Origin of the sequence: Kitasatospora sp. NPDC094015 (assembly GCF_040304075.1) — a bacterium.
In the GTDB taxonomy this organism is placed as follows: domain Bacteria; phylum Actinomycetota; class Actinomycetes; order Streptomycetales; family Streptomycetaceae; genus Kitasatospora.
On the sequence record NZ_JBEOUL010000018.1, the window covers coordinates 1 to 115,343 of the forward strand.

General features: G+C 73.7%; 86 protein-coding genes (1 of these 86 running past the window's edge). 65 read left to right on the plus strand and 21 right to left on the minus strand.

Annotation, left to right across the window (positions count from 1 at the left end):
* Positions 1–114: 114 nt before the first annotated feature.
* Positions 115–960, plus strand: a complete 846-nt coding sequence (locus ABT014_RS21370; RefSeq protein ID WP_350640586.1) for a phosphatase PAP2 family protein — start codon at positions 115–117, stop codon at positions 958–960.
* An 82-nt stretch (positions 961–1,042) separates the two neighbouring features.
* On the opposite strand, the gene ABT014_RS21375 is transcribed toward ABT014_RS21370, so the two are convergent.
* Positions 1,043–1,603 (minus strand): acetate uptake transporter, encoded by a 561-nt coding sequence (locus ABT014_RS21375; protein WP_350640587.1) that lies wholly within the window; start codon positions 1,601–1,603, stop codon positions 1,043–1,045.
* A gap of 324 nt (positions 1,604–1,927) precedes the next feature.
* A complete protein-coding gene (locus ABT014_RS21380) occupies positions 1,928–4,483 on the minus strand; it encodes a SpoIIE family protein phosphatase (RefSeq protein ID WP_350640588.1) in 2,556 nt (851 codons plus the stop codon).
* A gap of 570 nt (positions 4,484–5,053) precedes the next feature.
* Between ABT014_RS21380 and ABT014_RS21385 the strand changes: the two genes are divergently transcribed.
* The 9 genes from ABT014_RS21385 (at position 5,054) to ABT014_RS21425 (ending at position 18,113) form a co-directional block, all read left to right on the plus strand.
* Entirely contained in the window at positions 5,054–9,556 is a 4,503-nt protein-coding gene (locus ABT014_RS21385; protein WP_350640692.1) for a HAMP domain-containing protein, read from the plus strand.
* Between the two features lie 259 nt (positions 9,557–9,815).
* Entirely contained in the window at positions 9,816–10,451 is a 636-nt protein-coding gene (locus ABT014_RS21390) for a response regulator (RefSeq protein ID WP_350640589.1), read from the plus strand.
* A 163-nt stretch (positions 10,452–10,614) separates the two neighbouring features.
* Positions 10,615–13,281 carry a DNA translocase FtsK gene (locus ABT014_RS21395; RefSeq protein WP_350640590.1) on the plus strand — a complete coding sequence of 889 codons (2,667 nt, stop codon included), beginning with the start codon at positions 10,615–10,617 and terminating at the stop codon, positions 13,279–13,281.
* 240 nt (positions 13,282–13,521) lie between these two features.
* The gene (locus ABT014_RS21400) at positions 13,522–14,412 is read left to right on the plus strand and encodes a helix-turn-helix domain-containing protein (protein ID WP_502895051.1); all 891 of its coding nucleotides are present in this window, start codon (positions 13,522–13,524) and stop codon (positions 14,410–14,412) included.
* Positions 14,413–14,499: 87 nt separating this feature from the next.
* Positions 14,500–15,966, plus strand: coding sequence for a 30S ribosomal protein S12 methylthiotransferase RimO (rimO, locus tag ABT014_RS21405; RefSeq protein ID WP_350640591.1), 1,467 nt, complete (start codon positions 14,500–14,502; stop codon positions 15,964–15,966).
* Positions 15,963–16,601 (plus strand): CDP-diacylglycerol--glycerol-3-phosphate 3-phosphatidyltransferase, encoded by a 639-nt coding sequence (pgsA, locus tag ABT014_RS21410; RefSeq protein ID WP_350640592.1) that lies wholly within the window; start codon positions 15,963–15,965, stop codon positions 16,599–16,601. The genes rimO and pgsA overlap by 4 nt, the downstream gene beginning before the upstream one ends.
* On the plus strand, positions 16,598–17,083 hold the full coding sequence (locus tag ABT014_RS21415) for a CinA family protein (protein WP_350640593.1): 486 nt from the start codon (positions 16,598–16,600) through the stop codon (positions 17,081–17,083). Before pgsA ends, ABT014_RS21415 begins: the two co-directional genes overlap by 4 nt.
* Positions 17,084–17,368: 285 nt before the next feature.
* Positions 17,369–17,737 (plus strand): helix-turn-helix domain-containing protein, encoded by a 369-nt coding sequence (locus ABT014_RS21420; RefSeq protein ID WP_350640594.1) that lies wholly within the window; start codon positions 17,369–17,371, stop codon positions 17,735–17,737.
* 52 nt (positions 17,738–17,789) lie between these two features.
* Positions 17,790–18,113 carry a hypothetical protein gene (locus tag ABT014_RS21425; protein WP_350640595.1) on the plus strand — a complete coding sequence of 108 codons (324 nt, stop codon included), beginning with the start codon at positions 17,790–17,792 and terminating at the stop codon, positions 18,111–18,113.
* A 37-nt stretch (positions 18,114–18,150) separates the two neighbouring features.
* Here the strand turns inward: ABT014_RS21425 and ABT014_RS21430 are convergent, their stop codons facing one another.
* The gene (locus ABT014_RS21430; RefSeq protein WP_350640596.1) at positions 18,151–22,809 is read right to left on the minus strand and encodes an ATP-dependent helicase; all 4,659 of its coding nucleotides are present in this window, start codon (positions 22,807–22,809) and stop codon (positions 18,151–18,153) included.
* A 244-nt stretch (positions 22,810–23,053) separates the two neighbouring features.
* On the opposite strand from ABT014_RS21430, the gene ABT014_RS21435 reads away from it, so the two are divergent.
* The 7 genes from ABT014_RS21435 (at position 23,054) to rny (ending at position 30,802) form a co-directional block, all read left to right on the plus strand.
* Positions 23,054–24,649 carry a S8 family peptidase gene (locus ABT014_RS21435; protein WP_350640597.1) on the plus strand — a complete coding sequence of 532 codons (1,596 nt, stop codon included), beginning with the start codon at positions 23,054–23,056 and terminating at the stop codon, positions 24,647–24,649.
* 71 nt (positions 24,650–24,720) lie between these two features.
* Positions 24,721–25,317, plus strand: a complete 597-nt coding sequence (locus tag ABT014_RS21440; RefSeq protein ID WP_350640598.1) for a GNAT family N-acetyltransferase — start codon at positions 24,721–24,723, stop codon at positions 25,315–25,317.
* A 7-nt stretch (positions 25,318–25,324) separates the two neighbouring features.
* A complete protein-coding gene (locus ABT014_RS21445) occupies positions 25,325–25,519 on the plus strand; it encodes a DUF3046 domain-containing protein (RefSeq protein WP_350640599.1) in 195 nt (64 codons plus the stop codon).
* A 201-nt stretch (positions 25,520–25,720) separates the two neighbouring features.
* Positions 25,721–26,968, plus strand: a complete 1,248-nt coding sequence (locus ABT014_RS21450) for an AI-2E family transporter (protein WP_350640694.1) — start codon at positions 25,721–25,723, stop codon at positions 26,966–26,968.
* 165 nt (positions 26,969–27,133) lie between these two features.
* Positions 27,134–28,228 carry a recombinase RecA gene (gene recA / locus ABT014_RS21455; protein ID WP_350640600.1) on the plus strand — a complete coding sequence of 365 codons (1,095 nt, stop codon included), beginning with the start codon at positions 27,134–27,136 and terminating at the stop codon, positions 28,226–28,228.
* 4 nt (positions 28,229–28,232) lie between these two features.
* A complete protein-coding gene (locus ABT014_RS21460) occupies positions 28,233–29,183 on the plus strand; it encodes a regulatory protein RecX (RefSeq protein ID WP_350640601.1) in 951 nt (316 codons plus the stop codon).
* 224 nt (positions 29,184–29,407) lie between these two features.
* The gene (gene rny / locus ABT014_RS21465; RefSeq protein ID WP_350640602.1) at positions 29,408–30,802 is read left to right on the plus strand and encodes a ribonuclease Y; all 1,395 of its coding nucleotides are present in this window, start codon (positions 29,408–29,410) and stop codon (positions 30,800–30,802) included.
* Between the two features lie 33 nt (positions 30,803–30,835).
* On the opposite strand, the gene ABT014_RS21470 is transcribed toward rny, so the two are convergent.
* From ABT014_RS21470 to ABT014_RS21490, 5 genes are all read right to left on the minus strand, one after another.
* Entirely contained in the window at positions 30,836–32,512 is a 1,677-nt protein-coding gene (locus tag ABT014_RS21470) for an FAD-dependent monooxygenase (protein ID WP_350640603.1), read from the minus strand.
* A 110-nt stretch (positions 32,513–32,622) separates the two neighbouring features.
* Entirely contained in the window at positions 32,623–33,459 is an 837-nt protein-coding gene (locus tag ABT014_RS21475) for an amino acid ABC transporter permease (protein ID WP_350640604.1), read from the minus strand.
* Positions 33,456–34,106: an amino acid ABC transporter permease gene (locus ABT014_RS21480; RefSeq protein WP_350640605.1), complete on the minus strand. Its 651-nt coding sequence runs from the start codon at positions 34,104–34,106 to the stop codon at positions 33,456–33,458. The genes ABT014_RS21475 and ABT014_RS21480 overlap by 4 nt, the downstream gene beginning before the upstream one ends.
* Before the next feature lie 106 nt (positions 34,107–34,212).
* Entirely contained in the window at positions 34,213–35,115 is a 903-nt protein-coding gene (locus ABT014_RS21485) for a glutamate ABC transporter substrate-binding protein (RefSeq protein ID WP_350640606.1), read from the minus strand.
* 129 nt (positions 35,116–35,244) lie between these two features.
* Complete coding sequence (locus tag ABT014_RS21490) at positions 35,245–36,018, minus strand: amino acid ABC transporter ATP-binding protein (protein ID WP_502895053.1); 774 nt, start codon at positions 36,016–36,018, stop codon at positions 35,245–35,247.
* 546 nt (positions 36,019–36,564) lie between these two features.
* Between ABT014_RS21490 and ABT014_RS21495 the strand changes: the two genes are divergently transcribed.
* Both ABT014_RS21495 and ABT014_RS21500 read left to right on the plus strand, forming a co-directional pair.
* A complete protein-coding gene (locus tag ABT014_RS21495; protein WP_350640607.1) occupies positions 36,565–37,344 on the plus strand; it encodes a response regulator transcription factor in 780 nt (259 codons plus the stop codon).
* A 6-nt stretch (positions 37,345–37,350) separates the two neighbouring features.
* Positions 37,351–38,799 carry a sensor histidine kinase gene (locus ABT014_RS21500; protein WP_350640608.1) on the plus strand — a complete coding sequence of 483 codons (1,449 nt, stop codon included), beginning with the start codon at positions 37,351–37,353 and terminating at the stop codon, positions 38,797–38,799.
* On the opposite strand, the gene ABT014_RS21505 is transcribed toward ABT014_RS21500, so the two are convergent.
* Positions 38,789–39,814: a TAXI family TRAP transporter solute-binding subunit gene (locus ABT014_RS21505; protein ID WP_350640609.1), complete on the minus strand. Its 1,026-nt coding sequence runs from the start codon at positions 39,812–39,814 to the stop codon at positions 38,789–38,791. The genes ABT014_RS21500 and ABT014_RS21505 overlap by 11 nt on opposite strands.
* Before the next feature lie 73 nt (positions 39,815–39,887).
* Between ABT014_RS21505 and miaB the strand changes: the two genes are divergently transcribed.
* Both miaB and ABT014_RS21515 read left to right on the plus strand, forming a co-directional pair.
* Positions 39,888–41,378 carry a tRNA (N6-isopentenyl adenosine(37)-C2)-methylthiotransferase MiaB gene (miaB, locus tag ABT014_RS21510; RefSeq protein ID WP_350640610.1) on the plus strand — a complete coding sequence of 497 codons (1,491 nt, stop codon included), beginning with the start codon at positions 39,888–39,890 and terminating at the stop codon, positions 41,376–41,378.
* Positions 41,379–41,438: 60 nt separating this feature from the next.
* Positions 41,439–42,137, plus strand: a complete 699-nt coding sequence (locus ABT014_RS21515) for a class III extradiol ring-cleavage dioxygenase family protein (RefSeq protein WP_350640611.1) — start codon at positions 41,439–41,441, stop codon at positions 42,135–42,137.
* A gap of 21 nt (positions 42,138–42,158) precedes the next feature.
* Here the strand turns inward: ABT014_RS21515 and ABT014_RS21520 are convergent, their stop codons facing one another.
* Entirely contained in the window at positions 42,159–42,404 is a 246-nt protein-coding gene (locus tag ABT014_RS21520) for an antitoxin (RefSeq protein WP_350640612.1), read from the minus strand.
* Positions 42,405–42,578: 174 nt separating this feature from the next.
* Here ABT014_RS21520 and miaA point away from each other — a divergent pair, with 174 nt between their 5' ends.
* From miaA to hflX, 5 genes are all read left to right on the plus strand, one after another.
* Positions 42,579–43,523, plus strand: coding sequence for a tRNA (adenosine(37)-N6)-dimethylallyltransferase MiaA (gene miaA, locus ABT014_RS21525; protein ID WP_350640613.1), 945 nt, complete (start codon positions 42,579–42,581; stop codon positions 43,521–43,523).
* A 246-nt stretch (positions 43,524–43,769) separates the two neighbouring features.
* Positions 43,770–44,252: a hypothetical protein gene (locus ABT014_RS21530; RefSeq protein ID WP_350640614.1), complete on the plus strand. Its 483-nt coding sequence runs from the start codon at positions 43,770–43,772 to the stop codon at positions 44,250–44,252.
* 99 nt (positions 44,253–44,351) lie between these two features.
* A complete protein-coding gene (dapF, locus tag ABT014_RS21535; RefSeq protein ID WP_350640615.1) occupies positions 44,352–45,254 on the plus strand; it encodes a diaminopimelate epimerase in 903 nt (300 codons plus the stop codon).
* A gap of 154 nt (positions 45,255–45,408) precedes the next feature.
* Entirely contained in the window at positions 45,409–47,673 is a 2,265-nt protein-coding gene (locus tag ABT014_RS21540) for a RelA/SpoT family protein (RefSeq protein ID WP_350640616.1), read from the plus strand.
* Between the two features lie 102 nt (positions 47,674–47,775).
* A complete protein-coding gene (gene hflX, locus ABT014_RS21545) occupies positions 47,776–49,275 on the plus strand; it encodes a GTPase HflX (RefSeq protein WP_350640617.1) in 1,500 nt (499 codons plus the stop codon).
* A 68-nt stretch (positions 49,276–49,343) separates the two neighbouring features.
* Here the strand turns inward: hflX and ABT014_RS21550 are convergent, their stop codons facing one another.
* Positions 49,344–50,483: a trypsin-like serine peptidase gene (locus ABT014_RS21550; protein ID WP_350640618.1), complete on the minus strand. Its 1,140-nt coding sequence runs from the start codon at positions 50,481–50,483 to the stop codon at positions 49,344–49,346.
* Between the two features lie 71 nt (positions 50,484–50,554).
* Positions 50,555–51,664 (minus strand): trypsin-like serine peptidase, encoded by a 1,110-nt coding sequence (locus tag ABT014_RS21555; RefSeq protein ID WP_350640619.1) that lies wholly within the window; start codon positions 51,662–51,664, stop codon positions 50,555–50,557.
* Between the two features lie 270 nt (positions 51,665–51,934).
* Here ABT014_RS21555 and ABT014_RS21560 point away from each other — a divergent pair, with 270 nt between their 5' ends.
* Genes ABT014_RS21560 through ABT014_RS21580 form a run of 5 tightly spaced genes read left to right on the plus strand, consistent with a single transcriptional unit; the run spans position 51,935 to position 59,664 of the window.
* Positions 51,935–53,716, plus strand: coding sequence for an IucA/IucC family protein (locus tag ABT014_RS21560; protein ID WP_350640620.1), 1,782 nt, complete (start codon positions 51,935–51,937; stop codon positions 53,714–53,716).
* The gene (locus tag ABT014_RS21565; RefSeq protein WP_350640696.1) at positions 53,608–54,288 is read left to right on the plus strand and encodes a GNAT family N-acetyltransferase; all 681 of its coding nucleotides are present in this window, start codon (positions 53,608–53,610) and stop codon (positions 54,286–54,288) included. The genes ABT014_RS21560 and ABT014_RS21565 overlap by 109 nt, the downstream gene beginning before the upstream one ends.
* Before the next feature lie 47 nt (positions 54,289–54,335).
* Positions 54,336–55,742, plus strand: coding sequence for a lysine N(6)-hydroxylase/L-ornithine N(5)-oxygenase family protein (locus tag ABT014_RS21570; RefSeq protein ID WP_350640621.1), 1,407 nt, complete (start codon positions 54,336–54,338; stop codon positions 55,740–55,742).
* Complete coding sequence (locus ABT014_RS21575) at positions 55,723–57,537, plus strand: IucA/IucC family protein (protein WP_350640622.1); 1,815 nt, start codon at positions 55,723–55,725, stop codon at positions 57,535–57,537. The genes ABT014_RS21570 and ABT014_RS21575 overlap by 20 nt, the downstream gene beginning before the upstream one ends.
* A 12-nt stretch (positions 57,538–57,549) precedes the next feature.
* Complete coding sequence (locus tag ABT014_RS21580) at positions 57,550–59,664, plus strand: ATP-dependent DNA helicase (protein ID WP_350640623.1); 2,115 nt, start codon at positions 57,550–57,552, stop codon at positions 59,662–59,664.
* Positions 59,665–59,776: 112 nt separating this feature from the next.
* Here ABT014_RS21580 and lexA read toward each other — a convergent pair whose 3' ends face one another.
* Positions 59,777–60,595, minus strand: coding sequence for a transcriptional repressor LexA (lexA, locus tag ABT014_RS21585; protein WP_502895054.1), 819 nt, complete (start codon positions 60,593–60,595; stop codon positions 59,777–59,779).
* Positions 60,596–60,905: 310 nt separating this feature from the next.
* On the opposite strand from lexA, the gene nrdR reads away from it, so the two are divergent.
* From nrdR to ABT014_RS21655, 14 genes are all read left to right on the plus strand, one after another.
* Positions 60,906–61,406 (plus strand): transcriptional regulator NrdR, encoded by a 501-nt coding sequence (gene nrdR, locus ABT014_RS21590; protein ID WP_350640624.1) that lies wholly within the window; start codon positions 60,906–60,908, stop codon positions 61,404–61,406.
* A 177-nt stretch (positions 61,407–61,583) separates the two neighbouring features.
* A complete protein-coding gene (locus ABT014_RS21595; protein WP_350640625.1) occupies positions 61,584–64,493 on the plus strand; it encodes a vitamin B12-dependent ribonucleotide reductase in 2,910 nt (969 codons plus the stop codon).
* 214 nt (positions 64,494–64,707) lie between these two features.
* Positions 64,708–66,093, plus strand: coding sequence for a hypothetical protein (locus ABT014_RS21600; protein WP_350640626.1), 1,386 nt, complete (start codon positions 64,708–64,710; stop codon positions 66,091–66,093).
* A 136-nt stretch (positions 66,094–66,229) separates the two neighbouring features.
* A complete protein-coding gene (locus tag ABT014_RS21605) occupies positions 66,230–67,963 on the plus strand; it encodes an ATP-binding protein (RefSeq protein ID WP_350640627.1) in 1,734 nt (577 codons plus the stop codon).
* On the plus strand, positions 67,963–68,370 hold the full coding sequence (locus ABT014_RS21610; RefSeq protein WP_350640628.1) for a roadblock/LC7 domain-containing protein: 408 nt from the start codon (positions 67,963–67,965) through the stop codon (positions 68,368–68,370). Before ABT014_RS21605 ends, ABT014_RS21610 begins: the two co-directional genes overlap by 1 nt.
* A complete protein-coding gene (locus tag ABT014_RS21615; RefSeq protein WP_350640629.1) occupies positions 68,367–68,735 on the plus strand; it encodes a DUF742 domain-containing protein in 369 nt (122 codons plus the stop codon). The genes ABT014_RS21610 and ABT014_RS21615 overlap by 4 nt, the downstream gene beginning before the upstream one ends.
* Positions 68,716–69,345, plus strand: a complete 630-nt coding sequence (locus ABT014_RS21620) for a GTP-binding protein (RefSeq protein ID WP_350640630.1) — start codon at positions 68,716–68,718, stop codon at positions 69,343–69,345. Before ABT014_RS21615 ends, ABT014_RS21620 begins: the two co-directional genes overlap by 20 nt.
* A complete protein-coding gene (locus ABT014_RS21625) occupies positions 69,342–70,589 on the plus strand; it encodes a cytochrome P450 (protein ID WP_350640631.1) in 1,248 nt (415 codons plus the stop codon). The genes ABT014_RS21620 and ABT014_RS21625 overlap by 4 nt, the downstream gene beginning before the upstream one ends.
* A gap of 65 nt (positions 70,590–70,654) precedes the next feature.
* On the plus strand, positions 70,655–71,857 hold the full coding sequence (locus ABT014_RS21630) for a cytochrome P450 family protein (protein WP_350640632.1): 1,203 nt from the start codon (positions 70,655–70,657) through the stop codon (positions 71,855–71,857).
* 259 nt (positions 71,858–72,116) lie between these two features.
* A complete protein-coding gene (locus ABT014_RS21635; protein WP_350640633.1) occupies positions 72,117–73,481 on the plus strand; it encodes an ABC transporter substrate-binding protein in 1,365 nt (454 codons plus the stop codon).
* Between the two features lie 70 nt (positions 73,482–73,551).
* Complete coding sequence (locus ABT014_RS21640; protein WP_350640634.1) at positions 73,552–74,568, plus strand: carbohydrate ABC transporter permease; 1,017 nt, start codon at positions 73,552–73,554, stop codon at positions 74,566–74,568.
* Positions 74,565–75,518 carry a carbohydrate ABC transporter permease gene (locus ABT014_RS21645; RefSeq protein WP_350640635.1) on the plus strand — a complete coding sequence of 318 codons (954 nt, stop codon included), beginning with the start codon at positions 74,565–74,567 and terminating at the stop codon, positions 75,516–75,518. Before ABT014_RS21640 ends, ABT014_RS21645 begins: the two co-directional genes overlap by 4 nt.
* Positions 75,519–75,681: 163 nt before the next feature.
* Positions 75,682–78,750, plus strand: coding sequence for an Ig-like domain-containing protein (locus ABT014_RS21650; protein ID WP_350640636.1), 3,069 nt, complete (start codon positions 75,682–75,684; stop codon positions 78,748–78,750).
* 511 nt (positions 78,751–79,261) lie between these two features.
* Positions 79,262–80,800 (plus strand): DUF4153 domain-containing protein, encoded by a 1,539-nt coding sequence (locus tag ABT014_RS21655; RefSeq protein ID WP_350640637.1) that lies wholly within the window; start codon positions 79,262–79,264, stop codon positions 80,798–80,800.
* A 253-nt stretch (positions 80,801–81,053) separates the two neighbouring features.
* Here the strand turns inward: ABT014_RS21655 and ABT014_RS21660 are convergent, their stop codons facing one another.
* The gene (locus ABT014_RS21660) at positions 81,054–82,601 is read right to left on the minus strand and encodes an MFS transporter (RefSeq protein ID WP_350640638.1); all 1,548 of its coding nucleotides are present in this window, start codon (positions 82,599–82,601) and stop codon (positions 81,054–81,056) included.
* Between the two features lie 219 nt (positions 82,602–82,820).
* Between ABT014_RS21660 and ABT014_RS21665 the strand changes: the two genes are divergently transcribed.
* From ABT014_RS21665 to ABT014_RS21675, 3 genes are all read left to right on the plus strand, one after another.
* Positions 82,821–83,561, plus strand: coding sequence for a TetR/AcrR family transcriptional regulator (locus ABT014_RS21665; RefSeq protein WP_350640639.1), 741 nt, complete (start codon positions 82,821–82,823; stop codon positions 83,559–83,561).
* Positions 83,562–83,743: 182 nt separating this feature from the next.
* A complete protein-coding gene (rnhB, locus tag ABT014_RS21670; protein WP_350640640.1) occupies positions 83,744–84,427 on the plus strand; it encodes a ribonuclease HII in 684 nt (227 codons plus the stop codon).
* A gap of 288 nt (positions 84,428–84,715) precedes the next feature.
* A complete protein-coding gene (locus ABT014_RS21675; protein ID WP_350640641.1) occupies positions 84,716–85,198 on the plus strand; it encodes a hypothetical protein in 483 nt (160 codons plus the stop codon).
* A 65-nt stretch (positions 85,199–85,263) separates the two neighbouring features.
* Here the strand turns inward: ABT014_RS21675 and ABT014_RS21680 are convergent, their stop codons facing one another.
* Both ABT014_RS21680 and ABT014_RS21685 read right to left on the minus strand, forming a co-directional pair.
* On the minus strand, positions 85,264–86,010 hold the full coding sequence (locus tag ABT014_RS21680; protein WP_350640642.1) for a hypothetical protein: 747 nt from the start codon (positions 86,008–86,010) through the stop codon (positions 85,264–85,266).
* A gap of 234 nt (positions 86,011–86,244) precedes the next feature.
* The gene (locus ABT014_RS21685) at positions 86,245–88,440 is read right to left on the minus strand and encodes a RecQ family ATP-dependent DNA helicase (RefSeq protein WP_502895056.1); all 2,196 of its coding nucleotides are present in this window, start codon (positions 88,438–88,440) and stop codon (positions 86,245–86,247) included.
* A 210-nt stretch (positions 88,441–88,650) separates the two neighbouring features.
* Here ABT014_RS21685 and ABT014_RS21690 point away from each other — a divergent pair, with 210 nt between their 5' ends.
* Positions 88,651–90,015: a DUF4192 domain-containing protein gene (locus tag ABT014_RS21690; RefSeq protein WP_350640643.1), complete on the plus strand. Its 1,365-nt coding sequence runs from the start codon at positions 88,651–88,653 to the stop codon at positions 90,013–90,015.
* Between the two features lie 79 nt (positions 90,016–90,094).
* Here the strand turns inward: ABT014_RS21690 and ABT014_RS21695 are convergent, their stop codons facing one another.
* Positions 90,095–91,408, minus strand: a complete 1,314-nt coding sequence (locus ABT014_RS21695; RefSeq protein WP_350640644.1) for an alpha/beta fold hydrolase — start codon at positions 91,406–91,408, stop codon at positions 90,095–90,097.
* A gap of 810 nt (positions 91,409–92,218) precedes the next feature.
* On the opposite strand from ABT014_RS21695, the gene ABT014_RS21700 reads away from it, so the two are divergent.
* The 7 genes from ABT014_RS21700 to ABT014_RS21730 all read left to right on the plus strand — a co-directional run bounded on the left by ABT014_RS21700 (position 92,219) and on the right by ABT014_RS21730 (position 102,028).
* Complete coding sequence (locus ABT014_RS21700; RefSeq protein ID WP_350640645.1) at positions 92,219–94,330, plus strand: amylo-alpha-1,6-glucosidase; 2,112 nt, start codon at positions 92,219–92,221, stop codon at positions 94,328–94,330.
* Between the two features lie 207 nt (positions 94,331–94,537).
* Entirely contained in the window at positions 94,538–95,281 is a 744-nt protein-coding gene (locus tag ABT014_RS21705) for an NUDIX hydrolase (protein ID WP_350640646.1), read from the plus strand.
* Between the two features lie 212 nt (positions 95,282–95,493).
* Positions 95,494–96,936 (plus strand): ATP-binding cassette domain-containing protein, encoded by a 1,443-nt coding sequence (locus tag ABT014_RS21710; RefSeq protein WP_350640647.1) that lies wholly within the window; start codon positions 95,494–95,496, stop codon positions 96,934–96,936.
* Positions 96,933–97,781, plus strand: a complete 849-nt coding sequence (locus ABT014_RS21715) for a hypothetical protein (RefSeq protein WP_350640648.1) — start codon at positions 96,933–96,935, stop codon at positions 97,779–97,781. The genes ABT014_RS21710 and ABT014_RS21715 overlap by 4 nt, the downstream gene beginning before the upstream one ends.
* A gap of 181 nt (positions 97,782–97,962) precedes the next feature.
* Complete coding sequence (locus tag ABT014_RS21720) at positions 97,963–98,838, plus strand: FadR/GntR family transcriptional regulator (RefSeq protein ID WP_350640649.1); 876 nt, start codon at positions 97,963–97,965, stop codon at positions 98,836–98,838.
* 420 nt (positions 98,839–99,258) lie between these two features.
* Positions 99,259–100,872 (plus strand): RNA polymerase sigma factor, encoded by a 1,614-nt coding sequence (locus tag ABT014_RS21725; protein ID WP_350640650.1) that lies wholly within the window; start codon positions 99,259–99,261, stop codon positions 100,870–100,872.
* A 349-nt stretch (positions 100,873–101,221) separates the two neighbouring features.
* Positions 101,222–102,028 carry a S1 family peptidase gene (locus ABT014_RS21730; RefSeq protein ID WP_350640651.1) on the plus strand — a complete coding sequence of 269 codons (807 nt, stop codon included), beginning with the start codon at positions 101,222–101,224 and terminating at the stop codon, positions 102,026–102,028.
* A gap of 197 nt (positions 102,029–102,225) precedes the next feature.
* Here the strand turns inward: ABT014_RS21730 and ABT014_RS21735 are convergent, their stop codons facing one another.
* A complete protein-coding gene (locus tag ABT014_RS21735) occupies positions 102,226–102,456 on the minus strand; it encodes a DUF7455 domain-containing protein (RefSeq protein WP_350640652.1) in 231 nt (76 codons plus the stop codon).
* A gap of 495 nt (positions 102,457–102,951) precedes the next feature.
* On the opposite strand from ABT014_RS21735, the gene ABT014_RS21740 reads away from it, so the two are divergent.
* From ABT014_RS21740 to ABT014_RS21765, 6 genes are all read left to right on the plus strand, one after another.
* Positions 102,952–105,063 carry a DNA gyrase/topoisomerase IV subunit B gene (locus tag ABT014_RS21740; protein WP_350640653.1) on the plus strand — a complete coding sequence of 704 codons (2,112 nt, stop codon included), beginning with the start codon at positions 102,952–102,954 and terminating at the stop codon, positions 105,061–105,063.
* Between the two features lie 155 nt (positions 105,064–105,218).
* On the plus strand, positions 105,219–105,698 hold the full coding sequence (locus tag ABT014_RS21745) for a DUF1453 domain-containing protein (protein ID WP_350640654.1): 480 nt from the start codon (positions 105,219–105,221) through the stop codon (positions 105,696–105,698).
* A 33-nt stretch (positions 105,699–105,731) separates the two neighbouring features.
* Positions 105,732–106,886 (plus strand): sensor histidine kinase, encoded by a 1,155-nt coding sequence (locus ABT014_RS21750; protein WP_350640655.1) that lies wholly within the window; start codon positions 105,732–105,734, stop codon positions 106,884–106,886.
* Positions 106,856–107,626, plus strand: a complete 771-nt coding sequence (locus ABT014_RS21755; protein ID WP_350640656.1) for a response regulator — start codon at positions 106,856–106,858, stop codon at positions 107,624–107,626. Before ABT014_RS21750 ends, ABT014_RS21755 begins: the two co-directional genes overlap by 31 nt.
* A 163-nt stretch (positions 107,627–107,789) precedes the next feature.
* Positions 107,790–108,398: a DUF485 domain-containing protein gene (locus ABT014_RS21760; protein WP_350640657.1), complete on the plus strand. Its 609-nt coding sequence runs from the start codon at positions 107,790–107,792 to the stop codon at positions 108,396–108,398.
* Positions 108,395–110,026, plus strand: coding sequence for a monocarboxylic acid transporter (locus ABT014_RS21765; protein WP_350640659.1), 1,632 nt, complete (start codon positions 108,395–108,397; stop codon positions 110,024–110,026). Before ABT014_RS21760 ends, ABT014_RS21765 begins: the two co-directional genes overlap by 4 nt.
* A gap of 34 nt (positions 110,027–110,060) precedes the next feature.
* Here the strand turns inward: ABT014_RS21765 and ABT014_RS21770 are convergent, their stop codons facing one another.
* The 3 genes from ABT014_RS21770 to ABT014_RS21780 all read right to left on the minus strand — a co-directional run bounded on the left by ABT014_RS21770 (position 110,061) and on the right by ABT014_RS21780 (position 112,983).
* On the minus strand, positions 110,061–111,326 hold the full coding sequence (locus tag ABT014_RS21770; protein WP_350640660.1) for a pyroglutamyl-peptidase I: 1,266 nt from the start codon (positions 111,324–111,326) through the stop codon (positions 110,061–110,063).
* Positions 111,327–111,439: 113 nt separating this feature from the next.
* Positions 111,440–111,835, minus strand: coding sequence for a hypothetical protein (locus ABT014_RS21775; protein ID WP_350640661.1), 396 nt, complete (start codon positions 111,833–111,835; stop codon positions 111,440–111,442).
* 242 nt (positions 111,836–112,077) lie between these two features.
* Complete coding sequence (locus ABT014_RS21780) at positions 112,078–112,983, minus strand: ferredoxin family protein (RefSeq protein WP_350640662.1); 906 nt, start codon at positions 112,981–112,983, stop codon at positions 112,078–112,080.
* Positions 112,984–113,114: 131 nt separating this feature from the next.
* Between ABT014_RS21780 and ABT014_RS21785 the strand changes: the two genes are divergently transcribed.
* The 3 genes in view from ABT014_RS21785 to ABT014_RS21795 are tightly spaced (each overlapping or abutting the next) and all read left to right on the plus strand, a layout consistent with a single transcriptional unit that may run on beyond the window.
* Positions 113,115–113,411 carry a DUF6317 family protein gene (locus tag ABT014_RS21785; RefSeq protein WP_350640663.1) on the plus strand — a complete coding sequence of 99 codons (297 nt, stop codon included), beginning with the start codon at positions 113,115–113,117 and terminating at the stop codon, positions 113,409–113,411.
* Positions 113,408–114,838: a putative T7SS-secreted protein gene (locus ABT014_RS21790; RefSeq protein WP_350640664.1), complete on the plus strand. Its 1,431-nt coding sequence runs from the start codon at positions 113,408–113,410 to the stop codon at positions 114,836–114,838. Before ABT014_RS21785 ends, ABT014_RS21790 begins: the two co-directional genes overlap by 4 nt.
* A protein-coding gene (locus tag ABT014_RS21795) for a hypothetical protein (protein WP_350640665.1) crosses the window boundary here: on the plus strand, positions 114,839–115,343 show its 5' portion. The gene runs 59 nt beyond the window's last position; 505 of the gene's 564 nt are visible here — the first part of the coding sequence; the start codon lies at positions 114,839–114,841; its stop codon lies beyond the right edge, outside the window.

The following is a 115,343-nucleotide window of genomic DNA, read 5'->3' on the forward strand; positions in this document are numbered from 1 at the left end:
AGCGCCGATGGTACTGCAGGGGGGACCCTGTGGGAGAGTAGGACGCCGCCGAACAATCTTTCAGAGAAGCCCCTCCGGGTCACCCGGAGGGGCTTCTTGCGTTAACCTTCGCCAATGCAGAACCTGACCCTCACCTGGCAGACCTCGGCGGCGGTGTCCGGGGTGCTGCTCGGCTCCTCGTACGTGGCCGGGCGGGCCCGGCGCGGGTCGACGGCGGTGGCGGTGCTGCGGGAGTCGGGCACGCTCCTGGCGCTGTTCACGCTCTGGCAGCTGGTCGGGCACCTCTCCCTGCTCAGCACCGACCACGCGCTGGACCGGGCGGCCTGGATCCATCGGACCGAGCTCTCCTTCGGCCTGCCCGACGAGGTGGCCTGGCAGCGGGCGGCGATACCGCACCCCTGGCTGATGCAGGCCGCGAACTACTACTACGCCACCATGCACTTCGGCGTGATGCTGGTCCTGTTGCTGTGGCTGTTCCTCCGGCACCGGGAGCAGTACCGCTGGGTGCGGACCACGGTGGTGCTGTCGACGGCGGCCTGCCTGGTGGTGCAGTTTATCCCGGTCGCCCCGCCGCGGATGCTGCCGGGCGCCGGCTTCGTCGACGTGGCGGCCCAGTACGGGCAGTCGGTCTACGGAGGCGCGGTCGCCGGTGTGGTGCCGGCCCAGCTGTCGGCGATGCCGTCGGTGCACGTCGCCTGGTGCGTGATCGTGGCGGTGGCCGTGGTGGCGGTGGCGCGCGGGCCCTGGCGCTGGCTGGTGGTGCTGCACCCGCTGCTGACCGTGGTGGTGGTCGTGGTCACGGCCAACCACTTCTGGGCGGACGGTCTGGTGGCGGTCGGTCTCCTGCTGGTGGTCTACCTGGTCCAGCACGCCTGCTCGGGGTGGCGGCAGGGCGCGGCCGCGGCGAGCGGGGAGGAGCCGGCCGGCCAGGTCCCGCAGTGGACCGGTTCGGGTCGCTGATCGCCGCTGCAGGGCCCCGTACGCACGGCGGTGGGCCGGACGCTCCCGAAGGAGGGTCCGGCCCATCGCCGCGTCGGGGCTGCTACTTCAGCGGAAGCAGCGCCTTGCCCCAGCCGCTGTTGGCCAGCGTCGCGGTGGCCCAGTACCAGGCGGCCAGGCCGGAGGCGGCGGCGACCCAGCCCGCGACCTTGCCGAGCCAGTCGCTGCCGCCGAAGGTGGCGACGGCGTTGAGCACCAGGGAGAGGGTCAGCAGCCCGTAGACGAGCCGGCTGAACATCCCGCCCTGCCAGGCGGCCAGGGCCAGGGTGAGCGCCAGCAGCGCCCACAGCAGCAGGAACAGCCCGGCGGCGTTCTTGCTCGCTCCGGCGCCCTCCGACCAGGCCGCCCAGAAGGCGCCGAGGGCGGTGAACGCGGTGCCGCCGAAGCGGTCGCCGCTGCGGAACTGCCAGAGGCCGGCGACGAAGAGGGTCAGCCCGCCCACCAGGTGGGCGACGGAGGCTGCGTCCTTGAGGCCGGCATCACTGAGGATGCCGGTGGACAGCAGACCGGTTGCGAGCAGGGTCAGACCGAGGACCAGGTAACCGAGAGGGCCCGCGTCGTCTCCCGCGGTCCGGGCGATCGCCCCGGAGGCTTCATTGCTCACCGGAGGCTCCTTTCACTTCTGGGCGCCGATGATCGGCAGATGTCCGGTGAAGGTGGGGGTGGTGCTGGAGGTGGGTGCGCGATACCGGGCCGCGAGCGCACGGAAGAGGCGTGCGGGCGGCTGCGGCTGAGTGAAGAACCAGCAGGTCAGGTGCTGGTCGATGGCCCCTCCGGGGAGAATCCCCCGGTGACTCCGGTGTACCCGGCCCGGACGGCTTGTACCCTTGTGAATCTCACAATTTGTACAGTCGTCAGCTGTTGAGCGGCGATGATTGGAAGCTTACTGAACGAGTCCGACCGGTCCGGGCCGTGACCGGCCGTCCCGTCAGGGGTGACGCTGGGCCGGGACCCGCAGGGTGAGGATGGCCATGTCGTCGGACGGCGGCTCGGGGGCGAAGCGCTCGACCGCACGCTGCACCCGGGCCGCGACCGCGCCGGCGGTGAGGCCGGTACAGCCGGTCAGCACCTCGGCCAGGCCGTCGTCGCCGAGCATCCGACTGCCCTCCCGGCGCTCGGTGACGCCGTCCGTCACGCAGAGCAGCACCTCGCCCGGCTCCAGGATCAACTCCTCGGCGGACAGGTCGAGTTCGTCCATGACGCCGAGCAGCGGCTGCGGGTTGGCGGCGGCGTCCACCTGGCCGTCGGTGCGCAGTCGCAGCGGCAGCGGGTGGCCGGCGCAGACCAGCGACAGCAGGGTGCTGCCGTCCTCCCGCGGGGTGAGCTCGCCGTAGAGCAGGGTGAGGAAGCGCGAGCGCGGGCCCTCGTCGAGGATCGCGGCGTTGAGGCGGCTGAGCACCTGCGGGGCGCTCAGGCCCTCGCGGGCCAGCAGCCGCAGCGAGTTGCGGGCCAGGCCCGTGACCGAGGCGGCCTCGGGGCCGGTGCCGCAGACGTCACCGATGGCGAAGCCGTACGTGCCCTCGCGGATCGGGAAGATGTCGTAGAAGTCGCCGCCGACCTCGTTGCCCTCGCCGGCGGCCTGGTAGAAGACCTCCACCTCGACGCCCGGGATCTTCGGCAACTCCGGGGGCAGCAGGGCGCGTTGGAAGGCCTGGCTGGTGGCGGTGCGCTCCGAGTAGAGGCGGGCGTTGTCCATCGCCAGGGCGGCCCGGCGGGAGAGGTCCTCGCCGAGCTCCAGGATCTCCTGGCGGAACCGGGCGCCGGTCGGGACGCCCAGGACCAGCAGGCCGATCACCCGGTTGCGGGCGGCCAGCGGCAGGATCACGGTCTCGCCGAGCATGCCGTGCAGCTCAGGGCCGTCCAGCAGGCCGAGCGCCCGGGCGGTGTCGCCGGGGGCGGTCCAGAAGCGGGCGCCGGGGGCCGGTTCGGCGGCCGGCGCGGGGGTCTTGTCGAGCAGGGCGCGCAGCGGGTCGATCCGGTCCTCGTCCTCGTGCAGCACGAAGGCGAGGTCGGCGCCGGCGCCCTGCTCGCCGCCGGTGGTGTAGACGGCGCACCAGGTGGCGAGGGTGGGGACGGCCATCTGGGCCATCAGCGCGAGGGTCTGCTCGTGCTCCAGGGTGCCGGCGAGCAGCTCGGAGGCCTCGACCAGGAAGGAGAGCGCGCCGCGGCGGCGGCGCTCCAGCTCGCCGAGCCGGGCGCTCTCCAGGGCCAGCGCGATCCGGTCGGCGGCGAACTGCAGGCGCAGCGCGTCCTCGTTGTCGTAGCGGCCGGGGCCGGCGGCGGCGACCCCGAGGGAGCCGGTCAGCCGGCCCTCCACCTTGAGCGGGACGGTGATCAGTGAGCGCAGTCCGGTGCCGGTCAGCAGCGGGGCGGCGCCGGGCCGTACCGCGAGGTCCTCGTGGACGGTGGGCAGGCGGTCGGAGTCGAAGCGGGTGGTGCCGGAGTCGATCGGCATCCGGACGAAGCGCTTGGCCGCGGTGGCCAGGCCGGTGGCGGCGCGGACCTCGAACTCGGTCTCGTCCTCGGTGGTCAGCAGCAGGTAGGCGGCGTCGGCGTCGAGCAGGTCGCGGGCGCGGTCGACGATGCGCTGGAGCAGGCCGCCGAAGTCGTCCGGGGCGATGGAGCCGACCAGCAGGTCGAGCGGCTCGACGGCGGGCGGGGCGGCAGCGGTGCCGGCGGGGGAGCGCAGCACGGCGCGGTCCTCCTCGCGGACCAGCAGGCACAGCGCGGACGGCGTGCCGTGGGAGTCGCGCAGGCGGACCTGGAGCGCGTAGACGTCGAGCGCGGTGCCGTCGGCGCGACGGACCGCGAAGCCGCCCTCCCAGCGGGCCATCCGCAGGGTGTCGGCGAGCTGGGGGCCGCCGTGGCCGGCCGGCCAGCGGGCGTAGTCCTCCCAGGGGCGGCCGAGGACCTGGTCGGAGGGGTGCAGGAAGAGCGCCTCGGCGTCCGCGTTCCAGGCGCGGACCAGGCCGGTGTCGTCGATGCCGACCACCGCGACGCGCACCGGGCCGTCGCTGTCGGGCAGTTCGGCGCCGGGGACGCTGGGCAGCGCGTACCGGGTGCCGCGGACCTGCTCGGGCAGTGCGAGGCGGAACCAGACGGTCTTGCGGCCGGCGGAGTACTCGACGCCCCAGCGCTCGGAGAGGGCCGAGCACATCAGCAGGCCGCGGCCGCCCTCGCCGTCGGGGTCGGCGTAGCGGTCGGAGGCGGGGCCGGGGACGTTGGCGAAGGCGGGCAGGCCGCGCTCGGGGTGCCGGTCGGTGACCTCGATCCGGATGCTGCCGTCCTCGCGCAGGCAGCAGACCTCGGCGGCGGTGCCGGCGTGCACCACGGCGTTGGTGACCAGCTCGCTGACCAGGACCACCGCGTCGTCGACGACCTCGGGCAGGCCCCAGCCGAGCAGGGCCTCGCGGACGAAACCGCGGGCGGCGGCGGCGGACCGGCCGACCGGTTCGAAGGTGGCGGCTGCGCGTGCGGTGACCACTGCCACGTCTCCTCTGCTCTGGTCCGGCTGTCGGCTGGGCTGCCCGTCGCCCGCCGGGTGGTCGTCGCGGGCCCCGGTGGCGGTCGTCGGCGGGCGATCGGCGTGCGGTTCGGGTGCGGGTGCAGCGCTCCACCCTACTTTCCGCCAGGTACCCCGTGGGGGCGGGGAGCCGAAACAGGCACCTGAGGGTGATTCTGCCCACCAGTTTTGGGTGGGGTCCGCAACGACCCTGTGCAACCGCCCGGACACCCGGCGACTGTGCTGACAGACTGGGGAGTCCGCGGTGTCCGCCCGGCGGAGTACGGTCGAAGCGGCGCCGGTGGCTCCGCGCAGCCCGTTGCGGTGGTCGGAGGCGGGTCCGGTGCCCGCTTCCCGAGCGGTACCGAGCAGTCACGATATGGGAGGGCCCCGTTGAGTTCGGCGACCAAGGACGTTACCGGTACGACCCCGGCTGCCGCGCGCGGTGGCCGAGCCGCCACGCCGGCGCGCGGCGTTGCCGGGCGCCGGGCCAATCCGAACCGCGGGGCGGAACCCGCCGAGCTGCGCAGGTTGCTGACGGCGCTGACCGCGATGCGGGACGGCAACTTCCGGCGGCGGCTGACGTTTCCGGGGGACGGTGTCCTGGCGGAGATCGCGGCGGTGTTCAACGAGGTCGCCGAGCGCAACCAGCACCTGACCGGTGAACTGGCCCGGGTGCGGCGGGCGGTCGGCCGTGAGGGCCGGCTGTCGGAGCGGCTGGAGATGGGGGTCGGCGAGGGCGCCTGGATGGCGGCGGTCGACAACTGCAACGCGCTGATCGACGACCTGGCCCGGCCGATGGCCGAGGTGGGCCGGGTGCTGACCTCGATCGCCGAGGGCGACCTGGACCAGCGGATGGAGCTGCGCTCGGTCCACACCACCGGGGCGAGCTACCCGCTGCGCGGCGAGTTCCTGAAGGTCGGCCGGACCGTCAACGGGCTGGTGGACCAGCTGTCCGAGTTCACCGACGAGGTGACCAGGGTGGCGATCGAGGTGGGCACCGAGGGCAAGCTGGGCGGCCAGGCCCGGGTGCGCAGCGTGTCGGGCAGCTGGAAGGACCTGGCCGACTCGGTGAACACCATGGCGGGCCGGTTGACCGCCCAGGTGCGCAACATCGCCGAGGTGACCACGGCGGTGGCCAAGGGCGACCTGTCGCGCAAGGTCACGGTGGACGTGGCCGGCGAGATGCTGGAGCTGAAGAACACCGTGAACACCATGGTGGACCAGCTCAACTCCTTCGGCGCGCAGGTGACCAGAGTGGCCCGCGACGTGGGCACCGAGGGCCGGCTCGGCGGTCAGGCGCAGGTGCCGGGCGTCGCCGGGGTGTGGCGCGACCTCACCGATTCGGTCAACTTCATGGCCAACAACCTGACGGCGCAGGTGCGCAACATCGCCGAGGTGACCACGGCGGTGGCCAAGGGCGATCTCTCCCGCAAGATCGAGGTCGACGCCCGGGGCGAGATCCTGGAGCTGAAGAACACCATCAACACGATGGTGGACCAGCTCTCCGGCTTCGCCGAGCAGGTGACCAGGATGGCCCGGGCGGTGGGGACGGAGGGCATCCTGGGCGGTCAGGCGCAGGTGCCCGGGGTGGCCGGGGTCTGGAAGGACCTGACCGAGAACGTCAACTCGATGGCGAACAACCTGACCAACCAGGTGCGCAACATCGCCCAGGTGACGACCGCGGTGGCCAAGGGCGACCTCTCGCAGAAGATCCAGGTGGACGCCCAGGGCGAGATCCTGGAGCTGAAGAACACCATCAACACCATGGTGGACCAGCTCGGCGCGTTCGCCGACGAGGTCACCCGGGTGGCGCGGGACGTCGGTACCGAGGGCATCCTCGGTGGTCAGGCGAGTGTGCCGGGGGTCTCGGGCACCTGGAAGGACCTCACCAACAGCGTCAACCTGATGGCGAACAACCTGACCAGCCAGGTCCGCAACATCGCCGAGGTGACCACCGCGGTGGCCCGGGGCGACGTCTCCAAGAAGATCACCGTCGACGCCAAGGGCGAGATCCGCGAGCTGGTCACCACCGTCAACACGATGGTCGACCAGCTGTCGGCGTTCGCGGACGAGGTGACCCGGGTGGCCCGCGAGGTGGGCACCGAGGGGATCCTGGGCGGCCAGGCGCGGGTGCGCGGGGTCTCCGGCATCTGGCGGGACCTGACCGACAACGTGAACTTCATGGCGTCCAACCTGACCAGTCAGGTGCGCAACATCGCGGAGGTCGCCTCCGCGGTGGCCAACGGTGACCTGTCCAAGAAGATCTCGATCGAGGCGCAGGGCGAGGTGGCCGCGCTGGCGGGCACCCTGAACACGATGGTCGACCAGCTGTCCTCGTTCGCCGTCGAGGTGACCCGGGTGGCCCGCGAGGTGGGCACCGACGGCATCCTGGGCGGTCAGGCGAACGTGCCGGGCGTGGCCGGGATCTGGAAGGACCTGACCGACAACGTCAACCTGATGGCGAACAACCTCACCGGGCAGGTCCGCAACATCGCGCTGGTGATCACCGCGGTGGCCCGCGGCGACCTGTCGCAGAAGATCGACGTGGACGCGCGCGGCGAGATCCTGGAGCTGAAGACCAGCATCAACACCATGGTCGACCAGCTCGGGGCGTTCGCGGACGAGGTCACCCGGGTGGCCCGCGAGGTGGGTACGGACGGTCGGCTCGGCGGCCAGGCCCGGGTGCCCGGGGTGGCCGGCACCTGGCAGGACCTCACCGAGTCGGTGAACGAGCTGGCCAACAACCTGACCCGGCAGGTGCGCGCGATCGCCCAGGTCGCCACCGCCGTGACCAGGGGCGATCTCAGCCTGCGGATCGACGTGGACGCCTCCGGCGAGCTCGACGAGCTCAAGGACAACATCAACCAGATGATCGCGAACCTGCGCGAGACCACCCGGACCAACAAGGAACAGGACTGGCTGAAGACCAACCTGGCCCGGATGTCCGGTCTGCTGCAGGGCCGCCGCGACCTGGAGGCGGTCGCTTCGCTGATCATGAACGAGCTCACCCCGGTGGTCTCGGCCCAGCACGGCGCGTTCTTCCTGTCGCAGCCCGCCGGCCGGACCGCGGAGCTGATCACCGAGGACGACGACGAGAACGACACCGTGCTGCGGCTGCTGGGCAGTTACGGCTACAACCGGCGTTCGATGCCGACCACCTTCCGGCCGGGCGAGGGCCTGATCGGGCAGGCGGCGGTGGAGAAGCGCTCGATCATCGTCAAGGAGACCCCGCCGGGCTACCTGAAGATCGCCTCCGGGCTCGGCGAGGCCTCGCCCTCGCACCTGGTGGTGCTGCCGGTGCTGTTCGAGGACCGGCTGCTCGGGGTGATCGAGCTGGCCACCTTCAGCTCGTTCACCGCGGTCGCGCTCGACTTCCTCAACCAGATCGCCGACCTGATCGGGGTGACGGTCAACACCATCAGCGTCAACACCAAGACCGAGGGCCTGCTCCTGGAGTCGCAGCGGCTCACCGCCGAACTCTCCATGCGGTCGGCCGAGTTGGAGGCGCGGCAGGAGGAGCTGGAGCGCACCAACGAGGAGCTCCAGGAGAAGGCCGAGCAGCTCGCCCAGCAGAACCGGGACATCGAGATCAAGAACAGCGAGATCGAGGAGGCCCGGCAGATCCTGGAGGAGCGCGCCGAGCAGCTCGCCCTCGCCTCGCGCTACAAGAGCGAGTTCCTCGCCAACATGTCGCACGAGCTGCGCACCCCGCTCAACTCGCTGCTGATCCTGGCCAAGCTGCTCTCCGACAACAACGAGGGCAACCTCTCCGCCAAGCAGGTGGAGTTCGCCGAGACCATCCACGGCGCCGGCTCCGACCTGCTCCAGCTGATCAACGACATCCTCGACCTGTCGAAGGTGGAGGCGGGCAAGATGGACGTCCGCCCGGCCAAGATCGCGCTGGTCCAGCTGGTGGACTACGTCGAGGCGGCGTTCCGGCCGCTGGCCGCCGACAAGAACCTGGACTTCGCGGTCCGGGTCTCGCCGGACCTGCCGGTCACCCTGCACACCGACGAGCAGCGGCTGCAGCAGGTGCTGCGCAACCTGCTCTCCAACGCGGTCAAGTTCACCGACACCGGCGCCGTCGAGCTGCTGATCCGCCCGGCCGGGGCGGACGTGCCGCAGCACGTGCGCGAGCTGCTGCTGGAGGCCGAGGCGATCGGCGACCCGGACGAGGCGCTGATCGCGTTCTCGGTCTCGGACACCGGCATCGGCATCCCCGGCAACAAGCTCCGGGAGATCTTCGAGGCGTTCAAGCAGGCGGACGGCGGCACCAGCCGCAAGTACGGTGGCACCGGGCTCGGCCTGTCGATCAGCCGGGAGATCGCCCGGCTGCTCGGCGGTGAGATCCACGTCGAGAGCGAGCTGCACCGCGGTTCGACCTTCACCCTGTACCTGCCGCTGCGCACCGAGGCGCCGGGCGCGGCCGCGGACCGTCCGCAGGCGCTGCCGATGCGGGCCTCGGTCGGGGTCACCCCGGCCGGCACGCCCGTCCCGGTGGGGGAGAACCTGGCGGACCACTGGGCGCACGAGGTCCGCGAGCTGGCGGAGGAGCGGCGTCGGGGCGCCGCCGAGCGCCGGCGGACGGCCCAGCAGCTGGAGGCGCCGCTGCCGCAGCAGCAGCTGGAGCCGGCCCAGCGTCCCGGTGCGCCGGTGCCGCAGTTCCACGGGCGCTTCGACGGCGAGCGGGTGCTGATCGTCGACGACGACATCCGCAACGTGTTCGCGCTCACCAGCGTGCTGGAGCAGTACGGCCTCACCGTGCTGTACGCCGAGAACGGCCGCGAGGGCATCGAGGTGCTCGAGCAGCACGAGGACGTCGCCCTGGTGCTGATGGACATCATGATGCCGGAGATGGACGGGTACGCGACCACCGAGGCGATCCGGCGGATGCCGCAGTTCTCCGGACTGCCGATCATCGCGCTGACGGCCAAGGCGATGAAGGGCGACAAGGAGAAGAGCCTGGCCGCGGGCGCGAACGCGCACGTGACCAAGCCGGTGGAGGCGGACACCCTGCTGGCGGTGATGCGCCAGTTCCTCGCCGTGGCGTAGTGGCGGGTGCTCCCGGCCGGCCCGCACTGGCGGCTCCGGCCGGGAACGCTGTAAGGTCACCCATCGTTGCGAACAGTGACCGGATGGTGACACGACGCTCAGTGCGGCCTGCGCTCGCGCGGCGCTTCCCCGGGGCGGCCACCGGCCGGATCGTGCCAAGCGATGTGGCGGGCGAGGGGGTACGGCTAGCATGACCGGGGCAGTGGTGAGCGGCACGCGGGTGCCGTCCCTCGGAAGACAACCGGCAGGAGGGCGGGTCGTGGTGCAGAAGGCGAAGATCCTCCTGGTCGACGACCGGCCGGAGAACCTGCTGGCGCTGGAGGCGATCCTCTCGGCGCTGGACCAGACCCTGGTGCGGGCCTCGTCCGGCGAGGAGGCGCTGAAGGCGCTTCTCACGGACGACTTCGCGGTCATCCTGCTGGACGTGCAGATGCCCGGGATGGACGGCTTCGAGACCGCCGCGCACATCAAGCGCCGGGAGCGGACCAGGGACATCCCGATCATCTTCCTGACCGCGATCAACCACGGGCCGCACCACACCTTCCGCGGGTACGCGGCCGGTGCGGTGGACTACATCTCCAAGCCCTTCGACCCGTGGGTGCTGCGCGCCAAGGTCTCGGTCTTCGTCGACCTCTACATGAAGAACTGCCAGCTCAAGGAGCAGGCCGCGCTGCTGCGCCTGCAGCTGGAGGCGGGCGAGGCGGCCAGCCTGGGCGGTCCGCTGCTGGGCGAGCTGTCGGCCCGGCTGGCCGCGGTCGAGGAGCAGGCCGAGGCGCTGACCAAGCAGTTGGACGACTCCGACGATCCGGGCGCCGCGGCGACCTCGGCGCACCTGGAGCGCAAGCTGGCGGGCCTGCGCGCGGCGCTGGACGCCCTGCGCCCCGGCGCGAACTGAGCGGTTCACCACCCCCGGGCGCCTCGGTGCGCCCCCGCGCCGCGCGCCGGTGACGGCGCGTCCGGTGAACGGCTGTCAGGCGTTCAGGTGTTCGGCGACACGCCGCCCGGCCCCGGGGTGCGGGCATGGGCACCCGTACCGCCCGCCGGTAGGCTGCTGACCCATGGCCACACGTACGCCCGGCAGCGCGGCACGCAACCCCAAGCCCGGGCCGGCCAAGAAGGCACCGGCCGGGAAGGCGCCCGCCAAGGCGCCCGCCAAGACCGCTGCGCCCGCCAAGAAGGCTGCGGCGCGCAAGACCGCCGCCAAGCCGCCGGCGGCGCCCCCGCCGCCCCCGCCGCGCCCGATACTCTTCCGCGCCGTGCGCGCCCTCTGGCTGGGGCTGGCGCACGCCGTCGGCGCGGTCTTCCGCGGCTTCGGCGACGGCGCCAAGAACCTGCACCCGGCGCACCGCAAGGACGGGCTTGCGCTGCTGCTGCTGGCGCTCGCGCTGGTCACCGCGGCCGGCACCTGGTTCAGCCCGCAGGGCTGGCTGGGCGAGGCCGCCACCAACGTGGTCTCCGGCCTGTTCGGCCGGCTCGACGTGCTGGTCCCGTTCCTGCTCGGCGCGTCCGCCGTCCGGCTGATGCGGCACCCCGAGGTGCCGGAGGCCAACGGGCGGATCCTGATCGGGCTGAGCACCCTGGTGATCGGCGTGCTCGGCCTGGTGCACATCGGCTGCGGGGCGCCCGGGATGGGCAGCGGGGCGACCCGGATACGGCAGGCCGGCGGGATCCTCGGCTGGGCCGCCTCCACCCCGATGATGGCCGCGGCCGGCCCGCCGCTGGCCGTCCCGCTGCTGCTGCTGGTCGCCTTCTTCGGCCTGCTGGTGCTCACCGCCACCCCGGTCAACCGGATCCCCGAGCGGCTGCGCCAGGCCGGCGTCCGGCTCGGCGTGGTGGAGCCTGCGGTGGCCGACGGGCCGGCCGGCGACGCCTCGGCGGCCGCCCGGGAGTTCTCCACCGAGCCGCCCGAGGACGCCGACCCCGACGCGCTGCCCTTCACCATCGAGGACGGCGACGGGCAGCCGCGCCGTCGTCGCCGGCGCCGCAAGGCGGACCAGGAGGAGCAGCCGGTCTCCTTCGAGAAGGACGAGCCGGGCGACCCGTTCCAGACCAGGGACATCGCCGCCGGTGTGGCCGCGGACCTGGACGGCGCGCTCACCTGGGGCGTGCCCGGGACCCCGGCCGTGGCCAGCATGATCCACCAGGTCCGGGACAACACCGCACCGCCGGAGGACCCGGCCGTGCCGCCCGCCCGCAGCGCCGGTGCGCCGGAGGGCCACTCCCCGGCCCCGGCGCGGATGGAACAGCTGCGGCTGGCCGGCGACATCACCTACGCGCTGCCGCCGCCGGACCTGCTGGAGCACGGCGCCCCGGCCAAGGCCAGGTCCAAGCTGAACGACGAGGTGGTCGCCCAGCTCACCGGTGTCTTCACGGAGTTCCGGGTGGACGCCCGGGTCACCGGCTTCACCCGCGGCCCGACGGTCACCCGCTACGAGGTCGAGCTCGGCCCGGCCGTGAAGGTCGAGCGGATCACCGCGCTGGCCAAGAACATCGCCTACGCGGTGGCCAGCCCGGACGTGCGGATCATCAGCCCGATCCCGGGCAAGTCCGCGGTCGGCGTGGAGATCCCCAACCGGGACCGCGAGATGGTCAACCTCGGCGACCTGCTGCGCTCGCGGGCCGCCGCCGAGGACGACCACCCGATGGTGGTCGGCATGGGCAAGGACGTCGAGGGCCACACCGTGATGGCCAACCTCGCCAAGATGCCGCACATCCTGGTCGCCGGCGCCACCGGCGCGGGCAAGTCCTCCTGCATCAACTGCCTGATCACCTCGGTGCTCGCCCGGGCCACCCCGGACGAGGTCCGGATGGTGCTGGTCGACCCCAAGCGGGTCGAGCTGACGGCGTACGAGGGCATCCCGCACCTGATCACGCCGATCATCACCAACCCGAAGAAGGCCGCCGAGGCCCTCCAGTGGGTGGTGCGCGAGATGGACCTGCGCTACGACGACCTGGCGGCGTTCGGCTTCCGGCACGTGGACGACTTCAACGCCGCCGTGAAGGCGGGCAAGGTCCAGCCGCCGCTCGGCAGCGAGCGCGAGCTGACGCCGTATCCGTACCTGCTGGTCATCGTCGACGAGCTGGCCGACCTGATGATGGTGGCCCCGCGCGACGTCGAGGACTCGGTGGTCCGGATCACCCAGCTGGCCCGGGCGGCCGGCATCCACCTGGTGCTGGCCACCCAGCGGCCCTCGGTGGACGTGGTGACCGGTCTGATCAAGGCCAACGTGCCGTCCCGGCTGGCCTTCGCCACCTCGGCGATGGCCGACTCCCGGGTCATCCTGGACCAGCCGGGCGCCGAGAAGCTGATCGGCAAGGGCGACGCGCTGTTCCTGCCGATGGGCGCCAGCAAGCCGGTCCGGATGCAGGGCGCCTTCGTCACCGAGGCCGAGATCGCCAAGGTGGTCCAGCACTGCAAGGACCAGATGACGACGGTCTACCGGGACGACGTCACGGTCGGCGGCGGCCCCCGCAAGGAGATCGACGAGGAGATCGGCGACGACCTCGACCTGCTGGTCCAGGCGGCCGAGCTGGTGGTCTCCACCCAGTTCGGTTCGACCTCGATGCTCCAGCGCAAGCTGCGGGTCGGCTTCGCCAAGGCGGGGCGGCTGATGGACCTGATGGAGTCGCGTGGGATCGTGGGTCCGAGCGAGGGCTCCAAGGCCCGCGACGTGCTGGTCACCCCGGAGGAACTGGACGGCGTGCTGATCACCCTGCGGGGCTGATCGACCCGCCTCTCACTCGTTCGGAGGAACCTGGTTCCCGCCGGTATGACCGGTGGGAACCGGGGCAGACGAAGGGGCGTCCATCGAGTCACGGACGCCCGGGGGCCCGGCCGGGCTGACCGCCCGTCAGCGGGTGGTGGGCCCGGGGTGCCCGTTCGGGCCCGTCCGCTTGAGAAACGTTCCGGCCCCGCCCCTAGACTGTCTTCTCAGCAGGTGGCCAACGCTCGAAAGGCGCGCCCAGTGACCATCGGCAAGTCCCCTCGTCGTGACAGCCAAGACTCCTCCGCGTCCCGTGCCGTCCCCGGCCAGACCGGGGCCGGCCAGTCGCCGACCGAGCACTCCGTGGTCGAACCGCCGGCCGCCGAGCAGCCGAGCATCGGTCGGCTGCTCGCCGACGCCCGGGTCGCCGCCGGCCTGACGGTCGACCAGGTCAGCGCCGCCACCCGGGTCCGGGTGCCGATCGTCCACGGCATCGAGTCGGACGACTACAGCCACTGCGGCGGTGACGTCTACGCCCGGGGCCACATCCGCGTGCTCGCCAAGGCCGTCGGTGTCGACGGCGACCAGCTGGTCGCCCGGTACGACGCCGACCACGGCGGTGCGCCCGCCCCCCGCCGCGCCACCCCGCTGCTCGACACCGGCCCGATCAAGGTCACCGACCACCGGCGGCCGAACTGGACCGCCGCGATGATGCTGGCCATCGCCGCGGTGGTCGGCATGATCGGCTTCACGCTGTTCTCCGACGACTCCACCGAGGCCGGGGTCGGCGCCGCCAGCGAGCCGCTGCCGAGCACCGCCGCCGCCCCGGTCACCGCCTCCGCCCAGCCGCCCGCGCCGGCGCCCAGCGCCGCGATCGCCGCCGCCCCGGTCGACAAGGTCACCGTGAAGCTGGTCGCCGAGAAGGGCAAGAGCTGGGTCACGGCCAAGGACGGCAAGGGCAAGTCGCTGTTCTCCAACAACCTCGACTCCGGCCAGGACCAGACCTTTACCGACCCGTCGAAGATCGCCCTGGTGATCGGCAACGCGGGCGCCGTCCACGTGTACGTCAACGGCAAGGACCTCGGTCCGGCCGGGACGGACGGGCAGGTGGTGCATCTCACCTACACCCCCGGCGACCCGCAGGCGGGCTGAGCCGAGGGAGGGCCCGGGAGCCCGACGATCACGGCATACGGGCTCCGGGGCGAACGGCACCGGGGCCCGCGCGTTAATCTTGGCGTCATGCCTGAACCCCGTACTGTCGCCCTGGTCACGCTCGGATGCGCCCGCAACGAGGTCGACTCCGAGGAACTCGCCGGGCGACTGGAGGCCGACGGGTGGCGGCTGGTCGACGACGCCGCCGAGGCCGACGTCGCCGTGGTCAACACCTGCGGGTTCGTCGAAGCCGCCAAGAAGGACTCCGTCGACGCCCTGCTCGAGGCCAACGACCTCAAGGGCCACGGCCGTACCCAGGCCGTGGTGGCCGTCGGCTGCATGGCCGAGCGGTACGGCAAGGAGCTCGCCGACGCCCTCCCGGAGGCCGACGGCGTGCTCGGCTTCGACGACTACAGCAACATCTCCGACCGGCTGCAGACCATCCTGTCCGGCGGCCACCACGCCTCGCACCTGCCCCGGGACCGCCGCAAGCTGCTCCCGCTCTCCCCGGTGAAGCGCCAGGAGGCGGCCGCCGAGGTGGCACTGCCCGGCCACGGCGCCCCCGAGGACCTGCCGCAGGGCGTGGCCCCCGCCTCCGGCCCGCGCACCCTGCGCAAGCGCCTCGACGACAGCCCGGTGGCCTCGGTCAAGCTGGCCTCCGGCTGCGACCGGCGCTGCTCGTTCTGCGCCATCCCGGCCTTCCGCGGCTCGTTCATCTCCCGCCGCCCCTCCGACGTGCTGAACGAGGCGGTCTGGCTGGCCGAGCAGGGCGTCCGCGAGGTGGTCCTGGTCAGCGAGAACAACACCTCGTACGGCAAGGACCTCGGCGACATCCGGCTGCTGGAGACGCTGCTGAGCGAGATCGCCGCGGTCGAGGGCGTGGAGCGGGTCCGGGTCAGCTACCTGCAGCCCGCCGAGATGCGGCCCGGCCTGATCGACGTGATGACCGGGACGCCCGGCGTGGTGCCCTACTTCGACCTGTCGTTCCAGCACTCCGCCCCGGCGGTGCTGCGCCGGATGCGCCGGTTCGGCTCCACCGACCAGTTCCTCGGCCTGCTGAGCACCATCCGGGACAAGGCCCCGCAGGCCGGCGCCCGGTCCAACTTCATCGTGGGCTTCCCCGGCGAGACCGAGGAGGACTTCGCCGAGCTGGAACGGTTCATCAGCGAGGCCGGCCTCGACGCCATCGGCGTCTTCGGCTACTCGGACGAGGACGGCACCGAGGCGGCCGGCTTCGACGGCAAGCTGCCCGAGGACGTGGTGGCCGACCGGCTCGCCAAGCTCTCCCGGCTGGCCGAGGAGCTCACCGCGCAGCGGGCCGAGCAGCGGATCGGCGACGAGGTCGAGGTGCTGGTCGAATCGGTCGAGGACGGCGTGGTGGAGGGCCGGGCCGCCCACCAGGCGCCCGAGACGGACGGCCTGACCACCCTGCTGGGCGTCGAGGACGCGGTGATCGGCCGGTTCTACCGGGCCCGGGTGGTCGGCACCGAGGGCGTCGACCTGGTCGCGCAGGCGCTGGTGGCCGAGCCCGAGAGCTCGGGAGCCGGCGCATGACCAACGGGCCGGGCGCCCCCACCACGGCCGGTCCGGACCGGCCGACCGCCGCGCTGCCCCCGCCGCCCGGCATCTGGAACATCGCCAACGTGCTGACCATGGTCAGGCTCGCGCTGGTGCCGGTGTTCGTCGCGCTGCTGTTCGCCGACGGCGGGCACAACCCGAAGTGGCGGGCGGTCGCCTGGGCCTCCTTCGCGATCGCGATGATCACCGACCTGTTCGACGGCGAGCTGGCCCGGCGCAAGGGCCTGATCACCGACTTCGGGAAGATCGCCGACCCGATCGCCGACAAGGCGATCATGGGCGCGGCGCTGATCGGCCTGTCCGTGCTGGGCGACCTGCCCTGGTGGGTGACGATCCTCGTCCTGGTCCGCGAGCTCGGCATCACCCTGATGCGGTTCTGGGTGATCCGCTACGCCGTCATCCCGGCCAGCCGGGGCGGCAAGCTGAAGACCCTCACCCAGGGCATCGCGGTCGGCATGTACGTGCTGCCGCTGACCGGGTGGCTCGCCACCGCCCGGGCCCTGCTGATGGCGGTCGCCGTCCTGCTCACGGTCGGCAGCGGGCTGGACTACGTCCACCAGGCGCTCCAGCTGCGCCGGGCGGGACGGGCCGGGGAGCGGGCGGGCCGGTGAGCGGACCGGCGGAGCGGGTGCACGCGGCGCTGCGGGCCAGGGGCGCCACCCTCGCGGTGGCCGAGTCGCTGACCGGCGGCCTGCTGGCCGCCCGGCTGGTCGAGGTGCCCGGCGCCTCGCTGACCTTCCGGGGCTCGGTGACGGCGTACGCCACCGACCTGAAGGCCTCCGTGCTCGGCGTGGACGAGGGCCTGCTGGCCGTGCGCGGCGCCGTGCACCCGGTGGTCGCGCGCCAGATGGCCGACGGCGTACGCCGGCTGCTGGGGGCGGACTACGCGCTGGCCACCACCGGCGTGGCCGGCCCCGACCCGCAGGACGGGCAGCCGGTCGGCACCGTGCACCTGGGCCTGGCCACCCCGTCGGGAACACTGGTGGCCTCGCCGCTGTTGTCGGGGGACCGTGCCACAATCCGGCAGGACTCCGTGACGGCGGCGCTGGACCTGCTGCTGGCCCACCTAGCGGCCGGCGGCCCGTCCCGCTGAGGTTTGCTGAAATCGCTGAACTGGCCGCCCCGTCGGGAGGATCGTGTTAGACCGGATGCCCTGGTTGGGCAGATACCAGCCAGGGAAGGCGCGACGCGACCTCGGCCGGACGCCCCGGAAGGGGAACCGACGGGGTCCGGCCGGGGTCCTTGCGGGGAACAGACAGGGGAGGGGGCAGCCTTGCAGCCCAGAGTGAACACGACCATGGTCCCCGCACACGATGCGGGCAAGGCGGTACGGTGGGGGCGTGACATCTCGATTCGCAGTCCGAGGAGGGAGGCACCGATGATCCTGCTCCGTCGCCTGCTGGGCGATGTGCTGCGTCGGCAGCGCCAGCGCCAGGGCCGCACACTTCGCGAGGTGTCGGCAGCTGCCAGGGTTTCGCTCGGCTATCTCTCCGAGGTGGAGCGGGGGCAGAAGGAAGCCTCCTCCGAGTTGCTGTCCGCCATCTGCGACGCACTGGACGTCCGGATGTCGGAGGTCATGCGCGAGGTCAGCGACGAGCTCTCGCTCGCCGAACTTGCGGCGATGGCCACCCTCTCGGAGGGTGACCTGTTGAGGCCGGTCCTCGAACCGGTGTCGCTGCCGGCGCCCGGGGTCGACCGGTCCGCCATCGCGCCCAAGGCCGCCGCCATGGACGTGGTAGCGGCCTGACCCGGTCTCGCCCTCCTCGCGCACCGCGCGGGGCCGAGCGAAGGAGACCGGAGTGCGCAGAGCGTGGTCGGCGGCCGAGGCCGCCGCTGAGGCGGTACTCCGGCGCACGGCCGGACGGCGCGGTCCCCGGTGGGCCGCGCTGCTGCTGATCCCGGCCCTGGTGTGCTGGCTGCTGCTGACCGGCGGCGCCGTCGGGGTCGGTGGCGCCGCACTGGGCATGCTGGCCGGCGGCTGGGGCCTCGGTCTGGTGCCCGTGCACAGCAACCGTCACCCGACCCGGGTACGCCGGCGCCCGCCGCCCGGGCACCCGCCCGCTGAGGCCGAGGATCCCGCGGCCGAGTTCGCCCCCGCGGCGGACGGATCCGCCGGGACCTGACGGACTCGCAGGAATCGACCGGCCGGCGCCGCCCGGCTCAGCCGCGCAGCCGGTACCCGCGCGGGGTGGGGTGGAAGCCCGCCTCCTCCAGCGCCTTGCCGAGCGGTGAGGTGAGCGCCGGCTCCCCGTTCGCCCGCTCCACCGTCACGCTGCCCAGCGCCCCCGCCCGTACGGCCTCGCCCAGGGCCGCCATCGCGGGCACGCTCCCGCCCCAGGCGAGCAGCGACTTGCCGCCGCGCTCCACGTACAGCTTCAGCTCGCCGTCCACCAGGACCACCAGCGCTCCGGCCTTGCGGCCCGGCCGGTGGGCGGTGGCGCCCGCCGGGCGCTCCCCGGTGGAGGGCGGCTCGGGCCAGGGCAGTGCGGCGCCGTAGGCGTTGGCCGGGTCGGCCGCGGCCAGCACCAGGACCGTCGGCGGCTCCGCCGGGGCGGCCGAGGGCCATTCGGCGGCCGACAGCCGCTCCAGCCGTCCGCTCACCGAGCGCAGCCGGTCGGCCGCGCCGTCCATCGCGAACTGCGCCCCGCCCAGGCCCTCCACGAAGTAGCCGCGGCGGGCCCGGCCGCGCTCCTCGAAGGCGGACAGCACCCGGTAGACCCCGGCGAAACCGCCCGGCACCCGCTCGGCCGCCACCGCGCCGCGGGTGAGGATGCCGTGCCGGTCCAGCAGGCCCTGGGCCTGGGCGGCGGCCCGGGCGGTGGGCTCGGTGCCGTACTCCGGCAGCAGCGACCAGCGCCCGACCGTGGTGGGTGGCCCGGAGCGGAGCGTGCCGGGGCGGCCGAGCGCCCGCCCGGCGCCGCCGTAGCGGCCGCGCGGGGTGGACCGGGGCGCCCGGTGGGCGGTGGCGCCGGCCGTCCGGCCCGAGCCGAGCAGGGCGCGCAGCGGGGCGAGGGTGTCGTTGGTGACGTACCCGGCCCAGAGCAGGTCCCACAGGGCCTCGACCAGCTCGGCCTCGGGGGTGTCCGGGGTGCGCTCGGCCAGCTGGCGGAAGAACAGGCCGTAGCCGCCCGCCAGCGCGTCCAGCAGGGCGGTGTGGACCGGGGTGAGCGCGGGCGGCACCGGCTCGGGGCGGATCAGGTGGGCGTCCTGCGGTAGGTGCAGGCCGATCCAGCCGTCCTTGCCGGGCAGGGCGCCGGCGCCGGACCAGCCGATCTCGCCGGCGGCCATCAGCTCGTCCAGCAGGCCGGGGGTGTAGTCGGCCAGCCGGGCCGGCAGGACCAGCTTCTCCAGCGCCGAGGCGGGCAGCGCGGTGCCCTGGAGCTGCTCGACCACCCGCAGCAGGCCGTCCGGGCCGCGCAGGCGGTGGCCCGCCAGGTGCTGCCACTGCGGGAGGAACGCGGCCAGCGCGCGCGGCGGGACGGGCTCCACCTCGTGCCGCAGCGCGGCCAGCGAGCGCCGCCGCAACCGGCGCAGCACCTCGGCGTCGCACCACTCGACGGTCGCGGTGTGGCCCTCCACCGGGCGGAACTCGCCCTGGACCAGCCGCCCGGCGGCCGTCAGCCGGTGCAGGGTGCCGACCACCACGGCGGTGCCCAGGCCGAACCGGCCGGCCGCCTCGGCGGCGGTGAACGGGCCGTGGGTGCGCGCGTAGCGGGCCAGCAGGTCGCCGAGCGGGTCCTTGACCGGCTCGGTGAAGGCCTCGGGCACGCCGACCGGCAGCGGGGTGCCGAGCGCGTCGCGCAGCCGTCCGGCGTCCTCGATCGCGGACCAGCGCTGCTCGCCGCCGATCCGGACCTGGATCACCCGGCGGGCGGCCTCCAGCTCCAGTGCCCAGAGCGGCTCGGCGCCGCGGGCGGTCAGTTCGGCCTCGCCGAGCGGGCCCAGCAGCCGCAGGGCGTCGGCGACGCCCTCGGCGTCCTTGATCCGCCGCTCCGGGGTGAGGCGTTGGAGCTCGGCCTCGAGCTCGGCCAGCACCGCCGGGTCCAGCAGCTCGCGCAGCTCGGCCTGGCCGAGCAGCTCGGAGAGCAGCCGGGAGTCCAGCGACAGTGCGGCGGCCCGGCGCTCGGCGAGCGGGGAGTCGCCCTCGTAGAGGAACTGGGCGACGTAGCCGAACAGCAGCGAGCGGGCGAACGGCGACGGCTCCGGGGTGGTGACCTCGACCAGCCGGACCGCCCGGGACTCCAGGTCGCCCATCAGCTCGGTCAGGCCCGGTACGTCGAACACGTCCTGCAGGCACTCCCGGACGGCCTCCAGCACGATCGGGAACGAGCCGTACTCGGAGGCCACCTCCAGCAGTTGGGAGGCGCGCTGGCGCTGCTGCCAGAGCGGGGTGCGCCGGCCGGGGCTGCGGCGCGGGAGCAGCAGGGCGCGGCCGGCGCACTCGCGGAAGCGGGAGGCGAACAGCGCGGAGCCGCCGACCTGGTCGGTGACGATCTGCTCGATCTCGGCCCGGTCGAACAGGACCGCGTCGGCGCCGACCGGGGCCTCCTCGGTGACCGGGCGGTCGGTGGGGAAGTCGAGCAGGTCGGCGTCGGGCAGGCGGAGCACGATGCCGTCGTCGGCGTGCATGACCTGCGGGTCCAGGCCGTGCTTCTCGCGCAGCCGGGCGCCGACGGCCAGCGCCCAGGGCGCGTGCACCTGGGCGCCGAAGGGCGAGTGGATGACGATCCGCCAGTCGCCCAGCTCGTCGCGGAAGCGCTCGACCACGATGGTGCGGTCGTCCGGGAGGTGGCCGCAGGCGGTGCGCTGCTCGGCGAGGTAGCGCAGCAGGTTGCCCGCCGCCCAGTCGTCCAGGCCCGCCGCCTTCAGGCGTTCGGTGGCGGCCTCGGGGGTGAGGGTGCCCAGCTCGCGGACGAAGGCGCCGAGCGCCCGGCCGAGTTCCAGCGGTCGGCCGAGGGTGTCGCCCTTCCAGAACGGGAGCCGGCCGGGGATGCCCGGCGCCGGGGTGACCAGCACCTTGTCGTGGGTGATCTCCTCGATCCGCCAGGAGGTGGTGCCGAGGGTGAAGACGTCGCCGACCCGGGACTCGTAGACCATCTCCTCGTCGAGCTCGCCGACCCGGCCGCCGCCCTTCTTCGGGTCCGTGCCGGCGATGAAGACGCCGAACAGGCCGCGGTCGGGGATGGTGCCGCCGGAGGTGACGGCGAGCCGCTGGGCGCCGGGGCGTCCGGTGACCGTGCCGGCCACCCGGTCCCAGACCAGCCGGGGCCGCAGTTCGGCGAAGGCGTCCGAGGGGTAGCGCCCGGCGAGCATGTCCAGCACGGCGTCGAAGGCGGACTGCGGGAGGGTGGCGAACGGGGCGGCCCGGCGGACCACGGTGAGCAGCTCGTCGACGTCCCAGGTGTCCAGGGCGGTGATCGCGACCAGCTGCTGGGCGAGCACGTCGAGCGGGTTGCGCGGGATCCGCAGGGCCTCGATCCGGCCCTCCCGCATCCGCTCGGTGACCACCGCGGACTGCACCAGGTCGCCGCGGTACTTGGGGAAGAACACGCCGGTGGAGACGGCGCCGACCTGGTGGCCGGCCCGGCCGACCCGCTGCAGGCCGGAGGCGACCGAGGGCGGCGACTCGACCTGGACCACCAGCTCCACGGCGCCCATGTCGATGCCCAGCTCCAGGCTGGAGGTGGCCACCACGGCGGGCAGCCGGCCGGCCTTGAGCTCATCCTCGACCTGGGCGCGCTGCTCCTTGGAGACCGAGCCGTGGTGTGCCCGGGCGAGCACCGGCGGCGCGCCGGCGGCCGCGCCGGAACCGCCCATCAGCTGGGCGGGGGCGTGCGCGGCGGGCAGCGCGGCGCCGGTGGCGCGTTCGAGGGCGATCTCGTTCAGCCGGTTGCACAGGCGCTCGGCGAGCCGGCGGGAGTTGGCGAACACGATGGTGGAGCGGTGGGCCTGGACCAGGTCGACGATCCGCTCCTCGACGTGCGGCCAGATCGAGGCGCCGCCCTGGCCGGGCGGGCCGCCGGCGCGGGCCGGGTCCTCGGCGCCGGTGGGGAGTTCGTCCAGGTCGGCGACCGGGACCACGACGGAGAGGTCGAACACCTTGGCCGAGGGCGGTTGGACGATCGCCGCGCCGCGCTGCGGGCTGAGGTAGCGGGCCACCTCCTCGACCGGGCGGACGGTGGCGGACAGGCCGATCCGCCGGGCCGGCTGCTCCAGCAGCTCGTCCAGCCGCTCCAGGCTGAGGGCGAGGTGTGCGCCGCGCTTGGTGCCGGCGACGGCGTGCACCTCGTCCAGGATCACCGTGTCGATGCCGCGCAGCGCGTCCCGGGCGGCGCTGGTGAGCAGCAGGAAGAGCGACTCGGGGGTGGTGATCAGGATGTCCGGCGGGTGGGTGGTGAAGCGGCGCCGGTCGGCGGCGGGGGTGTCGCCGGAGCGGATCGCCACCTCGACCTCGGGCTCGGGCAGGCCGAGCCGCACGGAGGCCTGGCGCAGGCCCGCCAGCGGGCCGCGCAGGTTGCGCTCGACGTCGACCGCGAGGGCCTTGAGCGGCGAGATGTAGAGCACCCGGCAGCGGCGCTTGGGGTCGGCCGGGGGCGGGGTGCTGCTGAGGCGGTCCAGGGCGGACAGGAACGCGGCCAGGGTCTTGCCGGAGCCGGTGGGGGCGACCACCAGGACGTCGGTGCGCTGCCCGATCGCGGCCCAGGCCCGGCTCTGCGCCTCGGTCGGGGCGTCGAAGGCGCCGGTGAACCAGGCCCGGGTGGCCGGGGCGAAGCCGGCCAGCGGGTCGTCCGGGGCCGCTGGGTCGTGGTGGGGCGCCATGCCCCCATGGTGCACGCCGGTACTGACAGCCGGGGGTGTACGGGTGCCGGGGCGGGCTCGTGGCGGGCGGGCGGCGGGGATCCGGCGGCCTGCGGCGGGCGTGCGGCGGTGGGTGCAATCCGGCGGGCAAAGTCAGACATTCTGACCATATGGTGATGATTCAGGCGGTGGGTCGGGGTCTCCCGGCCCGCCCGGGTCATCCCCGGATCCCCCGCGGACCGGTCCGACGAGCGGAGACCGCACGATGGAGCAGGTGAGCCCGGCCGGTCCGGATCCCGCCCGGCGTCGCCGCGGCCCGGCCCGCATCCTGCTGGCCATGCTGGTGACCGCGGTGCTGCTCGGCGGCGCCGTGCCGTACGTGGCCGGGTCGGCCGGCGGCTACCTCAGCTACCTGGTGCTGGCCGAGCGCCAGGACGCGGACGGCGCCGCCCTGGCCGCCGACCAGGCCCGCGCGGCCGGCGGGCAGGTGGTGCAGGACTACCCGCAGATCGGCGCGGTGCTCGCGTACGCCACCGGCGCGTTCGCCGAACGGCTGCGCGGGCGCCCGGGGATAGCCGCGGTCGGCGCCACCCGGACGGCCCCGGTACCGGGCCCGCCCCGGCCGGTGGACGGCATCGGCGACTTCCGTCCGGCCGCCGACAGCGCCGACAGCGTGTCCCGCCCGGACGGCGCCTCCGGCCCGGACGCCACCGGGAGCGCGGAGCGGGCCGACGACTCCACGGCGACCGTGCCCGACCCGGCCGAGCAGAGCGACTGGAACCTCGCCATGATCGGCGCCACCGAGGCGCCCACCCGCTTCGCCGCCCTGCTGCGCGCCCCCGGACTGGCCGCCACCACCGCCCGTACGCCCGGCGCGCCCCCGCTGCCCTCCACCCAGGCCCTGCACGGCGTCCTGGTCTCGGTGCTGGACTCCGGGGTCGACGACACCCACCCGGACCTGCGCTCCGCCGTCGACCCGGGCGCCTCCGCCTCATGCGCCGACGGACGGCCGGACGCCCGGTACGGGGCCTGGCGCCCCGACCCGGGGGTGACCGAGAGCGGGCACGGCACCCACGTGGCGGGCATCGTCGGCGCCGCCCGGGACGGGCACGGCGTCACCGGCGTCGCCCCCGGGGTCCGGATCGCCGCCGTCCGGCTGCTCGGCCCGCTCGGCCAGTACTACGCGGAGAACATCGTCTGCGGCATGCTCTGGTCGGCCGACCACGGCGCGAAGGCCGTCAACGACAGCTACTTCGCCGACCCGTGGAAGTACAACTGCCCCGAGGACCCGGACCAGGCGGCGCTGATCGCCGCGGTCGGCCGGGCGGTGGCCTACGCCCAGCGGCAGGGCGCCGTGGTGGTGGCCTCCGCCGGCAACGACGGCCAGGACCTCGGGAGCACCCGACCGGACCGGCGCAGCCCCAACGACCGGCTGACCGGACCGGCCCAGGACCGGCTGCTGGGCACCGAGTGCGTCCGGCTGCCCGGTGAACTCCCGGGCGTGCTGACGGTGAGCGCGGTCGACCGCCGCGGCCTGCCGGCCGGCTACTCCAACTACGGGCGCGGCCGGATCTCCATCGCCGCCCCGGGCGGGGACCCGGACAGCGGGGCGCAGGGTGCGGTCGTCTCGGACTGGCCCGGCGGCACGTACGCGGCGCTCGCCGGCACCTCGATGTCGGCGGCCCACGTCACCGGGGCGGTGGCGGTCACCTCCGCCGTGCACCCGGACTGGGGGCCGCAGCAGGTGATCGACCGGCTGACCGGTGCGGCGGCGGCCGGCTGCCAGCGCACCGCCGCCGTCTGCTCGGACCCGGCCTACCGGGAGTACTACGGCGCCGGGGTGCTGGTGCTGCCCGACTAGACCGGCCCCGACCGACCCGACCCTGGGCAAAACCGGAGGCGCCGGGCGGGCGGGCCGGGCAGGATCGTCCGGTGACCAGCTACCTGACCACCGCGCGGCTGGAGCTGCGCCCGTTCACCGCCGCCGACACCGAGCTGCTGGTGGACCTGGACTCCGACCCCGAGGTGATGCGCTTCCTGACCGGGGGCCGGGCCACCGGGCGCGAGGCGGTGGAGCGGGAGGTGCTGCCGGGTTACCTGGACGGCTACCGCCGGCACCCCTCGTTCGGGCACTTCGCCGCGTACGGGCGCGCGGACGGCGCCTTCCTCGGCTGGTTCGAGTTCCGCCCGCTCCCCGGCGGGCCGCCCGGGGAGGTCGAGCTCGGCTACCGGCTGCGGCGGGCCGCCTGGGGGCGTGGGTACGCCACCGAGGGGGCGCGGGCGCTGGTCCGGCGGGGCTTCGCCGAGCTCGGGGTCGAGCGGGTGATCGCCGTCACGATGGCGGTCAACCTCGGCTCGCGGTGGGTGATGGAGAAGGCCGGCCTGCGGCTGGTCCGCACCTTCCACCAGGACTGGCCGGAGCCGATCGAAGGGGCCGAGCACGGCGAGGTCGAGTACGCGCTGGAGCGCGCGGACCTGCCCGCCGCAGGCGCCGCCGGCCCGGTCGGACGGCCGGGGGCTCCGGGATAATGGGGGCATGAGGCTGACCGAGTTCTGGCGACGGATGTCCGCGCACTTCGGCGAGGGCTACGCCACGTCGTTCGCCCGCGACCACGTGATGAGCGAACTCGGTGGGCGGACGGTCGAACAGGCGCTGGCGGCCGGCTGGGAGGCCAAGGACGTCTGGCGGGTGGTCTGCCAGACCCAGGGGGTCCCGGCGCAACTGCGCTGATCGGAGCGGGCGCGGACGGTCGGGCCGGCGAGGGCGGTCCGGGCCCGGCCCGCCGACGCTCCGGGCGGCCGGGGACCCGGTTCCGGCCGGTCGATGGGTGAGACTGTTCGGGTGGCCAGCAGCTCAGAACTCCCGCAGAACCCGGATCCGACGCCTGCGCAGCAGGCCCCCGCAGGCCGTACCAGGCTGACCGGCGGGGCGATGCCCAGATGGCTGCCGAAGGCGATGGTGCTCGCCCTGGTGCTGGTCGGGCTCTTCCAACTCGCCGACTGGGCCTTCCACCAGCTGATCGACCTGTTCGTGATGCTGCTGGTGGCCTTCTTCCTCTCGCTGGCGATGGAGCCCGCGGTCGACCGGATGGCGGCCCGCGGGGTGCGCCGGGGGCTCGGCACCTTCCTGGTCTTCATCGGTCTGGCGGTGGCCGTCGCGGGCTTCCTCGCGGCGCTCGGCACCCTGCTGGTGGACCAGGTCACCCAGGTCGCCGGCCGGCTGCCGCACCTGCTGGACAACCTGATCGGCTGGATCAACCGGACCTTCCACCAGCACCTGTCCCTGGACCAGCTCCAGCACCAGGTGCTGACCGACTCCGGCACCATCGAGAAGTACGCCCAGCAGGCCGCCGACAACGTCTGGGGCGTCTCCAGCACGGTGATCGGCGGGCTGTTCCAGGCGTTCACGGTCGGGCTGTTCACCTTCTACTTCACCGCCGACGGCCCGCGGGTGCGCCGCACGGTCTGCTCGCTGCTGCCGCCGGACAAGCAGGGCGAGGTGCTCCGGGCCTGGGAGATCGCGCTCGCCAAGACCGGTGGCTACCTCTACTCCCGGGCCCTGCTGGCCCTGGTGTCCACGGTGGCGCACTGGATCATGTTCCAGATCCTCGGCCTGCCGTACGCGGTGGCGCTGGGCGTCTGGGTCGGTGTGATGTCGCAGTTCGTGCCGACCATCGGCACCTACATCGCGGGCGCGCTCCCGGTCCTGGTGGCGCTGACCGTGCAGCCCTCGGACGCCATCTGGGTGCTGGCCTTCGTGATCGTCTACCAGCAGATCGAGAACTACCTGCTGCACCCGCGGATCACCGCGCGGACGGTGGACGTGCACCCGGCGGTGGCCTTCGGCTCGGTGATCGCGGGGGCGGCGCTGCTCGGCGCGGTCGGGGCGTTGATCGCGATCCCGGCCGCCGCCACCCTGCAGGGGTTCGTCGGCACCTACGTGCGCCGGTACGAGGTGACCACCGACCCGCGGATCGACCGGGGGGTGGCCTGGCGGGAGCGCCGCCGGCTGGCGGCGCGCCGGCTGCGCCGGATGGTGGGCGCGCCGGAGGTGGAGGACGGGCCGGGCCGGCCGGGCGCCGGGGAGCCGCTGCCCGCGCCGGCGCAGCCGTCCGAGCCGCTGCCCGACCCGCGCCACGGGGAGGACGGAGCGGGGCGGCCGGCGGAGGACAGGTCGTAGGCGGAGCCGGTGCCTGGGGGGCCGACGTGAATCGAACATTCGTTCCCTATACTCGAGGGGCGACGAGTTTTCCACAGGCGGAGCCCGATCGGGGCCGATTGTCGGTGGGACGCGCTAGCGTCGAGGACGATGAAGCGCACAGCACAGAACCCGAGGGTGGAAGCCATGGCAGCAACGGACCGCGAGAAGGCTCTTGAGAACGCGCTCGCCCAGATCGAGCGGCAGTTCGGCAAGGGCTCGGTGATGCGCCTCGGCGACCAGGCGCGGACGCCGATCGACGTGATCCCCACCGGATCGACCGCGCTGGACGTCGCGCTCGGTGTCGGCGGCATCCCGCGCGGCCGCGTGGTGGAGATCTACGGCCCGGAGTCCTCGGGCAAGACCACCCTGACCCTGCACCTGGCGGCCAACGCGCAGCGCCTGGGCGGCACGGTCGCCTTCGTCGACGCGGAGCACGCGCTCGACCCGGACTACGCCCGCAAGCTCGGCGTGGACACCGACTCGCTGCTGGTCAGCCAGCCGGACACCGGTGAGCAGGCGCTCGAGATCACCGACATGCTGATCCGCTCCGGCGCGGTCGACCTGATCATCATCGACTCGGTGGCGGCGCTCGTGCCGCGCGCGGAGATCGAGGGCGAGATGGGCGACTCGCACGTGGGTCTGCAGGCCCGCCTGATGAGCCAGGCGCTGCGCAAGATCGCCGGTGCGCTGAACCAGTCGAACACCACCGCGGTCTTCATCAACCAGCTGCGCGAGAAGATCGGCGTGATGTTCGGCTCGCCCGAGACCACCACCGGTGGCCGCGCGCTGAAGTTCTACGCCTCGGTCCGGCTCGACATCCGCCGGATCGAGACCCTGAAGGACGGCACCGAGGCGGTCGGCAACCGCACCCGCGTCAAGGTGGTCAAGAACAAGGTCGCCTCCCCGTTCAAGCAGGCCGAGTTCGACATCCTCTACGGCATCGGCATCAGCCGCGAGGGCGGTCTGATCGACATGGGCGTGGAGCACGGCTTCATCCGCAAGTCGGGCGCCTGGTACACCTACGAGGGCGACCAGCTCGGCCAGGGCAAGGAGAACGCCCGCAACTTCCTGCGGGACAACCCGCAGCTGGCGGACGAGATCGAGGCCAAGATCAAGGGCAAGCTCGGCATCGGCCCGAAGACCGAGACCTCGGAGGGCGCACCGGCGGCGGCCGTCGAGGCCCCGGCCGCCGCGCCCGCCAAGGCCGCGGCGAAGAAGACGGCGGCGGCCAAGGCCTGAGCCGTTGACGTACCACCCCGACGACCGGTCACCGGGCCGCTCCGAGGCACCCGGTGACTGGGGGCCGCCCGACTGGTTCGCCGCCGTCGCCGAGCCGGAGCCCGGCGCCGAGTCGGAGCCTGCCTCGGCGCGGGAGCCTTCCTCCGCGCCGCGGCGCGAGCCCGGCCCCGGGTCCGCTGCCGAGCCCGCTTCCGGGCCGGGGCGGGAGTTCGACCTCTCGGAGTTGACGCCCGCCTCGCAGCTGCCCGGCGGGCGTCGGCGTCGCCGCAGCGCGCTCGCCGAGGAGGCCGGCGGCCCGGGCACGGAGGATTCCGGCGTCCCGGCGGAGCCGGTGCCGGCGGCCGACGCACGCCGGCAGCGCCGCTCGGAGCGGCGTCAGGAGCGGGCGGCCGCCGGCCCGGCGGCCGATCCGGCCGAATCCGCGGACCCGGAGACCCGGGCCCGCGAGATCTGCCTGCGCCTGCTCACCGGCGCCGCCAAGACCCGCAAGCAGCTGGGGGACGCGCTGCTCCGGCGGGAGATCCCCGAGGAGGTGGCCGAGCTGGTGCTCGACCGCTTCGAGGAGGTCGGGCTGATCGACGACGGCGCCTTCGCCGAGGCCTGGGTCGATGCCCGGCAGGGCCGCCGCGGACGGCGCGCGCTCGCCCAGGAACTCCGTACCAAGGGGGTGGCCGGCGAGCTGGTCGAGCGGGCCGTGGCCCAGGTGGACGACGAGGACGAGACCGACGCGGCGCGCGCCCTGGTCGACCGCAAGCTGCGTTCCACCCGGGGGGTGGAGCGGCAGGCCCGGATCAGGCGGCTGGTCGCCATGCTGGCGCGGCGCGGATATCCGGAGGGGCTGGCGTTCCGGGTGGTCCTGGCGGCGCTGGCCGAGGAGGGGTCGGGCGGCGCCGGGGGCTTCGCCGACGCGGCGCGGGACGGCGCGGGGGACGACGGGGAGCACGGCGGCTGGTGACGTCGGCTCAGGTCGCCGAAGTCAACTCTCGATCGCATCTTGACCGTTTCGTAACCTGCGCCTAGCCTCGCAAGCAGTGAGGGATCATTCCGATCATGCCGATGACGTGCTGGGCACGTCCTCGGCCGGAGTCGGTTCCGTGCAGCAGCCCGCCCCGCGGGCCCCCGGTCGGTCCCTCACCGCCGCCACGGCAGTGTGTGCGCAGGGACGGGGGAGTGGGTCGGATGACGATCGCGACTGAAGCCGGTTCGGGGCCCGTCATGCTGGTGGCCGGCCTGGTGCTGGCCCTGGCCCTCGGGCTGGTGCTGGCGGCCGGCTGGCTGATGCTGCGCCAGCGCCGGGCCGAGCTCGACCGGCGCGAGGAGCGGCTGGCGGCCGAACTGCGGCGCCTGCACCTCCAGGAGGACGAGTTCGCGTCCCGTTCGGCCGAGCTGGTGGTGGCCCAGGCGGAGCTGCGCGAGCTGGAGACCGGGCAGCGGCAGGCGCTGGAGCGGGCCGCCGGGCTGACGGCGCGCCAGGCCAGGGCGGAGCTGATCGGCGAGCTGGAGGCGGACGCCCGGCGGGAGGCCGCGGTGACCGTCCGGGAGCTGGAGCGGCAGGCCAGGGCCGAGGGCGAGCTGCGGGCCCGGGAGATCATCGCCGTCTCGGTGCAGCGGCTGGCGGCGGAGCAGACCGCCGAGTCGGTCACCACCGTCTTCCGGCTGCCCAACGAGGACATGAAGGGCCGGGTGATCGGCCGCGAGGGGCGCAACATCCGGGCGTTCGAGACCGTCACCGGGGTCAACCTGATCGTGGACGACACCCCCGGGGTGGTCCAGCTCTCCTGCTTCGACCCGGTCCGCCGGGAGGCCGCGCGGCTGACCCTGGAGGTGCTGGTCGGGGACGGCCGGATCCAGCCGGCCCGGATCGAGGAGGTCCACGAGCGCAGCCGGGCCGAGATCGAGCGGCTCTGCCTGCGGGCGGGCGAGGACGCCCTGCTGGCCGTCCACCTGGACGAGATGGCCCCGGAGCTGGTGCGCGCGCTGGGGACGCTGCGCTACCGGACCTCGTACGGGCAGAACGTGCTGGGGCACCTGGTGGAGTCCGCGCAGCTGGCCGGGATGATGGCGGCCGAACTGGGGGTGCACCAGGGCCTGGTGCGGCGGGCGGCCCTGCTGCACGACATCGGGAAGGCGCTCAGCCACGAGGTGGCGGGCAGCCACGCGGCCGTCGGCGCCGAGTTCGCCCGGCGGCACGGGGAGTCGCCCGAGGTGGTGCACGCGATCGAGGCGCACCACGGCGAGGTGGAGCCCGGCACGGTGGAGGCGGTGCTGGTGCAGGCAGCCGACGCCTGCTCGGGCGGCCGGCCGGGCGCCCGCCGGGAGTCGGTGGAGACCTACGTGCGGCGCCTGGAGCGGCTGGAGGAGATCGCGCTCGGCCACGACGGCGTCTCGAAGGTGTTCGCGATGCAGGCGGGGCGCGAGGTGCGGGTGATGGTGCAGCCCGAGGTGGTGGACGACCTGCGGGCGCAGGTGATCGCGCGCGAGGTGGCCCGGCAGGTGCGGGAGGAGCTGACCTACCCGGGGCAGATCCGGATCACGGTGGTGCGGGAGAGCCGGGCGACCGAGTTCGCCCGCTGACGGGTGGCGGCCGGGCCGCCACCCGCCGGCGGCTCAGCTGTCCGCGCCCGCCAGCGAGGCGGGGCCGCCGCGGGCGCCGTCGGCGAGCGCCTGCAGCGCGTCGGCGCGGCAGCCCTGGGTGGTGCCGACCAGGTGGCCGTCCGGGCGGATCAGCAGCACGGTGTGCGGGTCGGCGCCCGGGTACTGCTCGGTGACCAGCACCTCGGCCGGCACCGGCAGCGCGGTCGCGACCTCGGCCAGCCGGGGCATCAGACCGGCCCCGAGCCAGTGCTGCGAGGACCAGACGGCAGTGCCGGGTGCCACCAGCAGCAGCAGGAAACCGCCGCCGAGCCGGGCGCGCAGCTGGTCGGCCGCGCCGTCCATGGTGACCACCGGCAGGTCGGGCACCAGCACCCCGGGCGCGGTGGCGGGCAGGCTCTCGGTGAGCGAGGTGCCGCGCCCCGGACCGCGCTGCACCGGAACCCGGCCCGGCACCCCGGAGGGCGCCGCGGGGTACGCCGGCGCGCCGCCGAACCGGCCGGTGCCGAGCTGCCCGTCCGCGAGCAGCGGTGCGTGCTTGCGGAAGGAGCCGGTGAGCAGCGAGCGCCGGGTCTGCTGCCAGCCGCGCAGCGGGCGCAGCAGCGGCATGGTCTGGTCGACCGCGCGCAGGCGGGCGCCGACCGCGCCGCGCCGCTCGGTCTCGTAGCCGTCCAGCAGCGAGCCGCCCGGCTGCGGGCCGCCGGCGTGCAGGTGCCAGGCGAGGGCGAGCCGCCAGGCCAGGTTCTCGGCGTCGCGCAGCCCGTCGGCGAGGTTCTGCATGCCGAGGGCGCCGTGCAGGTGGGCGGCGTCGCCGGCCAGGAAGCAGCGGCCGGAGCGGAACCGGGCGGCCAGCCGCTGCTGGGCGGTGTGGTCGGCGGCGGCGAGCAGTTCGTAGCGGGGGAGTTCGCCGCACCAGCCGGTGAGGGTGGCCTTGACCCGGGCGAGCAGGGTGTCGCCGGTGACGATGCCGGGCCAGGTGGCGTGCGGGTCGATCGGTTCGCTGGGCTGGGGCCGGCCCGGGGGCAGCCGCCAGTCGAGCCGCCACAGGCCGTCCGGGAGCGGCCGGGCGCAGGCCTCGCGGTCGCCGCGCCAGGGCGGCTCGCGGTGCAGCCGGGCCTCGCCGGCGAACGGGAGGTCGACCCGGACGGTGGCCATCGCGTGCCGGTCCACCGCGGGCCGGCCGGGGAAGCGGATCTTGAGCAGCCGCCGGACGGTGGAGCGCGCGCCGTCGCAGCCGACCAGGTGGCTGCCGCGCCACCAGGTCCTGGTGCCGTCCTGGACGTGTTCGGTGCGCACGCCGACGCCGTCCCGGTCCTGTTCCAGCTCGACCACCCGGCTGAGCGGGACGAGCTGGATCAGCGGGGTGGCGGTGACCGCGTCGCGCAGGCCGCGCTGCAGGCGGTGCTGGGCGAGGTGGAGCACCGGGGAGCGGTCCAGCGGCAGCCGGAGCACCTCGGAGCGGCGGCGCCAGACGGTGAAGGCGTCCCAGCGGGCGGCGTCCGACTCGGCCCGGCCGTAGCCGAGCCGGCCGAGGAAGGAGGCGGTGTCGCTGCCGAGCACCACCGTCCGCGGGCTCTCCGGGCACAGCCCGGCGCCCTCGTCCAGCACGATGCTGGGCACCTCGCTGCGGGCCAGGGCGAGGGCCAGGGCCAGGCCGACCGGCCCGGCCCCGACCACGATCACCGGGTCCACGTCGGGACCTCCGCCCGGCGCGGCCGGAGGTGCCCGGACTCGGTGCTCAGTGCTGGGGAGGCTCCGGGAGGTGTCACGAAGAGCAATGCAACAGATGACCTGGGTGTCCGTCAAGCAGCGGCAGGTGTGCGCCGGTTCGTGCCGCGACGGCCGCGCGCCTCGATCCACTTGGCCAGCGCGGTCAGCGCCAGGCACAGCCCGATGTAGATCGGGGCGATCACCAGCACCACCGGGATGTAGGGGTAGCCCTCCGGGGTGGAGGTGTTGCTGGCGATCAGCTTGCCCACGTAGAGCAGCTCGTGGAAGGCGATGATGTAGCCCAGCGAGGTGTCCTTGAGGGTGACCACCAGCTGGCCGATGATGGCCGGCAGCATCGACCGGACGGCCTGCGGCACCAGGATGGTCGTCATCACCGAGGTCTTGCGCAGCCCGAGCGCGTACGCGGCCTCGGCCTGGCCGCGCGGGACGGCGTTGACGCCGGAGCGGATGATCTCGGCCTGGACCGCGCCGTTGTACAGCGTGAGGCCGATCACCAGGGCCCAGAAGGGCTCGGCGCCGAAGACCGCGCGGTACAGCGCGAAGATCATGATGAGCAGCGGCATCGCCCGGAAGAACTGGACGACCGCGGTGCAGACCGCCCGGACCGGGCGGTGGTCGGAGAGCCGGCCGGCGGCCAGCAGGGCGCCGAGGGTGATCGAGAAGAGCGCGGCCAGGCCGAACACCTTCAGGGTCTCCAGCACGCCGTCTACGATGCGCTGCTGGACCTTGGCGTACTCGAACGGCGCCCACAGGTCGGGCGAGAACTGGCCGGCCTCGTCCAGGCGGCTGTAGACGAACCAGAGCAGCGCGGCGATCGCGGCCAGCGAGAGCAGGCCGAAGGCGCGGTAGCGCATCCTGGCCTTGGGGCCGGTGGCGTCGTAGAGCACGGAGGCGGTGCGGGTGCTCATCGGGCCACCGCCAGCCGCTTCTCGGCGAAGCTGAACAGCTGCTGGACCCCGAAGCTGATGATCAGGTACGCGATCGCAATCCAGAAGAAGATCCCGAAGATGGCGTACCCCTTGTCGGTCAGTGTCGCCTGCACGTTGAAGAGCTCGGGCACGCTGAACGCGCCGGCGACCGCGGAGTTCCTGGGCAGGGCGATGAAGATCGAGCTCATCGGGCCCATCACGGCGCGCACCGCCTGCGGCAGGATCACCAGGCCGAGCGTCTGGCCGAAGTTCATGCCCAGGCTGCGGGCCGCCTCGGCCTGGCCGAGCGGCACCGTGTTGATCCCGGAGCGCAGCACCTCGCAGACGAAGCTGCCGGAGTACGCGCTGAGCGCGAGCACGGCGAAGGTGAACGGCTCCAGGTGCACGTCCAGCCGGGGGAGACCGAAGACCACCGCGAAGAACAGCAGGGTCAGCGGGGTGTTGCGGAAGGTGTTGACCCAGACGGTGCCGAACGCGCGGAGCGCCGGGACCGGGGACACCCGGAAGGCCGCCAGGACGATGCCGAGCAGCATGGCGAGGACCGCGCTGATCGCGCTGAGCTCGACCGTCCGCAGGAAGCCGTCGCGGAACAGCGCGAAATTGCCGTCCTCGAACAATATGCCCATGCCGGCTGCCCTCCTCTCAGTGGTGGTTGCGTGGTGGTCCGAGGTGGGCGCCCGCGCGCGGGCCGGCCCCGGGGTCGGGGGCCGGCCCGCGCGCGGGCGCGCCGGCTCAGTACCGCTGCAGGGCGGGGACCTGCGGGGCGGCGGAGCCGGAGAGGCCCAGGGTGGCGTCGTACGCCTTCTTCCAGTCGCCGTTGTCCTCGTGCGCCTTGAGCGCGTCGCTGATGGCGTCGCGCAGCGCCTTGTCGTCCTTGTTCAGGCCGACGCCGTAGTTCTCGGTGGAGAAGGGCTGGCCGACCACCTTGAGCTTGCCGGCGTTCTTCGCCGCGTAGCCCTTGAGGATCGCGTCGTCGGTGGTCACCGCGTCGATCTCGTCGGTGAGCAGCTTGTCGACGCACTGCGAGTAGGACTCGTACTGGGTGACCTTGGCGCCGTACTTCTTGATCTGGTCGACCGAGGTGGAGCCGGTCACCGTGCAGACGTTCTTGTCCTTGGTGCTCTCCGGGCCGGTGATCGAGGTGTTGTCCTTCTGCACCAGCAGGTCCTGGCCGGCGATGTAGTACGGGCCGGCGAAGGAGACGCTGGCCTTGCGCTTGTCGTTGATGCTGTAGGTGCCGACGTAGTAGTCGACGCCGTGGGTGGAGATCGAGGTCTCGCGGTTGGCGGAGGCGATGGTCTGCCACTCGATCTGCTTGTCCGTGAACCCGAGGTCGGCGGCGATCATCTTGGCGATCTCGATGTCGAAGCCGTTGCGGGTGCCGGTCTGCACGTCCTCGAAGCCCAGGTACGGCTGGTCGGACTTGGCGCCGATCTTCAGCTTGCCGGCCTTCTTGGCCTCGACCCAGGTCGGCGAGGACTCCAGCTTGAAGTCCGTCTTCACGGTGTAGGTCGGCAGCTGGGGCTTGGCGGAGCCGGCCGCGTCGTCGTTCGGCGAGCCCTCCTTGCCGCAGGCGGCGACGGCCGTCAGCGTCAGCACGGACAGGGCGACAGCGATGGTACGACGGGTCCTCATGCGGGTTCGTTCTCCTCGGATCTGGCTCCGGCTCAACCGGGCGCTCGGGTCGGGAAGTTCCGTGGTGGCGCGGCGGGTCCCCTCGGACCGCCGCGCCAGGTCGGCACTGACGCTAATTCAGCGGTGGCCTCAGTGGTGAAGGATCTTGGAGAGGAAGTCCTTCGCCCGGTCGGTGCGCGGGGCGGTGAAGAACGCCTCCGGCGTGTTCTCCTCGACGATCCGGCCGTCCGCCATGAACAGCACCCGGTTGGCGGCGGAGCGGGCGAAGCCCATCTCGTGGGTGACCACGACCATCGTCATGCCCTCGGCGGCCAGCGAGCGCATCACCTCCAGCACCTCGTTGACCATCTCCGGGTCGAGGGCCGAGGTGGGCTCGTCGAACAGCATCACCTTGGGCTTCATGGCCAGCGCGCGGGCGATCGCCACCCGCTGCTGCTGGCCGCCGGAGAGCTGCGCCGGGTACTTGTCGGCCTGGGCGGCGACACCCACCCGCTCCAGCAGCTCGCGGGCGGTCGCCTCGGCCTCGGGGCGCGCGACCTTGCGCACCTTGACCTGGCCCAGCACCACGTTCTCCAGCACGGTCTTGTGCGCGAACAGGTTGAAGCTCTGGAACACCATGCCGACCTCGGCGCGCAGCCGGGCCAGCTCCTTGCCCTCGGCGGGCAGCGGCCGGCCGTCGATCAGGACGGTGCCCGCATCGACGGTCTCCAGCCGGTTGATCGTCCGGCACAGGGTCGACTTGCCGGAACCGGAGGGGCCGATCAGGACGACCACCTCGCCGCGGGCGATCTCCAGGTTGATGTCCTGGAGCACGTGCAGCGCCCCGAAGTGCTTGTCGACGCCGCTCAGCACGACCAGGGGAGTCGGCCCGGCGCCGGAGTCGGTGACGGTCTTCTCGGTCATCGCGCCTTGCTCCCTCGTGTCCGGTCCCAGGGGGTGAACTCCCTCGGGCTGCGCCGCAGTCGGCCGGGCGCGGAGTGCCCCGGGCTAACGTCGGACGCTGGTACCGGGGGCCGGAGCCGGCGGAGCCCGCGGCCCCCGGTGGGGTGACCATAGGAAAGCCGACGATGCCATGTCAGCTGATCTGAGCGGAACTTGAGGATCACGATCCGGCCACACCCTGTGCGACCGCGGCGCTCGGATCGGTCACCGCCCGGCCGGGGCACGGCCCGTGAGCAGGCCCGCGGAAGGCTCCCCGCCCTCCGGTCGGCCGCTCGGAGCGGGTCCGTGCGCGGCCGGTCGGGCGGCGGTCCGGGCCGGCGCCGCAGCCGCCCCGGGCCGGCGGCGGAGCCGCCCCGCGCCGCGGCCGTACCCCGCCGCCGCCCGCGCGGAGGGCGGGCGTGGCCGACACCACCGTGACAATGGCGGACGGGGGCCGGAGAATACTGCGACCCGGTCCGACACGGCAGGACCGGCACATCCACCGGAACCACGAGGGAGAGGAGAGCGATGCGACTGCTACTCGTCGAGGACGACGACCGGGTCGCCGCCGCGCTGAGCGCGGTCCTGGGCCGGCACGGCTTCCAGGTCCGGCACGCCCGCAGCGGGCACGAGGCGCTGGACGCGCTGGTACCCGACGGCAACGACCCGTACCGGGTGGTCCTGCTCGACCTCGGCCTGCCCGACCGGGACGGTTTCGAGGTGTGCAGCCGGATCCGGGCCGCCAGCAGCGTCCCGGTGATCATGGTGACCGCGCGCGCCGACATCCGCTCCCGGATCCACGGGCTCAACCTCGGCGCGGACGACTACGTCACCAAGCCGTACGACATGGGCGAGCTGCTCGCCCGGATCCACGCGGTGGCCCGCCGCGGCCTGACCGCGGCCGCCCAGACCGGGACCGAGCCCGACCGGCCGAACCCGCCGCGCGGCCCGCTGGAGGCCCGCGGCGTGGTGATCGACCGCGAGCGCCGCCGGGTCAGCGTGAACGACCGCGACGTGCCGCTCACCCGCAAGGAGTTCGACCTGCTCGCGCTGCTCGCTCAGAGCCCCGGCGTGGTCTACCGCCGCGAGCAGATCTTCAGCGAGGTCTGGCGCAGCGGCTGGGAGGGCAACGGCCGCACCCTGGAGGTGCACATCGGCTCGCTGCGCACCAAGCTCGGCCTGCCCGGCCTGGTCGAGGCCGTCCGCGGGGTCGGCTACCGGCTGATACCCGAGCAGCCCGCCGAGGACCAGCCCGCGGACGAACCGGGCCCGGACGAGCGTGCCGGCGACGACGGGACGGGGCGCTGACCTTCCGTGCGCACCCGCCTGCTCAGCATCCTGCTCACCCTGATGGCCGCCGTCCTGGCGGCCCTCGGGGTGCCGCTGGGCTACCTCACCGCGGCCTCGGAGCAGAGCGAGGTGGTGGTCGACCGGATCGACGACGCCGCCCGCTTCGCCCAGGACCTGCCCACCCCGGGCCGCACCGGCGGGATCAACACCGCGATGAAGGGCGACTACCAGCCGGTCGCCGGTGACACCGGCCGGCTGAGCTCGCTGATCGGCGAGGTCACCCGCTACCACGAGCTCTACGGCATCCGGATCGGCATCTTCTACCGGGACGGCGGGGCCGTCGCGGTCGCGCCGCAGGGCTGGCAGGTCTCCACCGGGCCGGGCAGCGAGGCGTTCCAGGAGGCCTTGGACGGACGGCGCAGCCACAACCCGGACCAGGTCTGGCCCTGGGACACCGGCAAGACCCTCACGGTCGCCCTCCCGGTGGTCCGGGACGGCGACGTGGTCGCCGTGGTGATCACCGAATCGCCGACCGGCCCGCTGCGCGCCCGGGTGCAGCAGCAGTGGATGGTGATCGCGGGCGGCGAGGTGCTCGCGATGACGGTCGCGGTGCTGTTCGCGGTGCTGCTCACCGGCTGGGTGCTGCGCCCGGTGCGGACCCTGGACCGGGCCACCCACGACATCGCCACCGGCCGGATGAACGCCCGGGTCGCCCCCAGCGGCGGCCCCCCGGAGCTGCGCCGGCTGGCCCGCTCGTTCAACGACATGGCCGACCACGTGGTGCTGGCCATGGACCAGCAGCGGGTGTTCGTCGCCGACGCCTCCCACCAGCTGCGCAACCCGTTGGCCGCGCTGCTGCTGCGGGTCGAGCTGCTCGGCCTGGAGCTGCCGGACGGCCACGAGGCGGAGCTCGGCGCCGTCCGTGAGGAGGGCATCCGGCTGGCCCGGGTGCTGGACGACCTGCTCGGTCTGGCCACCGCCGAGCACGCCCGGCCCGAGCCGGAGCCGGTCGACCTGAACCGCCTGGTGCTGGCCCGGGTGGAGGCCTGGCGGCCGACCGCCGAGCAACGCGGTCTGCGGCTGGACTGGGACGCCCCGCTGCTGGCCCGCGGCCTGGCCGACCCGATCGGCTTCGGCAGCGCGCTGGACGCGGTGCTCGACAACGCGCTCAAGTTCGCGCCCACCGGCTCCGCGGTCACCGTCACCATCGCGCTCGGCAAGCGGGAGGTCGCGATCACCGTCGCGGACCAGGGTCCGGGCCTCACCGCGGAGGAGCTGGACCGGATCGGCGACCGGTTCTGGCGCAGCTCCCGGCACCAGAACGTGGACGGCTCCGGGCTCGGCCTGTCCATCGCCCGCACCCTGCTGCTGGCCGGCGGCGGTTCGCTGGACTTCGCGCCGGTGGAGCCGACCGGCCTCGCGGTCGTGCTGACCGTGCCGAGGGCCTCCAAGCGTCAGGGCGTCACGGCTTGACCGAGGTGTAGTACCGGCGGGCGCCCTCGTGCAGCGGCAGCGGGTCGGTGTACACGGCCGTCCGCAGGTCGACCAGCTGCGCCGCGTGCACCTGGGCGCCGATGGTGTCCCGGCTGTCGATCACGGCCCTGGTCAGCGCCTGCACCAGGCCCGGGTCGACGTCGTCCCGGGTGACCAGCAGGTTGGGGACGGCGACGGTGGGCACCGTGGTGCCGGCGGGCCGGATGTCCGGGTAGGTGTTGGCGGGGATGGTGGCGGCCCGGTAGGCGGCCGCGCCGCCGCCCTCCTGGCGCTGGAGCGGCTCGGCCAGCTCGGCCAGCGGCACGATCCGGATCGGGTAGCGGCCCGCCAGGTTGGTCACGGCGGAGGTGGGCAGGCCGCCGGACCAGAAGAAGGCGTCCAGCTGCCCGGACTGCAGCAGGCCGGCCGCGTCGACCACGCCCGCGCCCACCCCCGCGATGTCGTGGTCCGGGTCCAGGCCGGCGGCGCCCAGCAGCCGCCGGGTGACCAGGTTCACCCCGGACTTGGCCTGGCCGACGCCGACCCGCAGCCCGCGCAGGTCGGCGACCTTCTGCACCGGGGAGTCGGCCGGGACCACGAGCTGCAGGTAGTCGTCGTAGAGCCGGGCGATCGCCCGCAGCTTGGGCTTGCCGGGGCCCTCGAAGGAGGTCACCGCGTCGGCGGTGGAGATGGCGAAGTCGTCCCGGCCGGCCACCACCCGCTCCAGGTTGTCCACCGAGCCCTCGGAGTTGTCCAGCCGCAGCCGGGTGCCCGGGGCGGCGCCGAGCGGCTGCCCGCGCAGCAGCTGCCCGTACAGGTCGTAGACGCCACCGGGGACGCCGGTGGCGAAGCCGACCTCCCGCGGCGCCGGCCGCGGGGAGCCGGCCGCGGACAGCTGCCAGCCCGCCAGACCGGCCGCGACCAGCAGCAGCACCACGACCACCGGCACCGGGCGGCTGCGGGCGGCCCGGCGCACGGCGGCGCCCGCGCGGGCGGGGATCGAGGTGTCGGCCATGCAGGGGATACTGCCAGGCCCGGCGGCCGGACGGGAGGCCCGGGCCGGTGCCCTTACCCTTGCAGTTGTGGGTATGGAGGAGAGCTTGCGAACTTACAAGGTCGTCACGTACGGCTGCCAGATGAACGTCCACGACTCCGAGCGGCTGTCCGGGCTGCTGGAGGAGGCCGGGTACGCCAAGGCCGACCAGGACGGCGACCCCGACCTGGTGGTCTTCAACACCTGTGCCGTCCGGGAGAACGCGGACAACAAGCTGTACGGCAACCTCGGCCGGCTCGCCCCCGCCAAGCAGAGCCACCGGGGCATGCAGATCGCCGTCGGCGGCTGCCTGGCCCAGAAGGACCGCGACACCATCGTGCGCAAGGCGCCGTGGGTCGACGTGGTCTTCGGCACCCACAACATCGGCCACCTGCCCGCGCTGCTGGAGCGGGCCCGGGTCGAACAGCAGGCCCAGGTGGAGATCCTGGAGTCGCTGGAGACCTTCCCCTCCACGCTGCCCACCCGCCGCGAGTCCGCCTACGCGGCCTGGGTCGCGATCTCGGTCGGCTGCAACAACACCTGCACCTTCTGCATCGTCCCCGCGCTGCGCGGCAAGGAGGAGGACCGCCGCCCCGGCGACATCCTCGCCGAGGTCGAGGCGCTGGTCGCCGAGGGCGTGGTCGAGGTCACCCTGCTCGGGCAGAACGTCAACTCCTACGGCTCCGACCTGGGCGACCGGGAGGCGTTCTCCAAGCTGCTGCGCGCCTGCGGGCAGATCGAGGGCCTGGAGCGGGTCCGCTTCACCTCCCCGCACCCGCGCGACTTCACCGACGACGTGATCGCCGCGATGGCCGGGACCCCGAACGTGATGCACCAGCTGCACATGCCGCTGCAGTCCGGCTCGGACACCGTGCTCAAGGCGATGCGGCGCTCGTACCGGCAGGAGCGGTTCCTCGGGATCATCGAGAAGGTGCGCGCCGCGATGCCGGACGCCGCCATCTCCACCGACATCATCGTGGGCTTCCCCGGCGAGACCGACGAGGACTTCGAGCAGACCCTGCACGTGGTCCGCGAGGCCCGGTTCGCCAACGCCTTCACCTTCCAGTACTCCAAGCGGCCCGGCACCCCCGCGGCCGACATGGACGGGCAGATCCCGAAGGCCGTGGTGCAGGAGCGCTACGAGCGGCTGGTCGCCCTCCAGGAGGAGATCTCCTGGGAGGAGAACAAGAAGCAGGTCGGCCGCCGGCTGGAGATCCTGGTCGCCGAGGGCGAGGGCAAGAAGGACAACCAGACCGACCGGCTGTCCGGCCGCGCCCCCGACAACCGGCTGGTGCACTTCGAGCGGCCCGCCGAGCCGGTCCGCCCGGGCGACGTCGTCACCGTGGAGATCAGCTACGCGGCGCCGCACCACCTGCTCGCCGAGGGCCCGGTGCTGGCCGTCCGCCGCACCCGGGCCGGCGACGCCTGGGAGAAGCGGCAGGCCGTGCCGGCCGCCAAGCCGGCCGGCGTGATGCTCGGCCTGCCGACCATCGGCGCGCCCAAGGCGGCCCCCGCGCCGGCCGGCAGCGGCTGCGGCTGCGACTGACCACGCCCTGCGGAGCGGGCCCGACGGCGGGGCGGGGACGGCCCGGCTAGAGTGATCGACATGCTGGTCGCCGCCGCCGTCTGCCCCTGCCCGCCGCTGCTCGTCCCGGCGGTCGCCGCCGGGGCCGCACCCGAGCTGGAGCCGCTGCGGGCGGCCTGCCTGGCGGCGGTCGAGGAGCTGCTCGGCTCCGGCGCCGAGCTGGTCGTCGTGGTCGGCACCGGCCCGGAGGCCGAGGTCTGGACGGAGGGCGGCGTCGGCTCGTTCCGCCGGTACGGGGTCGACCTGGCCACCCGGCTGCCGCTGGGCGGGGTGGGCGGCCCGGAGCTGACCCCCGCGCTGACGGTCGGCGCCTGGCTGCTGGAGCAGGCCGGGGCCGTGCTGCCGACGCACGCCTGCGCGGTGCCCGCCGACACCGGACCGGAGCGGCTGCTGGGCCTCGGCAAGGGCCTGGCGGACCTCGCGGACCGGGTCGGCCTGCTGGTGCTCGGCGACGGCAGCGCCTGCCGCTCGCTGAAGGCCCCCGGCTACCTGGACGAGCGCGCCGAGGACTACGACGCCGTCGTGGCCGCCGCCCTGGGCTCCGCCGACACCGCCGCGCTGGCGGCCCTCGACCCCAAGCTCGCCGGCGAGCTGATGGCCGAGGGCCGGGCGCCGTGGCAGGTGCTGGCGGGCGCCGCCGAGGGCGCCGGGCTCGGCGGGGAGCTGCGCTACGACGAGGCGCCGTACGGGGTCGGCTACTTCGTGGCCTCCTGGCGCTGACGCCCGGCCCCGCCGCCGCGGTCAGCTCGGGCGCTCGGCCTGCCCGGGACCGTCCTGCGGCTTGCCCGCGAAGTCGTCCACGGCGTGCTTCGCCTTGGCCGCGCCGTTCTCGATCCGGTCGCTGTACTTGTGCTTGGTGACCTTGTCGACCGCGGTGCCCGCCTTGTCGACCATGTCGTCGATCTTCTCGTTGTGCTTGCCGGCGAGCTGGCTCGCCTTCTCCTTCAGCTCCTCGGCCTTGACCTTGAGGTCGTCCTTCAGGCTCATCCGCTGCACTCCCTGTGGTCGGCCGCCGGGCCGGCGGCGCGATCGGTCCGAATCCGTCACCTGCCCGGACATCCCGCCTTCCAAACCAGACATAACCCCTGATAGCAGCCCGGAACCTCCCGAACCGCCGGTACGGCGGCCGGTCCCGGCCGGCACTTTGCGAGACTTGGAACCGTGACCAGTACCCACCCCCTCCCGCCCCGCGTCGTCTCGGTGGTCGGCGCGACCGCCGCCGGCAAGTCGGACCTGGCGGTCGCCATCGCCCGCAGCCTCGGCGGCGAGGTGATCAACACCGACTCGATGCAGCTCTACCGGGGGATGGACATCGGCACGGCCAAGCTCGGCACGGACGAGCGCGGCGGGATCCCGCACCACCTGCTGGACATCTGGGACGTCACCGAGGCCGCCAGCGTCGCCGAGTACCAGCGGCTGGCCCGGGCCGAGATCGACCGGCTGCTCGCGGCCGGCCGCACCCCCGTCCTGGTCGGCGGCTCCGGGCTGTACGTACGGGCCGCCATCGACGAGATGGAGTTCCCCGGCACCGACCCGGCGGTCCGGGCCCGGCTGGAGGAGGAGCTCGCGGAGCACGGCAGCGGCCTGCTGCACCGCCGGCTGGCCGAGCTGGACCCGCCGGCGGCCGAGGCCATCCTGGCGAGCAACGGACGGCGGATCGTCCGCGCCCTCGAGGTGATCGAGATCACCGGCGCACCGTTCACCGCCAACCTCCCCGGCCACACCGCCGTGTACGACGCGGTGCAGATCGGCGTCCAGGTGCCCCGCCCGGAGCTGGACGAGCGGATCACGCTGCGGGTCGACCGGATGTGGCAGGCGGGCCTGCTGGACGAGGTGCGGGCGCTGGAGAAGCTCGGCCTGCGCGAGGGTCGGACGGCCGGCCGGGCGCTCGGCTACCAGCAGGTGCTGGCCCACTTCGCGGGGGAGTGCGGTGAGGACGAGGCGCGCGCCGAGACGGTCCGGGCGACCAGGCGGTTCGCCCGCCGGCAGGAGTCCTGGTTCCGCCGCGACGACCGGATCCACTGGCTCTCCCGGCCCTCCGGCACCGACCCGGTGGCCCTGCTGGAGCGCTCGCTGGAGCTGATCGGGGATCAGCCGGCGGCCTGATCCGGCGCCCCGTGGGCGGTTTCCGGCCATCGGCGCGTGCAGCTGCACCGGCAGCCGCAGATCCGCTGCCGACCGGGGGTTACAGGCCGATCACGTCCTGGCCACGGATCACCCGACGACCCCCGCCGGGCCCTGCCGACGACTCTGGACATGCCATCATCGGTAGCACCTGAGACCGCTCGCACCCGGTCGGTCTCACCGTCCGCGAACCCGTCCGTTCGTGTCGAAGCGTCAGGGGGAGGCCGCGTGTCCACGGGTACCGGCCCCGAGACCGACCAGCTGCCCGGCGACGCCCCGAGCGTCACCACCGCACTGCCCGAGCTCGTCGCGCCGACCACCTCGTACGCCGTGGCCCTGCCCGCCCTGGACGCGCTGACCGCCGCCGGGGTGGTGCACGAGCGGGACATCCGCCCCCGTAGACGGCTGCGCTGGTGGCAGCTGCTGCCGATCGTGCTGATGGCCACCCTGGGCTCGCTGATGTTCGCCTTCCCACTGGCCTTCGGCTCCGACCGCGCCTCCCCGATGATCGGCATGCTGGGCCTGCTGCTCACCGCCGCCGGGGTCGGCTGGGGCGCGATGGCCGCCCGCCGGGTCGGCTACAAGTGGCCGGGCGTGCCGCGCCGGGGTGCCGGCCAGCGGGCCGGCTGGAAGGCGATCCTGCTCTACACCCTGCTGGCCTGCGCGGCCGTGGCGCTCGCGGTCTGGCGGGTCGTGCAGCTGCGCGGCTGACCGCCCCGCGCCCGGCCCCGTACCGGGGTCCGCCCCGCCGGCCCGTCCCAGGGATCGGGCGGCGGCCCGTCCGTCCGGCCGGATCAGTACGATCGTGGTGTGAGCGACTCCACCGCGGCGGGCCTGCCCTTCCTCAAGGGCCACGGCACCCAGAACGACTTCGTGATCATCCCCGACCCCGACGGCCGGCTCGACCTCGGCCGGGCCGAGGTGGCGCTGCTGTGCGACCGGCGGGCGGGGATCGGCGGCGACGGGATGCTCCGGGTGGTCCGCGCCTCGGCCGACCCGGCGGCGGCGGACCTCGCCGACCGGGCGGAGTGGTTCATGGACTACCGCAACGCCGACGGCTCGATCGCCGAGATGTGCGGCAACGGCGTCCGGGTCTTCGCCCACTACCTGGTCCGCTCCGGGCTGGCGAAGCCGGGCGAGCTGGCGATCGCCACCCGGGCCGGGATCCGGCAGGTCACGGTCGCCGAGGACGGACCGGACGGCACCCCGGGGCTGATCACCGTCGACATGGGCCGGGCGCTGCTGCCGGGCCCGGACGGCATCGAGGTCGCGGTCGGCAGCCACCGCTGGCCCGCCCGGAACGTGAACATGGGCAACCCGCACGCGGTGGCCTTCGTGGACAGCCTCGCGGACGCCGGCGACCTGTTCACCGCCCCGCTGACCACCCCGGCCGGGGCCTACCCCGAGGGGGTCAACGTCGAGTTCGTGGTCGACCGCGGCCCGCGCCACGTCGCGATGCGGGTGCACGAGCGCGGCTCCGGCGAGACCAGGTCCTGCGGCACCGGCGCCTGCGCGGTCGCGGTGGCCACCGCCCGCCGGGACGGGCTCGACCCGGCGGTCACCGGGGAAGCGGTCGCGTACACGGTGGACCTGCCCGGCGGCCGGCTGGTGATCGAGGAGTTCCCGGACGGCCGGGTCACGATGACCGGGCCCGCCGTGATCGTCGCCTCCGGCGTGTTGGACCCGGCCTGGCTGGGCGTCACCCTCGGCTGATCCGGCCGCTTTGCCCCGTTGCGCCGCGGACCAATCCCCCTGTTCGGGTGATTCAACTGACGGAGTGGCAGCAGCCCGCCGCGGAACGTGCTGTGCTCGGTAGCATGGACCACCGGGTCGGACTTCGCTCCGGTGATCGCTGCCGGAGGTGCAGATGACCATCGAAGCCGGCCAGCACGGGGCCGTCCCGTACACCGTGCCCAAGCGCCCGCTGCCCAGGCTCAGCCGGGCGGCGCTCGGCCGGGCCGGTCGGGCCGCCCTGCTGGCGACCGGTCGGGGGCCGGTGCCGGACGCCATCGAGCCGATCGTGCAGGCGCACCGGGTGCACCATCCGCAGGCCGACCTGGCCCTGCTCGGCCGGGCGTACCGGACGGCCGAGACCAGCCACCGGGGGCAGACCCGCAAGAGTGGCGAGCCGTTCATCACCCATCCGCTGGCCGTCACGATGATCCTGGCCCAGCTCGGCGCCGGGACCACCACCCTGGTCGCCTCGCTGCTGCACGACACGGTCGAGGACACCGAGGTGACGCTCGATCAGGTGAGCGCCGACTTCGGCCCCGAGGTGGCCTACCTGGTCGACGGCGTCACCAAGCTGGAGAAGGTCGACTTCGGCGCGGCCGCCGAGGCCGAGACCTTCCGCAAGATGCTGGTGGCCACCGGCGACGACGTCCGGGTGATGGTCATCAAGCTCGCGGACCGGCTGCACAACATGCGGACGATCCGTCACATGAAGCCCGCCAGCCAGGCCAGGATCGCCAAGGTCACCCGGGACGTGCTGATCCCGCTCGCCGAGCGGCTCGGCATCCAGGTGGTCAAGGCCGAGCTGGAGGACATCGTCTTCGCCACCCTCCACCCGGAGGAGTACGCCCGCACCGGCGCCCTGCTGGCCGCCCACGAGGGCAGACCGGACGGCCTGCTGGAGCCCTTCGCCCAGGACCTGGCCCGCCGGCTGGAGGAGACCGCGGTGTCCGCCGCGGTCACCGTCCGGCCGCGCCACCACGTCTCCGCGCACCGGGTGCTGCTCAAGCGCAGCGCCGCGGTCGGGGCGGACGGCTGCCCGCAGGGCCTGCTCCCGGCGGACCTCGGCCGGCTGCTGGTGGTGGTGGAGGAGAACGCCGACTGCTACGCGGTGCTCGGCGAGCTGCACACCGGCTGGACGCCGCTGCCCGGCGAGTTCAAGGACTTCATCGCGGCGCCCAGGTTCAACCTCTACCAGTCGCTGCACACCGCCGTGGCGCTGCCCGGCGGCGAGGTGGTGGAGGTCCTGGTGCGGACCAGGCAGATGCACCGGGTGGCGGAGTTCGGCGTGGTCGCGCTCGGCGACCCGCACCAGGTCGAGGCCGGGGCACCCGGGACGGACGAGCCGGAGTCGGACCGCACCGATCCGGCCCGGCCCGGCTGGCTCAGCCGGCTGCTGGACTGGCAGCAGGAGACCCCCGACCCGGACGCCTTCTGGTCCGCCCTCACCGCCGACCTCTCCGACGACCGGGAGATCACCGCCGTCACCGAGGCCGGCGAGACCCTCCAGCTGCCCGCCGGGGCCAGCTGCGTGGACGCCGCCTACCTGCTCGGCGAGGAGACCGGCCACCGATGTATCGGCGCCCGGGTCAACGGCCGGCTCACCGCGCTGTCCACCCCGCTGAAGGACGGCGACGTGCTGGCCGTCCTCACCACCGGCGGCGAGGTCTTCGGGCCGGACGCCCAGTGGCTGGAGTACACCCGGACCCCGGCCGCCCGGCTGGCCGTCGAGCGCTGGCTGGCCGAGCACCCGGCCGGCAACCCGGTGGTGGAGTCCGGCCGCCGGTCCGGCCAGCCGCTCGCCCCGGCCCCGGCCGCCCCGGCACCGAGCAGTTCGCCGGTGACGGTGGCCGGCCGCCCCGGCGTACCGGTCCGGCTCGCCCGCTGCTGCACCCCGGTACCGCCGGACCAGGTGACCGGCTTCGAGATCCGCGGCGGCACGGTCGCCGTGCACCGGGCGGACTGTCCGATCGGGGAGCGGATGCACCAGGCCGGACGCAGCCGGCTGGAGCCGGTGTGGATCCCCGGGGCGGAGCCCGCCGCCGGCTACCGGGCCACCCTGCACGCCGAGGCGCTGAACCACCCCCGGCTGCTCGCCGACCTGACCGCGGTGATCTCCGGGGAGGGCGTGGACATCGTCTCGGCCGAGGTGGGGCCGCCGCAGGAGCTCCGGGTGCGGCACAGCTACACCGTCGAGCTGCCCTCGGCCGCCGCGCTCCCGGCGGTGATGCGGGCCATGCTGCGGGTGTCCGGCGTGTACGACGTGTACCGGCCGGGCGGTGGAAACCCGGATGACCGGGGCCCGTCGGGCGTGCGACCATCATGGGGAATTCACGGCCGGTCCGCGGCGTTGACGCAAGGCAGCAGTGGTGCCGGCGCGCTCAGCGGTCCGCAGGGGTAGCCCGCTCTCGTCCACGGAGGTTCTCCGGCCGGTCGAGGGGCAGACTCCTGGTACTCCCGCCGACAAGGGCGGGCGCCGGCCTCCGACCAGCAAAAGGATGAGATGACCTCCACGTTCGACAGCCGCAACCAGGCGGGCGACTCCCGCCGACTCACCGACATCAAGGCCGATGCCCTGATGGACGAGGACCTCGCGGCGATCGACGAGGACCTCGGCAGCTACGACGGTGACCAGTACGACCGCTCCGAGCGCGCCGCCCTGCGGCGTGTGGTGGGCCTGTCCACCGAACTCCAGGACGTCACCGAGGTCGAGTACCGCCAGCTGCGGCTGGAGCGCGTGGTGCTCGTCGGCGTCTGGACCAGCGGGACGGTCGAGGAGGCTGAGAACTCGCTCGCCGAGCTCGCGGCGCTGGCCGAGACGGCCGGCTCCGAGGTGCTCGACGGCGTGATCCAGCGCCGCGACAAGCCCGACCCGGCCACCTACATCGGTTCCGGCAAGGCCCGGGAGCTCGCCGACATCGTCGCCGTCACCGGCGCCGACACCGTCGTCTGCGACGGTGAGCTCACCCCCGGCCAACTGATCCAGCTGGAGGACGTGGTCAAGGTCAAGGTGGTCGACCGGACCGCCCTGATCCTGGACATCTTCGCCCAGCACGCCAAGTCCCGGGAGGGCAAGGCGCAGGTCTCGCTGGCGCAGATGCAGTACATGCTGCCGCGCCTGCGCGGCTGGGGCCAGTCGCTGTCCCGGCAGATGGGTGGTGGTGGCTCCGGCTCCTCCGGTGGCGGCATGGCCACCCGTGGTCCCGGTGAGACCAAGATCGAGACCGACCGGCGCCGGATCCGCGAGAAGATGGCGAAGCTCCGCAAGGAGATCGCCGAGATGAAGAAGGGCCGCGACACCAAGCGCCAGGAGCGCCGTCGCAACCAGGTCCCCTCGGTCGCGATCGCGGGCTACACCAACGCCGGCAAGTCCTCCCTGCTCAACCGGCTCACCGGCGCCGGCGTCCTGGTGGAGAACGCGCTGTTCGCCACCCTGGACCCGACCGTGCGGCGGGCCCAGACCCCGACCGGCCGGATCTACACCCTGGCCGACACCGTCGGCTTCGTCCGGCACCTGCCGCACCACCTGGTCGAGGCGTTCCGCTCGACCATGGAGGAGGTCGCCGAGGCGGACCTCATCCTGCACGTGGTGGACGGCTCGCACCCCGAGCCGGAGACCCAGCTGGCCGCCGTCCGCGAGGTGATCGTCTCGGTCGAGGCACAGAACGTGCCGGAGATCGTGGTGATCAACAAGGCGGACGCCGCCGATCCGCTGGTGCTCCAGCGGCTGCTGCGCCGCGAGCCGCACGCCCTGGTGGTGTCGGCCCGCACCGGGCAGGGCATGGACGAGCTGCTCAAGCTGATCGACGACGAGCTGCCGCGCCCGGCCGTCGAGGTGCAGGCGCTGGTCCCGTACACCCGTGGCGACCTGGTCTCCCGGGTGCACGCGGAGGGCGAGCTGATCTCCACCGAGCACACCGGGGACGGCACCCTGCTGCGGGCCAAGGTGGCGGCCGAGCTGGCCGCCGAGCTGGAGCGGTACACCGTGGTCGGCCAGAGCTGACCGCGCCGTGACGCACCGCCGCGGGCCCCGCCTCCTCCCGGGAGGCGGGGCCCGCGGCGTTCGTCCGGTCAGTGCACCTGGCGGCTGAAGTACTCGAAGCCCTTCTGGGCGTCCGCGCCCAGGGTGGGGCCGGCCAGGAAGGTGGCCTGGTCGTTGCCGACCGAGGTGTTGCTGATCAGGGCCGGCCTGCCGTCCCGCTGGGCGAACCAGCCGCCGCCGCTGGAGCCGCCGGTCATGGTGCAGCCCATCGCGTTCATCGGCGGGCGCTCGGCGTCGTAGACGTACGGGGTCAGCTTGATCCGCGAGTCGCAGTGCTCCAGCTCGCGGCCGTCGAACGGGGCCTCGGCCGGGTAGCCGTACGCGGAGACCGCGCCGATGGTGGCGGTCGGGGCGTTGAACCAGACCGGCACGGAGCCGCCGACGGTCTCCTCCAGCGAGCGGGCGCTGTCCTCGCTGTGCACGTGGAACACCGCGAAGTCGAACTGGCTGGCCGGGCCGCCCTTCTCGCTGCCCTCCTGGACCCACTGCGGGGAGACGTAGCCGGCGTCCATGGTCCACACGCCGTACGGGGCGAGCTGCTCCAGGGTGGCCCGGCGCCCGCCGCTGGCGGCGCCGGTCCGGTTGTACGAGGGCACGAAGCTGATCTTCTTGAACCAGCTGCCGTCCTTGCCCTCGTGCACGCAGTGCGCGGCCGTCCAGACCAGGTTGCTGCGGCCGGGGTTGGCCGGGTCGGTGACCACGGTGCCGGAGCACTCGGCGTCGGAGTTCGGGCCGACGCTCAGGAAGATCTTGCCGACCACCGCCGTCCCCGGGCTGTACGGGTGCTTCTCGGCGGCGGCCGGGATGGCGGGCGGCAGCTGCACCTCGGAGCGGGACGGGGACTTGGCGGTGGCGATGTTGGCCTCCTTGGGCCGGACGCCCTTGGCCGTCTCCATCCGGACCTGGTCCCAGTAGCCCTTCAGCACCTCGGGCTTGAAGCCGTGCTCCTTGGCCCAGTTGGCCAGGTCGTCGGCGCTCCAGTTCTTGAGGTCCTTCAGCGAGTCCGGCAGCTTGATGCCGCCCTTGCCGGCCGAGCCGGAGGCCACCGCTGGGGACGGCGGCGGGGCGGCCTGCGGCGCGGTGTCGTCGTTGCAGCCGGTGGCGGCCAGCGCCAGCACGGTCAGCAGGGCCGCCGCCGCGGCGGCGGAACGTCGGTGGGTGGAAGGCATGTGGTCGATCCCCGTTGCTCGGATGGTCGGTGGAGCGGGCGTCAGGTCGGGCGGCGGTGCCGCGGCGGGCGTCACTTCCGGGAGAGGTAGTCCAGCGCCTGGCGGGCCACCCCCTCCAGGTAGGGGCCGTTCAGCGAGGTGTGGTCGACGGTCCCGATGGAGGTGTTGCTGACCAGCCCGAGGCGGCCGTCCGGCATGGTCGCGAACCAGCCGCCGCCGCTGGCGCCGGAGGTCATGGTGCAGCTGATCGAGTGCATCGCCGGGCGCTGCGGGTCGAACGAGAGCTGTCCGGGCCGGCCGGAGTCGCAGCGGTCCAGCTCCTGCCCGTCGAACGGGCGGCCCACGGGGTAGCCCCAGGCCGATACGGACAGGCCCTCGCGCGGGGCGTCGAACCAGACCGGGACGGCCGACCCCACGGCCTCCTCCAGCGAGCGGTCGGAGCCGTCCGCGTCGTGCACCCGGAGCACCGCGAAGTCGTACTGGTTGGCCGAGTTGCCGGCGTGCCCGCCCTCGGCGGTCCACTGCGGCGAGGTGATCACGTTGTCGGCCCACCACTGGCCGAGCGGCGCCACCTCGGCCAGCGTCGCCTTGTGGCCGCCGCTGGCCGCGCCCGAACTGTTGTAGGCGGGAACGAAGATGAGGTTCTTGAACCAGTCGCCGCCCTTGCCCTCGTGCACGCAGTGCCCGGCCGTCCAGACCAGGTTGCTGCGGCCCGGGCGGGCCGGGTCGGCGACCACCGTGGCGGAGCACTGGCCGGTGCCGCCGTTGGGCGCGGTCATGAACACCTTCCCGGAGGCGGCGTACCGGGTGTACGGGCGCGGGACGGCCACGGCCTGGACGGCGGCGGGCACAGGGGTGGTGACAGGCGCCGGGGCGGCGGAGGGGGAAGCCGAGAGGGAGGGTGACGGGGCGGCCACAGAGGTGGCCGGCGCGGGCTGCTGCGCGGGCGCCCCCGCCATGCTGTCCGGGCTCCACACCGCGTCGTTGCGCGGATTGTGGAAGACGTGCTCGGAGGCCCACCGGTCCCAGTCCTCGAACCGCCACCGCTTCAGCTCGTCCCAGCTGCGCGGCAGCCCGGCGGCCCGGCGGTCGCCGTCGCCCTGCGTGGTGCAGGCCGCCCCGGCGAGGAGCACCACGAGGGCCGTGGCAGCGGCCCCCACGGCGCGGTTGATCGATGACATTCGGCCCCCCGGACGTCCGACAGTGTTCCCCCACCCGCAGTCTCCCACCGCCGCAGTCTCCCATCCGCGCCGAGCCGGCGGCCGTTCGGTGCAGGGCTGTTGACGAGCGGTCACCGTTTCGCCATAGCAGCCACCCGTCCGAGTGGCACTGATCACTCCTGAGGGTGAGTGACGGTTCGCGGTTCACCGGAACGAGTGAGCCGATCTTGTGCTCGCTACCCCGGGATAGGTAGCCCTTACCCGTAGTCCAGCCCGCCCGAAGGAGCAGCCTTGAGCACCGCCCTCACCGGAGCCCCGCCGGCCGTCCTCTCCCGGCCCGCCGCGCAGGCCACCGCGGCCGACCCGGAACCGCTGCTCCACCCGGATCCGGCGACCGCCGCCGAACGGGCCGGCACCGAGAGCCTGTTGCGCTGCTGGGCGCGGGAGACCGGGGCCCGGCCGGTCGGGGCGCGGCTGCGGATCGCTGTCCTCGGCGGCGCCGCCGAGCTGGCCGCACCCGTCCGGCACTGGTCCGCCTGCGGCTGGCACCGGTTCGGCCCGGTCACCGTCACCGCCGGCGACGGCGCCCCGGTGGCCGTCGACGCCGTCACGGTCGCCGCGCTGCTCGCCGGCGCCGCCGCCGAGCACCCGGAGGCGGGACAGATCGCCGACCTGGCCGCCCGGGTCGCCGACTCGGTCGGCCGCACCGCGGACTTCCTGGCCCACCACCGGGCCGGCGCCCGGCCGGCCGCCACCCCCTTCCTGCGGGCCGAGCAGTCCCTGCTGCTGGGACACCCGCTGCACCCCACCCCGAAGAGCCGGGACGGCCTCGCGGCCGCCCAGAGCGCCGCCTACTCGCCCGAGCTGGGCGGCAGCTTCCGCCTGCACTGGTACGCCGTCGACCGCGACCTGCTGGCCTCCGACTCCGCCGCCGGGCGTCCCGCCGAGCAGCTCACCGCAGACCTGCTCGGCGACCAGGCGCTGCTGCCGCCCGGCACCGCCGCGCTCCCGCTGCACCCCTGGCAGGCCCGCGAGCTGGCGTTGCGCCCCGCGGTCGCCGCCCTGCTGGAGGAGGGCCTGCTGCACGACCTCGGACCGCACGGCGAGCCCTGGCACCCCACCTCCTCGGTGCGGACCGTCCACCGCCCCGACCTGCCGTGGATGCTGAAGCTCTCGCTGGGCCTGCGGATCACCAACTCCCGCCGGGAGAACCTCCGCAAGGAACTCCACCGGGGCGTCGAGGTGCACCGGCTGCTGGAGAGCGGCCTGGGCGCCGAGTGGCGGGCCGCCCATCCGGGCTTCGACATCGTCCGCGACCCGGCCTGGATCGGCGTCGACCACCCCGCCCTGGGCGACCCGGGCGGCCTGGACACCGTGCTGCGCAGCCAGCCGTTCGGTCCGCGGGAGCGGGCGCTGTGCGTGGCCGGACTGCTCGCCGAGCAGCCGCTGGACCGGATGCACTCCCAGCTCTCCGACCTCTTGCGGGAGTTGGCCGCCCGCACCGGCCGCCCGGTGCCGACCGTGACCGCCGAATGGTTCCTGCGCTACCTGCACGCCGTGGTGCTGCCCGTCCTGTGGCTCGACGGGCGGGCCGGCATCGCCCTGGAGGCGCACCAGCAGAACAGCCTCGCGGTGCTGGACCGGGACGGCTGGCCGGTCGGCGGCCGCTACCGCGACAACCAGGGCTACTACTACCGGGCCTCGCACGCCGACCGGCTGGCCGCCCGGCTGCCCGGCATCGGCGCGCACAGCGACACCTTCGTGCCCGACCAGGTCGCCGACGAGCGGTTCGCCTACTACCTGGGCATCAACCACGTGCTCGGCCTGATCGGCGGCCTCGGCTCGCAGGGCCTCGCCGACGAGGAGGTGCTGCTCGCCGCCCTGCGCGCCTTCCTGGCCGGCCCCGAGGCCGCCGCCACCGGCTCCCGGTTGCCCGCCCACCTGCTGGACGCGCCCACCCTGCGCTGCAAGGCCAACCTGCTCACCCGGCTGCACGGCCTGGACGAGCTGGTCGGCCCGGTCGAGACCCAGTCGGTGTACGTGACCATCGCCAACCCCGTGGCGGCCGGGTGACGGCGGCCGGGCCGGACCTGCTGGACGGGGTGGCCGGCTGGGGACCGATGCCGACCGCCGCGGGCGAGTTCCGGCTCCGGCCGGTCGACCCCGCGGCCGACCTCGCGCTGCTGGCCGCCTGGATGAACGACCCCGCGGTGGACGCCTACTGGGAGCTGGCCGGGCCGCCCGCCACCACCGCCCGCCACCTGGCCGCCCAGCTCGACGGCGACGGCCGCAGCGTCCCCTGCGTCGGGCTGCTGGACGGCGTTCCGGTCGGGTACTGGGAGGTCTACCGCGCCGACCTCGACCCGCTCGCCCTGCACTACCCGGCCCGGCCGCACGACACCGGGCTGCACCTGCTGCTCGGCCCCGCCGAGGCGCGCGGCCGCGGCCTGGGCGGCCTGCTGCTGGCCGCACTGGCCGACCGGATCCTGGCCCGGCGCCCGCGCTGCGAGCAGGTGGTCGCCGAGCCCGACGTCCGCAACGCGCCGTCCCTGCGGGCCTTCCGGAAGGCCGGCTTCGACCGGTGCGCCGCGCTCGACCTGCCCGGCAAGCGGGCCGCCCTGATGGTGCGCCGGCGGGCCGGCTGACCACCGGATCCCGGCCGGCCCCGACCCCTCTCCCCGAACTGGATGGCATGGACAACCCGCAGCCCGAGCCGTACGACCTCCTGGGCATCGGCATCGGCCCGTTCAACCTGTCGCTCGCCGCACTCGCCGACCGCGCCGACGGCCTGCGCACCCTCTTCTGCGAGGCCCGGCCGGAGTTCCGCTGGCACCCCGGCATGCTGGTCGACGGCGCCCGGATGCAGGTGCCGTTCCTGGCGGACCTGGTCTCGCTGGTGGACCCGACCAACCCCTGGTCGTTCCTGAACTACCTGCGCGACCAGGAGCGGCTGTTCCCGTTCTACTTCGCCGAACGCTTCCAGCTGCCCCGCCGCGAGTACGACCACTACTGCCGGTGGGCCGCCGAGCGGCTGCCCAACTGCCGCTTCGGCACCGAGGTCACCGCCCTGCACTGGGAGCCGGGACCCGGGCTGTACCGGGCCGAGACCGCCGCCGGACCGCTGGCGGCGCGGGCCGTGGTGCTCGGGGTGGGCACCGTCCCGGCCTGCCCCGAGCCGTTCGCCCGGCTCGCCGGTCACCCGCGGGTCTGGCACGGCGCCGAGTACCTGGAGCGGCGCTCCGCGCTGGCCGGCGCCCGGGACGTCACCGTGGTCGGCTCGGGCCAGTCCGGCGCCGAGATCTTCCTGGACCTGCTGCGCACCCGCGGCGCCGACGGCACCCGGCTGCGCTGGCTCACCCGCAGCCGGGCGCTGGCCCCGATGGAGTACTCCAAGCTCGGCCTGGAGCACTTCACCCCCGACTACACCCGCTACTTCCACGGCCTGCCGGGGCCGGCCCGGGACCGGCTGGTCCCCGCCCAGTGGCAGCTGCACAAGGCCGCCAGCGCCGAGACCCTGGCCGAGATCCACGACCAGCTCTACGAGCGCACGGTGGGCCGCCCGCTGGACGCCGACCCGGTGGAGATCCTCCCCGGCACCGCGGTCACCGGGGCCGAGGCCGGACCGTGCGGCGGCTACGAGCTCAGCTGCCGGCACCTGGACTCCGGCGTCCGGCACGTGCTGCGGACCGACGCCGTGGTGCTCGCGACCGGCTACCGGGCCGTCCGGCCGGCGCTGCTGGACCCGATCACCGAGCTGATCGACTGGGACGAGCAGGGCCGCTACCGGGTCGACCTGGACCACCGGGTTGCCACCGACCCGGCCCTCACCGGCGGTCTGTACGTCCAGAACGCCGAGCTGCACACTCATGGGGTCGGGGCTCCCGACCTCGGACTGGGGGCGCACCGGGCCGCCGTGATCCTCAACGCCGTGGCGGGCCGGCCGGTGCACCGCCTGCCCGCCCGTACCGCCTGGACCAGCTTCGCCCCGCCGGCGCCGGACCGGCCGGCCGGCCCGCCCGGCGCCGCCCCGGCCACCCCGCCCGCCGCCGCCCTGCTCCCGCGCCCCCAGGAGGAGAACCGTGCCGCAGCCGTCCGCTGAGCAGCCGCTCCAGCTGCCCCCGCACCTCACCGAGGAGCACTGGCGGCGGGCCCGGCGGGAGCTGCTCGCCAAGATGCTGGGCGAGTTCGCGTACGAGGAGCTGATCACCCCGGAGCCGGACGGCGACGGGTACGCGCTCACCGTGCCCGGGGCGCCGGGCCCCGCCGCCGTCTACCGGTTCCGGGCCCGGCGCGGCGCGTACGGCGGCTGGCAGGTCGACCCGGCCTCGGTGGCCTGCGAGCAGGAGCCGGACGGCGACCCGCTGCGCTTCGTCCAGCGCGCCCGGCACCTGCTCGGGCTCTCCGGCGACACGGTGGGCCACCTGATCCGCGAACTCACCGCCACCCTGATCGCCGACACCCGGCAGCTCGCCACCGAACTGACCGCCGCCGAGCTGGCCGACCTCGGCCACGTCGAGCTGGAGGGCCGGCAGGGCGGACACCCGTGGATCGTCCCGAACAAGGGCCGGATCGGCTTCTCCGCGCAGGACGCCGCCCGCTGGGCCCCGGAGGCGCGCCGCCCGCAGCCCCTGCCGTGGCTGGCCGTGCACCGCAGCCTGGCCGAGTACCGCGGCCCGGCCGACCTGTACGAGCGGGAGCTGGACGACCCGCGGCGGTTGCGCGCCGCGCTCGGCGAGCGCGCCGGCGAGTACCTGCTGCTGCCCGTCCACCCCTGGCAGTGGGACGAGGTGGTGGTGCCGCTGTTCGCCCCCTGGATCGCCGACGGCCGGATCGTGCCGCTGCCCAGCGACGGGGACCTGCGGCTGCCGCAGCAGTCCATCCGCAGCTTCTTCAACCTCACCCGGCCCGAGCGCTGCACGGTCAAGCTGCCGCTCGCCATCCTCAACACCCTGGTCTGGCGCGGCCTGCCGACCCGCCGCACGCTGGCCGCGCCCGCCGTGACGGCCTGGGTGCACGGGATCCGCGACGGCGACCCGTTCCTGCGCGAGGAGTGCCGGGTGATCCTGCTCGGCGAGCTCGCCTCGGTCACCGTGGAGCACCCGCTCTACCGCGACCTGCCGGAGGCGCCCTACCAGTACAAGGAACTCCTCGGCGCGATCTGGCGGGAGTCGCTGGACGGCTGCCTGGACGCCGGCGAGCGCGGCCGCACGCTGGCGGCCCTGCTGCAGACCGGCTCGGACGGCCGGGCGCTGGTCGCCGAACTGGTCGCCCGCTCCGGCCTCGCCCCCGCCGCCTGGCTGGAGCGGCTGTTCGCCGTGATGCTCCCGCCGCTGCTGCACTTCCTCTACCGCTACGGCACGGTCTTCTCCCCGCACGGCGAGAACGCGATCGTGGTCTTCGACGAGCGGGACGTGCCGGTCCGGCTCGCGGTCAAGGACTTCGTGGACGACATCAACCTCAGCGACCAGGACCTGCCCGAGCTGGCCGACCTGCCGGCCGAGGTGGCCGGCGTACTGCTGCGCGAACCGCCCGCCCAGCTCTGCCAGTTCCTGCACGCCGGCCTGTTCATCGGGGTGTACCGCTACCTGGCGCCGCTGTTCGAGCGGCAGCTGGGCCTGCCCGAGCGGGAGTTCTGGGCGCTGCTGCGCGAGCGGATCCTGGCCCACCAGCGCCGCTTCCCCGGGCTGCGGGAGCGGTTCGCGCTCTTCGACCTGTTCGCGCCCCGGATCGACCGGCTCTGCCTGAACCGCAACCGGCTGCTGCTCGACGGCTACCGGGACCGCCCCGAGCGCCCGCACGCGGCCGTCCACGGACAGGTGGAGAACGCGCTGCACCCCGCGGCGGAGGCGGCGATGCCGGGACAACGGAGCCGGATTGTCACTCCCGCCCCGTAGGCTTGGCACGCGATGACGAACGACTCCGAATCCCTCCTCCAGGCGGCCGACGAAGCACCGGGCGACGACGCACCGGCCGCCGTCCCCGCGTCCCGGCTCCCGGAGCTGCTGCACGCCGCGGTCACCGCCGTCGGCGGTGTCGAGCGGCCCGGCCAGGTCAAGATGGCCGAGGCGGTCTCCGCCGCGGTCGACGCCGGCGAGCACCTGCTGGTGCAGGCCGGCACCGGCACCGGCAAGTCCCTCGCCTACCTGGTGCCCGCACTCGCCCACGGCGACCGGGTGGTGGTGGCCACCGCCACCCTGGCGCTCCAGCGCCAGCTGGTGGAGCGGGACTTGCCGCGCACGGTGGACGCGCTCCATCCGGTGCTGCGCCGCCGCCCGCTGTTCGCGATGCTCAAGGGCCGCTCCAACTACCTGTGCCTGCACCGGGCGCACGAGGGCACCCCGGCGGACGAGGGGGAGGGGCTGTTCGACCCGGTCGAGGCGCTCGGCGGCCCGACCGGTAAGCTCGGGCAGGACGTGCTGCGGCTGCGCGAATGGGCGGGCGAGACCGACACGGGCGACCGCGACGACCTCTCCCCGGGCGTCTCCGACAAGGCCTGGGCCCAGCTGTCGGTGACCTCCAAGGAGTGCCTGGGCGCCACCCGCTGCCCGTACGGCGGGGAGTGCTTCGCCGAGGCCGCCCGGGAGCGGGCCAAGCTCGCCGACGTGGTGGTGACCAACCACGCGATGCTCGCGATCGACGCGATCGAGGGCGCCCCGGTGCTGCCCGAGCACGGTCTGCTGATCATCGACGAGGCGCACGAACTGGTGAACCGGGTGACCGGCGCGGCCACCGCCGAGCTGTCGGTGCACGCCGTCAACCGGGCGGTCCGGCGGGCCGCCAAGCTCGCCAACGAGAAGGCGGTGGACGCGCTCCAGGCGGCCGCCGAGAACTACCACGGCCTGATGGAGACCGCCCAGCCCGGACGGGTCGAGGAGCTCCCGGAGTACCTGGCGTACGCGGTCTCCGCGATCCGGGACGCGGCCCGCCAGGTGATCACCTCGCTGGGCGAGACCAGGGACAAGGCGCTCACCGACGAGGACGCGGTCCGCAAGCAGGCGATGGCCTCGGCCGAGACGCTGCACGAGACGGCCGACCGGCTGCTCCAGGACTCCGAGTACGACGTGGTCTGGATCGAGCGCAGCGACCGCTTCGGCCTGGGCGCGGCCTCGCTGCGGGTGGCGCCGCTGAGCGTCTCCGGGCTGCTGCGGGAGAACCTCTACAAGGAGCGCTCGGTCGTCCTGACCTCGGCCACCCTCAAGCTGGGCGGGGACTTCACCGGGGTGGCCGGCTCGCTCGGCCTGCCGGTCGACGGCCGGCTGCCGGACGAGCGCTCGGCGGCCGAGCCGGAGCCGGCGCAGGGCGAGGACGCGCCGCCGTACTGGCGCGGGATCGACGTGGGCTCCCCGTTCAGCTACCCCAAGCAGGGCATCCTCTACGTCGCCAAGCACCTGCCGGCGCCGGGCCGGGAGCCGGACCGGCCGCAGATGCTGGACGAGCTGACCGAGCTGATCGGCGCGGCCGGCGGCCGCACGCTGGGCCTGTTCTCCTCGATGCGGGCCGCGCAGACCGCCGCCGAGGCGCTCCGGGAGCGGCTGGACAACCGGATCCTGCTCCAGGGCGAGGACACCCTCGGCGAGCTGATCCGGGAGTTCGCCTCGGACGCCACCACCTGCCTGTTCGGCACGCTGTCGCTCTGGCAGGGGGTGGACGTGCCCGGCTCGGCCTGCCAGCTGGTGGTGATGGACCGGATCCCGTTCCCGCGCCCGGACGACCCGCTGATGAGCGCCCGGCAGAAGGCGGTCGAGGAGCACGGCGGCAACGGCTTCATGGCGGTGGCCGCCACCCATGCCGCGCTGCTGATGGCCCAGGGCGCCGGCCGGCTGGTGCGGGCGGCCGACGACAAGGGCATCGTCGCGGTGCTCGACCCCCGGCTGGCCACGGCGCGGTACGGCGGCTTCTTCCGCTCCTCGATGCCGGACTTCTGGTACACCACCGACCGCAACCAGGTGCGGCGTTCGCTGGCCGCGATCGACGCCTCGGCGGCGCCGGTCCGTCCGGTGGTCAAGCGGGCGGTGTCCTAGCGCCTCTCCCGCAGCCCGGTCCGGGCCGGCTCGGCCTGGACCGGGCCCGGACATGCCGCGGGGGCCCCGGCCGTGATCGGCCCGGAGCCCCCGGGAGGTGGGTGGTGGCCGGTCAGAGTCGGCGCAGCACCGCCACGACCTTGCCCAGGATGGTCGCGTTGTCGCCCGGGATAGGCTCGTACGCGGGGTTGTGCGGCATCAGCCAGATCTTGCCGTCCTCGCGCTTGAGGCGCTTGACGGTCGCCTCGCCGTCGATCATCGCGGCGACGATGTCGCCGTTCTCGGCGACCGGCTGGCGGCGGACGGTGACCCAGTCGCCGTCGCAGATGGCGGCCTCGATCATCGAGTCGCCGCGGACGGTGAGCGCGAACAGCTCGCCCTCGCCGACCAGCTGGCGCGGGAGGGGGAAGACGTCCTCGACGGTCTGCTCGGCGAGGATCGGGCCGCCGGCCGCGATCCGGCCGACCAGCGGCACGTACGAGGTGGACGGGCGACCGGCGGTCTCCGCCGTGTTCGGCCGGGCGACCTCGACGCCGCGGACCTCGTAGGCGCGCGGGCGGTGCGGGTCGCGCCGCAGGAAGCCCTTGCGCTCCAGCGCCATCAGCTGGTGCGCGACGGAGGAGGTGCTGGACAGGCCGACGGCCTGACCGATCTCCCGCATGCTCGGGGGGTACCCGCGGCGCTGCACCGAGTCCCTGATGACCTCGATCACCCGGCGCTGGCGCTCCGTCAGGCCCGCCTCGTCGGTGCGGATGCCGGGCGGGCGCCCGGGCATGGCGCGGGTCGGGGCGGGCTGGACGAGCACGGCGTCCTGCACCGAGGCGTGCTCGATCGGCTGGCTCTGGCTCATGCTGTGGTCCATGCTCTGGTCCGCGGTGCGCGCCGAGCGCTCCTGCACCGGAATGGCGGTCCTTGCTTCTACGGTGTTCATGGCGGCCCTCATTCGACAGGCGTTCTCCCTTGTGCAGCTCAACTGGTGCACCTATCGAAAGGTTGCGCCAAACACACGTTCGAGTGAATTATCAAGCAGTTAGCTGACTCGATCAAGGCTTTGGGTGTACATCGATTAAATGTTCGACTCGAACAGTGTATTCCGGGTCGTGGGCGGATCTCGACCGGTTCCGGCGCGTCGCCCCTCCGACTCCTAGATCTAGTGGCTAGTCTCCTCGCTCGTACCCACAGGTTGTGGTCCGGTAGAGTGGCGGAGTCCGATGTCTTGCCGCCAGGGAGGAAGTCCTCAGGTGCACTGCCCCTTCTGCCGGCACCCGGACAGTCGCGTGGTCGACAGCCGCGCCAGCGATGACGGGAGTTCGATCCGTCGACGCCGTCAGTGCCCGGACTGCAGCCGCCGTTTCACCACTGTCGAGACGGCCACGCTGATGGTGATCAAGCGCAGCGGAGTCACCGAGCCGTTCTCCCGGGAGAAGGTGATCTCGGGGGTCCGCAAGGCCTGCCAGGGCCGCCCGGTGACCGAGGACGCCCTCGCCCAGCTCGGCCAGCGGGTCGAGGAGTGCGTCCGGGCCAGCGGGAGCGCCGAGCTCTCCACCCACGACGTCGGGCTGGCCATACTCGGCCCGCTCAAGGACCTCGACGTGGTCGCGTACCTGCGGTTCGCCAGCGTGTACAAGGCCTTCGACGGCCTGGAGGACTTCGAGGCCGCCATCGCGGAGCTCCGCGTCGAGCGGCCGGTGATCGCGGAGGACTGCACCCCCGTGCCGGCCCCCGCCGCCGCCGCGCCCTGACGCGTCGGCCTGACCTCTTGCGGCCCTTCGGGGCCCCGCGCGCCTGAAATCGGCGCACAAAAAGTACAAACCGTGCACAGGGCGGCCGATCGGCTGCCCGCACGCCAGGAGAAGCGAACCAGCGGCGCCCGGAAGGATCGGGGCGCCCAGGGCGTTTGCCCAGGAGGAGGACCAGAAGTGACAGACACGACGAGCGGTTCCGCACGCGGGTCGAAGTCCGAGCGGACCGCCAAGGGAGCCGGCAAGGCCGCCAAGGCGGGCCTGCGGATCGGGCGGATCCACACCACCCCTGGCGTTCACCCCTACGACGAGGTCAGCTGGGAGCGGCGCGACGTCGTCATGACCAACTGGCGGGACGGCTCGATCAACTTCGAGCAGCGCGGCGTCGAGTTCCCGGACTTCTGGTCGGTCAACGCGGTCAACATCGTCACCTCCAAGTACTTCCGCGGCGCCGTGGGCAGCCCGCAGCGCGAGTGGAGCCTCAAGCAGATCATCGACCGGGTGGTGCTGACCTACCGCGCCGCCGGTGAGAAGCACGGCTACTTCGCCTCCGCCGAGGACGCCGAGGTCTTCGAGCACGAGCTCACCCACGCCCTCCTGCACCAGGTGTTCAGCTTCAACTCGCCGGTCTGGTTCAACGTCGGCACCAAGCAGCCGCAGCAGGTCAGCGCGTGCTTCATCCTGGCCGTCGACGACTCCATGGAGTCGATCCTCGACTGGTACAAGGAAGAGGGCATGATCTTCAAGGGCGGCTCCGGCGCCGGCCTGAACCTCTCCCGGATCCGCTCCAGCAAGGAGCTGCTGTCCTCCGGCGGCAACGCCTCCGGCCCGGTCTCCTTCATGCGCGGCGCCGACGCCTCAGCCGGCACCATCAAGTCCGGCGGCGCGACCCGCCGGGCGGCCAAGATGGTCGTGCTGGACGTGGACCACCCGGACGTCGAGGCCTTCATCGAGACCAAGGTGAAGGAGGAGGAGAAGATCCGCGCGCTGCGCGACGCGGGCTTCGACATGGACCTCGGCGGGGACGACATCACCTCCGTCCAGTACCAGAACGCCAACAACTCGGTCCGGGTCTCGGACGAGTTCATGACCGCGGTCGAGAACGGCAGCGAGTTCGGCCTGCGGGCCCGGATGACCGGCGAGGTCATCGAGACCGTCGACGCGAAGAAGCTGTTCCGCAAGATGGCCGAGGCCGCCTGGGCCTGCGCCGACCCGGGCATCCAGTACGACTCGACCATCAACCACTGGCACACCTGCCCGGAGTCGGGCCGGATCAACGCGTCCAACCCGTGCTCCGAGTACATGCACCTGGACAACTCCAGCTGCAACCTCGCCTCGCTCAACCTGATGAAGTTCCTCCGCGACGACGCCGCCTCCGACAGCGGGCAGGGCTTCGACGCCGAGCGCTTCGCCAAGGTGGTCGAGCTGGTCATCACCGCGATGGACATCTCGATCTGCTTCGCCGACTTCCCGACCGAGAAGATCGGCGAGACCACCCGCGCCTACCGCCAGCTGGGCATCGGCTACGCCAACCTCGGCGCGCTGCTGATGGCCACCGGCCACGCGTACGACTCCGAGGGCGGCCGCGCGCTCGCCGGCGCCATCACCTCGCTGATGACCGGCACCGCGTACCGCCGCGGCGCCGAGCTCGCCGGCGTGGTCGGCCCGTACGAGGGCTACGCCCGCAACGCGGCCCCGCACCAGCGGGTGATGAAGCAGCACGCGGACGCCAACGCCGCCGCGGTGCCGGCCGACGAGCTGGACACCCCGGTCTGGGCGGCCGCCACCGAGACCTGGGCCGAGGTGCTGCGCCTGGGCGCCCGCAACGGCTTCCGCAACGCGCAGGCCTCGGTGCTCGCGCCGACCGGCACCATCGGCCTGATGATGGACTGCGACACCACCGGTGTGGAGCCCGACCTCGCCCTGGTCAAGTTCAAGAAGCTGGTCGGCGGCGGCTCGATGCAGATCGTCAACGGCACGGTGCCGCGGGCGCTGAAGCGGCTCGGCTACCAGGACGAGCAGATCGAGGCGGTCGTCGCGCACATCGCCGAGCACGGCAACGTGGTCGACGCGCCGGGCCTGAAGCCGGCCCACTACGAGGTGTTCGACTGCGCGATGGGCGAGCGGGTCATCTCCGCCATGGGCCACGTGCGGATGATGGCGGCGATCCAGCCGTGGATCTCCGGCGCGATCTCCAAGACGGTCAACATGCCCGAGGTGGCCACGGTCGAGGAGATCGAGGAGATCTACTTCGAGGCATGGAAGCTCGGCGTGAAGGCGCTGGCCATCTACCGCGACAACTGCAAGGTCGGCCAGCCCCTGTCGGCCAAGACCAAGGCGCCGGCGGCCACCACGGCCGAGGCCGCGCCGGCGGTCGAGAAGGTCGTCGAGAAGGTGGTCGAGTACCGCCCGGTCCGCCGCCGCCTGCCCAAGGGCCGGCCCGGCATCACCACCTCCTTCACGGTCGGTGGCGCCGAGGGCTACATGACGGCCAACTCCTACCCGGACGACGGTCTGGGCGAGGTCTTCCTGAAGATGTCCAAGCAGGGCTCCACCCTCGCGGGCATGATGGACGCCTTCTCCATCGCCGTCTCGGTGGGCCTGCAGTACGGCGTCCCGCTGGAGACCTACATCTCGAAGTTCACCAACATGCGCTTCGAACCGGCCGGTCTGACCGACGACCCGGACGTGCGGATGGCCCAGTCGATCGTCGACTACATCTTCCGCCGCCTCGCGCTGGACTTCCTGCCGTTCGAGACCCGCTCCGCGCTCGGCATCCACTCCGTCGAGGAGCGCCAGCGCCACCTGGACACCGGCTCCTACGAGCCCGTCGAGGAGGACGTGGACGTCGAGGGCCTGGCCCAGTCGGCCCCGCTGGCCGCGGCACCCAAGCCCGCCGCCGCCCCCGAGCCGACCAAGGCCGCCGCCCCGGCCCCGGCCCGGGCGCACAACTCCACCGAACTGGCCGAGATCCAGCTCGGCATGAGCGCGGACGCACCGCTCTGCTTCTCCTGCGGCACCAAGATGCGCCGAGCGGGCAGCTGCTACCTCTGCGAGGGCTGCGGCTCCACCAGCGGCTGCAGCTGAGTCCGGGCGGAACTGCGGCGGATGCACCATCCGACGTAGCTCGCACGGACAGCTGACCAGTAGCTCACGAAGGGACCGGCCATCGGCCGGTCCCTTCGTCGATCAGCCGGCTCGGGTCCCTAGCGACAGGGCGCTGCCTGAGAGGCTTGTGCGGTGGGGGCCGTGATGGCAGGCTCATGGGCATGATCAAGAGAATCGAGTCCTCCGTCCGCCGATGAGCGAGACGACCGGGACAGGACTGCCCGGGTCACCGACAGCGCTGTTCGACCACGCGCTCCGGCTGCATCAACTGGCTCCCAAGGTGCCACTTCCGCGCGACGGGGAGCCCTACCCCGACGGCGCTTTGCACGACAGGCGGCAAGGTCCCGAGAGACCTGCGGACCGGCACTCGGTCGGCAAGGCTGCGGCGCTCATTCTGGAGGCGCATTTCGCCCAGGTCTCCGCCCTTCCTCGTGAACTGGCCGGTGCCTTCCACGACGTCCACATCCCGATCCACTCCAACAAGCACATCACAGCCGTGGCGGAGCGGGCCGACCGGGAACGCGTTCGGCGAACAGGCCGCTGGCTCGTCCGACATGGGACCGACCGATGCTCGGTCACCGTGGGGCTCGCGCTGATCGCCTCCGTGGGAACGGTCGACGACATCCCGCTGATCCGGACGATCGGGCTGCTCTCCAACCACTTCGGTGCACTGGCCGCGCACGCCCTTGAGCGACTGCAGGGAGGGGCCGACGCCCTGCTCTGGCTCGCCGAGCGAGTGACCGGCTGGGGACGCGTCCACGTCGTTGAGGCGCTCTGCAGACTCGACAGCCCGACTGCCCGACCGTGGTTGCTTCGCAGAGCCTGCGACGGCGACTTCCTCAACGGCTACTTCGCCGGCAAGGTCGCGACAGCGGCCAGACTCCATGAGGTGCTCGCCGACCTGGCCACCGACAGCGAGATGGTCGACCACACCGGTCTGCTGCTGCAGCTGATGAGCGACTGCGGGGGGATGGGACTGACCCTCGCCCGCTACCCTCACTCGGCGGCCGTCCTCGAAGCTCATGCTCGCCATGTGGGTGCGCTCAGCCCGACGATCGAGCGCTATTACGGCGTAGCGTGGCTCACCCACTTCCTCACGACGAGATCTCCCGAGACCGCGGGATGCACGACGGACCAGCGGGAGGCACTCCGGGCGACCTACCTGTCGGTGCTCGACGGGGAGAAGTGGTCCCGGACCGCCCGCGCCGGTCTCGCCGCGGGCGACAGACGGATGCGGTGGCTCGCCGACCATCGGACACCCCGGTTCAGGCTACGTGCGTTCCCCGATCGCACGCCGGATGTCGAGGTTTGGCGCAGGCCAGGAACAGGTGCCGTGCGCCCGTGCCTGAGGCACCGGCGCACGGGCCCCGTCCCGAAGTGCCGAGGTGTGGAACAGTGGTGCACGAAGGGCGCCGACCGAGCGGTCGGCGCCCTTCGTGGTGTCCGTGCGCCGTGCTGCGCCGGGCCTGTGACCTGGGGTTCGTCCCGGGGGCCGGTGGCCGGATGCCCGGCGTTCATCCGCAGTTGTGCGGATGCGCAGGGTTGGGTTGTCACAACGGAACGTCAACTGGCCGGTTGAGACCGTGTGCTGAATCGATATGATCTGATGACCGCGTGTACTGATCAACCGCCCGGGACGCGCCCTGTCGTGTGCCCCGGGCGGTCGCGCGACGTGGACCGCCCAGCCGCTGACGCCTGCACCGAGGATCAGATAGATGAAAGCTCGCACGCGCCCCGCACGCGCGGCGTACCAAGGCCGGGACATCGGCTCGGCACTGTGGGCGGCCGCCGCGGTGCTGCTCGGTGCGGTCGCCGCCGCCGGTGCGGTGGCCGCCGCCGAAGGGCACCGCACCGTGGTGGCGGCGGTGGCCGGCGGCGTCCTGCTGGCCTGGTGCGGCCTGGTGGTCGTCGCCGCCCGGCTGGCCGGCCGCGCCCACCGGGCCGAGGCCGAGCTGACCCTGGCCCGCCGCGAGCTGGCCGCCACCCAGGGCACGGTGGCCCAGCTGCACGCCGACGTCACCGCGGGCCACAACGTCGCCGCCGCACTGCGCGCCGCCCTCGCCGAGTCCCAGGCAGGCGGCGAACGCGACCGGGCCGACCTGCGCACCGCCCGCGCCGCGCTCGCCGAGGCCGAGAGCACCGTCACCGAGCTGCGCACGGAGGTCGGGTCCGCCGCGGCGGACCGCGCCGAACTGGACCGGCTGTCCGCCGAGGTGCTCCCCGAGGTGATCGGCCGGCTCCGGGCCGGCGCCGCCGTCAACACCGTGCTGTCCGGCCGCCCGCAGAGCGCCCACGACGGCCTGCTGCGCACGGTCGCCGAGGAGATCGGCCGGGGCGAGCGGCAGCGCGCCGCCGCCCTCGCGGTGTGCGCCACGGCCGCCGGCCGGGTGCAGGCACTGGCCACCTCGATGCACGCCGAACTGCGCGAGATGCAGCACCGGCACGGCGACGACGTGCTCGGCGACCTGCTCAGCCTGGACCACTCCACCGCGCAGGTCGGACGGATGGCCGACAGCATCGCGGTGCTCACCGGCGCCCGTTCGGGCCGGCGCTGGACCAAGCCGATCGGCGTCGAGTCGATCCTGCGCGGCGCCCTCGGCCGGATCGGCGCCTACCAGCGGGTCCGGCTGCACTCCGCCTCCACCGCGGCGGTGGCCGGCTTCGCGGCCGAGGGCGTGATGCACACGCTCGCCGAACTCCTGGACAACGCCGCCAACTTCTCGGCGCCTCCGGCCGAGGTGCATGTGTACGTCGAGGAGGTCCACTCCGGTCTGGTGATCACCGTCGAGGACGGCGGGCTCGGCCTCGGCGGCAGCTGGCTGCGCCGGGCCGAACAGGCCGTCTCCGGCGAGCCGCTGGACCTCACCGCGCTGTCCGCCGGCACCCGGCTGGGCCTCGCGGTGGTCGGCTCGCTGGCCCGCAAGCACGGGCTGTCGATCTCCTTCCGGCCGTCCGCGCGCGGCGGCACCGGTGTGGTGGTGCTGATCCCCGAGCAGCTGGTCACCCACCCGAGCCCGGCGCTGGCCAAGGCGCTGACGGCGGGCCAGTCCCCGGACCGGGGCACCACCGAGACCCGTCCGGCCGCGGAGGGCCGGCGGGCCGAGCCGCTGCGGGCCGGCGCCCAGCGCCCGGAGCTGCAGCGCCCCGATGTGCAGCGTTCCGAGCCGCTGCGGGCCCAGCCCGCAGCCCCCGCACCGGCCGCCCCGGTCGCTCCGCAGGCGCCGGCCGCTCCGGCGCCCGCGCCCGCGTCCGGCGGCCTGCCCCAGCGCCGCCGCGGCCAGACCCTGGCCGGTGCCACCGCCTCCCAGACCATCGCGCCCGCTCCACCGGCGCAGCCCGTACGGCCCGGTGCCGCAGCTCTCTCGGCGGCCCGGTTCGGCGCCTTCCGGAAGGCCCTGCAGCAAGGGCCGGACGAATCCCACGACGCTCTCCCGAAGGACGATTCCTGATGAGCACCGACCGTGATCTCGACTGGCTGTTGGAGAACCTGCTGAGCAGCACCCCCGGGGCGCGGCACGCCCTGGTGCTCTCCGCGGACGGGCTGAAGCTCTGTCACACGGTCGGACTCGGCACCGACCAGGCGGACCAGCTCGCCGCGATCGCCTCCGGGATGCAGAGCCTGGCGCACGGCGCCTCGATCGAGTTCGGCGACGGCTCCGGCGGCGTCCGGCAGTCGATGACCGAGTTCCACGGCGGCATTCTGTGCATCGTGGCGGCCGGCGAGGGCGCGCACCTGGCCGTGGTGACGGAGGACGACGCCGACGTGGGCGTGGTCGGGCACAACATGCACGGGCTCATCGAGCAGATCGGGGCCTACCTGAGCGCCCCGCCGCGCGAGATCGAGGCCGGGGTGTGAGCGCCCCCCGGAACCTGCCGGGACGGGACGAGGATCCCGACCGGCTCTACACCGTGACCAAGGGGCGCAGCCGCCCGCCGGAGCACGCCTTCGACCTGGTCACCCTGATCGTCACGGAGCGGGAGCCGGCGCCGGGCATGCAGTCCGAGCACGCCCGGATCCTGGAGCTGTGCGAGAACCCCACCGCCGTGGTGGAGGTGGCCGCCGACCTCGGCCTGCCGGTCAGCGTGGTGCGGATCCTGCTCGGCGACCTGCTGGAGGCCGGCACCATCACGGCCCGCCACCCCCGGTTCGCCCCGACCAAGGCCCGCTTGCCCGATCTCGACACGCTGAAGCAGGTGCTCCATGGTCTCCGACAGCTCTGACACCGCGGTCCTCCCCGACCGGGTGCCGCTGAGCAGCACCACCACCAACGCGCTGAAGATCGTGGTGGTCGGCGGGTTCGGGGTCGGCAAGACCACCCTGGTCGGTTCGGTGAGCGAGATCCGCCCGCTGAACACCGAGGAGACCATGACCCGGGCGGGCGAGGGCATCGACGACCTGTCCGCGGTCCGGGACAAGCGGGCCACCACGGTGGCCTTCGACTTCGGCCGGATCACGCTCAACGCCGAGCACGTGCTCTACCTGTTCGGCGCGCCCGGCCAGGAGCGGTTCTGGTTCCTCTGGGACCGGCTGTTCTCCGGCTCGCTCGGCGCGGTGGTGCTGGTCGACACCCGCCGGCTGGAGGAGTCCTGGTACGCGATCGACCGGCTGGAGCAGCACGGGACGCCCTTCGTGGTGGCCCGGAACAACTTCGACGGGCCGGCCCACACCCTGGACGAGGTGCGGGCCGCGCTCGACCTGCCGGAGCACGTCCCGCTGGTCGACTGCGACGCCCGTGACCGGGAGTCCAGCAAGCAGGTGCTGATCGAGCTGCTCCAGCACCTGCACCGGCTGGCCGAAGCCCAGATCGCCGCTGTGGAGGAGACCCCGTGACCGAGCCCGCGCCCACCCCGCCGCCCGGCTGCCCGGCCCACGCCGGCGCCGCCCCGCTGTACGGGCCGCGGTTCCAGACCGACCCGGCGCAGGTGTACCAGGAGCTCCGCGCCACGCACGGCCCGGTCGCCCCGGTCGAGCTGGCCGGCGGGGTGCCGGCCTGGCTGGTGATCGGCTACCGCGAACTCCAGCTGGTGACCAGCCAGTCGAAGGTGTTCGGCCGCGACGCCGACCGCTGGCGGCTGTGGGACTCCATCCCGCAGGACTGGCCGCTGCGCCCGATGATGACCTCGGCCCCCTCGGTGATGTACGCGGAGGGCGCCGAGCACCAGCGCCGCCGGGCGGCCGTGGACGAGGCGCTGGCCTCGGTGGACCCGTACGAGCTGAAGAAGTACTGCGAGGAGATCGCCGACCGGCTGATCGACGAGTTCTCCGGCCGGGGCGAGGCGGACCTGGTCGCCGAGTACGCGCACCAGGTGCCGCTGCTCGCGCTGTGCCGGATGTTCGGCCTCGGCGAGGAGGAGACGCCCCGGCTGATCCGCGCCCTGGTCGCGATGGTCGACGGCGGCCCGGGCGCGCAGGCCGGCGCCGTGGACCTGCTGGCCGTGATGCTCCAGCTGGTGCAGGAGCGGCGCGAGCGGCCGGCGGCGGACATGGCCTCGGTGCTGGTGGCGCACGAGGCGGCGCTGACCGACGACGAGATCATGCGCGATCTGCGGGTGCTGCTGATCGCCGGTCACCAGACCACCGCGTACTGGATCTCCAACGCGCTGCGGCTGATGCTGACCGACGACCGGTTCGCGGCCTCGCTGTCGGGCGGGCGGCGCTCGATCGGCCAGGCGCTGGGCGAGGCGCTCTGGGAGGACACCCCGACCCAGATCTTCGCCGGCCGGTGGGCGACCAGGGACACCCAGCTCGGCGGACAGAAGATCAGCAAGGGCGACATGGTGCTGCTCGGCTTCGCGGGGGCCAACACGGACCCGGCGGTGCGGCCCGACGGCGGGCGCCCGGCCGAGGGCAACCGGGCCTACCTGAGCTTCTCCTACGGCGACCACGGCTGCCCGCACGCGGCCGCCGAGGCGGCCGAGGTGATCGCCACCACGGCGATCGAGGTGCTGCTCGACCGGCTGCCGGACCTGCGGCTCGCGGTGGCCGAGAGCGCGCTGGTGTGGCGGCCCTCGGCCTGGGTGCGGGCGCTGGTGGCGCTGCCGGTGGCGTTCACGCCTGGCTACGTGACGGAGTGAGGGCGGGGCGGCCGCCTGTGGCCGTTCGGTGGTGACCGAGTTTTCGAGTGAAAGAGAGTGAGCGGATGACCGCGCCGATCGTGATGGACCCGCTGGCCGGCGACAACGTGGCCGAGGGCGCCCTGCTGCGGGCGGCCGGCGCGGTGGTGCCGGTGGAGCTGCTCGGCGGGGTGCGCGGCTGGGCCGTGACCCGGCACGCGGAGGCCCGGGAGCTGCTGACCGACCAGCGGCTGGTCAAGGACGCCGCGCACTGGGCGGCGTACCAGCGCGGCGAGGTGCCGAAGACCTGGCCGCTGATCGGGCTGGCGGTGCCCGGCCCGTCCATGGTCACCACGGACGGGGCCAAGCACCGGCGGCTGCGGGCGATCGTGTCGCAGGCCTTCACCCCGCGCCGGGTGGAGCTGATGCGGCCGAAGATCGAGGAGATCACCGCCCGGCTGCTGGACGACCTGGCCGCGGCCGGGCCGGTGGTCGACCTGAAGACGGTCTTCGCCTTCCCGCTGCCGATGTCGGTGATCGGCTGGCTGCTGGGCGTGCCGGAGCGCGACCACGCCTACATCCGCGAGCTGTACGAGCGGTTCTTCAGCAGCACCACCAAGCCGGCCGACGTCCCGGCGACCATCGCCGCGCTGAACGTCTTCGTCTCGGACCTGGTGGCCGCCCGGCGGGCCGACCCGGGGGACGACCTGACCAGCGCGCTGCTGGCGGCCGACGTGGAGGGCGGGGCGCTCACCGACGCCGAGGCGGCGGCCACCGTGCGCGTGATCATCGCGGCCGGGCACGAGACCACCGTCAACCTGATCAGCAACGCAGTGCGGGCCCTGCTGACCCACCCCGAGCAGCTGGCGTTGGTCCGCTCCGGGGCGGTGGGGTGGGCCGCGGTGGTCGAGGAGTCGCTCCGCTGGACCCCGCCGACCAGCAACTTCCTGTTCCGCTTCGCCAGCGAGGACATCAAGGTCGGCGACGCGCTGATCCCGCAGGGCGACCCGGTGCTGATCTCGTACAACGCGATCGGCCGGGACCCGGACCGGCACGGCGTCACCGCGGAGGTGTTCGACCTCACCCGGGACCCGATCCGGCACCTGTCCTTCGGCCACGGCCCGCACGTCTGCCCGGGTTCGCCGCTGGCGCGGCTGGAGGCGGGGGTGGCGCTGCCGGCGCTGTTCGAGCGGTTCCCGGACCTGGCGCTGGCGGTCGGTGACGAGGAGCTGCGGCCGAGCCCGTCGATGGTGGTCAACAGCCTGCGGGAGCTGCCGGTCCGGCTCTGAGCGGCTCCTCCGCCGGCCGTGCTGGAGGGCGGCCCTCCAGCACAGCCGTGTTACGACTGAGGCACCTCCCGGTGAAGGTCGAACGCACACCTTGGCGCGGAATGACCCTTGAGTTAACGTCTTCAAGCCAGCAATCGCTGGGTAGACAATCTCCGGTTCAGCGCAGTGTTGTTCTTGTTCTGTCTTACCGCTGGCATGCCCATGCCCAGGCAAGGAGGACTCCATTGACCACCACTTCGACCGCGACCGAGGGATGCCGATGACCAGGTCGCATCGGCGCCGCCTGCTGGCCGCACCGGCCGTACTCTCCTTGGTACTTGTGGCTGCCTGCTCGAACAGTTCGGGCGGCTCCGGCTCGGCCGACGGCGGCAGTGCCTCGCCGCTGGCCGGTGACTGTGCGAAGTACCAGGCGTACGCGGGCCACGCCGGCACCAAGGTGACGATGTTCGCCTCGATCCGCAGCCCGGAATCGGACTCGCTGGAGAAGTCCTGGTCCGAGTTCAGTTCCTGTACGGGAATCAAGATCGTCTACGAGGGCTCCCCGGACTTCGAGGCCCAGCTCCCGGTCCGCGTGGCAGGCGGCAACGCCCCGGACTTCGCGATCGTGCCGCAGCCCGGCCTGCTCGCCCAGATGGTGAAGACCGGCAAGGTTGCCAAGCCGCCGGCGCAGACCGTGGCCAACGAGGACAAGTGGAACCCGGTCTGGAAGACCTACGGCTCGGTGAACGGCACCTTCTACGCCGCGCCGATGAGTGCCAACATGAAGTCGCTGGTCTGGTACTCGCCGAAGGCGTTCAAGCAGGCCGGCTACGAGGCGCCGAAGACCTGGTCCGACCTGATGGCGCTCAGCGACAAGATCGCCAAGGCCGGCGGCGGCAAGCCCTGGTGCGGCGGCATCGGCTCCGGCACCGCGACCGGCTGGCCGGCCACCGACTGGCTGGAGGAGGTCGTCCTCGGCAGCTACGGCGGCGAGGTGTACGACCAGTGGGTCAACCACCAGGTGAAGTTCGCCGACCCGAAGATCACCACCGCGATGCAGACGGTGGCCGGCTGGATGCAGAACCCCGCCTGGGTCAACGGCGGCATCGGCGACGTGAAGTCGATCGCCACCACGACCTTCCAGGACGCCGGCACGCCGATCCTCAGCAACAAGTGCTGGATGCTCCAGCAGGCCTCGTTCTACCGGGCGCAGTGGCCGCAGGGCACGAACATCGGGCCGGACGGTGACATCTTCGCCTTCCACCTCCCGGCCGTGAACGCCTCGGTGTCCAACCCGGTCGAGGGCGGCGGCGAGTTCGTGACCGCCTTCGCGTCGCGGCCCGAGGTGCAGGCGGTGCAGAACTACCTGTCCAGCGCCGAGTGGGCGAGCAGCCGGGTGAAGGTCTCCCAGGGCTGGGTCTCCGCCAACCAGGGCGTGGACAAGAGCCTCTACACCGACCCGATCGACCGGCTCTCGGCGGACGCGCTGACCGACCCGGCCGCGACCTTCCGGTTCGACGGCTCCGACCTGATGCCGGCCGCGGTCGGCGCGGGCGCGGAGTGGACCGCGCTCACCGCCTGGTTCGCCGAGGGGCAGGCCATCCCGAAGGTGGCGGGCGACATCGACGCGGCCTGGCCGCAGTAGCCGACCGCCGCCGGGCAGCGCGGGCCCACCCACCCGCGCTGCCCCCCATCTCCACCTGGAAGGACCCCGTATGCCCACGGCCTCGCTCGCCGCGGCCCGGCTGGCCGATTCGGCGTGGACGGACGCGACGGTCAAGCTCGGCAACAGCTTCGGCGCCATCGCCGGCTTCCTCGGCATCCTGCTGGTGGTGTTCCTGGCGGCGGGCCGGGCGAGCGGGCGGATCTCCCGGCCGCTCACCGTCGCGGTGATGCTCGGGCCGGCCGCCCTGCTGCTGATCGTCGGCCTGGTGGTGCCGCTGGTGCGCACCGTCTTCCTCAGCCTGCGCAACGACGACTCCACCCGCTTCCTCGGCGGGAAGAACTTCGGCTGGGCGCTGACCACCGACTCGATCCACCACGTGCTGCTCAACACCCTGCTCTGGCTGGTGATCGCCCCGCTGGCGGCCACCGGGCTCGGCCTGCTGCTCGCGCTGCTGGTCGACCGGATGAAGGGGCAGGCGGTCTACAAGTCGCTGATCTTCATGCCGATGGCGGTCTCGCTGGTCGGCGCCGGCATCATCTGGAAGTTCGTCTACGAGGCCAGGGACGCCGCCCAGCCCCAGATCGGCCTGCTCAGCCAGCTGGCGGTCAGCCTGGGCTGGGAGCACCCGCCGAACTGGATCCTCTCCCAGCCGCTCAACAACTTCCTGCTCATGGTGGTGATGGTCTGGGTGCAGACCGGCTTCGCCATGGTGGTGCTGTCCGCCGCGATCAAGGCGATCCCGGACGAGATCACCGAGGCGGCCCGGCTGGACGGCGCGGGCGGGGTGCGGCTGTTCTGGTTCGTCACCGTGCCGATGATCCGCACCACGCTGGTCGTGGTGCTGACCACGGTCATGATCACCACGTTGAAGGCCTTCGACATCGTCCGCACCATGACCGGCGGCAACTTCGGCACCCAGGTGCTCGCCAACGAGATGTACTCGCAGTCGTTCGTGCAGTTCAACGTCGGCCGGGGCAGCGCTCTCGCGGTGATCCTCTTCGTGGCGGTGCTGCCGCTGGTGGCGTACAACATCGTCCAACTGCGCAAGGAGCGTGCGACCCGATGAGCGACACCGCGCTTGGCCGCACCACGGGGGCGAAGGCCGAGGCCACCGGCGTCCGGGCGGTCCGCCGCTCGTTCAGCAGCCCGCTCGCCTCGCTGCTGGTGATCGCGGTGACGGTGCTGTGGACCGTCCCGACCTTCGGGCTGCTGGTCACCTCGCTGCGGCCCAAGCAGGACGTCGCGCAGAGCGGCTGGTGGGAGGTGTTCGTCCACCCCGACCTGACCCTCTCCAACTACCACACGGTGCTGTTCGAGGGCGGGTTCAGCGTCAGCGGCGGCCTGATGCCGTACCTGGTGAACTCGCTGGCGATCAGCCTGCCGGCCACCCTCTTCCCGCTGGTGCTGGCGGCGATGGCCGCGTACGCACTGGCCTGGGTGCGCTTCAAGGGCAGCGACACGGTGTTCTTCGTGATCTTCGCCCTGCAGGTGGTCCCGCTGCAGATGGCGCTGATCCCGCTGCTCCAGCTGTTCTCCGGAGGTGCGCACCTGGGCGGGATCACCATCGTCCCGGCCGTGGACCTGAGCGGGACGTACGCGCCGGTCTGGATCGCGCACACGATGTTCGCGCTGCCGCTGGCCACCTTCCTGCTGCACAACTTCATCTCCCAGCTGCCGCGGGACCTGATGGAGGCGGCGGTGGTCGACGGGGCCTCGCACTTCAAGATCTTCCGGTCGATCGTGCTGCCGCTCTGCACCCCGGCGCTGGCCTCGTTCGCGATCTTCCAGTTCCTCTGGGTCTGGAACGACCTGCTGGTGGCGCTCACCTTCGCCGGCGGCTCGGCGGACGTCGCGCCGATGACCGCCCGGCTGGCCCAGCTCTCGGGCTCCTTCGGCGGGCGCTGGGAGCTGCTGACGGCCGGCGCGTTCCTGTCCCTGATCGTCCCGCTGCTGGTCTTCTTCGCGCTGCAACGCTACTTCGTGCGGGGCTTGTTGGCCGGTTCCGTCAAGGGCTGACCGGTTTTCGGGTTGACCTGTCCCAGGAATGTGGTGATTTCGAGGACACGCCCCGCCCCCACCCGGTACACCGGTAGCGGCGATGTCGCCGCAGGTGTGGTTATCCGATCTGGGGGCTTGTGTGAGGTTCAGGAAACGTGTGTCGGGCCTGGTGGTGGCCCTGATGGCAGCCGCGGCGGTGGTCGCGGTCCCGGCCCAGGCGGCCGGCACGGCAACGCTCGGCACCACCACGGTCGGCACCGCCGTCGACTCCGGTGACTCCAACCACCTGAATACCTCGCGGTATGTCACCGGTTCGAGCGGCGGAGCGGTCAGCAGCATCAGCGTCTACGTCGGCACGGTCGACGCGGCGCCCAACAACCAGTACCAGGTGGGCCTGTACACCGACGCCTCCGGCAAGCCGGGCTCGCTGGTCGCCAGCAGCGCCGCCGGTACGCTCACCGCCAACAGCTGGAACACCCTCGCCCTCACGGCGACCCTCGCTCCCAACACCCCGTACTGGCTGGCCTACAACAGCAACGGCAGCTCCGCGGCGGTCAACAACCTCAAGTACGCCTCGGGCGGCACCAGCGGGTACAGCGTCGGCGGCACCGCCTACGGCACCTGGCCGGCCGACTTCGGGACGGTCTCGACGGACAACGTCAGCTTCTCGATGTACGCGACCTACACGCCGGACGCCGGTACCGTCACCCCGCCAGGCGCGGGCCCGGGGGCGGAGGGGCCGATCCTGCTGGTCAGCAACCCGGCCAACCCGTACACCCGGTACTACACCGAGATCCTCAAGGCCGAGGGCCTGAACTACTACAAGGTGAGCGACCTCTCCGGGGTCTCCGCCGCCACCCTCGCCTCCTACGACGTGGTGCTGCTCGGGGAGAGCGCGCTGACGCCGGCCCAGGTGACCATGTTCACCACCTGGACCAACGGCGGCGGCCGGCTGATCGCGATGCGGCCCGACAAGCAGCTCGCACCGCTGCTGGGCCTGAGCGCGACGCCCGACACGCTCGCCGACTCCTACCTCAAGATCGACACCTCGGCCGCCCCCGGCGCCGGCCTGACCGCCGACACCATGGGCTTCCACGGCGCCGCCGACCGCTACACGCTGAACGGCGCCACCGCCGTGGCGACGCTCTACAGCGACGCCAACACGGCCACCGCCAACCCCGCCGTCACCCTGCGCACCGTGGGCACCGGCCGGGCCGCCGCGTTCACCTTCGACCTGGCGAAGTCCGTGGTGCAGACCCGGCAGGGCAACATCGCCTGGGCCGGCCAGCAGCGCGACTCCACCGACGGCTACGAGGCCAGCGAGATGTTCTACGGCACCGGCGGCCAGCCGGACTGGAACAACCTCGACAAGGCGCTGATCCCGATCGCCGACGAGCAGCAGCGCCTGCTCGCCAACCTGATCACCACCATGGACCTGGCCAAGAAGCCGCTGCCGCGGTTCTGGTACTTCCCCCGGGACGTCAAGGCCGTCGTGGTGATGAGCGGTGACGACCACGGCATCGGCGGCACCGTCGGCCGCTGGGACGGCTACATCGCGCAGAGCCCGCCCGGCTGCGTGGTGGCCAACTGGGAGTGCGTGCGCGGCTCCTCGTACATCTACACCGACGACCCGATGACCCCGGCGCAGGCCCAGGCCTACTCCGACGAGGGCTTCGAGGTCGGCGTCCACGTCACCACGGACTGCAAGCCCTGGGGCACCGCCGCCAACCTGCAGTCCATCTACGCCTCGCAGCTGAGCGCCTGGAAGGCCAAGTACTCGACGCTGCCGATGCCCGCCAGCAGCCGCACCCACTGCGTCGAGTGGGACGACTGGGCGACCCAGGCCAAGACCAAGCTGGCCAACGGGATCCGGCTGGACGAGGACTACTACTTCTACCCGGCCTCCTTCACCAAGGACCGGGCCGGCTACTTCAACGGCACCGCGCAGATCATGAAGTTCGCGGACACCGACGGCAGCGTGATCGACGAGTACCAGGCCACCACCCAGCTGACCGACGAGTCGGGGCAGTCCTACCCCTCGACGGTCAACACCCTGCTGGACGCGGCCTACGGCAGCAAGGGCTACTACGCGGCGCTGACCGCCAACATCCACACCGACTTCGCGGCCTCCGCCGCCTCGGACGCGGTCATCACCGCGGCCAAGGCCAAGGGCGCGCCGGTGGTGTCGGGGCGGCAGATGCTCACCTGGCTGGACGGGCGCAACGGTTCGGCCTTCAGCAAGATGGCGTGGAGCGCCAACAAGCTCACCTTCGACATCACCGGCGGGGCCAACGGGCTGCGCGCGATGGTGCCGGTCACCTCCGCGGCGGGCACCCTGACCGGCGTCAGCCGCCAGGGGCAGGCGCTCACCTACCGGATCGAGACCATCAAGGGCGTCGCGTACGCCTTCTTCGACGGCACGGTCGGCTCGTACACCGCGACCTACGGGCAGGACACCACGGCGCCGACCGTCACCGGGACCTCCCCGGTCGCCGGCGCGAACGGGGTGGCGCCCTCCACGGCGGTCCGGTTCAACTTCAGCGAGCCGCTGAACTCCGGGACGGTGAGCACCTCCACGGTGACGCTGAGGACCACCACCGGCGGCACGCCGGTGAGCGGCACCGTCAGCTACGACTCGGCCACCAACGGCGCGGTGTTCACGCCGGCCGCGGCGCTGGCGCTGACGACCGGCTACACGGCCACCGTGCAGGGGGTCAAGGACATGGCCGGCAACACGCTGGCCGCCCCGTCCACGGTGGCGTTCACCACCGGGGGCGCCCCGCCGAAGACCATCGGCAACACGGCGGTCGGCACCCTGATCGACGACACCGACTCCAACCACATGAACGGCAGCAAGATCACGACCGGTGCTGCGGCGGTGCCGCTGACCTCGCTGAGCGTGCACGTCGGCTCGGTGAGCGCGGCGCCCAACAACCAGTACCAGCTGGCGGTCTACACCGACAACGCGGGCTCGCCCGGCACCCTGGTCACCTCCACCTCCAGCAGCACCCTGACGGCGAACGTCTGGAACTCGGTGCCGGTGAACGTCACCCTGGCGGCCAACACCACCTACTGGCTGGTCTACAACAGCAACGGGAGCAGCAGCTCGGTCAACAACATGAACTACAGCGGCGGGACGGCCGGGCAGGGCGCCTACAGCGCGGGCGGGGTGGCCTTCGGCACCTGGCCGACCGACTTCGGACCGGCGGTGAAGGACTCGCTCGCCTACTCGCTGTACGGGTCGTACTGATCCGGTTGGGTCGGGCCTGAGTTCGACCCGGGTCGGGCGTGAGCCGGGCCCGGGTCGGGTCCGGGTCGGGCCTGGGTCGGGCCTGGGTCGGGCCGTCGTTCGGCGGTCCGGCGGAGCCCCGAGGGGGCGTTTGTGTCACAACTCTGCGACACAGGCGCCCCCTCGGGGTTTTGAACCTGTTCAGAATGATCGTCGCGGGCCTAGAGTCGCCAGCGTCTGCACGCGACCCCGGACCGGGATCCGTCGTGCCCGGTCACTCCGAGGGGGATGCATGTCCACTCCGTCCGAACCGCCCACGCCGTCCGAACCGCCTGTGCCGGCCGCGCCGGCCGCCCCCTCCGCGCCGTCCGTGGCAGCCGCGGCGCCAGGAGCGGGCGGTGCGCCGGGGGGCGGGAGTGTGGGCGGCAGTAGACCTGACGCCGCTGGGGGCCTCGGTGGTGCTGGTGCTCCCGGCGGGCTCGGCGGCCCCGGTGGTCCCGGTGGGCTCGGGCCGAAGGCCGGACCTCCGCCGGTGCCGCAGCAGTTCAACCCGTACCGCTCGCCCTACCCGCAGGCTCCACCGCCGGCCTGGCTGAAGGCGACCCAGCCGGTCGAACCCGCGGCGCCCGGCCCGTGGGTGGCGCTCGCCGGTGTCGGTGCGGGTCTGGCCGCGGCCGTGCTGCTGGGCGCGGGCGTGGGCGTCAACCTGTTGCTCTGCGCACTGGTGGCGAGCATCGGGGCCGCCCTCGCGGCGCGTGCCGCGGGCCGCAGGATCCGGCCCTGGACGGTGGTCTGGGCCGCCGGCGCGCTCGGCCTGCTGGTGGTGCCGGCGGTCAGCGCCGCCGGCTGGCCGATCGCCCTGGCGATCTTCGCGGCCTTCGGTGTCGGCTCCCTGGCCCTGCACGGTGGCACCCGCTGGACCGGTGTGCTGCTGGGTCCGGTGGGGCTGTGGGCGCACCTGATGACCTCGGTGCCCTGGGCGGCCGGCGGGCTGCGGGGCAGGAACCTGCCGGCCCGCAACCGGGTGGTCCCGGTGCTGAAGGCGATGGCCGTCACGATCGGCCTGCTGATCGTCTTCGGCGCGCTGTTCGCGAGCGCGGACAAGACGGTGGCCGACCTGCTCGGCGACCTGACGCCCAGTGTGGACACCGAAGAACTGCCCTTGCGGACCTTGCTGTTCATCCTGGGCGCCCTGGTGGCGCTCGGTGCCGCGCACACCGCCGCCGCGCCGCGCCGCTGGGACCGTCTGCCGGTCGCCGCCGGTAAGGCCCGTACCCGGGTGGAGTGGGCGCTTCCGATGACCGCGCTGATCCTGCTGTTCGGCGTGTTCGTGACCGTGCAGGCGGTGGCGGTGTTCGGCAACGGTTGGGAGGCCGTGCGGACCAAGCCCGGCGTGATTCCCGCCCAGTTCGCGCGGGAGGGCTTTTGGCAGCTGCTCTGGGTCATCCTGCTGACCATGGTCGTGGTGGTGCTCGCCAGCCGCTGGGCTCCGCGGGCGACGGCCGGTGACCGGCTGATGGTGCGGGCGATGCTGAGCCTGCTCTGCGCCCTCACGGTTGCCGTGGTGGCCTCCGCGATGTACCGGATGCGCCTCTACGTGGACGCCTTCGGGCTGACCCGGCTGAGGATCTCGGTCGCGGCCACCGAGCTCTGGCTCGGGGTGGTGTTCGTGCTGATCATCGTCGCGGTGCTGGCCGGCTCGGCGCGCTGGCTGCCCCGGGCGGTGGTGCTGAGCGCGGTCATCGGCACCACCGTACTCGGCCTGATCGGGCCGGACGCGCTGATCGCCGAGCAGAACGTCGCCCGCTACGAGCGGACCAGGACGATCGACGTCGAATACCTGCGCGGCCTGTCGGCCGACGCGGTGCCCGCCCTCGACCGCCTTCCCGGCGACCTCCGCACCTGCGCCCTGCAGCAGATCGCCTCCGACCTGGCCACGGACACGCCCTGGTACGCGACCAGCCTGGCCGAGGCGGATGCCGCCGACATCCTCCGGAAGCGGCCGGTGGGCGAGGACGGGGGCTCCGCCTGCCGGCGGTCGGGCGTGCGGAACCTCGACTACTACCCCTGAGCCGTGAGCCGTTCGGACTCTGTTGCGGTCGCGGTGGGCGTGGGCGCGGTGGCCCGGACGGCGCGGGGTCGAGGTCGGACGGCGGCCGACCTCGGTCGAGGAATTGTGCCCGGCCGAGGGATCGTTCGGGCCGCCGGCTGCGTGGAACATGGTGCCGCCCGGAGCGCGGGACCGACGATGGGCGTGCCGGGGGGCACGTCCGCCGCCGGCCCCGCGCTCCGCAGTGGTGGGACCGGGTGCTGACGGCCGGGCCTCAGATGGCCATCCCGGCCGGACCTTCGGCGGGCAGGTCGCTCGCCTTGGCCTTGACCACGAAGACCGCCGCGAGCAGCGCGACCACGGCGAGCGCGGCACCGACGATGAACGCTTGGCCGATGCCGTGCGCCAGCACCTCGCTGTACCAGTGGCTGCCGACCGGGAACTCACCCTTGGCCTGGAACGCCGCGAGCTGGTCGGGGTTGGCGTGGGCCATGAAGTCCGGCGCCTGGGCCTTGCCCTCGTCCTTGGCGGCGGAACTGAACACCGTGGTGAGGATCGACAGGCCGAGCGCGCCACCGATCTGCTGGGTGGAGTTGAGCAGGCCGGAGGCCGCACCGGTCTCGTGGTCGGAGACGCCGGCCACCGCGAGCAGCATGACCGGGACGAAGATCAGGCCCATGCCGAAGCCGAAGACGACCGTCGGGCCGAGCACCCCGGAGGCGTAGCCGCTGTCGGACTTCAGCTGGGTCAGCCAGGTCAGTCCGACGGCCACCAGGACCGCGCCGCCCGCCATGAACAGCTTCGGTCCGTACTTGGCCTGGAAGGCCGAGGCGATCTGGGCCGCGATGATGATCGCGACGCTGATCGGCAGGAAGGCCACGCCGGCCTTGAGCGGGCTGTAGCCGATCACGGTCTGAACGAAGATCGTGATGTAGAAGAAGATGCCGAACATGGCCGCGGCCAGGCACAGCATCATGATCAGGCCGCCGGTGCGGTTGCGGTTGCTGAACAGCTGGAGCGGGGTGATCGGCTGCGCCGTCCGCCGCTCGATCACCACGAAGGCGGCCAGCAGCAGCAGGCCGACCGCGAAGGAGGCCAGCGCCAGGGAGTTGGTCCAGCCCTCGGAGGCAGCCCGGATGAAGCCGTAGACCACGGCGACCAGACCGAGCGTCGAGGCCAGCGCGCCGGGCACGTCGAAGCGGCCCTCCTGGCGGTCCGACTCGTTGATGTACCGCGGCGCCGCGACCGCGATCAGGATGGCGATCGGGACGTTCACGAAGAACACCCAGCGCCAGTCGAGGTACTCGGTGAGCGCGCCGCCGGCCAGCAGGCCGATCGCCGCGCCGGATCCGGCCACCGCCGAGAACACCCCGAAGGCCCGGTTGCGTTCCGGGCCCTCCTGGAAGTTGGTGGCGATCAGGGCGAACGCGGTGGGCGAACAGATCGCCCCGCCGATGCCCTGGAGGGTCCGTGCGGCCAGCAGCATGCCGGCGTCCTGCGCGAACCCGCCGATCAGCGAGGCGAGGCCGAACACCAGCACGCCGACGACGAAGACCCGGCGCCGGCCGAGGATGTCGCCGATCCGGCCGCCGAGCAGCAGCAGCCCGCCGAAGGCCAGCGTGTAGGCGTTGATCACCCAGGACAGGCTGGTGTCCGAGAATCCCAGGGCCATCTTGATGTGCGGCAGTGCGATGTTCACGATGGTGGCGTCCAGGACGACCATCAGCTGGGTGGCCGCGATGACCGTCAAGGTGATGCCCTTGCCCGACCTGCGGCCGGCCCCCGGTGGTGTGGACGTGCTGAGTGTCTCCGATAGAGCCATGGCTGTTCCCCCTGGTGGCAGCTGCTGTTCGGTTGGTACTCGGCCGGTGCTTGCGCCGATGTTCGGCACTGGTGCTCGGTTCGACGGCGCTGGGCTTGATGGCGCTGGGCCCGGTGGTGCTGGGCACCCCGCACCGCTTCAGTGAACGGTTCCGTTCACTATCGCGGACGATAGCGGATCGGCTATTGTGAACGCAAGCGTTCTTTAAGGTTGGTGACGATGAATCAGTCGGCGCTGAGGCAGCCGTCGGACGGCCTTGCGGCGGCCGCCCCCCGGCCGGTCGTGGTCGAGGGCCTCGCGGTCGCGGTCGAGGGGCCCGGAGGTGCGGCCGAGGGCCCGGCGGTCGTGCTGGAGGGCCCGGTGGAGTCGGACCGGGTGGCCCCCGCCGCCGCGCGCAGGCGCGGCCGGGCCCTGGAGGTGGCGATCTTCGACGCGGCCCTCGATCAGCTCACCTCCGGTGGGTTCGCGAGGATGACGATGGAGGGGGTGGCCGGCGCCGCACAGACCGGCAAGGCCGCGCTGTACCGGCGCTGGGCCTCCAAGGCCGATCTGGTCGTGGACGCCCTGGGCTCAACTCTCCCACTGCCTACGGACATCCCTGACCTCGGGTCGGTGCGCAGTGAATTGGTGCAGCTCATGGCGCAGCTCGGCGAGGTGATGAACTCCCGGGCCGGCACGGCGATGCGGGCCCTGATGGCCGAGCTGGACCACGAACAGGCCGTCCCCTTCAAGGGCTTCGTGCTGGCGCGGGTGATCGAGCCGGTCACCGGGGCGATCCTGGCCATCCTGCGGCGCGGCGAGCGGCGCGGCGACGTCCGGCCGGGCGCGGCCACCGCCCTCGTCGCCGACGTGGCTCCGGCGATGCTGCTGTACCGCGCCAAGGTCTGCGAGGGCCCGCTGGACGGCACCTTCTGCACCGACCTCGCCGAGCAGGTGCTGCTCCCGATGATCCGACCATGACCCGGTCCTGGCTCGGTGCTGATTCGGTGCCGAGCCGCCGAGCCGCCGAGCCGCCGAGCCGCCGGGGCGCCCGGGCCGTCCGGAAGGGCCTGCGCCGGGGAGCCCGGCGGCAGGCCGTCGGGGCGCGCTGCGGGAGGCCGTAGGCTGGGAGCTGCCAGACCAGAGCCGAACGGACCGATCCCATGCCTTACGACCCCCCGACCCATTCGGTGGAGCGCTCGCTGCGCCGGGCCGGCGCCCGCCTCGTGGTGGGCCTCGACGAGGTCGGGCGCGGTGCCTGGGCGGGTCCGGTCACGGTCGGCGCCGCGGTGACCGGCCTGCGCCGGCCGCCGGAGGGCCTGACCGATTCCAAGCTGCTCACCGAGAAGCGCCGGACGGCGCTCGCCCCGGTGCTCGCCGACTGGGTCGTCGCCTCGGCCATCGGTCAAGCCTCGCCCCAGGAGTGCGACGACCTCGGCATGACGGCCGCGCTGCGGCTGGCCGCGGTCCGCGCGCTGGAGGCGCTGCCGGTCGAGCCGGACGCGATCATCCTCGACGGCAAGCACGACTACCTCGGCGGACCTTGGCGGGTCCGGACCGTGATCAAGGGTGACCAGTCCTGCGTCTGCGTCTCGGCCGCCTCGGTGTTGGCGAAGGTGCAGCGGGACGGTCTGATGGCCGAGCTGGGCTCCGACCTGCCCGCTTTCGCCTTCGAGGACAACGCCGGCTACCCGTCCCCGGTGCACCGCGCCGCGCTGGAGGAGTACGGGCCCACCTCGCACCACCGGCTCTCCTGGGCGTACCTGGACGCGATGCCGCGGTGGCGGCACCTCAAGCGCGGACGCGCGGCGGAGCCGCAGGACGAGCAACTGGCGCTCGGCTTCTGAGCCTCCCGGCGGTCCGGAGCGGACCTGCGGTGACGCCTGATCAGCTTGCCCCGTGGTGTCCCGGGCGCCGGCCGACGGTGTCCAACTCGTGGGGCGCCTGTGCGCATCCGACCGGCATTTGATAGATATCCGGGTATGCCAGTCTTCCCCGAGGAGCCGGAGATTCACGACAGTATCCCGGGCCCCGGCGTTCCCTTCCCCCGTAAGCCGGACGCATCCGCCCCCCGCCAGCCCGCCGTACTCGTACCCGGGCCGCCCCCCGCACCCCGCCCCGGGCCGCCGCGCCCGGTGCCGCCGAGGCCCGGTCCGCCGGCCCCGAGCGCCAAGATCCCGAAGCCGAGCCGCGCTCCGCGGCCTGCCGAGACCGCCCTGCCGATCGTCCAGCTGGTCCCGGCCGGTCCTCGGCAGGCGCTGGAGCGGGCCGACGAGGCCGTCGACGCGCTGCTGGAGGAAGGGCGCGACCCCGGCGACATCCTGGTCCTGACGGTCGGTCAACCGCATCCGTGGCAACGGCACGAGCAGTCGTTCGGCGAGGCCGGCTACTGGGCGCAGCTGACCGAGGGCGGTGACGTCTTCTACGCCGACGCCGCTGCGACCCGGCCGCTGCGGCGCGAGGTCGTGGTCCTGGTCGGCAACGACACCGACACGGCCCGCACCGAGCGGGCGACCCGCAAGGCGCTCGGCCACGCGGTGGCGCTGCTGGTGGTGTGCGGCGACGCCGCCGCGGCCACCGCCGTCCTGGCCGCGCAGGGTCGGCCCGTCCCGGCCTGACGACGACTCCCCACCGCCCCCGGACACGGCGTCCGGGGGCGGCCGCGCCCTGCCCGCCGGCGGGTTCAGCCGGCCGCGGAGCGCCGAGCCGACCGGTCCAGCGGGGAGAGCGGGCCGGCCGGCGACAGCAGTCCCAGCTGGCGGCTGGGTGCGAGCCGGCTCACCTGGCCGATCCGGGCGAGCCGTCCCGCTCCCGCCTGCTCGGCCGTGGCCTGGACCACGGTGACCGGCAGCGGCCACTCGTCCGGCTCGGCCTCCCTGGCCGCCCGCGACGACAGCTCGGTGACGATGGTGGCCGGATCCTCGGCCCATGAACCCGAGTGCGGGTCGCGTCCGCTGCGCCCGTCGCCGACGGAGTGCCAGCCGGCCGGGGTCAGGGTCAGGTACGCGCCGCAGCGCAGGCCGTGCAGGGCCGACGCGTCCCGCAGCGCCCACATCCAGGGCCCGTCCTGCTCGGTCCAGTCCGGCCCGCCCTCGCGGCAGTGCAGCAGCACCGCGGTGCGGATCGGTGCGGGCAGGCGCAGGTCGTGCGGGATGATCCGGCGCAGCTCGGCGAGGATGGCGTTGCGGTGGTGCCATCCGTCGGTGGCGTGCGGTCGGCCGGTGAAGGAGGCGGAGGCGATCACCCGCTGCTGCCGGTCGAGGACGGCGAGCACGTTGGTGCCCGGCTGGGGGAGGTGCCGTTGGTGCAGTTCGGCGACGAACTCGCGCGGTGCTCCGAGGAGGGGGACACCCGACCCGGCCCAGCTCGCCAGATCGATCGTCCGCGCGCCGTCGCAGGGGGTCTGACCTCGGTCGATACCGTTGATCACGATCCTCCTTCCCGGGCCCGCAGGCGCGCTGGTGCGGGCGTACGCCGAGGGCCTGGTCCGCGGACCGGGCGATGGATACGGTCCAATTCTCGGGTCAGACCGGGTCGAGCGGCAACGATGAAATGACAAACGGCGCCCGAAAGTCGGTGTTCTGCCGGATATATTCCACCGCGCGGCTAGCGCCATTCGAGCGACGGGGGCCCGGTCGGCGCCCCGCCGCTCCTGGCGGGAGGCTCAGGCCTGGACGGCGAGGACGAGCGGGAGCACCGCTTCGGCCCCGGCCCGGCGCAGCAGCCGGGCCGCCACCGTGACCGTCCAGCCGGAGTCCACCAGGTCGTCGACCAGCAGCACCGGCCCGCGGTTCTGCGCGAGGGCTTCGAGGAGCTCCGGCGGCGCCACCAGGGTGCCGGCGAGCGAGTGCAGCCGCTGCGCGCTGTTGTTGCGCGGGCCGTGCGGGGGCTGCCCGGTGGCGTACCCGAGCCGACCGAGGAGGGGGAGCCGGCCGACCGTCGCGAGCCGCTCGGCGAGGCTCCCGATCAGTGCGGGCCGGGTCGCCGACGGCATCGCCACCACTCCGACGGGCCGCGCGACCCGGCTCCCGTCCGCCGCGGTGGGGCCGGCCCAGCCGCCGGGCCCGCGGGCCCAGTCGGCCAGCACGCTGACCATCGCGTCCAGCACCTCGCCGGGCACCGGGCCGTCCGGTGCCTGGTCACCCAGCAGTGCGCGCAGCCGGGTGCCCCAGCCGATGTCGGAGAGCCGGCCCAGCGCCCGGCCGGTCTCGGCCTGCTCGCCGGCGGGGATCCGACCCTTCAGCGCCACCCCGATGGCCTCCATCCCGGTCGGCCACAGGCGGCGGGGCTCGAACGAGACGCCGGGGCGGCCGAGCGCGGCCCGGGCGGCTGCGAGGGCGGCCTCCGAGACCTCGGCGCCGTGCCGGGGGCCCGCACAGTTGTCGCAGCGGCCGCACGGGGCGGCATCCGGGTCGTCCAGTTGGCGGCGCAGGAACTCCATCCGGCAGTCGCCGGTGGTCGCGTACTCGCGCATCGCGCGCTGCTCGTTCTCGCGGGACTCGGCCACCTTGGCGTAGCGCGCGGCGTCGTAGGCCCAAGGCTGCCCGGTCGAGCTCCAGCCACCGCGCACCCGGCGCACCGCGCCGTCCACGTCCAGCACCTTGAGCATGGTCTCCAGGCGGGCCCGGCGCAGGTCGACCCGCGGCTCCAGCGCGGCGGTGGACAGCGGCCGGCCGGCCTCGGCGAGCGCGTCCAGCGTCCGCCGGACCTGCTCCTCGGGCGGGAAGCCGAGCGAGGCGAAGTACCGCCAGATCGCCTCGTCCTCCCGGCCGGGGAGCAGCAGCACCTCGGCCCGGTCGACGCCGCGGCCGGCCCGGCCGACCTGCTGGTAGTAGGCGATCGGTGACCCGGGCGAGCCGAGGTGCACCACGAACCCGAGGTCGGGCTTGTCGAAGCCCATGCCGAGCGCCGAGGTGGCGACCAGCGCCTTGACCCGGTTGGCCAGCAGGTCGGCCTCGGCGCTGCGGCGGTCGGCGTCCTCCGTCCGGCCGGAGTAGGAGGCCACCGGGAAGCCGCGCTCGGCCAGGAAGGCCGTGACCTCCTCGGCAGCGGCCACCGTGAGGGTGTAGATGATGCCGGACCCGGGGAGGTCGCCCAGGTGGTCGGCGAGCCAGGCCAGCCGGTGGGCCGGATCGGGCAGCGCCAGCACGGCCAGGCTCAGGCTCTCCCGGTCCAGCGGGCCGCGCAGCACCAGGGCCCGCTCGTCGGTGCCGCCGGTGCCGAGCTGCTCGGCGACGTCGGCGGTGACCCGGGCGTTGGCGGTGGCGGTGGTGGCCAGCACCGGGACGCCGGGCGGCAGCTCCGCCAGCATGGTGCGCAGGCGGCGGTAGTCGGGGCGGAAGTCATGGCCCCAGTCGGAGATGCAGTGCGCCTCGTCGACCACCAGCAGGCCGGTCGAGGCGGCCAGCTTCGGGAGCACTTGGTCACGGAAGTCGGGGTTGTTCAGCCGCTCGGGGCTGACCAGCAGCACGTCGACGGCGCCGGCCGCGACCTCGGCCTGGATCGCGTCCCACTCCTCGGGGTTGGCGGAGTTGATGGTGCGGGCGTGGATGCCGGCCCGGGCCGCCGAATCCACCTGGTTGCGCATCAGGGCCAGCAGGGGGGAGACGATCACGGTCGGACCGGCGCCGCGGGCCCGTAGCAGGGCGGTGGCGATGAAGTAGACCGCCGACTTGCCCCAGCCGGTGCGCTGGACCACCAGGGCCCGCCGGCCGTCGACCACCAGCGCCTCGATGGCCGACCACTGGTCCTCGCGCAGCACGGCGGAGGGGCCCGCCAGCTCGCGCAGCACCGCCTCGGCGCGCATCCGGACGGCGGTGCGGTCAGGGGTGTCGGCGGTGTGCGGCGTGGGCTCGTCCATGGCTCCATCAATACCGTGTGGCGGGGACAAACGACGAACGGGTGAGGTGGGGCGGGGCCGGGCGACAGTGTGACCGATCGGCGGCCCGGGTGGTCGGGCCTGTGGACAACCGGTCGCCCGATCGGGCGACCAAATGCTGGACCCCCCGAGTTGTCCACAGGCAGAAACCTGTTTCCGGCAGGGGCGCTGACCTGCGGAAGGCTTCCCGCCATGAACGACGAACGCACCGCGATGGACCCTGGCCAGCCTTCGGATCCCGACCCTGATCACGGCGCCGGCACCGGCACCGGCGCCGGCGCGGCCCTGGGGTTCCGCCCCGGCGCGCTCCCGGGCCGGTCACCGGTCCGGATGCGCGGGCCGGCCGACATGGCCGAGCTGCTCCCGTACCTGCTCGGCTTCTTCCCCGACGACAGCATCGTGGCGGTCGGTCTGCAGGGGCAGGGCCTGCACCAGGGTGGGGTGATCCGGATCGACATCCCGGACGATCCTGCCACCTGGCCCAGGGTGGCCGGGGACGCGGCCCGGCTGCTGGTCCAGCTGTCCGAGCGCCGGGACGAGCGGCCCGAGCAGGTGCTGCTCTACCTCTGCCGGGATCCCGCACCGGGGGTGCCGTCCGGGCGCGGTGTGCTGGCCGACCTCGGGCCGCTCGCCGCCGCCCTGGCCGAAGCCTTCCGACGGGAGAACGTCGGGGTCAAGGAGTCGCTCTGCGTCTCCGCCGGCCACTGGTGGTCGTTCCTGTGCACGGGGGACGGCTGCTGCGACCCGGGAGGCACGCCGATCCGCACCGGGCACGGGCCGGGCCCGTTGTCGGCGGCCGCCACCTTCGCAGGCCTCGCGCCGCGCGGCAGCCGCAAGGCGATCACGGCCACGCTAGACCCGGTCGGTCCGCCGGAGGCGGACACCCTGCGCGAGGTCATCGAGCAGGCGGGCGCGCCGTTCATCCGGGAGCTGGCCGGGCCGGGCGGCCGGGACGCGGCGGTCGAGCGCACGGCCGAACTACTGGCGGGGGCGGTGGCCGAGTTCCGAGCCGGCGCCCGGTCGGTCGATCCCGCGCGCACCGCCCGCCTGCTGGTCGGCCTGCAGGACAGACGCGGGCGCGACCGCGCCGCCGAGTACACCGAGCCGGACGAACTGGTCGCCGCCCAGCGGCTGTGGCGCTTCCTGGTCCAGCGGTGCGTGCCGCCGTTCGAACACCTGGCGCCGCCGCCGATGACGCTGCTCGCCTGGACGGCCTGGCTGGGCGGCGACACGGCCACCGCCCGGGTCGTCCTGGCCCGCGCGCTGGAGCTCGATCCGGGCTACACCCTGGCCCAGCTGCTGTATGAGTCGATCAACGGTGGGCTGGTGCCCGAGCGGTTGCTGGACAGCGTCCGCCGAGAGCGGGCCGGCCGGCCGCAGGGTGCGCCGCCGGAGCCGGTCGGGCTCACCGAGGTGGGCCCGACCGAAGGCGGCCCTGCTTCGGCCGGGGGAGGCCCGGCCGAACCCGGGCAGCCGGGACGCCGCCGGCTGCGGCTGCCCCGCCAGCGCCGACCGAAGGACCACAAGGACCGCAAGGACCGTCCGTCAGGGAGCTGAGATGAGCCGCCGCCCCGCACCGAGCCCGTCCGAACCCGACCCCGCAGCCGCCGGGCCCCGGCCCAGCCGGAGCGTGCTGCTACAGCTCACCTCGTGCCATCCGGATCAGCCGGTCGAGCACGGCCCCGCCGCTGACCCGCAGACCGTCGTGCTCCCACTCGTTGGTCACCCAGGTCCGCACGTTCGCCACCGCCCGTGCGGTGGCCAGCGAGTCGGCCGTGTCGACGTACATGTCGTCGTGGTACACCGCCGCGTACACCGGCACGGTGTTGGCCGCCAGGCGGTCCAGGTCGTACAGGTCGGGCCAGTCGGTGCGCTCGGCGAGCAGCTGCGCCGTCTCGCGCAGCGGGCGCAGCGCGGGGTCGGTGTCGAACATCCAGGGGTAGATCATCTCGCCGGTGAAGAGCACCGGGGAGCCCGTGGCCAGCGCCTGCTCCGCGTCGAACTGCGGGAACTCCTTGCGCACGCGCTCCGCGGCCCAGCCGGTGCCGCCGCCGTCCACCGACCGCTGACCGTAGATCGACTCGTGCAGCACCGCGTACAGCGGCCCGGTGGCGAAGGACAGCTGGGCCTGCACCCCGGCCAGGAAGGTGTCGGAGAGTTCCGCACCCTCCGCGCCCTCCACCCAGGCCTCCTCCAGCAGGTAGTGCAGGCTGTGCGAGCCCGCGCCGCCGCCGAGCAGCAGGCCGAGCGCCTGGAAGGCCTGCACGGTGAGCGTGCCGCCGTCCGGCAGGACCGCCGGGCGGGCGAGGAGGTGCTCGGCGATCCGCCGGGCTGCCTCGACGTCCTGCGGGTACCGGCGGTGGTGCGCCGTGTTCTTCTCCGCCACTCGCGGGTAGGCGGCCCGGTAGACGTCGTCGGCGGAGCTGCGCAGGCCGGCCAGGCCGCCCGTGACGAACGCCTCCGTCAGCCCCTCGGGTGCCAGCGAAAGGTACGTCAGGATGCAGAAGCTGCCGTAGCTCTGTCCCAGCACGCTCCACCTGCGGTCCTCGCCCAGCAGCAGACGGCGGATCAGTTCGGCGTCCCGGACGATCGAGTCGGCGCGGAAGTGCGCGAGGTGGTCCGCCTGCGCGCGGGCATCGCCCCGGTGGGCCAGGGTCTGGCGGTTCGCCGGGGTGGAGCGTCCGGTGCCGCGCTGGTCGAGCAGGAGCACCCGGTAGCCGTCCAGGGCCCGGCCCAGCCAGCCGTCCCGGCCGTGTGGCCGCGCCGCCTTCCCGCCGGGGCCGCCCTGGAGGAAGAGCAGCCACGGCAGGTTCTCGTCCTCGCGTCCTGCGGCCACCACCTCGCGGGCGTACACCTCGATCCGCTCCCCCTCGGGGCGCGCGTGGTCGAGCGGCACGCGGAACACGTGGTCGGTGGTGACGATTCCGGGCAGCCGGCTGGTGGTGGACATGCAACTCCTCGGTCCGTGCTGGTCACAGGCGTAGCGCGGCAGTCGCCGACGGGGTCTCCGATGCGTTCGCCGTTGCCCCCGCACCGTATCCTGGCGGCGCGCACGAACTGCCGCGGCCGGGTCACCCCTCGGCGCGACCACGGAGCGGCGCCGCCGACGGGCGAGGTGCGGGCCGGCCGGTGCTCCGGTGGGGTCCGCAATGCGGCCGGTGCCCGGGGCGGGGCGCGCCGGACCGGCGTGACCTGGGGCAGGTGCGGTGCGTTCACCCTGCGGGACATCCCCGGGGGCCGAGCGCCGACCGGCGGTGACCACCGCGACCCGGCGATCGCCCCTGCTCCGGGCCGAGCTGCCCCGCGACCGGTTCGGCCGCACGGGCAGTACCGGGGGCGGTACTCTCCGGGACGGCCCTGGCCCGATCGGGCGGGCCGCGGGGGCGGCGCAGCAGCACCACCGATCGTGAGCGGACGGGCTCGCCTTCGGCACACGACGAGATCGAGCAGACCGGTCGAGCAAGGGGAGGAGAGCCCGGTGACCACCATGAGGCCAGCACAGACGGGGGCGCACACCGCCCCGAGCACGGCGCCGCCGGCTCCGCCCGGGCCGCCGCCCGGATCTCCCGCGCCTTCGGCACCGCTGGGCTCCCCGCCACCGCAGCCTCCCACGGCGCCCTGGCCACCCGGTGCACCGCCTGCCAGCCCGCCGCCCGCGGCCCCGCCGGCAGGGCCGCGCGGACCCCAACCCGCCGGGCCGTCCGCCGGGCCGCAGCACTCCGGACCGCCCTACGGGGCGCCTCCGGCCGGCGCTCCGCGGATGGCCCAGCCGTCCACCGGGCTGCCCCGGCAGGCTCCGGCGCCCCGGCCCCAGCAGGTGACCGCCCACGACGCCGTGCTGTGCGTCAACGCGCCCGCGATGGCAGCCTCGGGCCCCGACGGGCAGCTCAGGGGCCAGGGTCTGCACGGCTTCTTCCGGGCCGGCGTCCGCACCCTGGCGCGGATGGAACTTCGGCTCGGCGGGATCGAGCCGATGCCGCTCCAGGGCACGCTCACCTCGGCGGCCGGCGCGCGCTTCGTCGGCGCGGTCCGCCTGCCCGGCGATCCGGATCCGGATCCGGCCCTCACCGTGGAGCGGCTGCGGCACGCCGACGGCGTCGAGAGCATCACCATCCGCAACACCGGGGCCCGCCCGGCCCGGCTCCCGCTGGAGATCGCGCTCGGTACGGACCTCGGCCTGCTCACCGACATCGCCGCCGGCCGCCGCTCGGCGGACCTGCCCGGCCAGGTGCAGTCCGCGGGCCTGCGCTGGACCGGCCAGGGCCGCAGCGCCACCGTGTCCGCCCAGCCCTCGCCGCACGCGGTGCTGGCCGGGGCGGGAGTGCTGCGCTGGGACCTGGAGGTGCAGGCCGGCGCCCGCTGGTCGGTCGAGCTGCGGGCCGAACTGGAGACCGCCCCGTCGGCGGTCCGTCCGCCCACCGGGCGGGGCCCGGGTATCCCGCTGCCCTGGGCCGAGCCCGAGGTACGCAGCGACGACGCCCGCGCGGTGCAGCTCCTCGCCCGCTCGCTGGACACCCTCGGCGGTCTCCTCATCGCCGACCCGGACCGGCCGACCGACCTCTACGCCGCCTCCGGCGCGCCCTGGCGGTTCGGCCTGACCGCGGCGGACGCGCTCTGGGCGGCCCGCCTGACCCTTCCGCTCGGCACCCGACTGGCGGCGGGCACCCTGCGCGCCCTGGCCCGGCGTCAGCACCTGACGGGCGGTCCCGGGGCCGACCAGGGTGCCCCGGCGAACCCGGCGAACCCGGCGGACGCCGGGCCGCCCACCCGCCCGGACGGGCTGATCCCCGGGCCGCTCAGACACGCCGGCCCCGAGCTGCCGCCGTCCTGCACCGCCACCGAGGCGACGCTGCTGTTCGTCACGGTGCTGGCCGAGGCCTGGCGGTGGGGACTGCCGCGCCAGGAGGTGGCCGAGCTGCTGCCCGCCGCCGAGCGGGCGCTGAGCACCCTGCGCGGGGCGCTCGGGGACGGCGTCGAGGGCCCGGAGGGCTTCGTCATCGACCTCGGTCGGACGGCCGAGGACCGGGCCGCGCGCCCGGCCGCGGCCAGGTGCGAGGTCCAGGCGCTGGCCCACCGCGCCGCCCTGCACGGGGCGGACCTGCTGGCCGGCTTCGGCCGCCCCGGCGCCGAGGAGTGGCGCGCCTGGGCCGCCCGGCTCCGGGAGCGGTTCCGGGAGCGGTTCTGGATCGACGACCTGTCAGGCGGCCGGCCGGCCGCCGCGCTGCTCCCGGGCGCCCGGGTGGTGCCCGCCGTCGCTGCCTCCTTCGTGCACCTGCTGGACCGCGGCCTGGGCGGCGAGGGCGAGCTCCACGAGGGACTCCTCGACCGCGAGCAGACCCGCATCCTGGCCCAGCGCCTGGTCGCCCCGGAGCTGGACGCCGGCTGGGGCCTGCGGACCCTGAGCGCGAAGTCACCGCGGTTCAACCCGCTCGGCCACCGCAGTGGCGCGGTCCGGGTCCACGAGACGGTCCTGGCCGTCTCCGGTCTCGCCGAGGCCGGCTTCGAGCGTGAGGCCGGTGTCCTGCTGGAAGGGGTGCTGGACGCCGCCCGCTCGTTCGAAGGCCGGCTCCCGGAGATGTACGCGGGCGAGCAGCGGGTTGCGCACTGCCCGCCGGTGCCGCATCCGGCGGCCTGCCGCCCGGCGGCGGTGTCGGCAGCGGCGGCCGTGCACCTCGTGCTCTCGCTCGCGGGGGTACGCCCCGACGTCCCGGCCGGTCGCGTGGCGGTCCGTCCGGCCAGCACCGCCCCGCTCGGGGAGCTCCAGCTGACCGGGCTCCGGGTGGCGGGGGAGCCGTTCTCGGTGCGGGTGAGCCGGATCGGGGTCGCCGTGGTCGAGGAGGCTTCGGCCCGTCTCCAGCTCGGCGCCGGCTGATCGGATCCAACGGCACGGACCGGCGGCGCAGGCCGGCCGACGGGGCCGTGAGGTCGGCTCCGCGCCGCCGTCACCACCGTCGGCATGCCCTGAGCCGGTTCTCGGCCGTCGCCCGGACGGCACGATCCGGTGCCCGCCGGGGCGGACCTGACAACGAGCGGTACGGGCTCTGTGCTTATCGTCAGAGAGACGACTATCATCGACGCCATGTCGCGTTATGACCCGTCGGCCTTCCCCCCGTTCGCAGTCACGGTCGACCTGGTGGTGCTGACGGTTCGCGAGCACGCGCTCTGCGCGCTGCTGGTGAAGCGGGGTGAGGCACCCTTCCAGGGCTACTGGGCGCTGCCGGGCGGCTTCGTCCGCCCCGACGAGGGGCTGGCCGAGGCGGCCTCCCGGGAGCTGGCCGAGGAGACCGGCCTGCGGGCCTCGTCCGCCCCCGGCCAGGCCGCGGCCGCCGCGCACCTGGAGCAGCTCGCCACCTACGGCCACCCGCAGCGCGACCCCCGGATGCGCGTGGTCAGCGTCGCCCACCTGGTGCTCGCCCCCGACCTGCCGACCCCGCGCCCCGGCGGCGACGCCAGCGGCGCGCGCTGGGCACCGGTCGGCGAACTGCTCGGCCAGACCCCGGTCGACGGTGTCCCGCTCGCCTTCGACCACGGCCAGATCCTGGCGGACGGCGTCGAGCGGGCCCGCTCGAAGATCGAGTACTCCTCGCTTGCGACCGCCTTCTGCCCGCCGGAGTTCACCGTGGGGGAGCTCCGGCGGGTCTACGAGGCGGTCTGGGGCGTCACTCTCGACCCGCGGAACTTCCACCGCAAGGTGACCGGCACCCCGGGCTTCCTGCTGCCCTCCGGTGGCACCACGACCCGTCAGGGTGGCCGTCCCGCGCAGCTGTTCACCGCCGGTGGCGCCACCGTGCTCAACCCGCCGATGCTGCGCCCCGAGGGCTGACCACCGCGCCCGAGCGGCGACTGCCTCCCTCCGGCCCGACGGCTGGTCCCCTGATCGGGTGAGCTGCCCGGCCACGCGGCCCAGGAACCGTCCGTAATGCCCGAATTCGGCCTGAACGCGGCCTAGTGTGCTGGCGCAGGCACACGAGGGTTCGCCCCGGCATGCCTCGCAGATCCGGTCGGAGTCGGACGAGGACACGGGAGCCCGCAGCGATGATCCAGATCACCGGACTGACCAAGGCGCACCGGCGCCGCCGGCCGCCGACGTTGCTCGACCTCACCTTCGACGCCCGGCCGGGGGCGGTCACGGCCCTGCTCGGCGCCGAGGGCGCGGGCAAGACCACCGCCGTGCGGCTGATGCTCGAGCTGGAGCGGGGCCAAGGGGTCACGCTGTTCGGCGGGCGCACCTACCGGGAGCTGCGGCGTCCCGAGCGCGAGGTGGGCGTCGTGCTCGCCACGGCCGGCCCCGCCGGGCACCCCGGGCAGCAGGCCCTCACCCACCTGCGGATGCTGGCCGCCGCGGTCGGGGTGCCCGCCCGCCGGGCTGAGGAGCTGCTGGAGCAGACCAGGCTGGCCACCGTGGCCGACCACCGGCTGCGGTCGTTCTCGCCCGGGATGAACCGGCGCCTCGCGCTGGCGGGCGCGCTCCTCGGCAGCCCGGCCACCCTGCTGCTGGACGCTCCCACCGAGGGCCTGTCCCCGCGCACCGCCGAGTGGTTCCACTCCTTCCTCCGCTCCTTCGCGGTGGCCGGCGGCACGGTGCTGGTCACCACCCGGCTGCCGGAGGAGGCCGCGGCCCTCGCCGACCGGGTGGTCACGCTGGACCGGGGACCGATGACGGCCGACCAGCCGGTCGCGGAGTTCCGCCGGACCAGGCTGCGGCCCGAGGTCGCCGTCCGGGGCCCGCAGATGGCCCGGCTGGCGGACCTGCTGGTGGCCCAAGGCGTCGAGGTCCGGCCGGACGGAACGGCCGGCATCGCGGTGAGCGGGATCGCCCGTACCGAGATCGGTGAACTGGCCTACCAGCACGGCATCCTGCTGCACGAGCTGGCCGACCGGATGGTCGAGCAGCCGGTCCCGCACCCGACGCTGCCGACCGCCTCGGGCCGCTCCGGCCAGGTCCAGCTGCGCGGGAAGAGCGCGGCCGATTCGCCGGCCCGGTCCCTGTCCGTGTCCTCGGCGGAGTCCTCGGCCGCGCCGCCGTCGCCGCTGCAGGCCCAGGCCCGGGGGTCGGAGCAGCCGCGCGGGCGGCGCCACGCGCGCCCGTCCGCCGCCGAGGCCGTCGCGTTCGGCGAGCGGCCGCCGCCCGAGCGCCCGTCCGGCGAGCACCCGCACCCGCCGACCCCCGAGCAGCGCGGCCCGGTGCCGGAGCCGGCCCACGCCGATCTGGTCACGACGGCGCCCGCCCGCTCCGAGCAGCACGAGCCGGCCGACACCTGGCTCCGCACCGCCCCGTTCGACCAGTTCGAGCAGTTCGCGGAGTTCGACCTCCCGAGCCACCCGGACCTCCCGAGCCACCCGGACCTCCCGAGCCACGAGGCCCACCCGAGCCACGAGGACCGCCCGGCCCGCCCCGCCCCCGGCGACCACCCTGCCCACCCCGCCCCCGTCCACCCCGCCCACCCGGCCCTCGGGCCCGACCACCTGAGCGAGTGACCGTGCGCGTACTGGCCTACGAGGTGCGCCGCCTGCGCAGCCTCCGCTCCACCTGGTTGATCATGGCGGCCGTGCTGGTCTGCGACGTGGCGACGGCAGCCGCGCTCACCCGGCAGTTCCCGGCCGGCCCGCTGTCCGCGACCGACGCCGTCCGCGCCCTCACCGGGCTGCTGCCCGTGCTGCCGCTGCCCGTCGCAGCCCTCGGCGCCGGCACGCTCGGCGCGCTGTCGTACCGGCACGAGGTGCGTCACCCCGGCCTGCCGGCCGCCCGGGTCGCGGTGGCGCGGCGGCTGGGCCTGCTGGCGGCGAAGCTCGCCGTGCTGACCCCGGTCGCGGTGGCGCTGGCGCTGGTGACCCTGACCACGGACGCCCTGGTGGTCCGGCTCGCGCTGCCGCCGGGGGTGACCCTGGAGGCGCTCGGGGAGTCGGCGCTGCTGAGCCCGGAGCTGGTCGGCGAGGGGGTCGCGGCCGGTCCGCTGCTGGCCCTGGCGGCCTTCCTGGCCCTGGTCGTGCTGAGCGGCTGGGCGGGTCTGCTGATCACCTCGGTGGTGCGCAGCGCCGCGGTCGGCCTGCTCGCGCTGGCCGTGGCGCCGGTGCTGCTGGCCCCGCTGACGGGCCTGCTGCTGCGTCGGACCGGCGCCCGCCGCCCGGGCTGGCTCGCCGAGTCGGTGGCGCCGCTGAGCTCCGGTCCCGGGCGGTACGTGGCGCACTGGGGCGGGTGGCCCCGCCCGGCGTCCGCGCTGCCGGCGGCGGGCGCGACCGAGCTGCTGGTGGCCCTGGCGGTGCCCGGCGTGCTCCTGCTGCTGCTCTGCCTGCTGGCGCAGCTGCGTCGTCGGGCGTTCTGATCCTCCCCGTGCGCCGCCGCCTCCGTGGTGACAGTACGTCAGCGAGTCGGATCGGGCGCACGTCCGGAATGACGGGTTCTGCCTGATAAGAAGTCAATTATCCGGTCACGGGCGATCACCCTTTCGTGTGCTTTTCACGAGAATCCTCAAGGCGGACCCCCCGATCGCCGACAAAGGACGTGTGAGTACCCTTGCGCACCCCACCATGACCGCAGCCCGCACGGCCGACGCGATCGGCACCGGCGAGCTGGACCGCTTCCCCTACGCCGACCGGCCCACCCCGCCCGCCCCGCGCTGGGAGGGCGCCGAGTCCGACCTGTCCCGGGTCGGCCGCAAGACCACCAGCAGCCGCGGTCGCGGCCTGCACGGCCAGCTGGTCCAGCAGCTCGGCCAGATGATCGTCTCGGGCGACCTCGGGGCCGACCGACCGCTGGTGCCCGAGGAGATCGGCCAGCGGTTCGAGGTCTCCCGCACCGTCGTCCGCGAGTCGCTGCGGGTGCTGGAGGCCAAGGGTCTGGTCAGCGCCCGCCCCAACGTCGGCACCCGGGTCCGCCCGGTCGGCGACTGGAACCTGCTGGACCCGGACATCATCGAGTGGCGCGCCTTCGGCCCGCAGCGCGACGAGCAGCGCCGTGAGCTGTTCGAGCTGCGCTGGGCGATCGAGCCGCTGGCCGCCCGGCTGGCCGCCGGCCACGGCCGGGAGGACGTCCAGCACCGGCTGGTCGAGCTGACCGAGATCATGGGCCACGCGGGCGCCCAGGGCGACGTGGTCAGCTATGCCCGCGCCGACGGCGAGCTGCACGGCCTGATCCTGCAGATGGCCGGCAACCGCATGCTGGAGCACCTGTCCGGCATCGTCGGCTGCGCCCTCCAGGTCTCCGGCGGCCCGACCGCCAACTGCGAGCGCCCCGGTGACCCGTCGCTCAGCCTGCACGTCCGGCTGGTGGACGCCCTCGGCACCGGCGACGGCACCGCCGCGGAGGCCGCCATCCGGGCCCTGCTCACGGTGCACCCGGCGGAGGTCGAGCCCTCCGTCCCGGCACCGCGCGAGCACTGACCGGGCGGTGAGCCCGGCCGGCGGTGGCGCCAGGCCCTCCAGCCGCCCGGACGGGCGGCCGGAGGGCCGTCGTCGTCCAGGGCCGCGCAGGATACCGCGCCGGGCACCCCGAACGGAGCTCCCGCAACCCCCGAACAGCCGCTGGTGATCCGCCGCGCCGCGATGTGACGGGCGCCACGAAGACCATGCGTAACACTTGAGGGGCGGCAGCGATGTGTACGGAGCGGAAGCAGCTCCGGAACAACACGGGCATGTCAGAATGCTGTGTTGGTCTGCGGCGCTGCTGCCGTCCTACAGACCCAGTCCACGTCCCCACCCCCGAGTCGACCGGAACCGCTACCGCGCGCTGTTGTGCGGCCGCGCAGTTCCGTCGACCCGGGCAGCCGGGCCGGGGTTCGAGTCCACTCATCGTCCGAGAGGTTGTTCGTGTCGGCCAGCACATCCCGTTCGCTCCCCCCCGAGATTGCCGAGTCCGCGGCTCTGCTCGCGCTCATCGAGCGGGGCAAGGCCCAGGGGCAGATCGCCGGTGACGACGTGCGCCAGGCGTTCGAGGCGGACCAGATCCCGGTCACCAAGTGGAAGAACGTCATGCGCAGCCTCAACCAGGTTCTGATTGAGGAGGGGGTGGATCTGATGGTCAGCGCCGCCGAGCCGGCGGGCGCCAAGCGCAAGAGCGTTGCGGCCAAGAGCACCACCAAGCGCACCGCGACCAAGGCGGTCACCACCCGCACGCCGTCCGCCCCCACCAAGCCGCCGGTGCGGATCGCCCCCGCGGCGACCCCGTCCGCCGCAGCCCTCGCCGCTGCGGTGGCCGCCGAGGTCACCGTCGTCGAGACGGTCACCGAGATCGGTGCCACCGCGAAGAAGGCCGTCGCCGCCCCGGCCAAGAAGGCCGTGGCGAAGAAGGCCGCCGCGCCCGCCAAGAAGACCGCCGCCAAGAAGACCACCACCGCCAAGGCCGCCGGCAAGGGCGACGAGGCCTCCGGCGACGAGGAACTGCTGGTCGAGGACACCGCCCTGCCGGCCGACAAGGCCGAGGCGGAGCCCGAGGAGGAGTCGGAGGGCTTCGTCCTCTCCGACGACGACGAGGACGACGCGCCGGCCCAGCAGGTCGCCGTCGCGGGTGCCACCGCCGACCCGGTCAAGGACTACCTCAAGCAGATCGGCAAGGTCCCGCTGCTCAACGCCGAGCAGGAGGTCGAGCTCGCCAAGCGGATCGAGGCCGGCCTCTTCGCGGAGGACAAGCTCAGCGCCGCCGACAAGCTCGCGCCGAAGCTCAAGCGCGAGCTGGAGATCATCGCCGAGGACGGCCGCCGGGCCAAGAACCACCTGCTGGAGGCCAACCTCCGCCTGGTGGTCTCGCTGGCCAAGCGCTACACCGGCCGCGGCATGCTCTTCCTGGACCTGATCCAGGAGGGCAACCTCGGTCTGATCCGTGCGGTCGAGAAGTTCGACTACACCAAGGGCTACAAGTTCTCGACCTACGCGACCTGGTGGATCCGGCAGGCGATCACCCGCGCCATGGCCGACCAGGCCCGCACCATCCGCATCCCGGTGCACATGGTCGAGGTCATCAACAAGCTCGCCCGCGTGCAGCGCCAGATGCTCCAGGACCTGGGCCGCGAGCCCACCCCGGAGGAGCTGGCCAAGGAACTCGACATGACCCCCGAGAAGGTCATCGAGGTCCAGAAGTACGGCCGTGAGCCGATCTCGCTGCACACCCCGCTCGGCGAGGACGGCGACAGCGAGTTCGGTGACCTGATCGAGGACTCCGAGGCGGTCGTCCCGGCCGACGCGGTCTCCTTCACCCTGCTCCAGGAGCAGCTGCACTCGGTGCTCGACACGCTCAGCGAGCGCGAGGCCGGCGTGGTCTCGATGCGCTTCGGCCTGACCGACGGCCAGCCGAAGACGCTCGACGAGATCGGCAAGGTGTACGGGGTCACCCGTGAGCGCATCCGCCAGATCGAGTCGAAGACCATGTCCAAGCTGCGCCACCCGTCGCGTTCCCAGGTGCTGCGCGACTACCTGGACTGATCCGGTCCGACAGTCCGGCCGACCGGCCCGCCGGTCGGCCGACCGAGGAGCCCGGTGCTTCCCCGTCGCGGGGGAGTGCCGGGCTCCTCGGCGTCCCGGGCCCGTCGAGCCCCCGGCGGCCGCTCGTGCCCCGCACCCGTCCCGACCCGATGATCACTCGTCCGGGTGGCCCGCCGCCCGCCTGCGCCACCGAGCGTGCTCGGGCGACTACGCTGTGCCGGTTGGCTGCTGTCGAACCACTTTGGGAGACCTGGTGCTGCCCAGCTCGGACGCCCGCCCGCCCCGCCGTATCCCGGCCGTCGCCCGCCGGTCCCCGGCTGTCGCCGGCCGATCGCGCAGAGCGGTCGCGATGCTCGCGCTGGCCGCGCTGCCGGCGCCGCTGATCACCCTGGGGGCGGCTGCCCCGGCCGCGGCGCAGCGCCGGATCGTCGGCGGGTGGACCACCACCGTCAAGGACCATCCGTGGATGGTGGCGCTGTCCAGCCGGGAGCAGTTCGGCAGTGCCCGTTCCGGCCAGTTCTGCGGCGGCGCGCTGGTCTCCGCGACCAAGGTGGTGACGGCCGCGCACTGCTTCTACGACGAGGGCACCGGTCACCGCACCGACCGGCCCGGCCTGAGGGTGATCATCGGTCGGGACGACCTGAACGGGCAGGACGGCCGCGAGGTGGCCGTCCGGGACGTCTGGGTCGACCAGGGGTACAACTTCACCACCAACGACCGGGACGTGGCGGTCCTCACGCTCGCCGAGCCGCAGTCCGGCCGGGAGCCGATCGAGCTGGTCGGCCAGGGCGAGAGCGAGCCGTACCGGGCGGGCACCCAGGCCCAGGTCTTCGGCTGGGGTGACACCACGGGTCACGGCCGTTACTCCCCGACGCTGCGCGAGGTCGAGGTGCCGATCATCCCGGACACGGACTGCGCGCACGCGTACCCGCCCGGTGCCGACAGTGCCTTCGACGCGCGGACGATGGTCTGTGCCGCTGCGGAGCACGGCGGCAAGGACGCGTGCCAGGGTGACAGCGGGGGCCCGCTGGTGGTGGCCGGCCGGCTGGTCGGCCTGGTCTCCTGGGGCACCGGCTGCGCCGAGGCCGCCCACCCGGGGGTCTACACCCGGGTCGCGTCGGTCGCCGACGACGTACGCTCCGCGCTCGCCCGGTGACGGAGCGCGGCGCCGTCCGGTGGCCGGGCCCGCTCAACCGCCGTGTGGGATATGCCACTCGACGCGGTGTCAGCGGGTGACCGCGCACTCACGTGCGGTGCCCGGAAAAACGCCGGGGCCGGTGGGAAGGCTCGGAAGCCTTCCCACCGGCCCATCGACCTGGTGGTCGACTCAGCTCGTCGGGGCGAGCGTGGAGATCAGCGCTCGTCTTCGCCGGCCGTGGCAGGCGTCGCGGTCAGCCGACCGCTCTCGTCCTGTATCTCCACGGCGATCTTCTTGAGCTCAGGCTCGAACTTCCGCCCGTGGTGGGCACAGAAGAGCAGCTCTCCGCCGCTCGCGAGGACGACGCGCAGGTAAGCCTGGGCGCCGCACCGGTCGCAGCGGTCGGCCGCGGTGAGCGGGCTCGCAGGGGTCAGAACAGTAGTCACGTCGCCTCTTCTCTAGCTCGACGAGCTGTCGTACCAGGGTCAACATCCAACCAGGTCGATTTCGTTCCCGCTCGTGGCTTTTCTCGGTTCGAGGATTCTGCAGTTGTCGTTGATGAGGACGTGCCCCGGTGTCCGGTGGTTCATGCGTACCGAATCCGACGACCCGCCGATCGGCCTCGAACGTCCTAGCGAAGCGATGTCCGGGGTCCGCGTAGCATAATCCTCTGCTGGGTTGGAGCATAAGCCCCGTCCCGGGCCCCGATACCCTGCATCCCAGCAGCTCCGCCGCCTGCTCCCGGTTCTACGGCCCGCCAGGAACCGTGGTGTCAGGTGGAGATGGCACCCTGGGGCCCAGGGCTCCGGGGAAGGTCTTGTTCGCGCAGCGCGTACAAGCAGAACGGAGCCGGGAAGCCGGTGTCTCAGTTGCTGAGAGCGGGGCGCCCCCGGGCGGCCGTCCGGTCAGCCGAGTCAGAACGTCATTGAGGAGTGCAGCGAGTGAGTGCTGAAACGTCCGTGTCGTCCGCTCTGGTCGCCGGGGAGGACGGCTCCAACTACACCGCTCGGCACCTGCTCGTCCTGGAGGGCCTGGAGGCCGTCCGCAAGCGGCCCGGCATGTACATCGGCTCGACCGACAGCCGGGGCCTGATGCACTGCCTCTGGGAGATCATCGACAACTCGGTGGACGAGGCGCTCGGCGGCTACTGCGACAAGATCGAGGTGCTGCTGCACGGTGACGGCTCGGTCGAGGTGCGTGACAACGGCCGCGGCATCCCGGTCGACGTCGAGCCCAAGACCGGCCTGTCCGGGGTCGAGGTCGTGATGACCAAGCTGCACGCCGGCGGCAAGTTCGGCGGCGGCTCCTACGCCGCCTCCGGCGGCCTGCACGGCGTCGGCGCCTCCGTGGTCAACGCACTCTCCGCCCGGCTCGACGTGGAGGTGGACCGCAGCGGGCACACCCACGCCGTCAGCTTCCGCCGCGGCACCCCGGGGATCTTCACCGAGCTCAGCCCCGACGCCCCCTTCGAGGCCGGCAACGGACTGCTCAAGAAGGGCAAGGCCCCGCGCGGCCGCACCGGCACCCGGATCCGCTACTGGGCCGACCGGCAGATCTTCCTGCGCGACGCCAAGCTCTCGCTGGAGAGCCTGCACAGCCGGGCCCGCCAGACCGCCTTCCTGGTCCCCGGCCTGACCATCATCGTCCGTGACGAGCGCCTGACGGAGAGCGAGAAGGTCGAGGAATCGATCTTCCGCTTCGACGGCGGCATCGGCGAGTTCTGCGAGTTCCTCGCCCCCGACAAGCCGGTCTGCGACGTGCTGCGGCTCCAGGGCGAGGGCACCTTCAAGGAGACCGTGCCCGTCCTCGACGAGCTCGGCCACATGACCCCCACCGAGGTCACCCGCACCCTCGGGGTGGACATCGCGCTGCGCTGGGGCGCCGGCTACGACACCACCCTGCGCTCCTTCGTCAACATCATCGCCACCCCCAAGGGCGGCACCCACGTCACCGGCTTCGAGCGCTCGCTCGCCAAGACCGTCAACGAGGTGCTGCGCTCGGCCAAGCTGCTGCGGGTCGCCGAGGACGACATCACCAAGGACGACGCCCTGGAGGGCCTCACCGCGGTGGTCACCGTCCGGCTGGCCGAGCCGCAGTTCGAGGGGCAGACCAAGGAGGTGCTCGGCACCTCGGCCGCCAACCGGATCGTCTCCACCGTGCTCGCCAAGGAGCTCAAGGCCTTCCTCGCCTCCACCAAGAAGGACGAGAAGGTCCAGGCCCGCGCGGTCATGGAGAAGGTCGTCGCCGCCGCCCGGACCAGGGTCGCCGCCCGCCAGCACAAGGAGGCCCAGCGCCGGAAGACCGCGCTGGAGACCTCCTCGCTGCCGGCCAAGCTGGCCGACTGCCGCAGCGACGACGTGGACCGCAGCGAGCTGTTCATCGTCGAGGGCGACTCCGCCCTCGGCACCGCCAAGCTGGCCCGCAACTCCGAGTTCCAGGCGCTGCTGCCGATCCGCGGCAAGATCCTCAACGTGCAGAAGGCCTCCGTGGCCGACATGCTCAAGAACGCCGAGTGCGCCTCGATCATCCAGGTGATAGGAGCCGGCTCCGGCCGCTCCTTCGAGATCGACCAGGCCCGCTACGGCAAGGTCATCTTCATGGCCGACGCCGACGTCGACGGCTCGCACATCCGCTGCCTGCTGCTCACCCTCTTCCAGCGCTACATGCGCCCGATGGTGGAGAAGGGCCGGGTGTTCGCCGCCGTCCCGCCGCTGCACCGGATCGAGCTCACCAACCCCAAGCGCGGCCAGGACAAGTACCACTACACCTACTCGGACTCCGAGCTGCGCCGCACCCTGCTGGGCTTCCAGAGCAAGGGGCTGCGCTGGAAGGACCCGATCCAGCGGTACAAGGGCCTCGGCGAGATGGACGCCGACCAGCTGGCCGAGACCACCATGGACCCGCGCCACCGCATCCTGCGGCGGATCAACCTGGGTGACCTGGAGGCCGCCGAGCACGCCTTCGACCTGCTGATGGGCAACGACGTGGCGCCCCGCCGGGACTTCATCGTCAACTCCGCGGCGACCCTGGACCGCTCGCGCATCGACGCCTGACCGGCCGCTCGCCCGCCGTCCGCGCAGGGGCTCTCCACCCCCGGGTGGAGAGCCCCTGCGCGTACCGGTTCCACCCCGGCTCCGAGGTGCCGGCGGGCCCCGCTCCGTAGCGTTCACAGGGTCAGCGCAACCCCCGCCCGAACGGAGCCCCCGCCATGAGCGGCCTCGTGAACGCCCTCGTCATCCTCGCGGTGATCGCCTTCGTGGTGACCAGGCAGCTGCAACCCCGCAAGGTCGCCACCGAGCGCCGGTTCTGGCTGCTCCCCGCGATCCTGGCCGTCGTCGCGCTCCGCGACCCGGAGCTGATCGACCCGGCCCACCGGCCCGAGGCGATCGGGCTGCTGATCGCCTCCGTCCTGACCGTGCTCGCGATGGGCTGCGTCTGGGGCTGGACCGTCCGGCTGTGGCGCGACGCGGACGGCGCGGTCTGGGCACGGGGCACCAAGGCCACGGCGGCCGCCTGGATGGGCATGATTGTGCTGCGGATCGGCTGGTACGGCCTGGGCGCCGCGCTGCACGTGCACCAGAGCAGCAGCGCGCTGCTGCTGTCGCTGGGCGGCCTGCTGCTGGTCCGCGGCCTGGTGGTGAACCACCGCGCCCAGCGGCTGGAGCACCCGCAGCCCGTCGCGGTCTGACCCCACCCGCGTGATCGGCCCGGAAGGACCCGAGTGAACCACGAGAGCTGGACCGGCTGGCCGGTGCCCGACGTCCGGAGCCGGCCGACCCCGCCCCGGCGGGTGCTCGGCTCGATCGGCCGGCTGGTGCTGCTCGTGGTGACGGTCGTCAGCACCTTCTCCGACGACCGGTTCCGGGGCTGGGCGGCGGTGGCCGCGGCCGGCTGGATCGTCGCGGGCGGCGTGGTGCTCGCCCTGTTCCTGCGGGCCACCCGGGGACGGCGGCTCCGGGGCGCGCTGCTTGCCGCCGCCGGGCTGCTGGCGATCGCCGCGCTGGCGAAGGAGGGCGGTGCGGACGTCCTGGCCGCGGTGCTGTGGTGCGCGCTCGGGGTCCTCGCCCTGGTCCGCCTGCCCCCGGCGGCCGGGGTGCCCACCATGGTGGCCGCGCTCGGCAGCTACGCGGCGCTGGGCGACGAACCGTTGCTGGCCGGACTGGCCACGGCGGGTGGGCTGGCGCTGCTCGGCTGGCTGCTGCGGCTGGACGCCGAGGCCCGCGGCACCCAGCACCTGCTGCTCCAGCAGGAGCGGGCGGCCCGGGCCGCGGAGGCCGAATCGGCGGCGCTCGCCGAACGGGCCCGGATCGCCCGGGAGATCCACGACGTGCTGGCGCACAGCCTCTCCGCCCAGCTGGTCCACCTGGAGGCGGCCCGGCTGATGCTGGACACCGGGGCGGAGCGCGAGCAGGTGCGCGAACGGGTGGTGGCGGCGCGGCGGATGGCCCAGGAGGGACTGTCCGAGACCAGGCAGGCACTGTCCGCGCTGCGCGGCGACCTCACCCCGGTCGGCGAGTTCCTGGTGGAGCTGGCCGGCCGCGAGCGGGCCGCGCTGCTGGTCGAGGGCGCCGCCCGGCCGCTGGCCGCCGAGGCCGGGCTGGCGGTGCGCCGCACCGCGCAGGAGGCGGTCACCAACGTCCGCAAGCACGCGCCCGGTGCCCGCACCGAGATCACCGTCCGCTACCTGGCGGACGCGGTGGAGCTGGAGGTCCGCAACGACCGGCCGCCGCGCGGCGGACCGGCCGGTGAGCTGGCGGCCAGCGGCAGCGGGTACGGTCTGCTCGGAATGCGCGAACGGGCCGAACTGCTCGGCGGGGAACTGCGGGCGGGCGAGGTGGACGGTGGATGGCGGGTCTTGCTGAGGGTGCCGGCGTGAGCGCCGGGGGGCCGGTACGCGTACTGGTGGCCGACGACCAGACGGTGGTCCGCGAGGGGATCGTGATGCTGCTGGGGCTGCTCCCGGACATCGAGGTGGTCGGTGCCGCCGCGGACGGCGAGGAAGCCGTCCGGCTGGTCGGCGAACTGGCGCCCGACGTGGTGCTGATGGACCTGCGGATGCCGCGCTGCGACGGGGTCGAGGCGACCCGCCGGATCCGGACCGGGCACCCGGCCACCGAGGTGGTGGTGCTCACCACCTACGCCGACGACGACTCGCTCTTCGCCGCGCTGCAGGCCGGCGCCCGCGGCTACCTCACCAAGGACGCCGGCGCGGAGGAGATCGCCCGCGCCGTGACCGACGTCCGCTCGGGCGCCGCCGGGCTCTCGCCGCAGGTCCAGCTGCGGCTGCTGGAACGGCTCTCCGCCGGTACGGCGGCCGCCCCGGGGGACGCACCCGGCGCCGCCGCACCGACCGGCGGGACCGGCGGGCCCGGCTCGGCGGCCCCCGTGCCGCCCGGCGACCGGGCCGCGCTGCCGGACGGGCTCACCGCGCGCGAGGCCGAGGTACTGGCCCTGATCGCCGACGGCCTGTCCAACACCGAGATCGCCCGGGAGCTCTACGTCAGCCCGGCCACGGTGAAGACCCACATCAACAACCTGTTCGCCAAGACCGCCGTCCGGGACCGCGCGCAGGCGGTGGCGTACGCCTTCCGGCACGGCATCCGCCGCAGTTCGTGATCTGACGGGCCCTCACCTGATTGGGTGAACGTATCTGCAACCCGGCCCGAGCGGGCCGCCGAGGCCGGATATTGGTGCGGTCAGCGCACGACCGGAAGCACTCCCTCCGGCCGGCGAACCCGACGCCCGCCCCCACGTGGAGCGTCCCGGTCATGGAGCGGCAGTGGCACAGCAGGACAGGTTCGACTGGTGGGCCGCCGAGCCCGCCGGGCGGGCGACGGGGCAGCCGGTGCGCCCGGCCGGGGCGGTCCGGACGGGCGGGCCCGGGCTCGCACCCGGCCCGGTCCAGGTGGCGGTGCCCCCGGCGCCGGTGCCCCCGCCCGCGCCCGCGGCGCCCGCACAGCCGAGCGCCCCCGAGGTACGGGCGGTGCCCGTGGTACCCCCGAGCGCCCCGGGCCGGCCGGCGCCGTCGGCCGGCGAGGCCGAAGGGCCCGGCGCGGAGGCCGGGCGCGCCGATGCGACCGGCCAGGTCTACCGCTCCGTCCAGCAGAGCCCGGCCTTCCAGCAGATCCGCCGCGGCTACCGGGGTTTCGCCTTCCCCGCCACCGGGCTGTTCCTCGGCTGGTACCTGCTGTACCTCGCCGCGCAGGCCGCCGCCCCCGGGCTGATGCGCCGCCAGGTCGCCGGGCCGGTGAACGTGGCCTGGCTGCTGGGCCTGCTCCAGTTCGCCTCCACCTTCCTGCTGACCTGGCTGTACGCCCGCAACGCCCGCACCAAGCGGGACCGGGCCGCGCTGGAGCTGCGCTGGGACACCCAGGACCAGCTCCGGTGACCGGCCGGCTGGCCTCCGCCGAGGCCCCCACCGGCACCCACCACGGCCTGGCCGTGGCGCTCTTCGCCGTGGTCGTGCTGGTCACCCTGGCGATTACCCTGTGGGTGGGCCGGCGCGGTCAGGCCGCCGAGGACTTCTACGCCGGCGGCCGCGGCTTCGGCCCGCTGCAGAACGGCCTCGCGCTCTCCGGGGACTACCTCTCGGCCGCCTCCTTCCTCGGCGTCACCGGCCTGATCGCGCTCTACGGCTACGACGGGGTGCTCTACAGCATCGGCTTCCTGGTCGCCTGGCTGCTGGTGCTGATGCTGGTCGCCGAACTGGTCCGCAACGCCGGCCGGTACACCCTGGCCGACGTGCTGGCGGTGCGGATGCGGCGCCGTCCGGTCCGGGCCGCCACCGGCACCGCCAGCGTGGTGGTCTCGCTGCTCTACCTGGTGGCCCAGATGGTCGGCGCCGGCAGCCTGGTGGCGCTGCTGCTCGGCACCGACAGCGGCGCCGCCAAGGCCTGGACGATCGTGGCCGTCGGCGCACTGATGATCGTCTACGTCACGGTCGGCGGGATGCGCGCCACCACCTGGATCCAGATCGTCAAGGCGCTGCTGCTGCTGGCCGGTTCGGTGCTGCTCACGGTGCTGGTCGTGGCCCGGTTCCACGGGGACGTGGCCGCGCTGATGCGGGCCGCCGCCGACCGCAGCGGCGTCGGGGCGGCGTACCTGGAGCCCGGGTTGAAGTACGGCGCCAGCCGGACCAGCCGGCTCGACTTCGTCAGCCTCGGCCTCGCCCTGGTGCTGGGCACCGCCGGGCTGCCGCACATCCTCAGCCGCTTCTACACCGTGCCGACCGCCCGGGCCGCCCGGCGCTCCACGGTCTGGGCCATCGCGCTGGTCGGCGGGTTCTACCTGATGGCCGTGGTGCTCGGCCTGGGCGCGGGCGCGCTGGTGGGCGCGGCGGGCATCCGCGCGGCCAACCCGGCGGGCAACACGGCGGTGCCGCTGCTCGCCCTCGACCTCGGCGGCGGGGCGGGCTCGACCGGCGGGGTGGTGCTGTTCGCGCTGATCTCGGCGATCGCCTTCGCGACCATCCTCGCGGTGGTGGCCGGGCTGACCTTGGCCTCCTCCGCGGCCTTCGCGCACGACCTCTACGCCCGCGCCTGGCGCCGCCCCGACGAGCGCGAGGTGACGGAGCGCCAGGAGCTGGCGGTGGCCCGATCGGCGGCGGTGGTGATCGGGGCCGTCGCGATCGTGCTGAGCCTGTTCGCGCAGCGGCTGAACGTGGCCTTCCTGGTGTCGCTGGCCTTCGCGGTGGCGGCCTCGGCCAATCTGCCGGCCCTGCTCTACAACCTGTTCTGGCGGCGCTTCACCACTCGGGGTGCGGTCTGGGCGGTGTACGGCGGCCTGGTGCCGGCGGTGCTGCTGGTGCTGTTCTCGCCGGTGGTCTCCGGTGCGCCGGGCTCGGTGCTGCCGGGGGTCGACTTCCACTGGTTCCCGCTGGAGAACCCGGGCCTGGTCTCCATCCCGCTGGGCTTCCTGGCCGGCTGGATCGGCACCGTCACCTCTCCCGAGGCGGCGGACGAGGACCGGTACGCCGAGCTGGAGGTGCGGTCGCTGACCGGGGCCGGCGCGGTCTGAGACCGGGCCGGCCCCGGCGAACGGGGACAGCCGGTCAGCGCGGCGCCGCGGTGAGGACGGTGAGGACCTCGGCGGCGATCGCGGTCTCGTTGCGCTCGAACTCCGGGCCGGTGAGCTGCTCGCGGTCGGAGGGCAGGCCGGTCAGCACCGGGGTGTGCAGGTGGCCGCCGGGCAGTGCCGGGTTGAGCTCCAGCCGGAGCCGGTTGCTGCGGTAGGCGACCTCGTTGGAGAGGTAGCCGCCGCCCCCGCCGGCCACCGCGCGGGAGCCCGGCGTCGGTCCGTCCTCGCGGTCCACCGGCTCGGTCGCGCCGGCGGGTATCTCGCTGACCTCGGTGTTCAGCAGCACCGGATAGGGGGAGTCGGCAGCCGCCGCCATCGCGTCGGTCGGCAGCGTGCTGGCGATGAACTCGGGGCCCGGGCCGAGCCCGGGGGCGTCCACGGGGTGGTCGTAGCTGCCGCCGGACAGCTCCCCCTGGTTGTCCGGGTAGGGGTCGGCCGAACGGGCCCGGCCCGCCCAGGCCTCCAGGGTGAACAGGCCGGGGTAGCCCTGGCTGATCGTGGTGATCAGGTCGGCGGCCCGCGGTCCGGCGGCCATCCGCGGGCCGAACGCGCGCTCCACGATGCCCTGGTCGAAGTCCGCGTACCGGACCGGGAGGACCACGGCCCTGATCTCGGCCCGACTGCCGTCCGCCATGGTGACCTTGCGGCCGTTGAGCCGCAGGACGGCGGAGCCCGAGGGGTTGGCCGTCCGGACGTCGCCGTCCAGGCCGAACGGGTCGAAGCCACTGACGAAGATCCGTCGCACCCCGGGCGCGCCGCTGAAGCCGTTGTCGACCAGACCGCGCGAGGCATCCTCGAAGCGGGCCCGCAGCGCCGCCCGGTCGATCGTGAACGACGGTTGCCAGGCTGCCAGTTGGGCGGTCATCGCGACCCTGGTCCAGTACAGCGGGCGGTCGTCGCCGGGAGCCAGATCGCCGCCGGGTCGCCGTCCCTGGGCGCGGTCGACGGCGGCCTGCCAGAGCGCCTCGCCCCAGGAATCCAGCAGCCGCTCGGCCTCCGCGCGGGTGCGCGCGGTGCACAGGGCGGCCGGGAAGCGGGTGGTGAAGGTGGTCAGGCCGGCCCGCTCGACCAGCGCGGTCGTCCGCGGGTCCTGCAGCCGGCTCTGCTCGCGGTCCGGGGCGGCGGCGACCGTGCGGCAACCGGCGGTCCCGTCCGGAGCGGCGGCCGCCGGCGGGGCGGCGAGCAGGGCGGCCGCGCCGAGCAGGGCGGCGGCCAGCGGGAGGCGGGGGGAGGGTTTCATGCCGTGTGACATTACACTTGCGCCTCTCCGGTGGGCAGGGGTGGAACCGGCCGGGTCGTGCTCGGCCGGTTCCACCCCTGTCGGTTCGTCAGGTGCGGTCGGAGCCCGCGGGGTCAGTGCGGGTTGGTGCAGGTGGTGGTCTGGAGTTCGGCCCGGCCGACCGGCCCGCCGGTGGCGCAGACCAGGGTGAGGAAGTCGGTGCTCACGGCCGGCGTGCTGACCTGGATCGATCCGGTGCGGACGCGGGTGGCGGAGGCCACCGTCTCCCACGGGCTCCCCCAGGCCCGCTGGATCCGTACCTCGACGCGCAGCATGGTGAGCTGGCCGGCGGCTGCGGTGATGCTGGCCGAGCCGACGACTCCGGTGTCGGTGGGCTGGTGCCAGGCGCACGGGGTGTTGGCGAGGGTGGGACAGGACGGGCCGGCCGGGGTCGCTGCGACGGATGGGCCGACAGCCAGGGCGAGAATCCCGGTGGTGGCCGCCAGCAGGCTTGCGATACGAGAAATCATGGCACTGTTCTCCTTTGAATCAGAGCCGGGTGGCTTTCAGTGCCGAGCATGTCATGTCCGTGACCAGTTGGTCACTGTGGGTTGTCTCACGTTTGGCAGGCCGCCGGAACGTTCGGTCGGTCATGGGAGTGGGTTTCGAGGGACAGTCGCCGGTCATGGAATGACGGAGGGCGGATGACAGATTTTGAAATCTGTCATCCGCCCTCCGTCGACCAGCACCTGTCGACCCGTCGGATCAGCCCCTACTCGACCGCCGCCACACCGGTCACGTCCATCCGCGACGGCAGCCCCGGCGCCTTCCCGCAGCTTTCCGGCCGGGGCGGCTCACTGATCCCGGCGGTCACCGAGACCCGCCAGCGCCGCCCGTCCCGGTGCGTCACCTCGACGGTCCAGCCCCCGTCCCCGTCCGGTCGCTGCTCCAGCGTCAGCGCCTCGGCGTCCGCCTCGCCGGTCGCCGCGCGGACGGCCTGCTCGGCGGCCTGGCCCGGACGCTCCCAGCACGAGCGCCCACGCGACCACTCGGCCACGGTCCGCCCGTCCGCCGTCGCGGTCAGCACCTCCTTGGCCGCCGCGCCGCTGAGCCGCCCGTACGCGTAGCCGTACGGCAGCACCAGCATGGTCGGCGAGAAGCGGTGGCCGCCCAGGTGGGTGACCTCCCAGACCTCGGTGTGGCCGGCGGCAGCCAGTTCGGCGGCCAGTGGGCGCCCCAGGACGGCGCAGCACCGGTCCCGGCGGCCGTTGGTGCACACCAGGGCGATCGGGTCGCCGTGGTGTTCGGTGCCGAGCCCGCCGTGCCGGCCCGCGCCGAGGGCGGCGAAGTCGAGGTCCAGCAGGGTGGCCGGGTCGGTCACCCGCAGCCGGCGCACCCAGGAGGTGCCCGGCCGGGTGTGCGCGACGATCACCTCGTGCTCGGCCTCGGGCAGCAGGTCCGCGTGGCGCCCGGGCCGCCGGATCAGTGCGACCCGGACCCCGGTGCCGGCCGCGGCGGTGTCCAGCGCCCGCCCCACCGCCCGGTCCAGGTGGCTCTCGGTGAGCGCCTTCGCCCCCCACGGGCCGGCCTGTTCCAGCAGCAGCCAGGCGGTCGCGGTCGCCGCGGTCGCGGCGAGCGGCTCGGTCAGTTCGCGCGACAGCGTTGTGCAGGTGCTCACCCGGCCAACCCTACTCGCGCCCGGCCGGCGGCTTCTCGCCCTCGGGTCGGGGGCGACGGGGGGCGCGGCGCCCGAGATCGTGCTGACTATGCTGATCCAATTACTTTTGTTGACCAATCCTTGGGGGAGTCTTGGGGTCGTTCTTCTCGGTCGAGATCGGGGATCTCGACACGTTGATCGCGGATCTGCACCGGAGTCAGGACAACCTGCGCACCGCCCTCGACGCGATGCGCGACACCGGCCCGAAGAGCACCGGCAGCCAGTCGCTCGACCACGCCTGCGACGAGTTCCACGACAGCTGGGACGACGCGATCAAGAAGATCGCCGACGGCACCCAGCAGGTGGAGGAGGGGCTGAACATCACCAAGAAGGCGTACGCCGAGACCGACCAGGCCCTGCGGGACGCCTTCTCGGACGGTGCCCGGTGAGCGACCCGGCCGACTTTCCCGCCCTCGGCTTCGATCCGGCCCCCGGCAACCCCGGCAGCGTCGACACCCTGGTCACCCGGCTGAACACGGCCGCCGGCGCGCTGGAGAACGCCCATCAGAGCCTCTCCTCGCTGACCCGGCTCGGCGGTTCCTGGCAGGGCGATGCCGCGCAGGCGTTCGCCGCCAAGGTCACCGAGCTGCCCGGCCTGCTCCGGGACAGCGACGATGCGGTGCGCACCGCCGCCCAGCAGCTCAACTCCTGGCGCGGGCAACTGGTCTCCTTCCAGGACACGGCCCGGCGCTACGAGGCCGATGCCCGGGCCGCCAAGCAGCGCTGCGAGCAGTGCGAGGCGGCCAAGGACCGGGCGGACAGCCGCTACAACTCGGCGGCCGACGCCCCGGCCTTCCGGCTCGGCGGCCAGTTCTTCGCGGACGACGCCCAGTTGAAGGAGGCCCAGGCCAGGATCGACACCGCCCAGCGCGAGCTGGAGGCGGCGGGCGCCGAACTCGACGACGCCAAGCGCTCGGTGGAGGACGCCAAGGACGCCTTCGAGGCCATCGTCAAGCAGGCCAAGGAGCTCGGGGAGGACCACCGGGACGCCGCCGACAAGGTGGCCAAGGCGCTGCGCAAGGCCAACCAGAACGCCCCCAGCACCAGCATGTGGGACAAGCTCAAGGACTCGCTGAAGCGGGCCGGCCACGCGATCAAGGAGTGGGCCACCAAGCACGCCGATCTGCTGAAGAAGATCGGCGACTGGATGTCCATCGCCTCCACCGTGCTGGGCGTCGCGGCGCTGTGCACGGCGTGGTTCCCGCCGCTGGCCGGTGCGCTCGCGCTGGCCGGCGGTGTGCTGTCGGCCGGCGCGCTGGCCACCCACGGTCTCGCCAAGCTCGGCGGCGCCGATGTCGGCGCGATGGACCTGATCGGGGACGGCCTGGGCATCCTGCCCGCCGGCAAGTTCTTCGGGACGGCCCTGAAGGGCAGCACCAAGGTCGCCACCAAGCTGGTGCCCAAGGTGGTGAACGGCGTGCGCTGCTCCACCGAGGTGGTGCGGGAGGTCGGCAAGGTGCAGTTGGTGGGGCAGCTCGGCAACGCCACCCGGGGCGCCGCGGTCCGGGTCTCGCGGCTGGCCGACGAGGGCACCGACATCATCACCGACTTCAAGGCGCTGCCCGGGTTCGGCAACCGGATGAAGCTCGCCTGGGAGACCCACCTGGGCGTGACCGCGGGGGAGTCCCTGGTCGAGGGGATCAAGACGAGCCGGCTCGCCCAGCTGCCGGTGCTGCGCGACATCCCGTCGCTGAAGGCGGCGATCCGTGCGGACGGCTCGCTCGACCCGATGTCCTGGTGGTCCCGCGGCCCGCTGGCCGGGGCGCAGCTCCCCGGCATCGTGACCGACGTCTACGACGCTGTGACCGGAGGATAGATGTACGGGAACCACACCGCGCCGCTGCCGCCCTCGGCGCACCTGACGCCCTCGGCGGGCCGCCGGTCCCGGCTCGGGCTGCTGGCCTGGGCCGTGCTGCAGTGCGGCTGGGTGCCGCTCGACCTGCTGCTGAGGCTGCTGGTCGTGCCCTTCCTGGTGGTCGGCGAGGTGCTGAGCGACGGTCAGCGCCCGGACCGCGAATGGCTGCGGTTCCTGGCCCGGCCGCTCACCCGCTGGGTCGGGCCGGTGCGCTTCGTCCGCGAGTGGGGGCCGGCCCCGGGCCTGTGGGACGCCCACCTGAACCGGCTCTGCGACACCGCGCTGCGGGTCTACCGGCGCCAGGAGCAGGGCGCGGTCGGCGTGCGCGGCTGGGCGTTCGCCCGGTACGGCGCCGAGGGCCGGGCGCTGCTGATCTCCCCGAAGGAGTACCGCGGCCTGTCCGGCGAGCGGATCCAGCAGATCGCGGCCGGCCGGGGCCTGGTGGCGCGCTCCGCCGGCCCGTTCG

What these genes read in the sequence shown, in the direction of transcription:
- ABT014_RS21370 (WP_350640586.1), top strand. Translation starts at nt 115, where the DNA reads ATGCAGAACCTGACCCTCACCTGGCAGACCTCGGCGGCGGTGTCCGGG.
- ABT014_RS21385 (WP_350640692.1), top strand. Translation starts at nt 5,054, where the DNA reads ATGCGGGACGGCAACTTCCGGCGGCGGCTGACGTTTCCGGGGGACGGT.
- ABT014_RS21395 (WP_350640590.1), top strand. Translation starts at nt 10,615, where the DNA reads ATGGCCACACGTACGCCCGGCAGCGCGGCACGCAACCCCAAGCCCGGG.
- rimO (WP_350640591.1), top strand. Translation starts at nt 14,500, where the DNA reads ATGCCTGAACCCCGTACTGTCGCCCTGGTCACGCTCGGATGCGCCCGC.
- pgsA (WP_350640592.1), top strand. Translation starts at nt 15,963, where the DNA reads ATGACCAACGGGCCGGGCGCCCCCACCACGGCCGGTCCGGACCGGCCG.
- ABT014_RS21420 (WP_350640594.1), top strand. Translation starts at nt 17,369, where the DNA reads ATGATCCTGCTCCGTCGCCTGCTGGGCGATGTGCTGCGTCGGCAGCGC.
- ABT014_RS21430 (WP_350640596.1), bottom strand. Translation starts at nt 22,809, where the DNA reads ATGGCGCCCCACCACGACCCAGCGGCCCCGGACGACCCGCTGGCCGGC.
- ABT014_RS21435 (WP_350640597.1), top strand. Translation starts at nt 23,054, where the DNA reads ATGGAGCAGGTGAGCCCGGCCGGTCCGGATCCCGCCCGGCGTCGCCGC.
- ABT014_RS21445 (WP_350640599.1), top strand. Translation starts at nt 25,325, where the DNA reads ATGAGGCTGACCGAGTTCTGGCGACGGATGTCCGCGCACTTCGGCGAG.
- ABT014_RS21450 (WP_350640694.1), top strand. Translation starts at nt 25,721, where the DNA reads ATGCCCAGATGGCTGCCGAAGGCGATGGTGCTCGCCCTGGTGCTGGTC.
- recA (WP_350640600.1), top strand. Translation starts at nt 27,134, where the DNA reads ATGGCAGCAACGGACCGCGAGAAGGCTCTTGAGAACGCGCTCGCCCAG.
- rny (WP_350640602.1), top strand. Translation starts at nt 29,408, where the DNA reads ATGACGATCGCGACTGAAGCCGGTTCGGGGCCCGTCATGCTGGTGGCC.
- ABT014_RS21475 (WP_350640604.1), bottom strand. Translation starts at nt 33,459, where the DNA reads ATGAGCACCCGCACCGCCTCCGTGCTCTACGACGCCACCGGCCCCAAG.
- ABT014_RS21480 (WP_350640605.1), bottom strand. Translation starts at nt 34,106, where the DNA reads ATGGGCATATTGTTCGAGGACGGCAATTTCGCGCTGTTCCGCGACGGC.
- ABT014_RS21485 (WP_350640606.1), bottom strand. Translation starts at nt 35,115, where the DNA reads ATGAGGACCCGTCGTACCATCGCTGTCGCCCTGTCCGTGCTGACGCTG.
- ABT014_RS21490 (WP_502895053.1), bottom strand. Translation starts at nt 36,018, where the DNA reads ATGACCGAGAAGACCGTCACCGACTCCGGCGCCGGGCCGACTCCCCTG.
- ABT014_RS21495 (WP_350640607.1), top strand. Translation starts at nt 36,565, where the DNA reads ATGCGACTGCTACTCGTCGAGGACGACGACCGGGTCGCCGCCGCGCTG.
- ABT014_RS21505 (WP_350640609.1), bottom strand. Translation starts at nt 39,814, where the DNA reads ATGGCCGACACCTCGATCCCCGCCCGCGCGGGCGCCGCCGTGCGCCGG.
- miaB (WP_350640610.1), top strand. Translation starts at nt 39,888, where the DNA reads ATGGAGGAGAGCTTGCGAACTTACAAGGTCGTCACGTACGGCTGCCAG.
- ABT014_RS21515 (WP_350640611.1), top strand. Translation starts at nt 41,439, where the DNA reads ATGCTGGTCGCCGCCGCCGTCTGCCCCTGCCCGCCGCTGCTCGTCCCG.
- ABT014_RS21520 (WP_350640612.1), bottom strand. Translation starts at nt 42,404, where the DNA reads ATGAGCCTGAAGGACGACCTCAAGGTCAAGGCCGAGGAGCTGAAGGAG.
- ABT014_RS21540 (WP_350640616.1), top strand. Translation starts at nt 45,409, where the DNA reads ATGACCATCGAAGCCGGCCAGCACGGGGCCGTCCCGTACACCGTGCCC.
- hflX (WP_350640617.1), top strand. Translation starts at nt 47,776, where the DNA reads ATGACCTCCACGTTCGACAGCCGCAACCAGGCGGGCGACTCCCGCCGA.
- ABT014_RS21550 (WP_350640618.1), bottom strand. Translation starts at nt 50,483, where the DNA reads ATGCCTTCCACCCACCGACGTTCCGCCGCCGCGGCGGCGGCCCTGCTG.
- ABT014_RS21555 (WP_350640619.1), bottom strand. Translation starts at nt 51,664, where the DNA reads ATGTCATCGATCAACCGCGCCGTGGGGGCCGCTGCCACGGCCCTCGTG.
- ABT014_RS21570 (WP_350640621.1), top strand. Translation starts at nt 54,336, where the DNA reads ATGGACAACCCGCAGCCCGAGCCGTACGACCTCCTGGGCATCGGCATC.
- ABT014_RS21580 (WP_350640623.1), top strand. Translation starts at nt 57,550, where the DNA reads ATGACGAACGACTCCGAATCCCTCCTCCAGGCGGCCGACGAAGCACCG.
- lexA (WP_502895054.1), bottom strand. Translation starts at nt 60,595, where the DNA reads ATGAACACCGTAGAAGCAAGGACCGCCATTCCGGTGCAGGAGCGCTCG.
- ABT014_RS21600 (WP_350640626.1), top strand. Translation starts at nt 64,708, where the DNA reads ATGAGCGAGACGACCGGGACAGGACTGCCCGGGTCACCGACAGCGCTG.
- ABT014_RS21605 (WP_350640627.1), top strand. Translation starts at nt 66,230, where the DNA reads ATGAAAGCTCGCACGCGCCCCGCACGCGCGGCGTACCAAGGCCGGGAC.
- ABT014_RS21610 (WP_350640628.1), top strand. Translation starts at nt 67,963, where the DNA reads ATGAGCACCGACCGTGATCTCGACTGGCTGTTGGAGAACCTGCTGAGC.
- ABT014_RS21620 (WP_350640630.1), top strand. Translation starts at nt 68,716, where the DNA reads ATGGTCTCCGACAGCTCTGACACCGCGGTCCTCCCCGACCGGGTGCCG.
- ABT014_RS21630 (WP_350640632.1), top strand. Translation starts at nt 70,655, where the DNA reads ATGACCGCGCCGATCGTGATGGACCCGCTGGCCGGCGACAACGTGGCC.
- ABT014_RS21635 (WP_350640633.1), top strand. Translation starts at nt 72,117, where the DNA reads ATGACCAGGTCGCATCGGCGCCGCCTGCTGGCCGCACCGGCCGTACTC.
- ABT014_RS21640 (WP_350640634.1), top strand. Translation starts at nt 73,552, where the DNA reads ATGCCCACGGCCTCGCTCGCCGCGGCCCGGCTGGCCGATTCGGCGTGG.
- ABT014_RS21645 (WP_350640635.1), top strand. Translation starts at nt 74,565, where the DNA reads ATGAGCGACACCGCGCTTGGCCGCACCACGGGGGCGAAGGCCGAGGCC.
- ABT014_RS21650 (WP_350640636.1), top strand. Translation starts at nt 75,682, where the DNA reads ATGGCAGCCGCGGCGGTGGTCGCGGTCCCGGCCCAGGCGGCCGGCACG.
- ABT014_RS21660 (WP_350640638.1), bottom strand. Translation starts at nt 82,601, where the DNA reads ATGGCTCTATCGGAGACACTCAGCACGTCCACACCACCGGGGGCCGGC.
- ABT014_RS21665 (WP_350640639.1), top strand. Translation starts at nt 82,821, where the DNA reads ATGAATCAGTCGGCGCTGAGGCAGCCGTCGGACGGCCTTGCGGCGGCC.
- rnhB (WP_350640640.1), top strand. Translation starts at nt 83,744, where the DNA reads ATGCCTTACGACCCCCCGACCCATTCGGTGGAGCGCTCGCTGCGCCGG.
- ABT014_RS21685 (WP_502895056.1), bottom strand. Translation starts at nt 88,440, where the DNA reads ATGGACGAGCCCACGCCGCACACCGCCGACACCCCTGACCGCACCGCC.
- ABT014_RS21690 (WP_350640643.1), top strand. Translation starts at nt 88,651, where the DNA reads ATGAACGACGAACGCACCGCGATGGACCCTGGCCAGCCTTCGGATCCC.
- ABT014_RS21695 (WP_350640644.1), bottom strand. Translation starts at nt 91,408, where the DNA reads ATGTCCACCACCAGCCGGCTGCCCGGAATCGTCACCACCGACCACGTG.
- ABT014_RS21700 (WP_350640645.1), top strand. Translation starts at nt 92,219, where the DNA reads ATGGCCCAGCCGTCCACCGGGCTGCCCCGGCAGGCTCCGGCGCCCCGG.
- ABT014_RS21705 (WP_350640646.1), top strand. Translation starts at nt 94,538, where the DNA reads ATGTCGCGTTATGACCCGTCGGCCTTCCCCCCGTTCGCAGTCACGGTC.
- ABT014_RS21710 (WP_350640647.1), top strand. Translation starts at nt 95,494, where the DNA reads ATGATCCAGATCACCGGACTGACCAAGGCGCACCGGCGCCGCCGGCCG.
- ABT014_RS21730 (WP_350640651.1), top strand. Translation starts at nt 101,222, where the DNA reads ATGCTCGCGCTGGCCGCGCTGCCGGCGCCGCTGATCACCCTGGGGGCG.
- ABT014_RS21745 (WP_350640654.1), top strand. Translation starts at nt 105,219, where the DNA reads ATGAGCGGCCTCGTGAACGCCCTCGTCATCCTCGCGGTGATCGCCTTC.
- ABT014_RS21755 (WP_350640656.1), top strand. Translation starts at nt 106,856, where the DNA reads ATGGCGGGTCTTGCTGAGGGTGCCGGCGTGAGCGCCGGGGGGCCGGTA.
- ABT014_RS21770 (WP_350640660.1), bottom strand. Translation starts at nt 111,326, where the DNA reads ATGAAACCCTCCCCCCGCCTCCCGCTGGCCGCCGCCCTGCTCGGCGCG.
- ABT014_RS21775 (WP_350640661.1), bottom strand. Translation starts at nt 111,835, where the DNA reads ATGATTTCTCGTATCGCAAGCCTGCTGGCGGCCACCACCGGGATTCTC.